A 115,343-nucleotide genomic window follows, 5' to 3' on the forward strand; every position below is an offset into this window, starting at 1 on the left:
ACGACGTTGAATCGTTCCATATACGATTTCAGTTAATAAACCAATATCTTTTCTATCAATTGTACTTTTTTCAATTAGATTATTTAAAAGTAAGTTACTGTATGCACCACTTTTTTCTACTTGAATTAAACCATCAAGAGCTAATTCACGAACATTTTGTCTCATGCATTTTCTCCTAACTTCGTTCCAATTTCAGGTTTTGTGCCACGTAAAAATTGCGAACAACTCATACGCTTTTTACCAGAAGGTTGCAATTCAGTAACTTTAACACCTGTTTCATTACCTGTTGCTACAACAAAACCATCTTCTTCGATCGCAACAATCGTACCTGCTTCAGCTGATTTCGTTACAGGTACTTTTTCTCCCCACCATACTTTAACAACTTGTCCTGCTAAAGTTGTATAAGCAACTGGCCATGGATTCAATCCGCGAATGTGATTGTATACTTCTTCACCTGTTTTTGTCCAATCAATTTTCTCTTGCTCACGTTTTATATTATATGCAAACGTTACTTCTTCTTCATTTTGTTTAATTGGTTCTAACTTACCTTGAATTAGTAAAGGTACTGTTTTAGATAAAAGATGTGCCCCTGCTTCGCTTAACTTATCAAATAACGAGCCTGTCGTTTCACGCTCTTCAATTTCCACTTCTACTTGCGTTAAGATATCACCAGCATCCAACTTCTCTACCATATACATAATTGTAATACCTGTTTTTTCTTTTCCTTCCATAATTGCATAATGGATCGGTGCACCACCACGAAGTTCAGGAAGTAAAGAAGCGTGGACGTTAATACATCCATACTTCGGTGCCTCTAAAATTTCATTTGGTACAATCTGACCGAACGCAGCTGTTACAATTAAATCTGGCTCTAATGCCAATACTTTTTCATATTCGTCTTTTTCACGAATTCTTAACGGCTGTAACACTGGAATACCATGTTTTTCTGCTTCCACTTTAACAGGTGTAGGTGTTAATACCTTTTTTCTACCTACTGGACGATCTGGTTGCGTCACAACACCTATTACATCATAGCCATCTTCGATAAGACGACGAAGCACCGGCACTGAAAAGTCCGGTGTTCCCATAAATACTACTTTTATCATTTAAAAACCGCTCCTTTTAATACCTATTCTAATTCGTTTTCCTCATAATATCTTGTCACTTTCGATGTAAATAACAAACCGTGTAAATGATCGATTTCATGTTGAATTGCACGCGCTAAAAATCCTTCTGCTTCTAGTAAAAATACTTTACCTCGGCGATTTTGCGCACGTACTTTAATATAATCCGCACGTTCCACTTCACCATAAAGTCCCGGGAAGCTTAAACAGCCTTCGGGACCTACTTGTTCACCACGTTTTTCTAGTATCGATGGATTGATTAACTCGATTTTCCCACTATCATCACCGATATCAACTACCGCCACTTGCAAGCTTACACCTACTTGAGGCGCAGCTAAACCGACCCCGTCCGCAATTAACATTGTTTCATGCATATCTTTCAACAATTTCACTAACTTTTTATCAAAGTTAATTACTCTTTCACACGGTGTTTCTAACACTTCATTTGGATGCTTTACTATTTCTAAAACTGCCATATTTCCCTCCGCTACATTAACATTGTTGGATTAAAATCAATTGAGATTTGTAGCTCTTTTTGCATTTCTGCTTGATAATGTTCATTTACCATTTTGAGCACGTTCTTTAAGTTTGGTTCCCGTTTGTATTTTATCATGCATTGATAACGATATCTATCTTTTATCCTTGGAATTGCTGAAGCAACCGGTCCTAACACCATTGTTTGCTGTGAGCAGTGCGACCGTAAATGACCGACAATTTTTTCCGTCACTTGTACTGCCTTTAATAATTCTGGGTGAGATACCGTTACAAGTACGACATAGTAGTAAGGTGGATATTGCCTTGTTCGTCTCATTTGCATTTCTTGGTCAAAAAACACATCATATTGTTGGTTCTTTGCTAACTCTATACTGTAATGTTCTGGCGTATACGTTTGAATTATAACTTCCCCTGGTAATTCATGCCTGCCTGCTCGTCCGCTTACTTGCGTCAATAGCTGATAAGTCTTTTCACTCGCCCGAAAATCAGGTAAATGAAGCATTGTATCTGCAGTTAAAACCCCGACAAGCGTTACTTTAGGAAAATCTAATCCTTTTGCAATCATTTGTGTTCCAAGTAATATATCTGCTTTTTCTTCCCCGAATGCCTTTAATAATTTTTCGTGCATCCCTTTACGACTTGTCGTATCTACATCCATTCGAATGACTCGTGCCTCTGGAAATAGTTTTGTAATTTCTTCTTCTACCTTTTGTGTACCTGTACCAAAGAAACGAATATATGTACTTTGACATGCAGGACACGCAGTCGGCATATTCTCTTCGTAGCTGCAATAATGACATTTTAAACGATGGTTCATTTTATGATATGTCAGCGAGATATCACAATGCGGACATTGTACAACATACCCACAATCACGACACATAACAAATGTAGAATGACCTCTTCTATTTAAAAAGAGCACCATTTGTTCTTTCTTTTCTAACCGATCTGCTATTTTTTCATGCAGTGCCTTTGAAAACATGGAACGATTCCCGTCACGAAGTTCTTCACGCATATCAACAATCTCTACTGTCGGTAAAGCTTGTTCATTCATACGCTTTTCCATCGTCAGTAATTCATAAACACCTTTTTTCGCTCTTGCAAACGATTCAAGTGTCGGTGTCGCACTACCAAGAACGATAGGGCATTTATGATATTGCCCCCTCCACACAGCTACATCCCTTGCATGATATCTCGGATTATCTTCTTGCTTATAGCTCGATTCATGTTCCTCATCGATAATAATAATCCCTAAATTTTCAAAAGGAGCAAATACAGCTGAACGTGCACCAACTACGACTTTCACTTCTTTTCTTAAAATCTTACGCCATTCATCATATTTTTCTCCAACAGACAGCGCACTATGAAGAACTGCAACTTGCGAGCCAAATCTACCTTTAAAACGATCTACCATCTGAGGCGTTAGCGCAATTTCAGGAACAAGCACAATAGCTTCTTTTCCTTTCTTGAGCACCGCTGCTATAGATTGTAAGTATACTTCTGTTTTTCCACTTCCTGTAACACCATATAGTAAAAATGGATTGTAAGTTTCATTTGTAATTGATAATAAAATTGGTGCAATAACTTGCTGTTGTTCCTCCGTAAGCGGGAATGGTTTCGTTTGTTCGAAATCATCATCGTCATACGGATTTCGGTACACTTCCACATATTTTTCTGAAATTAGCCCCTTTTTAACAAGTGCTTTAATCGGAGCATCAGTTATTTGCAACTCTTCTGTTATCACTTTCAACGGGACACTTTTATAATTTTCCACAAAATAATAGAGTACATCTTGTTGTTTTTTACTTTTCAGTTCAAATGCTGCTAATTCTAATTTATCTTCTGGCAACTCCGGTTGCACGACTCTTTGTTTCTTCTTTTGCACTTTATCTTTTACTTGATAAACAACTTCAATCGTGCCATGTTTAATTTCTTGTTGAATCGTACGATATAGATGTGGCTGCGTCTCAATCGCTTCCCAATCTATCGCTTCTTTGTCCTGAAATAAAAACAGTAGTTCAGGTGCTACTTCTTCTTGCTTTCGAAGTTGTAAACGCTTTTTATACGTTGCTTTTATCGCCGTTGGAAGCATGACTTGAAAAGCTGAAATCATATAACATAACGTTTCACTCGTAAGCCAATACCCAAGCTTTAATAACTCCTCGTTTATAACCGGTGTTACATCTAATATTTCATGGATTGCCTTTAACTTTTTACTTTCTACTTCAGCCGAATCTTTGATCCCAATAATAAAACCTTGCAATTTCCTTGGACCAAATGGAACTACTACACGCATACCTGTCTGGACAATATCTTCCCACTTTTTAGGGATAATATAATCAAATGGTCGATCTGTCTGACGTGCAGGTACATCAACAATTACACTTGCAAATTTCATAGACGATCATCTTCTAACATCATTTCAATTTGCTTTAATATTTCACGAGCAACCTCTTTCTTCGTTAAAAGTGGCAACTCTATAGCTTCTCCATCTTTTTTATACATTGTTACAATGTTCGTATCTGTACCAAATCCAGCTCCTTGTGCCTTTACATCATTGGCAACAATCATATTCGCATTTTTCTCACGTAATTTCTTCGTTGCATATTCCTCTACGTTTGTCGTTTCTGCTGCAAAACCGATAAGTAACTGTTTCTCTTTTATTTCACCTAATGTTTTTAAAATATCTACTGTTCTCTCGAGTTCAATTACAGCATCGCCATTTTTCTTTTTCATTTTATTATCATGAACATATTTCGGGCGATAGTCTGCAACTGCTGCTGTTTTAATAACAACATCTACGTTTGAATAATGTTGCAGAACTGTCTCTAGCATATCTTGTGCAGATTCCACTTGTACTGTAGTTACATGTAATGGTGGATTTAACGCTGTCGGTCCCGAAACGAGTATGACATCAGCCCCTAAGTTCGCTGCCACTTCCGCAATCGCATATCCCATTTTTCCCGAAGAAAAATTGGTCATAAAACGTACTGGATCAATCTTTTCACGAGTTGGACCAGCCGTTATTAATATTCTTTTTCCTTGCAATGGTTTTTGTTCTGAAAAAGCCTCTTCTAACCGTGCAATGATCGCTTCAGGTTCTTCTAATCTTCCCTTCGCTACATAACCACACGCTAAAAAACCTTCTCCAGGCTCAATAAATGTATATCCTAACGTTTTTAACGTCATCATATTTTTTTGAACAATTTTATTTTCATACATATGCACATTCATAGCAGGTGCAATCCACACCGGAGCTGTAGTAGCTAACAAAGTAGTTGTAATCATATCATCTGCAATACCGTTAGCTAACTTTCCAATACAATTTGCTGTAGCAGGTGCAACAAGTACAACGTCTGCCCAATCTGCTAAATCGATATGAGCAATAACAGCTGAATCTTTCTCATCGAATGTATCCGTATATACATCATGGCGAGAAAGTGCTTGGAATGTAAGAGGTGTAACAAACTTCATTGCCGACTCACTCATCATTACTTTTACAATGGCTCCAGCTTGTGTCAATTTACTCGTTAACGCAGCCGCTTTAAAGACCGCAATGCCTCCTGTTACACATAGAAGTATCTTTTTCCCTTTTAGCATATGGCTCGTCCTCTTTCTTTTTCAAACTTATCATACTGAAACAATATTCTCAGCTCATCAGTACCAATATTTCTTCCCTACCGTAAAAAAATAACAACCTACTTGTAAATAGGTTGTTACCGTTACATAGAAAATTATAAAGTCTATGTTCTAAATTGTCGAAGACAAAGTCTTATTCAGTTACTTTATCTTCGCTTGGTACGTAGCTTAACGCTTCTACATCGATTTCTTCCAATGCTTTACCCACACATTTATGAGAAACAGGTTGTTCAATAACACAGTTATTAGCAAGTTGCATTTCACGCGCACGTTTTGCAGCTACTGTTACAAGTGTATATTTAGAATCGATTTTTGTTAATAATGAATCAATTGATGGATTTAACATAATTATAGACCCTCCGTCATTTCTTTATAATATTTTGCTACTCTTTCGCGGCGGCAATGTTCGCCAACCACAATTGCTTTAATTCTTTCACAAGCTAATTCAACTTGATCGTTTTCTACAACATAGTCGTAAGCGTCCATCATTTCAATTTCTTCTTTCGCTACCGTTAAACGATTTTCAATAACATCTTCAGTTTCTGTACCACGACCGACAATTCGGTTCTTTAGTTCAGATAAACTTGGAGGTGCTAAGAAAATGAATACACCTTCTGGGAAAGCTTTCTTAACTTGAATTGCTCCTTGCACTTCAATTTCTAAGAATACATCTTTTCCTTCTTGTAATGTTTTTTCAACATAGTCAATCGGTGTTCCGTAATAATTACCTACGAACTCAGCCCACTCAAGTAATTTTTCATTACGAATCATTTCCTCAAACTCTTCTCTCTCTTTAAAGAAATAATCCACACCATCCACTTCACCTTCACGTGGCTTACGTGTCGTTACTGAAATGGAGTACTGAAAACGTGTATCCTCATGACTAAACAGCTCTTTTCGAACCGTTCCTTTACCAACCCCAGAAGGTCCTGAAAGAACGATGAGCAATCCTCTTCTACTTCTCATAAATATGTAAAACCTACCCTTCCTCACTTAAATCTTCTTTATTATTCAAACGATGTGCAATCGTCTCTGGCTGAATTGGACTTAATACTACATGCCCATCATCCATAACAATAACCGCCCTTGTTTTTCTCCCATACGTAGCATCAAGCAAAGCATTATGTTCGCGTGCTTCCTGTACTGTTCGTTTAATAGGAGCTGACTCCGGACTTACAATAGCAATAATTCGATGAGCAGATACAATATTTCCGTATCCAATATTTAAAAACCGCATGGCCATAGTTTGCGCCTCCTAGTAAGTCTATCCGATTTCTCCACCACGTATAACTTTATATATTTTTTGAAAGCTACTCAATATTTTGTACTTGTTCACGAATTTTTTCAAGGTTATTTTTCATTTCTACAACATATTTTGAAATTGTTAAGTCATTTGCCTTAGAACCAATCGTATTAATTTCTCTATGCATCTCTTGCACGATGAAATCCATTTTTCTTCCAACAGGCTCTTCAATCTGCAGTGTTTCACGAAATTGCTCTAAATGACTTTGCAAACGAACTAACTCTTCGTGAATGTCACAACGCTCAGCAAAGATTGCAACTTCTGTTAACAATCTTTGTTCATCTAACTCTTGATTATGTAATTCTTTTAAGCGATTTTCTAATCGTTCACGATATTTTTGTGTAACAATTGGTGCATGCGGAATAATTGCATTTACACAATTGTGAATCTCTTGTAAACGATACGCTATATCTTTATGTAATCGTTCTCCTTCGCCATCTCTCATCGTTTTTAACATATGAGCAGCTTGGCGAACAGCCTCATATAAACTGTTCTCAAATTGTTCATTTACATTTTCTACTTCCTCAATCGCTGTTACTTCTGGCATTGCCATTAATTGCTGAAGTGTAATAGAATCTTGTAATTGAAATTTTCCTTTTATATCTTTCATAATCGATTGGTACTGCTCAAGAAGCGACCAATTCACACTTAATTTTCTTTCAACAAGCCCTTCACCCGTTATACTAATAGACACTTCAATGCGTCCACGTCGAACTTGTTCTGCAATTATTTTACGAATTTTGTCTTCAAATACCATCATCTGCTTCGGAAGTCGAATACTCATCTCTAGAAAACGGTGATTCACCGATTTCATTTCTACTGTAATTTGAAAAGTATCAGTTTCTACTTTCGACCTTCCAAATCCTGTCATACTACAAATCATTTTTATCACATCCAAGCCATGAAATAACTCAATGAAAAAGGTAATAGAGACAAGGCTCTACTACCTTCTGTAAATTATATCACATTTTCATATCATTGACTATTTCAAGTTTAATCCCTTCTTATATAATACTGGCTTTTCCTTCTTCCCCTTTTTCCCCGTTAACAAAGAACCTACTAGTAAGAAGGTCGGAATTGATGATAAACCGCCAATTAACAACCAGTCTCTTGCTTGTATTGGCATCGTACTAAAGATCGGTTGTAGCGGTGGATAATATATAACTACTAGCATGAGTAGTAATGAAATGATAACCGCCCCAACTAAATACACATTTCCAAACGGATTACGATGGAAAACAGAATGCTCACTTCGGCAATCAAATACATGAATAAGCTGAGCCAGTACCAACGTTGCAAACGCTACAGTTTGTGCATATTTCAGTTCATTTGGATGTTGATTATATGCGATAATAAACGCTACTAAAGTCACTGCTCCTATTAGAAAACCACGACTTATAATTTTCCAGGCAAGCCCTCTAGCAAATACTCCTTCTTTCGGATGACGCGGCGTTCTCTTCATCACGTCTCCTTCGGCCTTATCTAAACCTAATGCCATCGCCGGTAAACCATCCGTAACTAAGTTCACCCATAAAATTTGAATTGGAACCATCGGCAGCGGTAGTGCAAGTAACATTGCAAATAACATGACTAAAATTTCTCCTACGTTCGATGCTAATAAATAACGAATAAACTTACGTATGTTCTCGTATATATTTCTACCTTCTTTAATTGCTGATTTAATCGTAGCAAAATTGTCGTCCAGCAATACAAGAGAAGAAGCTTCTTTCGCAACGTCTGTCCCTGTAATTCCCATCGCTATTCCAATATCCGCTGTTTTTATAGCTGGAGCATCGTTCACACCATCGCCTGTCATCGCTACTATATGCCCTTTATTTTGCAACGCTTTAACAATTTTTAATTTATGTTCTGGTGATACACGAGCAAATACATACGTATCTTCTACAACATTTTCTAATTCTCCTACATCCATATTTGCAAGCTCTACTCCTTCAACAACACGTCCACCTGGTGGTAAAACCCCTAATTGTTCTGCAATGGCCATTGCAGTCACTTTATGGTCCCCTGTAATCATAACTGTTCGAATACCAGCTTCTCTGCACTCTTTTACAGCCTGCTCTACCTCTGGTCTTGGCGGATCAATCATTCCTTGTATCCCAACCAACATAAAATCCTTTTCAACGTCTCTTTCATGTTCAATAGAATCTGTTATTTTTAAAGGCTTAAAGGCAACTGCAATTGTTCGAAGCGCTTGACTACCTAAGCTATGAATAGCCGCCTGTACTTCCTTTCTATACAACTCACTTAACGGTTGTTGCTTATCCCCCCACAAAATTGTTTGGCTCATTTGCAAGAGGACATCTGGTGCTCCCTTCGTAACAAGAAACTTTTTCCCTTCTCTATCTCGCACAATAACACTCATCATTTTTCGAGTTGAATCAAACGGAAACTCACGAATAATTTCAAATTTCCCTTTCAGTGCCTCACGCGTTATCCCCGCTTTCATTGCTGCAGCTACAAGCGCTCCCTCAGTTGGATCTCCATCTAATACATATGCCTTTTTCTTTTGAATAATATTTGCGTTATTACATAGTGAACCAAATGTAAGTAGTTGATAAAGTGCTTTCGTCTTAGCTGGATTAATTTCTTTTTCACCTTTCACAAAAGAGCCATTAGGTTCATACCCTTGACCTGTTACTTTCCACAACTCTCCACCTGACCACATATGTGTTACCATCATTTTGTTTTGCGTCATCGTTCCTGTTTTATCAGAGCATATAACGGAAGCACAACCTAACGTTTCTACTGCTGGCAACTTCCTTACAATTGCTCTCTTTTTAATCATACGCTGTACACCAAGCGATAAAGCTACTGTAACAATTGCTGGTAATCCTTCTGGAATAGCAGCAACGGCTAGTGACACGCCTGCTAAAAACATGTGATACACTTCATTCCCTTGATACACACCAGCTAATACGACAAGCGCTGTCAAAACAAGAGCCACTATAATTAATATTTTTCCAAGTTGCTCTAATCTTCTTTGCAGTGGTGTTTCCATTTGCTCTGCATTTTGTAACATATTTGCAATTTGGCCCATCGCTGTATTCATACCAGTTGCTACAACGACTCCTGTTCCAGCTCCCCGTGTAATCATCGTACCCATAAAAGCCATATTTTTTTGATCACCAATTGAAACATCTTGCCCTTGCAATGCTTCTACTTTTTTCTGCACCGGTACTGACTCTCCTGTCAAAGCTGATTCTTCGATATATAAACTCGATGCCTCAACAAGACGTACATCAGCACCAATTCGATCGCCACTAGAAAATTTAATAACATCACCTAAAACGAGTGCTTTAGACGGTGCCTTTACCCACTTTCCATTCCGCAGTACAGTAACTTGCGGGGCGGCTAACTCTTTTAAAGCTTCCAATGACTTTTCAGCCTTTCTTTCTTGGAAAAAGCCGAGAATACCGTTGATAATAACAATTGCAACAATCGCAATCGAATCAATGTATTCCCCTAAAAAAGCCGAAACGATTGTTGCACCAAACAAAACAAGTACCATGAAATCTTTAAATTGCGCTAAAAAGACCATTAGTGCAGAAGGCCTTTTCGCTTCATCTAATTCATTTGTACCAAATTTCTTTATTCGCCCTTCTGCTTCTTTCTCTGTAAGTCCAACCTTCACATTCGTATTCGTTCTTTCTTCCACTTCATGTGCGCGCATTCCATACCAATTCATCCTGCTATCGACCTCCTGATTCCAGACATACTCTATTGAAAGCTTATTCAGCCTCGTCCAAAAAAATGCTATAATTAACTTTTAGTTAGAAAGGAGTGTTTTTATGGCATTCGATGGATTATTTACAAGAGCAATTACACATGAAATTGCAAATTCTCTTTACACGGGGAGAATTTCAAAAATATATCAACCTTCAAAATATGAGATTTTATTACATATTCGAGCAAACGGAAAAAATCAAAAACTGATTCTTTCCGCTCATCCGACATATGCACGTTTACACTTAACAAATCAAAATTATGATTCACCTGCACTTCCGCCAATGTTTTGCATGCTTCTTCGTAAGCATTTAGAAGGTGGATTCATTGAAAAAATTGAACAAATTGATTTAGAACGTATTATTCAAATTACTGTGCGAAGCAGAAATGAAATTGGTGATGAATCACTAAAAACATTAGCGATTGAAATAATGGGACGACATAGTAACATCATTTTAGTAGACACAAAAACAAACAATATTTTAGATAGCTTAAAACACGTTTCTTTAGCCGTAAACCGACATCGAACGGTATACGCTGGAGCTGAATATGTTGCGCCACCAGCACAACATAAAATGAATCCACTTCAGATTGAAACAAATGAGGAATTTATTAGACCACTGGACTTTCTATCTGGAAACATGGATAAACAGCTTGTCGGCACCTTTACGGGAATATCACCATTATTCGCGAAGGAAGTAGTGAAAAAAGCTGGTATGGTAAATGAAAAAGCATTAGCTGATGCATTTTTCTCCATACAAAAACCATTATTAACTCATACATATTCACCAACGATGACTACTTCAAATGGGAAAGAATTCTTCTACCTTTTCCCTCTTGCACACTTGCAAGGGGAAAACAAGACGTTCTCATCTGTTAGTGAATTGCTAGACCGGTTCTTTTTCGGAAAAGCAGAGCGCGACCGTGTAAAACAACAAGCCCATGATTTAGAGCGCTTTATGCAAAACGAAAAAAATAAAAATGAGAAAAAACTCATTAAACTAGAAAAAACATTACAAGATGCTGGAAAAGCAGATAGATATCAACTATTTGGTGAACTACTTACAGCCAATATGTACGCTTTGAAAAAAGGTGATAAAGATATTGAAGTCGTTAACTATTACGATGAGAATGGTGGAACTGTAAAGATCACATTAGATCCTTTAAAAACGCCATCTGACAATGCACAACGCTATTTCCAAAAGTATCAAAAAGCGAAAAATTCAGTTGTTGTTGTAGAAGAACAAATCGCAAAAACAAATGAAGAAATTCTTTACTTTGATAGCTTACTTCAACAAATGGAAGCTGCTTCTTCAAAAGATATTGAAGAAATCCGAGAGGAATTAGCTGAAGAAGGTTATATGCGCAATCGTAAAACGAAAAACGCAAAGAAAAAGCCTACTAAACCAGTATTAGATAAATATGTAGCAAGTGATGGCACAGAGATTTTCGTTGGTAAAAACAATAAACAAAATGATTATTTAACAACGAAATTTGCCCGCCGCGATGAAATTTGGTTACATACGAAAGACATACCTGGTTCTCACGTTGTCATTCGTTCTTTAGAGCCTGCTGAAGAAACTTTACTAGAAGCTGCCAAGATTGCTGCCTATTACAGTAAAGCAAAAGAGTCTAGCTCTGTACCTGTTGATTTCACCAAAATACGCCATGTTAAAAAACCGAGTGGTGCAAAACTTGGTTTTGTTACGTATGACAATCAGCAAACTATTTATGTAACACCAGATGCTGATACTGTAATGAAATTAAAAGCATAAATACAAAAATGCGTTGCTTATAAGCAACGCATTTTTTATATGTTTTCAATTTAGTTGCTATATCCATTCCATATTATCAAAAAAATTGACAGTTTTATTTCACATTTGTATAAAAATTTTTACACCCTGTAAATAACGTACAAGTGCAACTCCAATCAATATTTTTTCATCCCCCTGTTATTTATTGGAGCAATTTGGATTTTATGAACAAACCGTCTCCCACAAATTGCAGACTATATTTTTATCCCGCTTTAATGAGCAGTAAGACCTCCACCTCAAAATTCAGCGAAAGCAAAGAATTTAGGTGGGGGTCGGGCTGCCCATTAAAGTCCGATTGGTGAGGGCTGATAATCAGCGAGGGGTGAAGAAAACCCCCACTGATTAAAGTTTCACTTTATCTCCCCTAAAATATATGTTGTCCCTACTATCTTTTCTTCAAATATACATTTTGGCACAATATTTGCTTTATTCAATACTGTGAATAGGGGGAATTAACATGACTTTAAAAATTAATAAAATCCAAAATCAACTACAAAACTATGAAATTGACGGATTACTGATTACAAAAAAAGAAAATCGCCAATATGCAACTGGCTTTACAGGTAGCGCTGGCGTCGTCTTACTCTCTGCGGATAAGGCTGTTTTTATAACTGACTTTCGCTATGTAGATCAAGCGAAATCACAAATAAAAGATGCTGAAATTATTATGCATAAAGGAAATTTAGAAAAAGAAATTGCAAATCAAGTATCGAAATTAAACATTCAAAAACTCGGAATTGAAGAAAACAACATGACTTTGCAACAATATAAAAACTTACAAAAATACGTACATGCGGAAATGGTTCAAGTGTGCGAAATCATCGAAAATATTCGTATTATTAAAGACACGCCTGAAATAGAAACAATGAAAATCGCAGCTAATATTGCTGACGAAGCATTTCACCACATCCTTACGTTTCTAAAACCAGGGATAAGTGAAAATGATGTACGAGATGAGTTAGAATTTTTCATGCGAAAAAAAGGGGCTACATCCTCTTCCTTCCAAATCATTGTAGCTTCTGGCGTTCGTTCTTCACTTCCTCATGGAGTTGCATCAAATAAAATAATCGAACGAGGCGACGTCGTTACATTAGACTTCGGTGCACTTTACGACGGATATTGTTCCGATATTACACGTACTGTAGCAATCGGAGAACCATCAGAAGAATTCAAAAAGATATACAATATTGTACGAGAAGCGTTAAAACGTGGGACGGAAGCAATTAAACCTGGGGAAACTGCGAAAAGTATCGATGATATAACGAGAGATTACATTACTGAGCATGGATACGGCCAATATTTTGGACACTCTACTGGTCATGGTCTTGGGTTAGAAATACATGAACCACTTCGCCTATCCCAAGAAAGTAAGGCTACTTTAGAAGAAGGTATGGTTGTTACAGTTGAACCTGGTATTTATATACCAAACTGGGGCGGTTGTAGAATTGAAGATGATATCGTCATTACAAAAGATGGATATGAAGTGATTACAAAATCAAATCGAGAACTAATTGTTATTCCTTGTTGAAATCACGACTTTTTTTAAAGGAGTTTTTCGTTGCACATAGAATTCTTTCTCTGGAGTCATCGTTTAAAGAGGGGGAATTTATATTGAATTTTGTAATTGATAAGATAGATGGTTTACAGCCTGAATTTTCAAAACTTGTTTCCATGATGAATTACGCTCGCTATACAACAATGCAAGCGGTGGAAGGTTTAACAATTGAGGAACTTGATTATTTATATGATGAAGATGCAAATTCAATTGGCATGTTATTGTACCATATGGCCGCTATTGAATTTTACTACCAGATTCATACTTTTGAAGACCGTGAACCAACGGAATCTGAATTAGAACGCTGGTTACCTGCTATTGAGTTAGGAGATCTTGGACGCGAGAAAATAAAAGGAAACCCTATAGAGTTTTATATAAATACATTACAAGAAGTACGTTCCAAAACAATCGACACTTTTCAATCGTTACCTGATGAATGGCTATTTAAAACGACAGATTTTTGGTATGACAAACCTGCAAACAACTACTTTAAATGGTTTCACGTATTTGAAGATGAAATCAATCATCGCGGACAAATTCGTTTAGTTAAAAAGATGCAAAAAGCTCATTCAGTAAAATGAGAAAATGCCACCGAATAAGGTGGCATTTTCTTTTATTCATTAACGAATAACTTTTCGTTTACTTTTTTAGCGACTCCCGCTACCAATATTATAATGCATATTAAATATAGCAATTTCGCAATAAATAACCACCCTTGAAACATTACAATTCCGTCTATGATCTCATTTCCTTTCAATAACAAAAATGGAATTGTGCTAATGATAATGACAAACTCGATGCTGAAAACAATTTTCTTTTTTCGGCTATATGCTTTCCATTCATTCCAACGATACATAGGTGCAAAAATCAATACTCCTATACATAATATAATCGGCATCCATTCACTTTTAAGAAATTGTCCTGAAATAACTGATAATAGTAAACAAACGAGAACACCATAATATCCTATTTTCTCTCTCATTCATACTCCCCCATTCTACTTTCCCTTTAATATGTAACTTGTTGTCGTTATAACAATTCTTAGAAAAACAACAACTACAATGACAATATAAAGCCCCTTCGCAGAAGACATCCACTCTTGAAAAATAGACATTTTCTCCATTTGCTTCTGCCCTTCTATTAAAATAAACCCTACGATAAATGAGCGAACAACAATAATACCAATCATAATTCCGATACTTTTCTTACTATATTGTTTCATATCTTCCCAGTTATATAGCAGTACAAAAATAAATCCGAAAACAGGTATAATACTTATCCATTCATTGTTTGTAAATAGATTTAAAATGATTAATAGACTACAAGATACGATAAAGTGAAACTTTAATCAGTGGGGGTTTTGTTCATCCCCCACTGATTATTAGTTGAACCAATCGGGCTTTTACGGGCAGTTGATCCCCACCTAACTTCTTTTCTTCCGCTGAATTTTGAGGTGGGGGTCTTACTGCCCGTTAATGCGGGATAAATCCCCAAAATCTAATTTTTTTGCGCATAAGCCCTCATTTAATTCCATTTTTAGGATTATTTGTATTTTAACATCCATTTATCGTTCTTACCATTACAGTACATGAAATTTTACTTTTTCTTTTTCCTATACTCACATACTTTCACTGCTTTCATACAATAAACTACACGAACGCCTAAAGGATGTGAATGTTATGGGAGTTGAATTAACGCTGTTGCATGCTCTCTATATTCTTTGTCTACTCACTATCATTACCTTTTTTATTCTCCGGAAAGATACGACGATTATTTGTATCGTTTTTATCTTTTTATTAGCATTAACTGCTACAAGTTCTATTCCTCTTGCCATTAGCGGTATTTTTCAAAGTTTCATTTATGCTATTACTGAACTATTACCAACTATATTAATCATCTCCATTATCGTATCAATGAGCAATCTACTCGTTCATACTGGTATAAATGATACGATGATTTCACCGTTTACAAAGATGATTCGTACCCCTACCCTCGCCTATTGGATTATCGGCCTTTTAATGATGACAATTTCTTTCTTCTTTTGGCCTTCTCCAGCTGTCGCTTTAATGGGAGCTATTTTATTACCCGTCGCTGTACGCGTCGGCCTTCCTCCAATTGGAGTTGCCATTGCTATGAATTTATTCGGACACGGCATCGCCTTATCTGGAGACTTCGTTATTCAAGGTGCACCGAAATTAACCGCGGATGCTGCTGGTCTTCCTGTTTCTAGCGTTGTTTCTGCCAGTGTTCCTCTCGTAATTGTTATGGGCATTGTAACAACTTCCGTCGCATTTTTCTTCTTACGAAAAGAATTTCATACAGGCTTATCCATACAAGAATCTATTCCATCAACTGCGTCTTCTAAAACGCTCACTTCATTATCTCCTCGGACAAAAAATGGCTTGCTATTTGCATCCCGATCGTATATACCATCGATATCCTTTGCATGATTCAATTTAAACTACAAGGAAGCGACGCAACTGCACTTATCGGCGGGACGACTGTTATTATGATTATCATCATTTCTCTCATCGCCTATAAAGGAAATGGACTAAATAAAACGACCGATTATTTTATAGAAGGGCTCCAATTCGGATTTAAAATCTTTGGTCCAGTTATCCCAATTGCTGCACTCTTTTATTTAGGAGATAGCGGTTTGGTAAAAATTATCGGAGACTATTTACCGAAAGGTTCACACGGACTCATTAACGACTTAGGAATCGCTTTGTCTCAAACAGTTCCTTTAAATCAATATGTATCGGCTGGAACTTTAACTATCGTTGGTGTCATAACAGGATTAGATGGATCTGGCTTTTCTGGTATATCACTTGCTGGTTCAATTGCCAATCTTTTCGGAACAGCACTTGGGCATGGAACAGCTACATTAACAGCACTCGGGCAAATTGCTGCCATATGGACCGGAGGCGGGACTTTAATTCCTTGGGCACTTATTCCTGCCGCTGCCATTTGTAAAGTGGATCCATTTGAACTCGCACGCCGAAACTTTTTACCAGTTGTGATTGGCTTAATTGTCACCACATTCGTTGCGATGTTTATTCTATAGCGTAAGCAAGTTTTCTCTTGCTTACGCTTTTTATTATGAAATCCAGCATTTATTACTGACTTTCAAAAGGGATTATATACATGTTAGCGAAGTTATATTAAGAGAGTATTTTTTAAAAACGTTTACGAGAAACAGATTACTTCCATTAGAAAAGGAGACATAACTATGAATGAATTGATTTTCGTCTTATTAATTTGTCCATTACTTATCTTTATCGTTTCTGTTATTGGAACACGCAAGACGAAAACGTATTACGTAATGCCGATTGTAACGTTTGCTAGTTTTTTAATAATAGGTGTTATCGCCTTCACTCCACAATTCTTCTTTTGGGTTGGCATGTACAGCATCTTTTCATTTATTGTTTCTTATATGACTCTATTGTTTGTAAGAGGTTATGAGGTTGCGGCAAAACGCTAAATAGTTGTTAGCAAGGAGATTATCATATGATTTTCTTTGATATTGATGGAACCTTATTTGATTACGACACCGCTGAGAAGAATGGTATCTCACATTTCTTCCAAAAGTATAATGATATTTTTTTAGGAAACGAATTAGAGGCTATGAAGCTATGGCATGAATTATCCGAAAAATATTTCAACAAATTTTTATCCAAGGAATTATCTTTTCAAAAACAACAAAGGATGCGAATGTATCATTTATTTAAAGCATATAGAGTAAACTTATCCCCCGAGGAATCTCAGCACAGATTCAATCAATATATAAAACTTTATAAGAACAACTGGACCGCGTTTGAAGATGTACACTATACATTACATGCCTTGCAGCAAGAAGGACACACATTAGGTATCATTAGCAATGGTGACTATGAGCAACAAGTCGAAAAGTTAACTACTCTAAACATTCTACAATATTTTAAATATATATTTACTTCTAGTGAAATTGGGATATCGAAACCAGACCCTGAAATTTTTCAAAGAGCTGTATTACAATCGAATCTTGAAATGAAAGATTGCTATTATATTGGCGATCGATTAAAGACTGATGCAATTAGTAGTACAGCAGCTGGGATGCAAGGGATATGGTTAAATCGGGATAAATCGCAACTCAAGTACGATATTCCTACTATATGTTCTTTACATGAAGTTTTAACAGTGCTATAAAAAAAGACGACCGCGTTCCCCCGCGGTCATTTTTTCGTGTTACGCTGTGATCCAAGCTTCGTTAGCTGGATTTTTACGCCACTCTTGTAATTTTTTCGTTTCAGCTTGTCCGATCATACCTTTTTCTGCCGCTACTTCAGTTAATGCACTGTAGTCGCTTAAAGAGTATGATGCCACGTTAGCTGCTTCTAGTTTTTCTTTTCCTGCTTCAAGCTCGTATGTGAAGATTGATACGATTCCTAATACTTCGCAACCAGCTTCGCGAAGTGCTTCTACACATGTAATTGCACTACCGCCAGTTGAAATTAAATCTTCTACTACTACTACTTTTTGACCTTTTTCAGCTTTTCCTTCGATTTGGTTCCCTTTACCGTGACCTTTTGCTTTACTACGTACGTAGCACATTGGTAAATCCATACGATCGCTTACCCATGCAGCGTGCGCAATACCAGCAGTTGCTGTTCCTGCAATAACTTCTACAGTTGGGAAGTGCTCTTTAATTAACTCTTCTAATCCAGCTGCAATCGCTTGACGTACTTTTGGATAAGATAAAGTTAAACGGTTATCACAATAAATTGGTGATTTCATACCTGAAGACCATGTGAATGGATCATTCGGTTGTAAAAATACTGCTCCAATTTCTAATAAATGCGATGCGATTTCTTTTTTCATACTGTTACACCTTCCCACTGTTGTTTTACTGTTTTATACGCTTCAAGCGGATTTTCTGCTTTTGTAATACTACGTCCAACTACGATGTAGCTTGAGCCAAGTTCCCTCGCACGTTTCGGTGTTGCTACGCGCACCTGGTCATTTACATCATCGCTTGCAAGACGAATCCCCGGTGTTACTGTTACAAATTCATTTCCGCATACTTCACGTAATTTTGGAACTTCAAGCGTTGAACAAACAACGCCATCAAGTCCACTTTCTTTCGTTAATTTTGCATAATGAGCAACCGCTTCTTCTAACGTTTTCTCAATGCCGATCTCTTTTTTCATCATAGCTTCCGAAGTGCTTGTTAGTTGTGTAACTGCAATACAAATCGGTCTCTCTTTTCCTTCTTGCTTACCTTCCTCTAATCCCTCAATCGCAGCTTTCATCATACTGCTTCCCCCAGCAGCATGAACATTTACCAGATCAACATCTAGACTAGCTAGGCTACGCATAGCGCTTTTTACTGTATTCGGAATATCATGAAGTTTTAAATCTAGAAAAATCTTATGTCCTTTTTCTTTTAAGTACGTAATAATCGCAGGGCCTTCTTTGTAAAATAACTCCATACCAACTTTGACAAATAACTCTTCCCCTTCAAAGTGGCGCAAGAATTGTTCTACATCTTGTTTCCCTGGAAAATCTAATGCAACGATTAACGACTGTGACATGTTTGCTTCCAGCTCCTTCCTTGACATTCCGAAATGTGATCAAATCCTAATTCATCTAGTAATGCTGGTAACTCTTCAATAATTGTCGGACATACGAACGGATCAATAAAGTTCGCTGTACCTACTGCAACTGCGCTTGCGCCAGCATAGAAGAATTCAATTACATCTTCCGCTGTCTCAATACCACCCATTCCGATAATCGGAATGTTTACCGCTTGGCTTACTTCATGTACCATACGAATTGCTACTGGCTTAATCGCAGGACCTGATAATCCACCTGTACGGTTTGCTAAAATTGGTTTAGCTGTTTTTAAATCTAGACGCATACCAAGCAATGTATTAATCATCGTTAAACCATCTGCACCTGCATTTTCAATCGCTTTTGCAATTTCCACAATATTTGCCACGTTCGGTGACAACTTCACGTATACAGGTACTTCAGAAACCTCTTTTACTCGCTTCGTTAAATCAGCAGCAATTTCAGGATTTGTACCAAAGGCGATACCACCTGTTTTTACGTTCGGACAAGAAATATTTAATTCTAGTGCATGGACATTAGGCGCTTTAGAAATTTCTTTTGCAACCGCTACGTAATCCTCAGCTTGTGAGCCTGCAACGTTCGCAATGATTGGAAGATCAAATTGTTCTAACCATGGTAATTCAGAATTCATTACTTTTTCTAACCCTGGGTTTTGAAGTCCGATTGCATTTAACATACCGCCCGGTGTTTCAGCAACACGAGGCGTCGGATTTCCATAACGTGGTTGTTCTGTCGTCGCTTTAATCATGATTGATCCTAGTACACTTAAATCGTAAAACTGTGCATATTCACGACCAAACCCAAAGCATCCAGATGCCGGTATAATTGGATTTTTTAATGATAATCCCGGTAATTCAACTTGCAATCTGTTCATAGTACAACCTCCCCGATTGGAAATACTGGTCCGTCGCTACACACCTTCTTGTAAGAATGTCCACTTGGATCTTCTTGTAAGTGGCATACACATGCGAAACAAGCTCCAATACCACAGCCCATACGTTCTTCTAAAGAAATATAAGCTTTTTTCTCTTTGTAACGTCCTTCTAATGCACGAAGCATCGCTAACGGACCACATGAATAAAGAATATCAAAGTCAATTCCGTAATTATCAATTACATCTGTGACAAATCCTTTTGTACCGTGTGTACCGTCTACTGTCGCAACGTACGTATCACCAAGTTCTGCAAATTTCTCTTCATAGAAAACTACATCTTTCGTTTGAAAACCTAGGATGTGAATTACGCGTACCCCTTTTGCAACAAGGCGCTGTGATAATTCATAAAGTGGTGGTACACCAATTCCCCCGCCTACTAGTAAAGCTGTTTGACCAGCTTCTGCTTCTTCTACAGGAAAACCGTGTCCTAATGGTCCTAGTACGTCTACCAATTCACCTTGTTTTCTAGTTGCTAATGTTTTTGTCCCTTGTCCTTCCGCACGGTATAGCATTGTAAATTCGTTCTTCTCTTGATCTACATTACAAATACTAATTGGGCGGCGCAGCAGGGGCGCAATGCCCTCTGCTACCTTAATGTGTACAAACTGCCCTGGTTCGTTCATTTGCTGTACTAATGTTCCTTGAAGCACTAATTCGTAAATGTTTTTTGCGATTTCTTTTTGATTAACGACGATCATATTTTGCTTTTGCATCATGCATGTACCACCTCGTGACGCTTTGTTTGCGTAATTTCTTTCATTGAATGAGCTGAGAATGTCATAGATTCTAATACTCGTAAGATTGCTCTCGTTGTATCAAGTGATGTTAAGCAAGCTACACCATTTTCTACTGATTCACGGCGAATGCGGAAACCATCACGCGCTGGCTGTTTACCTTTTGTTAGCGTATTGATTACAAACTGTGCTTTTCCTTGACGGATAATATCTAGTAAGTTGTAGTCTTCAGAATCAATTTTGTTTACAACTTGTACTGGGATATTTTGCTCTGCTAACGATTGTGCTGTTCCAGCTGTTGCTAATAAGTTATAACCGATTTCGTGGAAACGTTTTGCAATTTCCATTGCCTCTTCTTTATCTTTATCTGCTACAGTAATGATTACTGATCCGTGGGTTGGGATGTTAATTCCAGAAGCAACTAATCCTTTGTATAATGCTTTTTCAAGCGTTAAGTCTTTACCCATTACTTCCCCTGTTGATTTCATTTCAGGTCCTAATGTTGTATCAACTGAGCGTAGTTTCGCGAATGAGAATACCGGAGCTTTTACATATACTTCTTTCTCTTCTGGATGATAACCAGTTCCGTATCCTTGCGCTACTAGATCTTGCCCTAAAATAACTTTCGTTGCAACGTTCGCCATTGGTACACCTGTAATTTTACTTAAGAATGGTACTGTACGGCTCGCACGTGGGTTTACTTCGATTACATACACTTGATCTTCGAATACTACAAACTGGATGTTTAGTAATCCAACAATGTTTAATCCTTTTCCAAGTGCAATTGTATGTTCAATAATTTGTTCTTTTAATTTGTCAGATAAGCTTTGTGGTGGATATACTCCAATTGAGTCACCAGAGTGAACTCCAGCACGTTCAATATGTTCCATAATACCTGGAATGAATACATTCTCACCGTCTGAAATTGCATCTACTTCAATTTCTTTACCAACCATGTAACGGTCGATTAATACTGGGTGATCAGCGTGAACTTTAACTGCATTTTTCATGTAGTGCAACAGTTCTTCTTGACGATATACGATTTCCATCGCGCGTCCACCTAGTACGTAAGATGGTCTTACTAATACTGGGTAACCAATTTTGTCAGCGATTGCTACTGCTTGCTCTACAGTCGTTGCTGTTTTACCAACTGGTTGCGGGATACCAAGCTGTGTTAGCGCTGCTTCAAACTTATCACGATCTTCTGCGCGATCTAAATCTTCAAGTGATGTTCCTAAGATTTTCACACCGTGAGCTTCTAATTTAGCAGCTAAGTTAATTGCCGTTTGTCCACCGAACTGAACGATAACACCTTCTGGTTTTTCTAAATCGATAATGTGCATTACATCTTCAATCGTTAATGGTTCAAAGTATAATTTGTCAGAAATACTGAAGTCTGTTGAAACTGTTTCTGGGTTGTTATTAACAATGATTGCCTCATATCCAGCTTCTTTAATTGCCCATACTGAGTGAACTGTTGCATAGTCAAACTCAACACCTTGACCGATACGGATCGGACCAGACCCTAGAACTACTACACTCTTACGATCTGTTCTAACCGATTCATTCTCGTCACCATATGTGCTGTAGTAGTATGGTGTTGCAGATTCAAACTCTGCCGCACAAGTATCTACCATTTTATAAACCGGAGTTATATTGCTTTCTTTACGCATATCGTAAATTTCACGCTCTGTTTTGTTCCAAGCATTAGCGATGTAATGGTCACTGAAGCCCATTTCTTTCGCAGTTTGTAGTACTTCCATATTTCCTACATTCGCTTTTACTTCGCGTTCCATGTTTACGATATTTTCTACTTTTTGTAAGAAGAAGAAGTCCATTTCACACCAATCGTTGATTTCTTCTTTCGTTACACCTTGACGAATTGCTTCAGCTACGATAAACAGTCGCTCATCATCAGCTTTTATAATACGTTTTTTCATTGTTTCTTTATCAAGTTCTTTTAAGTGGTCTAATTCTAGGTGATAAATACCTAGCTCTAAAGAACGAACCGCTTTTAATAATGATTCTTCTAAGTTACGTCCGATTGACATAACTTCACCAGTTGCTTTCATTTGCGTTCCAAGTGTTCTGTTCGCTGATTCAAACTTATCAAATGGCCAGCGTGGAATCTTTGAAACAACATAGTCTAATGCTGGTTCGAAACAAGCGTATGTTTTTTGTGTTACTGGATTTATAATTTCATCTAACGTTAAACCGACTGCAATTTTTGCCGCTAGCTTCGCAATTGGATATCCAGTTGCTTTAGATGCTAGTGCAGATGAACGACTTACACGCGGGTTTACTTCGATTACATAGTATTGGAAGCTATGTGGATCAAGTGCAAGCTGAACGTTACATCCACCTTCAATTCCTAATGCACGAATAATTCGTAATGAAGTGTTACGTAACATTTGGTATTCACGGTCACTTAATGTTTGGCTTGGTGCTACAACGATAGAATCACCTGTGTGAACTCCAACTGGATCGATATTTTCCATGTTACATACTACAATCGCGTTATCATTTGAATCACGCATTACTTCATATTCAATTTCCTTACAACCAGCAATACTTTTCTCTAATAAACATTGTGTTACCGGACTATGTTTTAATCCACCTGATACGATTTCAATTAGTTCTTCTTCATTACTACAGATTCCGCCACCTGTTCCACCCATTGTAAATGCAGGGCGAACAATAACTGGATATCCAATTTCTTTTACAAATTCTTGTGCTTCTTCTAGCGTATGAATAATTGTACTAGATGGAATTGGTTCATTTAATTCCTGCATTAATGTACGGAATAAATCACGATCTTCTGCTTGCTCAATTGCTGATAATTTTGTTCCTAAAATTTCAACTCCACACTCTTCAAGTATGCCTGATTTCGCAAGTTCAACAGCCATGTTTAAACCTGTTTGACCACCTAATGTTGGTAAGATTGCATCTGGACGTTCTTTACGAATGATACGGCTTACGAATTCTAGTGTTAATGGTTCTATATATACTTTATCTGCTGTTGCAGTATCTGTCATAATTGTTGCTGGGTTAGAGTTAACAAGGATTACTTTGTAACCTTCTTCTCTAAGAGATTGACAGGCTTGTGTACCAGAGTAGTCAAACTCCGCTGCTTGCCCAATTACAATTGGTCCCGATCCGATTACTAAAATTGTGTTAATGTCTAGGCGTTTTGGCATAACTCTTCCCCTTCTTTCTTGAAGTTTTCAATCATTGCTAAGAAATCTTCGAATAAATCGTTTGCATCTTCTGGTCCTGCTGAAGCTTCTGGATGATATTGAACTGTAAATGCTGGGAACTTCGTATGACGAAGACCTTCTACTGTTCCATCATTTAAAGCGACATGTGTAATTTCAAGTTCTGTATTTTTAACTGACTCTTCTTCTACTGCGTAACCATGGTTTTGAGATGTAATTGCTACTTTTCCAGTTGCAATATGTTTTACTGGATGGTTTAAACCACGGTGACCGAATTTCAATTTACTTGTATTCGCACCAGATGCTAGCGCGAACAATTGATGTCCTAGGCAAATTCCGAATAAAGGAACTTTACCGATAATGTCTTTTAACATTTCAATTGCTTCTGGTACATCTTTTGGGTCCCCAGGTCCGTTACTTAACATAATTCCATCTGGGCTAAGTCGTAAAATCTCTTCTGCTGTTGTGTTGTAAGGAACTACAATTACATCACAGTCACGTTTATTTAATTCTCGTAAAATACCATGTTTCATACCGAAGTCTACAAGTACAACGCGATGTCCGCGGCCTGGGCTTGGGTATGGATCTTTCGTTGATACGCGTTTTACATGATCTGTAAATACTGTCGCTTTTAATTGGCTCACAATGTACTCTACATCTGCATCCATGTTACAAAGGCGTCCGCGTAATGTACCGTATTGACGAATTTTTCTCGTTAATTTTCTCGTATCAATCCCTGCTAATCCTGGGATGTTTCTTTCTTTTAAGTAGTCATTTAACGAAATTTCATTACGGAAGTTTGATGGATGATCACAAATTTCGTTTACGATTAAACCATTTACAGAAGGGTGAATCGATTCAAAATCGTCACGGTTGATGCCGTAGTTTCCGATTAATGGGTACGTGAATGTTACGATTTGACCGCAATATGATGGATCAGATAATGTTTCTTGATATCCAGTCATTCCTGTTGTAAATACAACCTCACCTGACTTTTCGATTTCTCCTCCGAAACCTTTTCCAATTAATACTGTTCCATCTTCTAAGATAAGTTGTCTTTTCATACTAATGCACTCTCCTTTTGCCATGCGATCTTACCACCAACGATTGTCATTACCGGCCATCCTTGGCACTTCCAACCTGCGAATGGTGTATTTTTTCCTTTTGATAAGAATGTTGTTGGATCAATCTCTTCTTCTTGTTCTAAATCAATGATTGTAATATCAGCTGTTCTACCTTCTTTCAGGCGACCTACTTCTAAGCCGAATGTATCAGCTGGCTTTTCTGTTAAGAATTGAATTAATTGTTCTAATGTAATAATTCCTTTTTTCACAAGGTTTGTGTATAAAAGCGGGAATGCTGTTTCAAAACCAGTAATTCCGAATGGTGCTCTTTCAATTCCTTGTGCTTTCTCTTCTGCTGTATGCGGTGCATGATCAGTTGCGATCATATCGATTGTTCCATCTAGTAAACCTTCAATTAGTGCTGTGTGATCTTCTTTTCCACGAAGCGGTGGGTTCATTTTAAAGTTAGGATCAGCTGATGGGATATCATCTTCACATAACACTAAGTGATGAGGTGTTACTTCTGCTGTTACTTTAATTCCAGCGCGTTTTGCATCACGAATTACGCGTACAGAGCCTTTCGTACTTACGTGACATACGTGATAGTGACAATCTGCCGCTTCAGCAAGCAATATATCCCTTGCAATATGTACAGATTCACATACTGATGGGATACCGTTTAATCCGTGTTTCTCAGAAAACTTCCCTTCATGTACACAACCTTTATTAATAAGAGTATTCTCTTCACAGTGTGCAACTACTGCCATATTTAATTTCGCTGCACGTTTCATAGCTGCTAACATCATGCTAGCATCTTGTACGCCCACACCGTCATCAGTGAAAGCAAATGCTCCAAGTTCTTTTAATGTTTCGAAATCTGTCATTTCAGAACCCGCTTGGCGTACTGTAATTGCTCCGTATGGTAGTACGTTGACATGCGCTTTCTCTTTAATACGATTTTGCAAGTCTTCCATATGTTCTCTGCAATCTGGTACTGGGCGTGTATTTGGCATTGCACAAATTGTAGTGAATCCACCTTTTGCCGCTGCTAGTGTACCTGTTTCAATTGTTTCTTTATGTTCACCACCTGGTTCACGAAGATGTACGTGTACATCTACTAATCCAGGCGCGATTAACTTTCCGTTCACATCGATTACTTCAGCATTATCTGCCGTAATATTTTCTGCTACCTTAGCGATTTTACCGTCTTGTACGAGAAGATCTGTTGCTACGATTTTTCCTTCTTCATTCATATAACGACCATTTTTAAACAAGTAATTCATGTTTCATTCCTCCTAATACATTTGGTAAGGCGCGTTTTAGTACAGCCATTCTTACGTAAACTCCATTTTCCATTTGTTTAAATATGCGTGAACGCTCACACTCAACAAGTTCACTTGCAATTTCAACATCACGGTTTACAGGAGCTGGATGCATAATAATGCTTCCTTCTTTCATACGCTTTTCTCTTTCCACTGTTAATCCGTGTTTCTCATGATACTCTTTCATAATGTCTGTTTCATAATGATCATGACGCTCATGTTGTACACGAAGTAACATCATTACATCCACTTCTGGAACAAGTTCATCTAATGGTTTGTATGTTCCAAATGTGCTATCTTCATCTTTCCACTCTTCTGGACTTGCAAAGTAGATTGTTGCACCTAGTTTCGTTAATGCTTCTGCATTCGAACGCGCTACTCTGCTATGACGAACATCTCCTACTATCGCAATCTTTAATCCTTCAAATCTTCCAAACTCTTGTTTAATTGTAAGGAGATCGAGTAGGCACTGCGTTGGGTGGTTTCCACATCCATCTCCAGCATTTAAGATTGGGATATTCACCTGATCTTTTAGTTCATCGAAGTAGCGATCTTGCTCATGGCGGACGATTACCGCTTTTGTTCCGATTGATTCTAATGTTCTTATCGTATCGTATAATGTTTCTCCTTTTTGTACGCTAGATGCATCAGCTGAAAAGTTTAAAACATCAAGTCCTAATCTCTTCTCAGCAACCTCAAAGCTAAATCTCGTTCTCGTACTATTCTCAAAGAACAAGTTCGCAACAAAAGTTTGCTCTGTCGTTTTGCTTTCTTTTCCATTCGCAAAATCTTCTGCGTCTTTTAGGATTTCTGAAATTTCTACTTCCGATAATTCACTCATCGTTAACAAATGGCTCATCGTCATCCCTCGTCTTTCTAATTTTTATGTTACCACTTTCGTATATTTATAACAACCTTTGTATAAAAATACCCTAGTCGTGTGAGACTAGGGTGCAAGAAAGAAGCCACCCTTTTCGGTCTCACAGGACTGAATTAAAAGGTTATTATTATGAAGCAATTTGCTTAGATTGTTTTATTTGTTTCGTTTCTGGTAGTAGTAGATTTAATAGTACACCTACAATTGCTGCTAGTGCCATTCCTTCTACTTGGAACGATTCTCCTACGTGAAGTACCGCTCCGCCAATACCGATCACTAGTATCACTGATGCAATCATTAAGTTTCGTTTGTCACTTAGGTCTGTTTTATCATCTACCATCATGCGTAATCCGCTTGATGCGATTACACCGAATAGTAGGATTGATACACCACCCATAACCGGTGTTGGGATCGAATGAATCAGTGCAGAAATCTTACCGATAAACCCGAACATGATTGCAAACACTGCTGAACCGATGAATAAGTATACACTGTATGCTCTCGTAATTGCTAGCACACCGATGTTTTCACCATACGTCGTATTCGGCGGTCCACCGATTAGTGACGCTATTAATGTCGCTACCCCATCACCGAAGATTGAACGGTGTAAACCTGGTTTTTCAATTAAATCTCTTTTAATAACATTTCCAAGTACAATTTGATGTCCGATATGCTCTGAAATTGTTACTAGTGCAACTGGTACCATCAGGAGTACAATCTTCCACGAAAACTCCGGCGTATATGTTACAAATGGTACTGTGAAATCTGGTATAACAAACCATTTTGCCTCAGCTACCGGCTTTAAGTCTACTAGCCCTTGGAAGTAAGCGAAGATATATCCGCCGACAATCCCTAGTAACACTGGTATGATACTGAAAAACCCTCTCCCGAATATAGAGCAGATAATTGTAATTGCTAACGTTACTAACGCTACTGAAAAGTGTGTAAAGCTATATTTGCCATCCGCACCGTTCATCGCCATGTTAACTGCTGTATGTGCTAAAGCTAGACCGATTACCATTACTACTGGACCAACTACGATTGGCGGAAGTAATTTCATAATCCACTCTGATCCTGACTTCTTAATTCCGAGTGAGATTAAGATGTACACAAGTCCTGCTAGCAAACCACCGAGCATTGCTGCTCCAGGTCCACCTGCTGTTTTCGCTGTTATTATCGGTGCGATAAAGGCGAATGATGACCCTAGATAGGCAGGTACTTGACCTTTCGTTATAAGAAGAAACGCTAGCGTTCCTAATCCACTTGATATTAATGCTACTGACGGATTCAATCCTGTTAAAAACGGAACAAGCACTGTTGATCCAAACATCGCGAACAAATGTTGTATACTTAAAAATAACCATTTTCCCGGTTTTGGTACTTCATTAACGTCTAACACTGGCTTTTGTTCCATTGTTACATCCTCCTTCAGTTTCATTCTTTGCAATAAAAAAACTCTTTGTGCCTGTGCACAAAGAGTCCTACACTTTCGTATGCCAAATTTGACATATGAAAGCCAAGACCCTTTGGCAGCCTCACAGGACTACATTTAAAAGGGCTTTACTTATCGTATATGCTTACTCGATCTTGTTGATCTGTCTCTTGCAAATCAACTTCGATACGCTCTTCACTTGATGTTGGAATGTTCTTTCCTACATAATCAGCGCGAATTGGTAGTTCACGATGACCTCTATCAACAAGAACCGCCAGTTGGATTTGTGATGGTCTACCTAAATCCATAAGAGCATCCATTGCTGCTCGAACTGTTCTTCCTGTATATAATACATCATCTACAAGGATAACTTTTTTCTTCGTAATATCTACAGGGATATCAGAGCCTTTTACAAGTGGTTCTTCATTTTTCGATTGTAGTGTTAGATCATCACGATATAACGTAATATCTAGCTCTCCAACTTCCATTTCTTTTCCTTCAATTTGACCAATTCGTTCTGCCAAACGTTGTGCAATAAAAATTCCACGAGTTTTAATTCCGACAAGAACACAATTATCGACACCTTTATTTCGTTCCACGATTTCATGACTAATTCGTGTTAAAGCGCGGCGAATCATTTGGTCATCTAAAACGACTGCTTTCTCTTGCATGCTCTACACCTCCAAGCTTTTTTCTTGCGTGAGAGTAATGGTATAAAAAAAGTCCTCTCAGCGTGTGCGAGAGGACTTTTGAAAAAAGGGTACAGCATACCCTATGTATTTCAAACCGTTACCTTCTCAACCTCACGGGGCTGTGTTAAAGGATCATTATTTAACTGTTGTCAGTATCTCAGTTTTCTTATGATTTGTCAATACTATTTTCGTAAAATATTTAATGCATCTTCAAACACTTCCGGAATCGGTGCCTCAAACTGAATATACTCACCCGTGCGAGGATGGTCGAACCCTAAAATACCTGCGTGAAGTGCTTGTCCATTCATGTCTAATGTTTTCTTTGGTCCATACTTTGGATCTCCCGCAAGTGGATAACCAATATATTTCATATGAACACGAATTTGGTGTGTACGTCCTGTTTCTAAGCGACATTCTACAAGTGTGAAATCTTTGAATCGCTCTAACACTTGGAAATGCGTAACAGCATGCTTACCATTTTCATCAACCGTCATACTTTGGCGCTCTTTCTTATCGCGAGCAATCGGAGCATCAATTGTTCCCTTATCGTGCGGAATAACACCGTGTACAATCGCTTTGTAACGTCTTGTTACTGTTTTTGCTACAAGTTGATTTACAAGTGATTCGTGTGCCATATCATTTTTAGCGACCATTAATAGGCCTGATGTATCTTTATCAATACGATGCACGATACCTGGACGCATTACACCGTTAATGCCTGATAAGTCTGTACAGTGGTGCATAAGACCGTTCACAAGCGTACCACTTGTATGACCTGGTGCTGGATGTACAACCATACCACGCGGCTTATTAACAACGAGTACATCTGCATCTTCATAATAAATTTCTAAGTTCATATCTTCTGCTTGAATATCTAACTCTTCCGGATCAGGAATCGTTACTGTGATTTCATCATTTTCTTTCACTTTATAATTTACTTTTACCGATTTCCCATTAACTGTTACAACATCATCTTTAATCCATTGTTGTACTTGTGAACGTGACCATTCACCGTTTATTTCTGCAACGAATTTATCAATTCGCTCGCTTTTTTGTTCTTCTGCAACTGTTACTTGTACTACTTCACTCATTCAATTACTCCTTCGTTTTCTTGCCTTCTAATAATGTTTGAATAATAATTAATACAACACCAATACATAATGCTGAATCAGCTATATTGAATACTGGATAGTTGTACGAAAAAATATACACGTGAATGAAATCCACTACTTCTTGTCTAAATACACGATCAATAAAGTTACCAATTGCCCCACCTAAAATTAGACCCAATGAAATTCCTAGAAGCTTATCTGTTTTTGCGTATTTTTTCATATACATTACGATAAATACTACAAAGACAACTGTAATAATGTAGAAAAACCACATTTTATTTTCTAAAATGCCCCAGGCAGCTCCTCTATTTCGATGTGATGTTATGTATAATACATTATCGATAATCGGAATGCTCGTACCCAATTCCATGTTCTTTACAATTAGCCATTTCGATATTTGATCGATGGCAATGACAAATAACGCTATTACATAATATATCATTTTCATTTCCCCCACAAAGACAGTGTACCTCAAAATTTTAGCATAGCTGCAACCTTTTCACAATGAACCTTTATAGAAGAATAAAATAAATTAAAAAAAGGTAATATAATATCGTTGTGCACATTCATACATTTACTTTTTCATAGAAAAATTCATGTATAGTACGGGCAGTCGGCATCGTCTTCATTTGTTTTACCGAAATTACTCTCCCTGTTTCTTCACAAATACCATACATATCTATTTCCATTTTGAATAATGCACGTTCTACATCTTTTAAATCCTCTTTTATATCATGTAATAACAGTTTTTTCTTTATCTCTTCCTTAATTTCATATCCAAGCTCTTCGCTAAACTCTGTATCATATTTGTGCATGACCTCTTTAGCTAGCCTCTCTTGTAACTCTTTTCGCATCAATTGCAATTCTTCTTTGATTTCCATATACATTTCATTCACGTGTACATTCCTCCCAACTGCAATGTACGATTAGTGTGTCCGAAATTTCTATGCTTACCTCACACACATTTTTCCTTCATAGGAAAGAGAGTGAAAGTTATTTCAATATATCGTCAATAATAAAAAACTGACTGCACTTACGCACAGTCAGTTTTTTATTATTTTACGTAGTTTTCTTTAACAACTGTTGCACAACGCTCACATAATGTTTCATGTTCAGCATCTTTACCAATTGTTTCTGAAACTACCCAACAACGTTCACATGTTTCACCAGTTGCTTGAGCAACAACAACCGCTGTATGCTCATACTTCGGTGCATCTGCTGGCGCTTCTTCCATCATGCCACCAAGTTTGTACTCAGAAACGATGAATAATTGCTTTAAGTCTTCGTTAATAGACTCTAACATAGCTTTCATTTCTGCAGTTGGATATAGTGTAATGCTTGCATTTAATGACTTACCGATTACTTTTTCATTACGAGCTACTTCTAACGCTTTTAATACGTCATCACGCAATGTCATAAATGCATCCCATTTTGTTTTTAATGCTTCCGCATCATCTAATTGTACAGCTTCTGGCATATCAGTTAATTGTACACTTTCTTCTGTTACACCTGGAATGTATGGCCATACTTCATCAGCTGTATGCGGTAAGATTGGTGTTACAAGTTTCGTCAATGCAACAAGAACATCATATAATACAGTTTGAATTGCACGACGATCTTCATGGTTTGCACCTTCAATGTATAAAATGTCTTTTGCAAAGTCTAAGTAGAATGAACTTAAATCAATTGTACAGAAGTTATGAATTGCATGATATACAGCAGCGAAGTCGTATGTCTCATATGCTTCTTTTACTTTTGTAATTAAGTCATTTAATTTCACTAACATGTAACGATCTACTTCACGAAGTTCAGCTACAGCTACTGTATTTTCACTTGGCTTAAAGTCGTCTAAGTTTCCTAATAAGAAACGGAATGTGTTACGGATTTTACGATATACTTCTGCTACTTGTTTTAAAATATCATCTGAAATACGCACGTCAGATTGATAGTCAACAGAAGATACCCATAAGCGTAAAATATCTCCGCCTAATTGATCCATAATTTTCTTCGGTACGACGATGTTTCCAATCGACTTACTCATTTTACGTCCTTCACCATCTAATACGAAACCATGGCTTAGTACGCCTTTATATGGAGCTTTACCTGTTACAGCAACTGCTGTTGATAATGAAGAGTTAAACCAACCACGATATTGGTCAGACCCTTCTAAATATAAATCAGCTGGACGTTGTAAATCATCGCGCTCTTCTAATACCGCTTGGTGAGAAGAACCTGAGTCGAACCATACATCCATGATATCTGTTTCTTTACGGAATTCACCATTTGGACTACCTGTATGTGTAAATCCTTCTGGCAATAGATCTTTTGCTTCACGTTCGAACCATACGTTTGAACCGTGCTCACGGAATAAGTCTGCTACGTGGTTAATTGTTTCATCTGTAATGATTGGATCGCCATTCTCTGCATAGAATACAGGGATTGGCACACCCCATGCACGCTGACGAGAAATACACCAGTCACCACGGTCACGAACCATATTATGAAGACGAGTCTCTCCCCATGCTGGTACCCATTTTGTTTCCGCAACAGCTTCTAATAATTCTTTACGGAACGCTTCAATAGATGCAAACCACTGTGCTGTCGCACGGAAAATAATTGGCTTTTTCGTTCTCCAATCATGTGGGTATGAATGCGTAATGAATGTTAATTTCAGTAACGCACCTACTTCTTCTAATTTTTCTGTAATTGGCTTGTTAGCTTTATCATAGAATAAGCCTTCAAATCCAGGTGCTTCATTTGTTAATACACCTTTATCATCAACTGGACAAAGTACTTCTAATCCATACTTTTTACCAACAACGAAGTCATCTTCCCCGTGTCCTGGTGCTGTATGAACACAACCTGTACCTGCATCTGTTGTTACGTGATCTCCTAGCATAACTAATGAATCACGATCGTAGAATGGATGTTTTGCAACTGTATACTCAAGTTCGCTACCTTTTACTGTTTTCACAACTTCAGCATTTTCCCACTCTAACGTTTTTGCAACTGTCTCAAATAGTTCAGAAGCAATAATATATTTTTCATCATTTACTTTTACAATAGCGTAATCAAGTTCTGGATGAACAGAAATACCTAAGTTTGCAGGTAACGTCCAAGGTGTTGTTGTCCAGATAATGTATTTCTCATCACCTTCTAATACGTTCTTTCCGTCTTTTACAGGGAACGCTACGTAAATAGATGCTGATTTTTTATCTTGATATTCAATTTCAGCTTCTGCTAAAGCTGATTCACTCGTTGGAGACCAGTAAACTGGTTTTTGTCCTTTATAGATATAACCTTTTTTCGCCATATCACCAAACACTTTAATTTGTTGTGCTTCATAAGCTGGCTCTAAAGTAATGTATGGGTTATCCCAATCAGCACGTACACCTAAACGCTTAAATTGTTCACGTTGACGTTCTACTTGTTCATATGCATACTCTGCACATAACTTACGGAACTCGGCAACTGTCATTTCTTTACGCTTTACACCTTTATTTGTTAAAGCTTGCTCAATTGGTAAACCGTGCGTATCCCAACCTGGCACATATGGTGCACAGTAACCAGTCATTGATTTATAACGAACGATAAAGTCTTTTAACACTTTATTTAATGCATGTCCCATATGAATGTCACCATTCGCATATGGAGGTCCATCATGCAGTACAAATAAAGGACGACCTTTCGTATGTTCTTGTACCTTTTCATAAATATTCATTTCAGCCCACTGTTCTTGCATTGCAGGCTCACGTTTTGGTAAATTCCCACGCATTGGGAACTCTGTTTTTGGCATTAGTAATGTATTTTTGTACTCCATGCTCAATTCCTCCTTACATGTATAAAAGAAATACTTAAAAAACGGAATAAAAAAGAGACCTTCTCATCCCAAAAAGGGACGAGAAAGTCTCCCGCGGTACCACCCTAGTAGATCCTATACATATGTATACAATCCTCTTTATATTCTTAACGCGAATATACGCCTACGCTTACTCTATTTGTTCAGCGAGGAACTCCAGGGTGATATTCCCATTATCTCCTTATCCTGAGCTTACACCATCCTCAGTTCGCTATATAAGGTATGAAAAAGGTACTTATCCCTATCTTCGTTTTTCTTAATAAATATGTTGTTTAAAATTATATGTAATAATGAGAAAAACGTCAAGCTTACACTGTTTCTTCTTTTTTCAACAGCTCGTCTACTTCGTCTTCTAACTCAATTAGTTTATCCCAATCATCGTTGTTTAACATTTCAAGCTGCGTTTCTAGTAACATACGGAAACGAGTACGGAATACTTTCGCTTGTTTCTTTAGCTCTTCAATATCAAAAGCAACTTTTCTTGATTTTACTAACGCTTCGTTAATAATACGGTCTGCATTCTTTTCAGCTTCACGTACAATTAATTTTGCTTCTTTTTGCGCATTACGTTTTACTTCTTCCGCTGCTTCTTGTGCAACGACGATAGATTTGTTTAACGTATCTTCAATATTAGAGAAATGATCTAACTTCCCTTCTAATTGCGCAACTTTTTCTTCTAAAGCTTTTTTCTCACGAATGACTAATTCATAATCTTTGATAATTTGATCAAGAAACTCATTTACTTGATCTTCATCATAGCCACGGAATCCGCGACCAAATTCTTTGTTATGAATGTCTAATGGTGTTAACGGCACAACGCCACCTCCAAGTAGTTATCTAAATTTCCTCTTTCAATTATATCTTTTCTTCGACAAAATAGGAGGATTTCCTTCTAAAAAACCAATCATTTTAGTATACCATACAAAATTCTCCATTTGTCGCGCTTTGTTTTACCTTCTACAGAAAACAGTTTACTTCGTCCATATCCTCTCACTGAAAAAACATCTCCTGGATAACATTCATAAGAGGTTTGCTCCACTGTTTTCCAATTCACTTTTACTAAACCATTTTTTATGAAAGGTTGTACTTTTTGTCTAGATATATGTAACATTTCTGCTAATATAACATCTAAACGAAGCGAAGAAACCGTTCCAGATTTCTCTCCCCACGTTTCTTGCATCTGTAGAATTTTTTCTCCTTGCACTGGTGATAAGGAAACCTTCACTTTCCCTATCGATTGTAAGTTCATCTCAATATAAGATACAACTTCTTTCGCAACTACAATTTGGGCACGATCTTCTTGAAGCAAAATATCACCACATTTTTCTCTCGTTAAACCAAGAGACATAAATGTACCTAATATTTGCCTATGCTCTAGCGTATAAAACTTAGAAGGATAGTCAATTTCCAATACTTCTACTTGAAATTCCTCTTCATTCACTACTAGATAGTCCGGATAAATGAGTGCTCTTTTACGCTCTGCATGAAGCGTTGCACCATCAAACTGTACAGCAACATCACCTTGCCCTATAACCATAGTGACAATTTGTTGTTGTCTTGGATCAAGGAAGTCTGTTAACTTCACTTGATGGTACTCCGCTACTCGCTTCCACTCTAACACCTTATCCACAAAGACCTCTTCATCAGGTCTGAAATGTTCATAGATGCTCATGTATTTAACCTCTTACTATAAGAAATAGGCGAATATACTTACTAAACCCTTCGTAGCAAGCTTTAACGTAAAAATCGCAACGAGTGGAGAGATATCAATCATACCAAGCGGCGGAATAAATCTGCGAAATGGTTCTAAATACGGTTCACAAATACGCGCAAGAACATCTCCGAAAGTTGATTCCTTAGCACCTGGGAACCATGATAGGAGGATGTAAATAATAAGTGCCCACGAGTAAATCTCGATAGCATAAACTAAAAGCCTTAAAACTGTTTCCATGGCGTATTACCACCTCTTTATATTTGTGTCTTCTTCTTCACCGAACAACTCTGAAATTGCACCAACAATATCTACATTTTCAGGCGTACACATAAATGTTTTCGGTCCTATTTTTTGAATGTCCCCGCCTATAGCGTATACAGTACCACTTAAAAAGTCAACGATACGTACAGCTTGATCAGTAGACATTCGTTGTAAATTAATTACAACAGCTCGTCTACCTTTTAAATGGTCCGCAATTCCTTGCGCTTCCGAATATGTGCGTGGTTCTAATAAAACAACTTTTGAAGATTGCTTTGCCGTTTCAATGCTCACAACATTTTGTTTCGGTTGTGCTTTTGGAAACGTAACATCTTGTTGTTCTGGCGGATCTTGCTGCTTCTTCATGTCTGTTTGCTCCTTTTCATAACTATATTGAGCTGCTTCTTTTTCTTCTGGTGTATCAAAAAAGAAGTATTTTACTTTTGACCAACTCATAATAAGATTCTCCTTCCTTTTACGCTTTTCCTACTAAAATCGTCCCCAAACGAATATATGTAGCGCCTTCTTCAATTGCAATCGTGTAATCATTAGACATTCCCATTGATAATTCTTTACATGGCGCATGCAATAATTCCAGCTTCTGCACCTCTGTTTGTAGCATACGTAACTCCTTAAAACAGCGTCTAATTTCTTCCCCTTCTTCTGTAAACGGAGCCATTGTCATCAGTCCCACGACTTCAATCTTATCCAATTCTTGCAAACTTTGAATAAAAGGAATGGTTTCATCTATTGCCAATCCTTGCTTTGATTCTTCAGATGATGTTTTCACTTGAATAAAACATTTCACTTTCTTATTCGCACGTTTTTGAATTTCTTTCGCAAGTGAAAGACGATCTAATGAATGTAAGTAATCAATTTCATTAATAATTTCTTTTACTTTTCTCGTTTGTAATGATCCAATAAAATGCCAATTCACTTTTGAACCGAAATGTTCGTACTTCTGTAAGAAACCTTCATTTCTATTTTCACCTAAATCGATAATTCCAGCTTCAATTACTTCGTTTGTTTTTTCAATTCCTACCGTTTTTGTAACCGCAACAAGTTTAATATCTTGCAACGAACGTCCCGCTCGTGCACAAGATTCTTTAATAACTTCGTTTACAGTTGTTAAATTTTTTTGTACTGTCACTTGCTTTCTTCCTCCTTAAAACCTATGAAACTCAACATTCTTCCTGTCTTACCTTGATCACGGCGATGAGAGAAAAATAGTTGTTCTTCACAGCTTGTACAAAGAGATGACATTACAATATTCTCTTCTTTTATGCCTGCTTGTACACATAATATACGATTAATTTCTTTTAAATTAATTGCGTACTGCCCATCAGAAATTTTTTTATAAGGGACAGAACCGTTTACTACTTGCTCTGCTGCTGTTAACACTCGATCATCAACAACGTAACAACAAGATCCAATTGCTGGTCCGATTGCAACATGAATTTCATCGCTTGAAATGCCTTCTGCATTCCATTTTTGAATCATTTCCTTTGCAATCTCTTTTACAGTCCCTTTCCATCCAGCATGCGCAAGTCCTATCATACCATGTGATGGCGCATAAAAATAGAGTGGAACACAATCTGCGTAACAAGATGTTAGAAGAACATCATTATCAGTCGTATAAATGCCATCTGTTTTTGAAATGCCGTCTTCATATGAATAGACGCCACTTCCTTTTTCTTGTTGTCCTACTTTTTCAACATGATGATCATGAACTTGTTCAGAGCAAATCCAGTTTTCTAATGGTTTTTGTAACTTATTTGCTAAAATGCGTCTGTTTTCATGAACGTTCTCCACGATATCATTCACATGTAATCCTAAATTCATCGCATGAAAGGAGCCTGTACTTATCCCACCATCTTTTGTCGTAAATCCAGCAGTAATGTTTCCAAGTTCTTTCCACGCTTGTAAATACAGTATACCGTCCACATATTTAAATGGTTCTCTCATAACAAAGCGACCCCTTTTTAATTAAAATAGCATAAAAAAGCATGGTACTTCCTGTCTATTTTACCATACTTTTATTTTTTCATAATCCTAACAGAAAAAAAAGAGGAATTTGTAATATTCTTTATGAAATTGTCGGTGTTTGTATTGATTCTGTTACAGAATTAACAGTATTTACTCTAACAAGTATGACATCTTCCCCAATTTTCACAATTTCTTTCCAAGGAATTACAATTTCTACATCTTTCCCAAAGATCCCCAACATACGTGCCTGTTTGGAAATAATAATAGACCCAATCTTCCCTGTATTCATATCAATTTCAATATCTCCAATATTCCCAAGTCGTTTTCCATCTGAAACATTTATTATATCTTTCATCTGCAATTCCGAAATTCGTATCACTTTCATCCTCTCCCTTATATGTGACGAATTGAAAAAAGCTGTTTCTTAAATTAACAGGAAGTACCCTCTTACCAACCCCATATTATTTTCATTATATGAACTCCCTTTCCCTACTATGAGCACAAACAAACTATGTTACATATAAAAAGGTTTCACCATAAATGGTGAAACCTTATCCTTGAATCGTCTTATTCATTTGTTTAATAGCCGATTTCTCTAAACGTGACACTTGTGCTTGAGAAATCCCAATTTCTTCTGCAACTTCCATTTGTGTTTTTCCTTGGAAGAAACGTTTTCGAATAATCATTTTCTCACGATCATTTAAACGCTTCATTCCTTCTTTTAGTGCTAACTCTTCAACCCACTGCTCGTCCTTTTGTTTTTCATCACTTAACTGATCCATAACAAAGATAGGATCACCCCCATCGTTATAAATCGGCTCAAATAATGAAACTGGATCTTGAATTGCATCTAACGCGAAAACAATTTCTTCATGAGTTACTTCTAGCACTTTTGCAATATCCATCGCTGTTGGTTCTTTTGAATTTTCTGCAATCAACTTTTCTCTTACTTGTAACGCTTTATACGCAATATCTCGTAATGAGCGAGATACGCGAATCGGATTGTTATCACGCAAATATCTGCGTATTTCCCCAATAATCATCGGTACAGCATACGTTGAAAATTTTACATTTTGGCCTAAATCAAAGTTATCAATGGATTTCATAAGTCCGATACAACCAACTTGAAATAAATCGTCAACATATTCTCCTCTGTTATTAAATCTTTGGATGACGCTCAGTACAAGACGTAAGTTTCCATTCACTAATTTCTCTCTTGCGCTTATCTCTCCACTTTGCATTTCACGAAATAATTTACGCATTTCATCATTTTTTAGTACGGGAAGTTTAGCTGTATCAACACCGCAAATTTCTACTTTGTTTCTCGTCAAAGTGTTCCCTCCTATCGGGAGTTGCTGTACAGTGTAAAGTATTTCCTTTGAAGGGGATTTTATGCATGTGGTTTTTTCTTCATTTTTCATTTTAGTTGTCTTTCCTTATACAACTAAATAGAATAAGACCAGCCGTTATATAGGCTGGTCTTATTCTTTACACCATTTTATTAAATTCTTTTCGTAATCTTTTTATGATTCTTTTTTCTAAACGCGAAATGTACGACTGTGAAATCCCAAGCATATCCGCCACGTCTTTTTGTGTCTTTTCCTCTCCTCCAGCAAGCCCGAAGCGAAGTTCCATAATTTGTTTTTCACGATCATTTAATTGATGTAATGCTTTCATTAGAAGATGACGATCAACAGTGGCCTCTAAATCTTTTGTAATAATGTCATCGTCTGTACCTAATACATCTGATAACAAAAGTTCATTCCCGTCCCAATCGATATTAAGTGGTTCATCAAAAGAAACTTCTGAACGATTTTTATTATTCCGGCGCAAATGCATTAAAATTTCATTTTCTATACAACGTGAGGCGTATGTTGCTAATTTTATTTTCTTTTCTGGATTAAATGTATTCACCGCTTTAATAAGGCCGATTGTTCCAATACTAATCAAATCTTCAATATTTATTCCTGTATTTTCAAACTTTCTTGCTATATATACGACTAGCCGTAAGTTGCGTTCAATCAGTAACGATCTTGCTGCCTGATCTCCTTTTGGCAATTTATTCAAAAGAACTTCCTCTTCTTCTTTCGTTAACGGTGGTGGCAACGCTTCACTTCCACCAATGTAATAAATTTCATCGGTCTTAATTCCTAATTTCAGCAATACTTTATACCAAAGGTATACTAAATAAAATTTTAATTTCATCATATTATCCCGCCTCCCATTATTAAGCAATTACCATTTTTTGCGAAATTAACATTTTCGGATGCACAATACATTGATACTCTCCATTAGTTGATAACTGTTGTGTATTTAACCCAATCAATACTTTGCTGACTACAATAGAACTACCTTCATGATCAATGTGTACACTGTCTGGCTTAACGGCCCATAAAAATTGACTCTCTACTCCTACTGCTCGGAAAGGAATTAAGCGTAATTTTGTCGCCCACCCAGAATCATTTTCTGGTATTTGAGGAATCTCTGTTTTGGAATAAACTTGTTCTGTTAACCAAGCTGGCAAGCAATGTTCTAATGATGAAATATGCATTATCATAACGGGTGTTTTTGTTAAAGGATCGTAAAGTTGGTTCCCACTATCAATCAAACCTGTAAGTTCTAGTTCCTCTTCAGCTAATTGAATTTTCAACTTCACAATTTGATCATAGTGTATTTTTGTAACCTCTACGCTTTCAATACGCTTTTTAGAAAAATAATAGATTACTGGAAAACCAAAAACAACAAACAACCAGCTAATTGGATCACCGTAAGAAATAGATTGAGATTGCACCAATCCATTTACCATTTCATTCGTTTGCAAAAAGAAATGAGTGCCAATTAAGCCTCCGCCAACCATAAAGGTTACAAAATAAAAAGTAAAAACAGTTTGTGCATAATTTCTAAACGTTGTAAATCCAAATGCTGTATACACAATAAGTAACGAGTACAGTAGTTTCATAATCGGATGTGTCATCATAGAAGCAAAAGGAGTAAAGGCAAAAATAACAATGGTTGAACCTATAAATGCCCCTAACACAAGCCTCCATCTTTTGATCTTCTTTTTTAACACGGTGGCTGTTAATAAAAGTAAAAGAAAATCAATGCAGGCGTTTAACAACCAAACAACGTCGGCGTAAACAACCAAACAATTCACCTCTTTTTTTAAGTTGAGACTAGTATAATGCATATCCAATAGGAAAGTGTGTCAATTTGCGGAGGTGTTTTTTTGTTATTTTGTGCTTTCTAGACATAATCTGTCGGTAAAAAATAAAAGTATATGTTTCATAGAATACTATGCTTTTTTACTTACATATAAAGTGAAATGTATAAAGTGAAACTTTAATCAGTGGGGGTCTTACTGCCCATTAAAGTGGGATAAAATAAAAAAAGACCTGCTTAGCAGATCTTTCTCCTGTATAAAGCAAAAAAGGAGCCTGAAAGCTCCTTTTCTTTTATCGTCTACGACGGTTACGTAAAAATGCTGGAATATCGATATCATCTGAATCTGAATGACGCTCATGTACAACCGGCTCTTCACGCTTCATTTCACGTTTTACTTCACGTTGTTTTGGAGGTTGAGCTACTGGCTGTTGCTGTTGTTGCGTGTGGTTCACATTCGGACGAATGATTGGTTTTGGTGGTTGAGTTGCAATGCTATCATCAAAACCAGTTGCAATTACAGTTACAACGATATCATCTTTTAATCCTTCGTTAATAACAGAACCGAAAATCATATTTACTTCTGGATCTGAAGCTGAAGCTACAATGTCTGCCGCTTCTTGTACTTCATATAAGCTTAAGTTAGCTCCACCCGTAATGTTCATGATAACACCTTGAGCTCCATCAATAGATGTTTCTAATAATGGACTAGAAATCGCTTTTTTCGCAGCTTCAGCAGCACGATTTTCTCCATTACCAGAACCAATACCCATTAAAGCAGAACCTCTATTAGACATAATTGTTTTTACGTCTGCGAAGTCTAAGTTAATTAAACCTGGTGTTGCAATTAAATCTGAAATACCTTGTACACCTTGACGTAATACGTTATCTGCTTCACGGAATGCTTCTAACATCGGCGTGTTTTTATCAACAATCTCTAATAAGCGATCGTTTGGAATTACAATAAGTGTATCTACATTTTCTTTAAATGCAGCAATACCAGATGCCGCTTGTGTTGCACGCTTACGTCCTTCAAATGTAAATGGACGTGTTACAACACCAACTGTTAATGCACCTAATTCTTTTGCAACTTGAGCAACAACTGGAGCTGCACCAGTTCCAGTTCCGCCGCCCATACCAGCAGTTACGAATACCATATCAGCACCACGAAGTGCTTCTTGGATCTGTTCTTTGCTTTCTTCGGCAGCTTTTTTCCCTACTTCAGGGTTTGCACCTGCACCAAGTCCACGTGTTAATTTTCCACCAATTTGCATTTTTGTTTCAGCTTTTGATAGATTTAATGCTTGTGCATCAGTATTTACAGCGATAAAGTCTACACCTTGTACACCGTGTTCAATCATACGGTTTACAGCATTGTTTCCGCCACCGCCGACACCGATAACTTTTATATTCGCTAATTGATCTTGAGTAGTATCAAACTCTAACATGTCGAAATCCCCCTAGAACCTCATTTTTCGTGTCCAATTTTAATCCCATAAATAACGGAATACACGTTTTACTTTTGACATCATACGTTCATCATTTTGATTATTATTGTTTTGATTACGAGTTTTTTGTTTAGCAGGTTGCTGTTGTACCGGCGTTGGAGCTGGTGCTGGTACTGGTTCAAAATGCTCTTGCTTTTCCTGCACATTTTTCCCTCGTAATTTAGCTTTTTGATAAGAATGTTTAATTAATCCCACTCCACTTGTATATTGTGGCTCACGCACACCAATATAATCAGGAGTTGCTATACGAACATTTTCATGTAAAATATCATATGCAAGATCAAGAACACCTGGCATAGAAGCAATTCCACCAGTTAGTACATAACCAGAAGCTACTTGCTTTACTCCTAACTTACGTACTTCATCTTGAACAAACATTAAAATTTCCTCTACACGAGCCTCTATTATATCCGATAATTCCAATTGAGAATATTGTTCTGTTTGATCGCTTCCCATAATAGGAACCGTAAACATCTCTTCTTCAGATGCTGTATCATAAAAAGCATGTCCATATTTCAACTTAATTTGATCTGCATTTTCTGTTGAAGTTTTCAACCCAATCGCAATATCCTTCGTTATATGGTCTCCACCTAATGGTAATACACTCGTCGCTTGTAACTCTCCATCTTTAAAAATAGATAAAGTTGTAGATCCTCCCCCCATATCAACAAGGGCTACTCCTCTATTTTTTTCATCTGAAGATATAGCAACTGTAGCAGCCGCTAAAGGCTGAAGGCAAATATCAACAATTTCAAGACCTGCTTTTTCTACACAACGAAGTAGGTTATGTAGTAAAGTTCTCGAGCCTGTAATAAGTGTACCTTCCATTTCTAATCTTACACCGATCATCCCTCGTGGATCGTTAATCTCGTCAAGACCGTCTACAATGAACTGTCGAGGTACCACATCAATAAACTCACGTTCTGGAGCAATTGACACAACTTGTGCTGCATCTAGAACGCGTAAGACATCTTCATTCCCGATTTCACGATCTTCATTTGAAACAGCGACTACTCCGTGACAAGGAAGTAGCTGTACCTGGTTTGCATTGACACCTACTACAACTTGCTCAATGTGGATTCCCACCATGCGCTCAGCTTGTTCAATTGCTTTTTTAATTGATCGAACAGTCTCATCTATATCAACTATCGATCCTTTCTTCAAACCATTTGATTTTACATTTCCAACACCAATTATGTTTAAGCTGTCATTAACCATTTCACCAATGATGACTTTAACATTGGATGTACCGATGTCAAGACTAACATATATTTCATTGCTGTTCATTCTTTGGCACCTCCTTCTTTATTTATACCATACAACTCAATATATGGAACAACAATCGCAACTTTACTATTTATAAGAAAAATATTCAACGTCTTTATACGTTTCCCTTTTTTAACCCTATATTTTTCTTATTTTTTATTTAACATTCATTTAAGAATACCGCAGTAAACTGTGAATAACTGCTTATCTTGAAATAATTCTATTTCAAGTGTAAAGATTACCGCCAAGTATAAGTCTACACTAAGATGTACTCATAGAAAAGTGAAACTTGTACCAATCCTAGTATGAATCTAAGAATTTTTACATATTTTTCATCAAATAAACCATTCTTGTAAATTCCTATGCATCAAGTAGAACGTTCGTTTCGTTTTTTCTACAATAATGTAGTGAAAACTATCGTTCTATTCTTTTTTTTCTTCCGCTCCTATTTCTTTCGTATATGCCCCCACTTCTAAGTCAATTAATACCTTTTTACCTGGCTCAATTGTTTTTAATATAAGTGGATAAGCTTCCATACGTTTTGCGAAATTTTGAATCGTAGTACTCACTTCATACCCTTCATTCATATATAAAGTAAGGTGGTCTTCATTCGCATTTGTCGGCGAATAACGAATTTCAGAAATAGACCTTAAAATAGTTGGTGTTAATTTTTCAAGCTCAGCAATTAACTCCTTCATTTTCTCCTCTTTAAAAGGTTCAAAAATTGGCGCTGCAACAGGAAGTTTTCCGTTCGGAAGTACATCAAGTGTTTTCCCGTTTTCTAATAAGGGTTGTAATTTCCCATCTTTGTTTATATAACCAATCGTTAAATATTCTTCAATATGAACATCAATTTTATTTGGAAAACGTTTTTTTACATTTACGGCTTTAATTTCTTTTCGTTTCGTTAAGTTTTCTTCTGCTTTATGTGCTGTCACTCGGAAATAACTTGTATCATATGTCACACCTGATTCCTTCATTACTTGTTCATCTGTCATATAATGATTTCCAAACACACTTATCTTTTTTATATTGCTAAGCGGAGACCGAAAATAAATCAAAAAGAGCACTAATAAAAATAAAATTGATATGTATAAAATCAACCGATGATTAACATTTTTCTTGTTTTTTTTCTGTTGATTTTTTAACTTTGGTACACGATCCTGTAGTTTAATCACTTTACTATTTTTCATGTACGATCCCCCTACGTAACATAAAGAACGGCATGTTCCTCATGCCGTTCTTATCTTCTTATTATAACATAAATGATAATGAGCGGAACGAATAACCGTTATCTTCCAATGATTTCTACTTCTGTATGCATTTCTACGCCAAATTTATCCTTGATTGTTTGTTTTATGAATGCAATTAAAGATAAGACATCTTGCGCACTGGCTTCCCCAGTATTAATAATAAAATTCCCATGCATTTCAGAAATTTGAGCTCCACCTATTTGATAACCACGAAGCCCCGCTTTTTCTATTAAATCTCCTGCAAAGTATGGAATTGGATTTCGGAACACACTTCCTGCACAAGGATGATTCCATGGCTGTGTTTCACGGCGGTAATCTTTATTCTTCTGCATGACACTTACAATTCTTTCACGCTCTCCTATCTGTAATTGAAACTCAGCTTCCAAAACAATACCAGGACGTTTCGTTTGCAATACAGATGTACGATAGGAAAACTCCAATTCTTCATGCGTTAACCAGTCAATTGTTCCATCTTCAAACAAAATAAGAGCTTTTGATACTATATTTGATATATCCGATTTATGTGCTCCTGCATTCATATACACTGCACCACCAACACTCCCTGGAATACCACTTGCAAACTCAAGACCGGCTAATCCTTGACGACTAAGTAAAGTTGATAATTTAATAAGGGGATACCCACCACCAACTCTTACTTTGTATTTTTCGACTTCTAAGTGGTCTAATCCTTCTCCTAAACGAATAACGACACCTTCTATACCTAAATCAGATACAAGAAGGTTCGAACCGCGACCAATTACAGTCCACTTTGTTTTATACTTTTTTACTAACTGCAACGTTTTTTCAATACCGGCAACATGCTTTGGCACAATTAAAATATCAGCTGGTCCACCTATTTTCATAGTCGTATAACGAGCTAACGGTTCATCCACTAACACGCGACCAACATTTGCTTCTATAAGCTCATTTACTAATTGCTCCATAAACAATCTCCCCCATACTAAGTATCCTTATTACAGTAGTATGCAGGGCTTTCACCTAACGTTATTTTTTTACAAGTTTATTCATTACTTCATACAGCTTATTTGCTGCATCAGGAATACCTAATTGCCCAGCAGCAAGCTTCATATTTTGTAATGTTTGTGCATCTAATAAAATCTCATCAATGTCACGAATAAGCGTTTCTGCTGTTAAATCTTTTTCAAGCAACATTTTTGCTGCTCCTTTATCGACAACAGAACGTGCATTTTTTTCCTGATGGTTATTTGTTACATAAGGACTTGGAATTAATACACTCGGCTTACCTAACGCTGTTAATTCTGCAAGTGTTGTTGCCCCAGCTCTTGAAACAACAAGATCTACACCCGTAAGTACTTCTGGCATATTATGAATGAAAGGTTTAATAATAACATTACTCGGATTCCCTTTTTGCTTTACTGCTTCCATCACTTTGTCGTAATGAACTTCACCTGTTACATACAATATTTCGTAACTTTTATTTCCAAACTGCTCAATTGCCTCTACGAAAGCATCGTTAATCGGTCTAGCGCCACGGCTTCCACCAAAAATAAGTACGGATTTTTTAGGAAGAGATAAACCTGCTGAACGTTTTCCCTTCATTCCATTTTGATCCATTACTTCTGATGCTCGTGGATTTCCTGTCATGACCACTTTTGATTGCGGAAAATGCTCTACAGCTGCATCAAAACAAACCGCAACTTTATCAACATAGCGGCTTAAAAACTTATTCGTTACACCAGGTACACTATTTTGTTCATGTACAATAGTTGGAATACCTAGTTTTGCCGCAGCATATACAACAGGTCCACATACATATCCACCCGTTCCAATTACAATATCCGGATTAAAACGACGAATATATCGTTTACTATCTTGTACACCTTTTAGGAAACGCATCACTGTTTTCACGTTATCTAACGATATTTTACGTTTAAATCCACTTATAACAATAGATTGAAACGGTATACCTGCTTTTGGCACAATTGTGCTCTCTAATCCATTCTCCGTTCCAATATATAAAAACCTTGCTTCCGGATTTAATTTTTTTATTTCTCTTATTAAAGCAAGAGCCGGATAAATATGACCTCCAGTGCCCCCACCACTTACTAATACACGCACTACTAACTCCTCCGCTTCTCTGTTTCTAATTTCAGTCGTTATTCTATATACATATTGTTTCTTCGCACACATACGAAAAACCCTGTCTTATAAAACAGGGTTTAGTAGCGAGAATGGCGACTTATATTTAATAATACACCTACTGCCATTAACATTAATGTCAAACTTGATCCACCATAACTTAAAAACGGTAAAGTAATACCCGTAACAGGCATCAATCCTGTTACAACACCAACATTAATCATTACTTGAATCGCAATCATCGCCACAATACCTACTGCTAAAAACGTACCATATAAATCTGGCGCTCCTAAAGCTATACGAATCCCACGCCATAATAATAGACTAAATAATAATAACACAAATGAACCACCAATAAAACCTAATTCCTCGGATAAGATTGCAAATATAAAGTCTGTTTGCGGTTCAGGTAAATAAAGAAACTTTTGTCTACTTTGTCCAAGCCCAAGCCCGAATAATCCACCCGGTCCAATTGCGAGTAACGATTGAATAATTTGAAATCCACTCCCAAGCGGATCTGACCACGGATCTAAATATGATGTTATACGTTTCATTCGATACGGTGCTGATGCAATTAACCCTACAAATCCTGCTACACCAATCAAACCAAACATTGCAAAGTGAAAGACCCTTGCTCCGGAGATAAATATCATAATGATACATGTCCCAACCATTACCGTTCCTGTCCCAAGATCTGGCTGTAACATAATCATTCCGAAAGCAAGAAATACAAAACTTAGAGCTGGTAGTAAACCACGTTTAAAAGAAGTAATTAATTTTTGTCGTTCCGCTAAAAATTTTGCTAAGAAAATAATCATCGCAAACTTCATAAATTCTGACGGTTGAATGGAAAATGCCCCGATTCCAATCCAACTTCTCGCTCCACCTCGAACAAGTCCTACTCCAGGAATAAGAACGAGAATAAGAAGAATGAAGCAAACTAGCAAAATTACTTTTGAGTACGTACGCCACACCCAATAATCAATTTTCATAATAAAAAACATAGCCACTACACCAAGACCTGCAAATAGCAATTGCCTTTTTGCAAAAAAGAATGAGTCCCCCATTTTATAAGAGGCCCAAACCGCACTCGCACTATACACCATAACCATTCCGATTGTTAACAACGCAAGTGTAACGATGATGAGAATAAAATCAGGCGTTTTCTTCATTACCCATAAACACCACCTCTTTAGGCAGAAACTTTTGCCCTATGTAACAAAACATCAGTAGGTGTTAGCCTACTGATGTTTTGATTTACTTTATATAAGTTTATGCACAGCTTGTATAAAAATGTCTCCTCTTTCTTCAAATGTTTTAAATTGATCCCAGCTTGCACACGCTGGAGAAAGAAGAATTACATCACCATCTGTAGAATGAGCGTAAGCTTTCACTACCGCTTCCTCTAAAGTATCGACACTTTCAATTGTATCTAATCCCGCTTTTTCTGCAGCTCTTACTAATTTGGGAGCTGTTTGTCCAAATGTTACAATTGCTTTTACATTTTTGAAATATGGAATTAAATCATCAAATTCATTTCCACGATCCAGCCCACCTGCTAATAACACAATCGGTTGTGTAAACGCTGATAAAGCTTTCTCAGTCGCTAACATATTCGTTGCTTTTGAGTCATTATAAACCTTACGGTTGTTAATAGTTGTTACATATTCTAGACGATGTTTAACACCTGTAAATCGTTTTAACACCGCCGTAATCGCTTCATTAGAAACACCCAATAATTTTGCGATACTCATCGCTGCTAAAATATTTTCTAAATTATGTTGACCAGGTAAAACGATATCGCCTACTTCAACAACTTTTTCACCTTTAAAATAAAGAACATTATCTTTTATACACGCGCCATCTTCAATTTCTTTCGTTGTTGAAAATAGTACTTTTTGCCCTTTACTATAAGCAGATAAAGCCATCACATCTGTATCATCTGCATTTATTACACTATAGTCATTTTCTGTTTGGTTTTTAAAAATATTTGCTTTCGCTAAACCATATTCTTTCTTCGTCCCATGATAATCTAAGTGGGCCTCAAATAAATTTAAAAACGCAGCAATTTTAGGTTGGAACAATTCTACTCCCATCAATTGGAACGATGAAAGTTCTGTAACTACAACTTCATTTTCTTTTGCATCCTGTGCTACTTCACATGCTACAGTTCCAATGTTTCCTGCAATTACAGGATGCTTTTGTCCTTCTTTTAGCATTTCAAATGTAAGCATTGTCGTCGTCGTTTTACCGTTAGAACCCGTAATCCCAACAAATGGCGCTTCTGAAATACGATATGCTAATTCAACTTCCGTAACAATCGGAATTTGTTTTTCTTTCGCAGCAACTAATATTGGATTAGAATACGGGATTCCTGGATTTTTTACCACAAGAGAAATATTTCTCTCTAACAATTCTAAAGGATGACCACCACATACAACGTCCATTCCTTTTGCTTGTAATTCTGCAGCAAGTACATTATCTGCTAAAGGCTTTCCGTCATTTACAATAACATTTGCCCCTAATTTTTGTAACAACGCAGCTGCTGCATAACCACTTTTTGCAATGCCTAATACAAGAATATTTTTATTTTGAAATTCAGTTACAGTTTTCAATTACATCCACACCCCGATATAAATTCCTAACACAGCTAATAAAAATCCTACAGACCAAAACGTCACAACAACACGCCATTCTGACCAACCACATAATTCATAATGATGGTGTAATGGACTCATTTTAAAGACACGTTTTCCTGTTGTTTTAAATGAAATAACTTGAATAATAACAGATAAAGTTTCCATTACGAATACTCCGCCAATGATTACTAATAGCAATTCTTGCTTTAATAAAATTGCTACAGCTGCAATGGCTCCACCTAAAGCTAAAGAACCTGTGTCCCCCATAAATACTTTCGCTGGATTCGCATTGAATACTAAAAATCCAAGTACAGCTCCTACAACCGCCATACAGAATATCGCTACTCCAAATTGCTCTTGTGCTACAGCAATAATACTAAACGCTCCAAATGCAATAGCAGCTGTTCCTGATAATAAACCATCTAAACCGTCAGTTAAGTTAACTGCATTTGATCCACCAATAAGCATAAATAGTACAAGTACAAAATATGCCCAACCTAATTCAAACTTAACATCTGTTCCCGGAATCATGATGTATGTGTGGAACGCTTGCCCTTTTCCAATTAAAAAGAACGCAATAGCAATAACAAGCTGACCTACTAATTTTTGTTTTGATGTTAAACCAAGATTTCTCTTCTTAACTACCTTTATGTAGTCATCTAAAAATCCAATCAATCCGTAACCAAACGTCACTAATAGTAATAACGAAACCTCTGCACCTAAATAATTAAACTTAATAGCCATAATAAGTGAAGTGACCATCATAGATACGTATATGACGATACCACCCATTGTCGGTGTCCCTGATTTTTTTTGATGTGACTTTGGTCCCTCATCACGAATACTCTGTCCGAACTTTAATTTTCTTAAAAATGGAATAAACAATGGCGAAAGGGCAACAGAAATTAAGAATGCTACCCCAGCCGTTACTAATAAACCTTGCTCAAGCACATGTAGTCCTCCTCTCACGTTGTTACTCTTCGTTGTTTAACCGCTTTGTAATTGCTTCTTTAGCGACTTCACGATCGTCAAAATGATGAACGTCTTTACCAATAATTTGATACGTTTCATGACCCTTACCAGCAATAATGATGATATCTTCAGCTTTCGCGTTAGCAATTGCATGATATATCGCTTCTTTTCTATCAATAATTACTTCATAATTATTCCCATTTGCGCCCTGTACCATATCATCTAGTATAGCTCCTGGTTCTTCACTTCTTGGATTATCTGACGTATAAATTGCGTGAGTTGCATATTTTGTTGCAACACTTGCCATGATCGGTCTCTTCGTTCGATCTCTATCGCCGCCACAACCGACGATACAATATACATCACCTTTTGCAAATTGCTTTGCTGTTTTTAATACATTCTCCAAACTATCTGGTGTATGAGCATAGTCAACAATAACTGTATAATTCTGTCCACCATCAACCACTTCAAAACGTCCTGGAACTCCAGCTAGTTTCTTTATCACATCAAGGATTGTTTCTAAACTTACACCAGAAACAAGTCCTGCCGCTGTTGCCGCTAGTACATTATATACATTAAATTTCCCAATCAATTTCATCGTAACATTTACACTTTCATACGGTGTTACAAGCGTAAATGTAGTTCCACCACTCGTCATAACGATATCTTTGGCCATAATATCACTTGTTGTATCAATTCCATATGTTACAACAGTTGCTGCAGTACTTCTCATATATTCCTCTGTTACAGCATCATCGTTATTCAGTACCGCGTACTTTTCACGATTATGATTATAACTATTGCCAAGTTGTGCAAATAACAACCCTTTTGCGTGTTTATATTCTTCCATCGTATTATGATAGTCTAAATGATCTTGTGTTAAATTTGTAAACACTGCTACATCGTAATCACATCCGTGTACACGACCAAGATCTAAAGCATGTGACGAAACTTCCATTACTGTGCTATCCACACCGTATTCAACCATTTTTGAAAATGTTTGTTGAAGTGTTAGTGCATCTGGCGTTGTATTTTTCACCTCAAATGTTTCATCACCGATTTTCATATTAATCGTTCCAATTAGCCCCGTTTTATGACCATGTGCGCGCATAATTTCATCCATAATATGCGATGTTGTTGTCTTTCCATTTGTACCTGTAATTCCGATTAAATGTAACTTGTGTGTTGGTTGACCATAAAAATAATCAGCTAAAACCGCTAACGAACGAAAAGTGTTTTTCACAAGTACAACTGGAACGTCAACATCAATTGGTCTTTCCGCAACAATAGCAGCCGCTCCTTGTGCCGCTGCTTGCTTAGCAAAATCATGGCTATCAACCGTATACCCTTTCATACATACAAATAAGCTTCCCTCTTTCACTTTACGTGAATCAGCTTCTATAGATGTGATTTCTGGATTTTCTTTTGGAACAACTGGAAAATCATGCAAACATGATAAAAGTGTATGCAACTTCATTTCACTAAACCCTCTCTACATTGTGTATTTATCTCTTTTTTAATAAGCAACACGTTACCTCCTAATTATGTAAAATAGGAGGTACGTGCTACTGTGTCTAATAAATAGACTTATTTATAATTGAAACTTTTACGGTCTCAAATTAAGTAACTCTTCTATAGAGAACTCACTTCCACCAATTGTACCATAAAACGTACTAGGTTACCTTTAATTCCCGAAGTAAATTCTAATTTTTGAGCCTTCTTTCACTTTAGCTCCTGCTTCTGGGGACTGTTTAATGACTTTCTCTCCGTCTCCACTTATATCAAGCTTCAAATCGACGAGCTGCGTCTGTAAGTCTTTCTTTTTCATACCAATTAAATTCGGAACTTCCACAGTTGGTATATCGCCCCATTTATATTCTCTTTCAACTTGTTCTGTTCTAGGTTTCACTCCCATAACAGGAAGTGCATCCCGAAGAATATTTCCAACAATTGGAGCCGCTACTACTCCACCAAATTGCGTTACACCTTTCGGATTATCAACAGCAACATAAACAACAATTTCCGGATCATCTGCTGGAGCAAAACCGATAAAAGATACAATATAATTATTCTCTAAATATTTACCATCTTTCACTTTTTGAGCCGTACCTGTTTTTCCACCTACACGATACCCATCAATGAAAGCACCTTTACCAGATCCTTTTGCTACAACATTTTCTAATGCATACCGAACTTTTTCTGAAGTTTCCTTGGAAATAACTTTTCTTTTTTCTACAGGTGTCTTTTTGCTTACAACTTGATTGTTTTTCGGATCAATAAATTCTTTAGCTATATACGGTTGATATAAAGTTCCACCATTTACAGCCGCTGCTACTGCCGCTACTTGTTGGATTGGCGTAACAGAAACACCTTGACCGAATGAAGTTGTTGCTTGCTCAACTGGACCAACTTTATCTAAATTAAATAAAATCCCACTACCTTCACCTTGCAGATCAATTCCAGTCTTCTGTCCAAAGCCGAAATTACGAATGTATTTAAACAATCGGTCTTTACCAAGGCGATCACCCAGTTCAATAAATCCTGGGTTACAAGAGTTTTGAACTACTTCTAAAAACGTTTGGCTACCGTGGCCTCCTGCTTTCCAGCATTTCAATCTTGCTCCACCAACTTCAGCTGCTCCATCATCATAAAACGTATCTTTCTCTAAGTCTACTAAATTTTCATTCAAAGCTGCAGCTAACGTAATGATCTTAAATGTTGAACCAGGCTCATACGTACTCCATACTGGTAAATTTCTATTGTACACTTCTGGAGAAACACTTTGAAAATCTGCCGGATCAAAACTTGGCCGACTCGACATACCTAAAATTTCACCATTTTTCGGATTCATCGCAATCGCAATCATACCATCTGGATTATATGTCGACTCTGCAATATTCATTTCTCTTTCCATAATTCTATTAATACGTGCATCAATTGTTAAACCTAAATTCAAACCAGCTTCTGGTTTTTTGAAGTCATCACCAACATTAGGCATCCTTTGTCCTTTTGCATCTGCAAAAAAACGCACATGGCCTTCATCACCATTTAGCTCTTTATCATAATATTTTTCTAGCCCCATAAGACCTTGGTTATCACTACCAGCAAACCCTAATACGTGCGATAAAAAGTTGCCAAATGGATAGTACCTGATAGAGTCTTCTGCGATATAAACACCTTTCAAACTTAATCCTCGTACCTCTTTCGCTTTATCATGCGATATTTTCCTTCCGCCTTTATCTAACCTTACAATTGATTCTTTTTTTGTAATTCTCTTGTAAATCTCATCTTTTTCCACACCTAATACTGCAGCTAACTTCTCTGCAGTCTCTGCTGGTTTTTCAATTTGCCTCGGTACAACAAAGACAGTTGGAGCACTTTTATTCGTAGCAAGTTCCACACCATTTCGGTCTAAAATCTTCCCACGTTCAGGTTCAAAAGTGATATTACGACTCCATGAATCTTTCGCACGATCCGTTAACATATTCCCAAGAAAAAATTGCACATATCCAAGACGAATATCGATGATAGTGAAAATAAGTATACCTGATATGAGTATAAAAATAAGTCTTTTTCTAACTGTTACATTTGATACACGCATATTGGAACAAGCCTCCCTTACGCCTAGCTTGTTCCAATATATGCTTGTACTTATTTAATTAGAACTTGGCTTTTCTGCTTCTTGTTGTGGTTCAAGTGGCGGTACAAGTGTTACACCTAACTCTGTACCAGGTTGCAACAATGTTCCTTCTGGCACACTTTGTTCAGTTACGTATCCTGTACCATTAGGTTTTAGGTTAAGCTTTAATGTTTTTGCTAAATTCATAACATCGCGAAGCGCCCAACCTTGTATATTTGGCATTGTAGGTTTATCCCCCACTAAGAAGACTCGGTCACCCTTCAATGTTTGTTCAGTCGCTTTCGGTACTTGTTGCTGTACTTTCCCTTCACCTAATACGATTGGACGAAGTTTTGCTTTATCAATAGCTTTTTTCGCTTCTTCCATCGTTTTTCCGGTTACATCTGGAACAGCAGTTTGCTGCTCTTTCACATATTTCTTCGGATCTTTCACTTCATTAGGCTTAATCTTTAAATACTCTAAACTATTCTTCGTTACATATTTAAAAATATCAGCTAAAGGTTGCGCGCCGCTCTCATCATCTTTCAATTTTGGCTGTTTAACAGCTAGATACACAACAAGTTGCGGATCGTCCATAGGTGCCATACCTAAGAACGAGAATATATAATTCTCTCTTCCCGTCATATAGCCACCTTTTCCATCCGGAATTTGCGCTGTTCCTGTTTTACCACCAACTGAATATCCATCGACTTTATAAGCAGTTCCTGTTCCTTTCGGTGATGTAACAACGCGTTCTAATAACTGTCTTACTTGCGCTGCTGTCTCTTTTGTAACCGGTTTGCCCACTTCTTCTGGCTTATGTTCTAATTTTACTTCCCCTGTTATCGGATCTACAATTTTATCAATTGTATAAGGCTTCATCATTTTTCCATCGTTCGCAATAGCAGTTGCAGCTTGCACAAGCTGAATTGGCGTTACAGTAGAACCTTGTCCAAAAGCTGTTGTTACTTGCTGTATTTGCTGATCAAATACAATTGTATTTGACCCTTCACCAGGTAAATCAATGTTCGTTTTTTCATCTAATCCAAAACTATGAATATATTTTCGGAAACGTTCTGGGCCAAGTTTTTGATCCCCTAAAATCGCAAACGCTACGTTGGAAGAACGCTCTACCCCTTCATCGAACGTGATAGATCCCCATCCAGCACCGCCGTTATGATCTTTTATTTTTCTGTTTCCGACTTGATATGTACCAGACTGATAATAATCTTGTCCCTTATACACACCTTCATTAATAGCTGCTGCTAGCGTGAATATTTTCATTGTTGATCCAGGTTCAAATGCATTTGCAATTGCATCGTTGAAGAAATATTTAATTTGACGATCATTTGGATCATAACTAGGTTTAGTAGACATTGCCAATATTTTTCCGGTTTTCGGATCTGCAACGATTCCTATTAAGCTTTCTGGTTCATAATGTTTACTCGCTTCTTTCATCGCGTCTTCTAAATAACTTTGAATACGCTGGTCAAGCGTTAAATATACATTTTCTCCATTTTTAGGTGCCTTTACATTCACTTTCCCGCCGTCAAGAGATACACCTTTACGATCGCCTGTATAAGCTACTTCTCCGTTAGAAGCACTTAAATATTTATCCAAACTTTGTTCTAAACCAAAATAACCTACTGAGGTTCCCTTATCATTTGGTTTTGCATGTCCTATGACGTAAGATGCAAAATCACCGTTTGGATACACCCTTGCATTTTCTGTAATAAAAGATATTCCAGGCAACTTCAACGCTTCAATTTGTTCCTTCTGTTCTTTCGTCAAATCCTTACCTAACGTTCCGAATTCCACTTGACTTTTATCTTTATTTAACGCAACTAAAATATCCTCTTCGCCTTTTCCAAGTACTTCCGCAATTTTCTTTGCAGTATCCTCTTTATCCTTAACCGGCTTCGCACCTTTTAATTCCGCTACAAGTTTATAAGAGTTTGCATCTTGCGCTAATACATGGCCGTTTTGATCATAAATCGTCCCGCGATTCGCTTCCAGAACTCCTGTTTTACCATGTTTTTGCTGAGCGAGTTTATCCAAATCTTGATTATGCACTGTTCCTGTTGCTTGTATGTAAAAAAATCGGGCTAATAACAGCAAAAAGAGCAGGAGGAATAAAATCATAAAATACCCTGCTCCCTTATTGGTATGAAATTTAGTCATAGTTCTCTTCATTTTCCCTTCACACCTATTGCCTTATTTGAGGCCTTTCACATTATTCGCATTAATTTCTAGCCCGTGTTTTTTTGCAACTTCAGAGATGCGTTCATAACGACTTAACTTCTCTACTTCAGCTTGTAATTCTTGATTTTCTTTTTGCTGCTGTACAATTTTTTGTTCTATTGTCGCAGCTTCTACATTAACTTGATAAAGACCTGCTTTATTTCCAATAAACGCTACACAGGCATACAATAAAAAGCCAATAAACGCTACATACAACAGTTTTTCGATTCTTGTAATCTTCGCTTTAGCTTTTGGCTGAACCATCTGCTGTGGGGGCGTTTGAATCTGAACCTCTTCTTGCGCTTGTTGTTTGTACTTTACAGCTAAGTTACTCATACCTCTCTCCCCTTTTTATCTTTTTTCAGCGATTCTCAATTTCGCAGAACGCGCTCGATTATTTTCTTCTAACTCAATATCAGAAGGTAAAATCGGTTTTCTCGTAATAAGCTTTAGTTTCGGCTTAAATTCATCAGGAATAATTGGTAATCCTGGTGGCAATTGTGGCGTTGTACTATTTCGCTTAAACGTCGTTTTACAAATACGGTCTTCTAAAGAATGGAATGTTATAACACTAACTCTTCCGCCTGGCTTGACCATCTCAATTGCAGATTCCAGCGCTTCTTCAAATACTTTCAATTCATCATTTACTGCAATACGGATTGCTTGGAACACTCGCTTCGCAGGATGTCCCCCCGTTCTACGAGCAGGAGCTGGAATACCCTCTTTAATTAGCTCTACTAATTCTGCTGTTGTTTCAATAGCTTTATTCTCACGATACGCTTCAATTTTTCTTGCTATTTGTTTTGAAAATTTCTCTTCACCATACTGGAAGAAAATTCTTACAAGTTGTTCATATGACCAGCTATTTACAACATCATATGCTGTTAACGAGGCATCCTGATCCATTCGCATATCTAACGGTGCATCATGATGATAACTAAAACCACGCTCTGGTGTATCTAATTGCGGGGATGAAACACCTAAATCAAATAAAATACCATCTACTTCTGTTATACCTAATTCCTGTAGTTTTTCAGATAAATAACGGAAATTACTCTTTACTGGTATGAACTGCTCACCGTATGAAGAGAATTTTTCTTTCGCATTTTGAATCGCTATCTCATCTTGATCAAACGCGATTAATCTTCCGCCTTCAGTTAGTTGGGATAATAAATAAGAACTATGTCCTCCTCCCCCCAGTGTACAATCTACATATGTACCATCTGGCTTTATATCTAAGCCGTCTACTGTTTCCTTCAAAAGCACTGTTACGTGTTTAAACATTGTTGCACCTACTCTTTTTCCAATTAATTATGTTGAATGTATCTCCTCCTCTAAACGCATAATTCACGATTAGAAAACGAAATACTATGAAAGAACGACTCATTTAACTTGCCTACAAAGGCAGCATACTATACAAATCGCTATTTTCTTTTATTATATACTAAATTTTATCATCTTTTGCGGGAATTTAAATAAAAAACTGTCGAAAAAGATAATAATACGTTTACATTTTGTGCTATTTTGTCATATATTTAAGTATCCTGCATAATTACGATATTCACTATTTTAAAATTGATAATTCAGAAAAATTTCACTTCACAGTAAATTCAACGAGATAAAAATAAAATCCTGCTCCTAAGAGCAAGATTCTATAGTTTTATAACATGATGTTTTCCGTTCCAAGAAAATGATTTTTCCATTACACGATCAACGAAGTCTAAACCGTACTGATTTAAATAGTAACATACATTCCACACACGCTCTTGCGGTGCTCCTGATGGGCGGAGTGCAAATTGTATGCGACGGAATTTATTTAGTTGCACTTCATGTTTTTTCTCAACATTTCTTTTCAACATTCTTTCCAGTAATTCAATTTGTTCATTAATTTTGAATTCATTTTTCCCTGCAAATGCACTTAACCCAGGATCTATTTTCTTCACAAATTGTTGTAATGACGTATGAATATTAATTATTTCTTTTTTCGCCTCTATAAATCGGTCATCTATCGGTTCCTCTATTTGATTAGACAACCAATTATCACGCAACTTCTCTACGTTATTTAAAAACGGATCACTCTCTTGCAATTGTAAATCATGCAAATCTGTCGCTATATCCCTCTCTATATAAGTGATTGTAATACGCGGAACGACAGGCGGCATTCGGAAACCAATAGTATGGAAGACTTGTTGTAATTCACTCCAGTAAGCTAATTCTCCTGGACCTCCAATAAACGCCAATGTAGGAAAGACATACTCTTGCATAAGAGGGCGCGTTACGACATTATTACTAAAGCGCTCCGGGCTTCTTTCCATCTCATCAATCAATTCCTGATATGAAAAGGAATACGCGCCATCCTTCCCAACAAATTTGCCTTGATTGTCTTCAAGCAACACTCGCTCATTATCAATTTCCATAAATATATGTACTGCATTAGACTTCGTTTCAATAATTGGTTTATATCCTAATTCTTTAATTACTTCCTGTTGGTTATGAAGCCCCTCTTGTACGTCTTTATACTTTCCTACAATTTGTTTAAAAAATGGAACTTCTAATTTTCTTAATTCAGGATGATGCGAATCGACAAGAATTAAACCAGAATCCACGAACATTTTCATAATAAGACGGCCAAAGAAATCTACATACGTATTTGATTTCTCCAAAGAATCATCAATAAATTGAAGTACATCCTTTGTAAAATTCGTTTCAGGGTATGTTTTAAAAATTTCTTCAATCCACTTTCTACAGTCTTCCAAAGAAAGCTCGGACTCTGAAGCACTCGCCTTTTTCGGATTACGATCATGAAAAATAGTCTTTTTTATTTTTTTATTCTTCGTTATAAAAGTATGATTAATTTCATCCATATCATGGTCTTCACCAGCAATCCAGAAAACAGGAACGACTTTAACACCTAAACTTTCTTCCTTTTCCTTCGCAAGCTGTAAAACTGAAATAATTTTATGAATCGTGTAAAGCGGCCCTGTTAATAACCCAGCTTGTTGCCCAGCTATTACAACATATGTATTTTCATCTCCAAGCGATTTTACATTTTGAATTGTAGCTTCTCCCGCTTGTAATTTTGTATTATATTCTAATAAATGCGCTACTAAATCTTGGCGGAAAAACTCCCTCTCACGCAAATCTTGTACACGCTGTTTAAAAGCATCTTCTGTTAACATATAATCAAAACACGACTGTATCTCTTTTTTACCGTTCATATAGTCCGCTACAACACCTTGTTGCGGAACAGAGATTTCTTTTATCTCCATATAATTCTTCCTTTCGTATCCTGTTCTCTCACCAATCCACATTGTAGTCAATGTTGCACGTAAAAGCAAAGAATTACACTTATACTTTTACTTCTAATCCTTTTATTGCATCAAATAAAAATTGAAGTGTCGGAACGGATCTTTGCTGTTTTTTAGCTTCTTCTAATACATACCCAACAATCGCACCAATTTCCGTTTGTCTATTCGCTCTTACATCTGCCAGCATAGATGATGTATTATGAGACGTTCTTTCACATACGTGACGTACCAATTCCCATACCATTTCTTTCTCTTCTTTAACAAGAAAAGCGACTTCGTAAAATACTTGCTCCATCATCTGATAAAAAAATGGATTCGTAATCAAATCTCCGTTCTTGACTTGTAACAATGCTGTTAATGGATTGATACATACATTAACCACTAATTTTTTGTGCATAACATCCTTCCAATCCTCTTCTATTTGAATCGGAAAATGCGGAAATGGAAAGCAGTTAAACATTTTTTCAAAATGTATAGACCGGCCTTGCACAATTCCAAACTTCGTTACACCTATCCCAGTATGATAAACGGTATGTATTCCTTCTTTTTTTGCACCATGCTCTACAATTCCAACTGCAATATTTTCATTCTCTATTTTCTGCATAGCATGAAGATGTGACATTCCGTTTTGCAAAAAGATTAATGAGGATTTCCCTCGCACAAAAGGTAGTATGTCAGTTATATGATATTGTTTAACAGCAATAAATATATAGTCTAGCTGCTGGTCTAACATACTTTCTATTGGTAAAACCGGCGGGAATACCGTTTCGCGTTTCCCCTCCCTAATACAAGTTACACCCGTTATATTCAATTCGTCAGCCTGCTTAGCTGTCCTTGTAAACAACGTAACATCTTGATTACTTTTTTGTAAATAAAATGCATATAATAGACCGATAGCTCCTGGTCCCACAACTCCGATTTTCATTATCACACAAGGAACTCATATGAACACGATACACAAGTCCCTTTTTCCCCTCCTCTTTTTATCCCGCAATCACCCGATTGGTAAGGACTCATAATTAACTAAAGAGGAACAAATGCCACCTCTTCTTCCAATATGTATATACTACTTATTAATATGCTCCTACTCTTAGTTTAGCAAATCCTCAAAAAAATAATAAAAGAAATATACTATCATCTTCATAAAAATAAAAAAATGAGTTATAATATTATTATAAATATTTTTACTTTTCTGCATTCAACGAGACAAGAAAAGGATGTGATGTTATGGGATTCCCAAAAGTTGAGCGCTTGCTCATCAATTATAAAACATTAGACGAGTTTAAAAAATTTAAAGGTTGCGGAGCTCAAGAACTATCCATGTTAGAAGAATTACAAGCGAACATTATTGAAAACGATAGTGAATCTCCATTTTACGGTATTTATTACGGCGGATCACTCATTGCGCGTATGAGTCTATACATGAAAAGGAACGGCGGGGAACCATTCGAAATTACAGGTACTTACCTAGAACTCTATAAACTTGAAGTGTTACCAACTTTCCAAAAACAAGGATTCGGAGAAATGCTTGTAAATTATGCGAAAGGGTTGCAGTTCCCAATTAAAACGATCGCACGTATCCATTCAGCTGGTTTTTGGGATAAATTAAATTTCCAGCCTGTATCAGTACCTGATGGTGATTTTTACGTTTGGAACCCAGAAACAAATTTGAATACGGTTACAAACGAAGAGTCTGCATAAGAAATAAAAAAACAGCTACATAGCAGCTGTTTTTTTATTTCTTTAACTTCTCTAATTTCCCATTCGAACGAGCACTATTTCTTTCTGCTACCATTACACTTCTTTTTTGATCGATATAATCAAGCAATGTTCTATATTCTTCCTCATATACTGATAATCGTTCCAAAAGACTCTCTTTCTCTGTTTGTAACGATTCAATTTGCTGTTGCAACACCATTAAAGAGTTTTCATCTTTATAATTTTGCAAGAAATCAATAACATCATTCAATGTAATTGACGTAGGCTCTAATACCTTCGTCTCTTTCACTTCATAATTTTCCACTTTACGCAGTTGCTTCGCTTCTTCAATACGTTCTTTGTATTGCTTTCTAACGTAAGAATTCCATCTAAAGCCACATGCTGCTGGTGTACGTGATAAATGTCTTCCCACTTCTTTAAAGGCAGATAATTGCGTTCCGCCTTCTCGAATATGCCGGAGTACTACTTCTGCCAGAAGCAAATCTTCATCATCAGTCCAAGCATCTTGTCTTGTTGTCGCCATCTCTCTAGTCCTCCCTATGCATTTTTTATTAAACATATGCAGTTACTAGAAAAGATAGAATACATCAAATGAAGAATAAGACAAAAAAAATAAACGTAGAAGATATCTTCTACGTTTATTTCCCGCAATTACTTGCTGATTACTTCTTTACCTTTGTAAGTACCGCATGCTTTACATACACGGTGAGCTAATTTCGCTTCACCACAGCTTGGGCACTCTACCATACCAGGTACTGATAATTTGAAATGCGTACGACGCTTTCTTTTTACTGTTTTAGAAGTTCTTCTAAAAGGTACAGCCATTCTTCCCACCTCCTTAAAAGAAATAGTTATTTTCATATGAAGGCCTGAACCAGTCTTCCGAGTTATTTGTCAAAAAACTTTGCAAGTCCTGCTAATCTTGGATCAACAGTCTTTTCTTTGTTTTCTTCCGAAATCACTTGCCAGTCTTGACCTTGCATCGGTGCTCCACCAGAAACATCATCACTGAAAATTTGCATTGGAATCTCCAAAAGTATATTTTCCTTGATTACGGGCAGTAAGTCAAGTACTTCTCCTTCTAAACAATGAATTTCAGCTTCAGTTTCAAATTCTTCTTGTGAAGTTTGGAACACCTCAGTTGTTTTAATGTCAAATGGTAATGTCACATCTACTAAAGAGCGAGAACATGGTAAAACCATGCTTCCAGTTATATGTAGATGGAACGTAAACTTACCGGAGCCAAAATCAACTCTTCCTGTTACATGAACAGGATTAATTTCACGAATATCTTTCTCGACCTCTTTTAGCTCACTTACATCTACCATCTCATCCAATGTCAATCCTTTATTTCTCAATTTATTCAATTGATGGATGGACCATTTCATATCATATCACCTCAAGGCAACAAACAAAATTATAGCTAGCCATTTTATATTTGTCAATGTTTTTTCTTTACACTATAATGAAGTCATCATAGTAAATATTATATAGAGTATCACGTTTTTCAAAAAGATGCTACATCGAAAGGAGAGATTACCATAAAAGCCAGTGGTATTGTCGTTGAATATAACCCTTTTCATAACGGTCATGATTATCATGTGCAACAAACAAAAAAGTTAACACACGCAGATATTACAATAGCTGTTATGAGCGGCCCTTTTTTACAACGTGGTGAGCCGGCACTCGTATCCAAATGGTATCGCACCAAAATGGCCTTAGCATGCGGTGTAGACCTCGTTGTAGAGCTTCCTTATGCCTTTTCAACACAAAAGGCTGAAACCTTTGCAAATGGCGCTATATCGATTTTAAGCGCACTACACGCTTCTGAAATTTGTTTCGGTAGTGAAGATGGACAAATCGAAAGTTTTTATAACACCATCTCTGTGCAAAAAAATGAAGAAGAGACTTATAATCGTCTTGTAAAGCAATTTATGAACGCAGGTAATAGTTACGCAAAAGCTACATCTGAAGCTTTCCTACACATTTTACCTTCTGAAAAAAACATAGACATGTCACAACCCAATAACATTTTAGGCTTCCAATACATGAAAGCAATTTTGACGCAAAATAGTTCCATGCAAGCACAAACGATCAAAAGATTTGCATCTCATTATCATGATGAAACTTTTAATGACCAACATATTGCAAGCGCAACAAGTATTCGCAAACAACTTTTTAGCGAAAATAGTTCCTTTACAGACATTGGGCCTTTTATCCCAAAAGCGACTGCTTCTCTTTTAGCAAGTTACCAACAAAACTACGGGACATTACATAATTGGGAACAATACTTTTCATTTTTTAAATACAAACTTATGACGATGTCTCCAGACGACTTACGACATATATATGAAATTGAAGAAGGTTTAGAGCATCGTATTTTATCAAAAATACAAACCAGTTCCTCCTTCCATTCATTCATGGAAGCATTAAAAACGAAGCGTTATACGTGGACTAGATTACAAAGAGCTTGTACACACATTTTAACGAATACAACAAAAGAAGAAATACATAACGCAAATATAGAGCAGCATGCACCGTACATCCGTCTACTAGGCATGTCACGAAAAGGACAAACTTACCTTTCAAAAAACAAGAAAAAAATAGAGCTTCCAATTCTTACCCATACAAAAACATTTGACCATCCTACTTTACATATAGAGCGAAAAGCCAATTCTGTATATTACTCCATCATGCAAGAACCTTTACGAACACAACTACTAAAACAAGATGCAACACATCATCCAATTCGTTATGATGAAACAACCTCAAAATTTCTATAAAAAAACCTCTCTTTTTCAGAGAGGTTTTTTTCTCGCCCATTTTTTCCAAATACATTAATGCATCTTCCAGCGTATCAACTGGCACAACTTTCATTTTTGTTTTAATATCTTTAGCAGCCTCAAGTGCATCTTTATAATTCGATTTCTCAGCACCTTTTTCATTTGGTGCAAAGAACACTTCAGCACCAGCATCACTTGCAGCGACCACTTTTTGCTGAATACCGCCAATCGGGCCAATTTCTCCCTTTTCATTAATCGTACCTGTTCCAGCTATTTCATGACCCCTTGTTAAATCCTCTTCCACCAGTTGATTATATATTTCTAATGTAAACATTAGACCTGCTGATGGTCCGCCTATTTCATGAGAATCAATTTTCACTTTCGGATCTACCACTAATTCTCTTTCCGTAACGATAGAAACACCTATACCAACACGCCCATTTCCATTCGGAATGGTCTTTACATTTAAGTTTTCTTTTAACTGTTTTCCATTCCTCTTGTACTCAATACTTACTGTATCTCCTTCTTTTTTCCCTGTCATGTATTCAATAAATTGCTCCGTCTTTTCAAATGTTTTTCCGTCGACAGCTATAATAACATCGCCAAGTTTAAGCTTACCTTCTGACGGCATCCCTTTCGCTACGCCTGCAACCAATACACCTTTATTTTCAAATGAAACCGTACGATTTGCACGTTTGTAAGCATTATAGATCGCTGCATTTTGCGAATCTTTCATCGCATAATTTTGGCGAAATTGATATTCTTCATCACTTTCACCTTTTTGCAATATTTCTTCCGCTTTTGAAATATGTGTATATTTATTAAACTGCGCCGCTATTAAATTCACCACATTTGCTGGCCCCATCGAAACAGTAACAAGCATAAAGTCACCAGATTCTTTCGTTCCCCCTTCAACTTGAACGTAAGGCTCTAACTTGGCAGCCATTCCTGGTTTTGTTATATAATACGGTAAACGCACGTAAACAAGTAACATCGCCAATATAACCCCAATTAAAATTGCATATATAAACCGAAAACGCTTAAACATTATGTTTCTCCTTCCACTGCTCAATTAATAAATGAATATTTGGAACATGCTTTTCTGCTTCTACTTCTCCAACTCGAATAATGTCTTCAATGTTTGTAAAAGCACGGGAACTAAATTGTTCTACAGCTGGTCGCATCATTAAATCCGATGCAATTTGCCTGTTCATTACAAGCTCATGTTGCATAATTTCAATACTCTGCATAATCACATCATAAATAGACGTAACCTCACCATTTACTTTAATCGGGGATACATCAACAGCAATGACAATATCGGCACCTAACTCTTTCACAACCGATACTGGGATACGATCAATCACTCCACCATCCACCAATAATCTCCCATCTATTTTCTCTGGTACAAACACTCCAGGTACAGATATGCTAGCTCTCACCGCCTCTGCAACGGGACCACTTGTAAAAACTACTTTTTCCCCCTTCAAGATGTCAGTAGCCACAACAGCCGTCGGAATATCTAACTCCTCTAAATTTTTATTATATGTAAACATTTTAATCATATCTTTGACACGTTTTCCAGCAATAAATCCCATTTTCGGAACCGTAAAATCTAAATAATATTTCCTTTTAAAAACATTTGCCAGTTTATATAACCTTTCAACGTTAGAGCTAGCTGCATAAAATGTGCCTACTAAAGCCCCCATACTACTTCCTGCAATCATATGAATCGGTATACCATTTTCCCTTAAAACTTTTATAACACCAATATGAGCAAACCCTTTTGCACCCCCAGATCCAAGTGCTAAACCAATTTTCGGTTCTTTCATTTTTCTCACCCTTTAATTTTTTTCATTCCTTTTTCATACTTATGGTCTAAATTCACTACGTATCCACGTATACTGAAATGAACGTTTTTTGGGACAAAGGGGGATTTACTTACATGTATGAAAAATGGAAAACGGCTTTCCTTACCATATCAACACTGTTTTTAACCTTTTCTCTTGTACTCCACCCCCAAGCTGCTTTGCAAGCTTCCATTCGAGGGTTAAATATATGGTGGGAAGTTGTATTCCCTTCACTTTTACCGTTTTTTATCATTGCCGAACTTCTCATTAGTATTGGTGTTGTAAAATTTATAGGCGTGATATTAGAACCACTCATGCGACCACTTTTCCGCGTGCCAGGGATAGGCGGATTTGTTTGGGCAATGGGAATGGCCTCAGGATTCCCCGCTGGCGCCAAATTAAGCGCTAGACTGCGTAAAAGCAATCAACTAACACAAATCGAAGCAGAGCGCCTCGTATCTTTTACAAACTCATCCAATCCACTTTTTATTTTTGGAGCTGTTTCTATCGGTTTTTTCAATAATCCGAAATTAGGAATCGTATTAGCTGCTGCACATTATTTAAGTAACTTTTTCGTTGGGTTACTGATGCGATTTTACGGCAATAACAACATTTCCACGCATGATAAACATACTACTAAAAAACGTCCTTTTCAAAACCCATTTTCAATCCTACACGAAACACGTATGCAAGAAAAAAGACCAATAGGAAAATTACTTGGGGATGCTATCGTTTCTTCTATTCAAACACTACTTATGATTGGTGGATTTATTATTTTATTCTCTGTTTTAAATAAAATGATTACTGTATTTCATATTACAGCAGCTCTTTCTTTTATTATGCAACATATTTTATCATTCTTCCAACTAACTACCGAATTTAGTATTCCGATATTATCAGGCATTTTCGAAATGACACTCGGGAGCCAAATGATTAGTCAAATAAATGAAACACCCCTCCTGCAGCAGGCGATGGTAACAAGCTTTATTTTAGCATTTAGTGGCCTTTCTATTCAGGCACAAGTTGCTAGCATATTAGCTGAAACAGACATACGATTTAAGCCTTATTTTTTCGCACGAATTATCCAAAGCATTCTTGCTCCTATTTTCACCTTTATATTTTGGAAACCATTTTATGAAAAAGTAAGCTCTTTTTCACCTATGCACAAAGATATTCCCGTATTTTTTTCCAATTCTTCTTCTATACCGCATGAAATTTGGACATCTTTTATACACTATGGACCGATATTTACTTTATTTTGTTTATATGTATATGTGATTTTATTATTTTTTCGTAGCAACAAAGAAAAACCCCGTTCACTTTAACGGGGTTTGAAACTTTTCTTTTAAAGCACGTTCTACAACAGGAGGTACAAGATCTACTACACTTCCGCCATATCTCGCAACTTCTTTCACAATGCTCGAGCTTAAAAAGGAGTATTGGTTATTTGTCATAATAAAAAAGGTTTCAATGTTTTCATCTAATTTTCGATTCATAGAAGTAATTTGCATCTCATATTCAAAATCAGAAACCGCTCGTAACCCACGTAAAATTGCATTTGCATTTCGCATTTTCGCATACTCCACTAATAGTCCACTATGTGAATCTACTTTTACATTCGGGATTTCCTTTGTTGCTTCTCGAATTAAGTCTAAACGCTCTTCAACTGAAAAGAACGGTTTTTTTGACGAGTTGTTTAAAACTACTACGTATACTTCGTCAAATACTTTTGCTCCCCTTTTAATAATATCCAGATGCCCAAGGGTAATTGGATCAAAACTTCCCGAAGAAATAGCTATACTAGTCATTCTGTCCCCTCACCTTCATACTTATAGATCGATATTGCTGTAATGCCGTAATTCTCAGCTCGCACTTTTACAAGTCTTCCTATAGACTCAGGTAAAACTACATCATTACCATGCTCTGACATAATTAATCCATCTCTATGTAGCAATCCATGTTGATCCATCACACTAATTAAAGATACAATTTTTTGATCTTTATATGGAGGATCAATTAATATAAGATCGAATGATATTTCACGTTTTATAAGAGCCTTTACCGCACGTTCTGCATCATTTCGATATACTTCAGCTTGTTCCTGTATTCTACAACTTTCTAAATTTTGATGAATTACCTTTATCGCTTTATTATCTCGATCAACAAAGATTGCTTTATCAATCCCTCTACTTATAGCCTCAATTCCAAGACCACCACTACCGCCAAATAAATCAAGCGCGATACCACCATCAAAATAAGGGCCTATCATATTAAAAATCGATTCTTTTACTTTATCTGTCGTTGGACGTGTTGTATTACCTGGCACCGCTTTAAGTGGGTGTCCTTTACATTTTCCTGAAACTACTCTCATCTGTTGTCACTACCTTTATTTCAATCTATCGAGCAATTATAGAAAACCCTTCTCCATTCGGTAACCGCTACCAAACTATACGATTCCATCCATCTTTCAACGAACACTAGAAGAACTTAGTTTAAAATAACTGCTCTGCATTTTTATGTATTCATCTCACCATTCGCTAACACGAACTATTCGTTTTACTTTACCCCGCGTTAACGGGCAGTAAAAGCCCGATTGGTGCGGGCTAATAATCAGTGGGAAATGCCCTCACTGATTAAAGTTTCACTTTATCTTTTTTATCCTATCATAAAATAAAAAAAAGAAAAATAAAAAGCCCAACATAAAATTTAATTTCATGATGTATATCTTCATTTAGATTGGACATAAATAATTATAACAACATCACCTTCGATGTTGTTGCCAACCGCGGAGAAGACTTACGTTTCCCCATAAGTTCTTCCTCCGGTTTCTCCTCTCCCTTTGCCTTCTTACTAGTACATGCTAGTATAAGAAGGGCCCTGCTTTGCAGGGTTTTTTTTCGTTGTCTACTTTTCATTTAAAAAGTGAGATGGTACAGTAAAAGAAAGAGGAGGAAAAAATATGATTCAACGCTTTATAGAACTTGGAGAAGGCTACTCTGATTTATATGAATTACTTGAAATTGCCAAAGCAAACCAAGAACGTATAACACATATGTTACAGTTTGAAACGATTAAAAATGAAAAAAAAGTGTGCTCACTTGTTGTAATATTAAAACCAACTACTACTGGTGACTTCCAGCCATTATACATATGTCGTGAAGGCATTCCTGTACTTGAAAATAAAAAAAGTAAACGTGTCCTATTATTTGAAGAAACGGCAGAACAACTAGGAAAAAAAGTGACTACCTTTACAGTAAAACCATCCACAACTTTTCCAGAAAAAGAACTGTTTTTCAATCATTTAATTGGTATTTTACGAATGAATAATTTCATTCCTCCAATGAAATAACACTTTATTTCAAGTAAAAAATCCCCCGCTAAAATTAGCAGGGGATTTTTTCTATTAACTATAATCGTATTCTTTTGCCCGATCAGGACGAGAATTTTCAAATTCCGTTTTTAAATACGGGCGGTAAGACTGTTCTATCTTTTTCACAAAAGGAAGTTTGTTCAACTTTTGCATCATATGCTCAATTTGTTCCATATCACAATATACTACTGCATATTTTAAGCGTTTTGATATGTAATGTATGTTACCATATTTCCTTAAAATCTTGGCATGTTTCAATGAATGTAAATAAACAATCATACTTTGTCGTTGCCCGAACATAATCTTCTCCATCTTCTCCTTTTAAAAACATATATTTTATATTTTATGAAAACCAATCAGAAATTTATGACATTACAGGACAAACTCTGTATACGTTTTCTTCTATCTTCTAAAAAACGGGGTGATTTACCCCGTTTTACAGCCGCAACCCCCGCCAGTACCACAACCGCCACCACAGCCACCAGCATCGAAAAATGGATTTCCTGTTGGAACTTTGATGGAAGAGGACACCTCAGAACCGATTGCTACACTAACTTCATCTAACAACTTTTGTAAAGCCGTTTCTACTCGTTTAAAAGCTGCAATCTTATCATGTAAGTCTACAGAACGTTTTAACTCCCTCATTTTCGTCGAAACGAAAGTATAGTCAGGATGGTATTTACCGAAACGTTGCACTTCCTCATATCGTTCTTTCATCGCTGTAAATTGCTGAATCAACGCCTGAACTTCCATATCTTCATGCAATTCTTTATAACACTTACGATAATCTTCTGCTATATCTGAACAGATAATCGCTTTTGCAAGCTGCTCTGCTTTATCTAATATTAATACGCTTTCCAGCGTCGCTACAATCATGAGTGACACCTCCGAGTATTCATCATACCACATTTAGAATAGAACTACTAATTGAAGTGTCTCACTAAACAGAAAGATATCATTCTAACTATTTTTATATAATGTCCACACAAATTTATACATTAATATGTTCTGCAATATTATATTTAAGAACATCCCATTTCCCACTATTTTCGTTCACATAGCTAATACATGCATTTTTTAACGGTGTCTTAAACGAAATATCTTCCGGGGCAATTGCATGTAGAATTGCTTTTATCGCATGTGAATGGGCTACAATGATAATACGTTTGCCAGAATGAGCCTCTGCAACATCTTTTACAGCAGCAAAACAACGCGCTACAATCTCTTCATCTTGCTCCATACCTTCTACTTCCCCTGCTGCAATTAATTCCCTAACAGTCGCAACCGGCTTCCCAGAAGCTTCACCAAAATTACGTTCAACAAATCGCTCATCTAATAAAATTGATTGTAATCCAGTTGCCCCTGCAATTTCCTTAGCTGTTTCGTGCGCTCTAATTAACGGGCTACTAATAATTACATCCCATGCCTCCGCTTGCAAAGCAGCTGCACTTTGGCTCGCTTGCTTCTTCCCTACTTCATTCAGCGGAATATCTTCTCGTCCCTGTATAATCTCTTGAAAATTCCAATCAGTTTGTCCATGTCGTACTAAACAAATTTCCGTCATGCTCATGCTGCAACTCCTTTTTAAATAATCCGCTTCTATTGTATCAAAAGTTCTGCATGACGGACATAGTTTTCCCTTCCAATTATGTTGTATTTTGCTGCTTCATATACTGAAACATATCGATCATAATGGAGGCAACAGCTAATTGATTTTGGAATTTCTCAACTTTATCTGGTATCGTTTTTTTGAAATGTTGCATAGCCGCTAACTCAAACGCCTCTTTTTCTTCAGGGTTTCTTGTTAGTTTTCTATACCAGTACGGTTGCTCTCTAATATAGCGAGATAAATCCTCATCAGCCTTTATAAACTCCATAATTTCTGCTCTCATCCGCTTTCCCCCTAATCCTTCTGAAAGAAAAATGGATTATTTTCGGAAGTACTCTCTTCTTGCTGCGCGGGCTTCCCTTGAAATTGTTGAAAAGCTTGTTGCACACTACCGATAGCACTCGTTACATTGGCTAAATGATGTTGCATTTGTTCCACGTCTAGCTTTTTAAAGAAAGACAGCATTTGTCTCATCACATCAGCAGTTTTTTCCTCTTCAGTTCGAGTATCCTTTTCTTTTCTTTTTTCTTTTTTCTTTTCTTTTACCGAAGAAAAAGCAGGTGCTCCATCCGGTCTAAAAGTTGCCCATATCGGATCCTCTTCACCAAGTAAATACCATTCTTCATAAAACTGTTGCCAAGTTTTATGACCACTTCTAACTTCATGAACCATTTTAGGGTGATGGTTTACAAACTCTTTAAACTGTTGAACCGATGGATGTAACGGTCCTTTTGTTGTCGGCATAATCCTCACCTCTTCATGTATATCTACTATATAATAAGAAAAAAAAGGCGCATGGTTCGCCTATTTTTAGACGATTCATGCACCTTTTTATCCTACTAATTGCATGCGGTAACATTCCCACCTACAATACGGGTAACTAGCCGAGCGTTGTACATCCCTCTAGTTTAAACTCCACTTTATTTTCGAATAAAGTTTTGTGTGTAAAATTTATCGTATACCCCGACACCTAACCCTGTGAATTGTTCATTTAACAAATTCTTTCTATGACCTTCACTATTTAACCAACCTTGCACCGCCGCAATTCCATCACTATGTTGCGCAGCTATATTCTCACCAGCAAGTTGAAATCCTACTTTCCCGCGCTGCAGACGATCTCCTAGCGTACCTAGTGTAGGTGAATCGTGTGAAAAGTAATTATTATCCTTCATGTCTTTACTATGACCAATAGCCACATCTGCCGTTTGTTGATCCCATGTTAACAACGGCAACTTATGACGACTTCGAATAATATTTGTTAAATCAAAAATTTGTTGCATATTTCCATTCTCTATTTGTTTCATTTTCTCTGGAGTTAATGGTTGTTCTGCTAGTAATTCACCTGAATAAACAAGCTGATACGGTCTTTGTCGTAATAACGTTTCGTCATCCATATACCGAACACCAACAAGCTCATGTGTAAAATGATCAAAATATAATTGTGCCCAGCCATCTTCTACAGGTATTAATGGTTGTTCCATCACTTCGGTATCAGATAACTCAAATTGATAACTATTCTTCCCTCTTTTTAACGAAATCTCATGAGAGAGCGGATTCTTTTTATACACATCTTCATATTTTTCATTTATATAATAAGGCGGTACTTTAACCTCTTCACCAGCAACATACGCCGTTACAACTTTGCGTTCAGCAACCCCAAATTGAACATACTGAGCTAAATCTTGACTGTACACCCACCATTCGTATCCGTAAGCAGACGGCTCTATTCGAGAAGGTTCTCCCCATTTTGCTAATAAATTTTCAGAGTCCCCGCCAATCATATTTAAAACCGTATTTGAAGAATCTTCATTTACTTGCTTTTTCTTCTTCACAATTTTATTTTCTTGCTTTGATTGAGATGGGGTTAATATATATTGTGAAACGAGTAATTTCCCGTATAAATCCACAGCTAAAATTAAAACTGTAATCATTACGATACGCAATAATTTCTTCAATCGATATACCTCCTGCACAAAACATAAAATTGAGATATACACAAATCCTTTTCTTTCCTTTTTTGTGTGTACCGTACTCTTTTCACTATATCATATTTTCGCAAAAAAAAGTCTGGATTATCCCTTTTCTCTCAATATGAATTGCACTTTCTTATTATTCATACTATTATAAAAATAATAACGTAACATTAAACAAGGAGGTATTATATGCAATTTACAAATACGAAATTTAATGGGGCAGTCGTTGATTTAACACTATTAACAGAGATTATGGAGAAAAATCATTTTGTACTTGCTGGACAATGGGATTATGAACGAGTTACATACGATTATAAATTCGAAATATTAAACGATGTTTATTATTTACGCGTACAAGGTCTAGCTGTTGAAGGTGACGTTGGTAGTAGACACGCTGAAATAAAGCTACTTCCTCCCTTATTAGGCAAACATTATTATCCTCACGGCGTTGAATATGGTGATGGTGAAACTTTCCCAACCAATGTACTTCAAAAAAGTGAACAACTCCTACAAAATATTGAAAAAGAGTTAAAAGAATTCCAAATCATTGAGTAAATAGAACAAGCGCATCATATTGATGCGCTTGTTCTATTTATCTTACTTAAGAATGAATCGTCTTTTTGACTGGATACCCATAAATAGTTCCATCCTTCACTTTAATCTCATCTTCCCAAGGAACCTTATATTTACCTTCAGCTAAATCTTTTACAAACGTATACGGGTTTTCTTTCACCCCTCCAGGAGTCGCTACATATCCCCTTGAACCTAAATTATATATATTATTTTCGAGACCCCATCCTAATCTAGCCTGATCTGCTAGCTCTGGATATACTTCCGCAGTAACAATCTCCCAAGGATTTCGGTGTCCCTGTACTAAAGTAGTCCCATCAAAATTACATACTTGTCCTTCACCAAAGTAATAAAATACCCCATCATAACCCGCTAAGTTCACTGACAACGTATACATTAAGTTTTGCCATGCATTCGAACGATTAGTTAACATCCATTGTTCACTAACTTGTGTGCTATATCCAGAAATACGAATCAAGACATTTGCACCTTTATAAGCTGCTTCACGAGCTACTTCAGGAAACATACCATCATGACAAATACAAACAGCTAATTTACTTCCTCCAGGTCCATCACAAACAGGTAAGCCTAAATCTCCAGCTTTCCAAGGTTCGACTGGCACCCAAGGATTTAGCTTACGATACTTCAAGATCATTTCACCTTGTGGGTCAATAATTATTGCTGTATTATACGGTTCTCCACCATCAGGGTTTCTTTCCATTATAGAAAAAACACCATATACCTCAGACTCTTTACATGCCTCAGCAAACAAGTCTGTTTCTGGCCCAGGAACTGTACATAAAAACTCTTCTGTAGTCCATTTTTTTGTATTAAGCCCTTGCGTACTGTATTCTGGAAATACTATCAATTCTAATCCAGGATACCCTGATTTAGTTGAATAAATTGTTTTTATGATCTGTTTAATTTGTTTATCAATGTCTGCACGTGACTCTACTACCGGTACTGGATATTGTATTAATGCTGTTAAAAAACCACTAATTGGCTTTACCATACTTCCACTACTACCCATTTAAATTCCCCCTTAAAATAGTTCTTGTTTATTAAAGATAACAATATGAGCTTGTAACTCTCTAAAAAACTTGCACTACACATGGAATCATTATGTATTAAAGCTAGTAGTAAATCTTATATCCACTTTTAGTACATGCCTACACTAACTTAACATAAATAAATTGAAAATTCAATCTTTTATTGGTTTACTAAAATCAAAAAAGTGTATGGAAACCCATACACTTTTTACTTAGTCTGTAAATACGGAGGCAATTGTTGCAACTGTTCTTTATCCTTTTCACGCTCTCTACGTGCCCACCTAAAAAATACATAGCCAATAATCGTACCGTACACTATTTCCTGGACAATTTTCATAATGATGCCGCCTGTTTGTTGATCTTGCACGACCGGCATCCAGTGTAAAAATTCCGGTCCAGTTATATTTAAATCAGATAAAGTTCCCGCTGGTACACATAGTTCCATCGCCTTCATCCAAGCAGCCGGATCCGTATACGTTGCAAATAATGGTGCCGTCGCAAAAATGATTAACGCACAAGCTGGCGTTAATAATATACCGTTAGCAAACATATAACCAAGTTTCTTTATATCACTTAAAGTTTGATATTCTGGTAATGGATTTAGCATCGGCCACCACATCATGATTGCTGTAAAGAACAATATAGCGAGACAAATAGGATGAGCAATTTGACTTTGTTTTACTGTGTCAAAAACAACTGGTAAATGATAAAAAGAAAACAGGCCATTAAATACAAACAATGCAATAAGTGGCTTAGCAAATATCTTCAATATAATTTGAACGAACTTAAAAGAAGTAATGTAACGATATAACCATACTGGTATACCAAGCAACAATAACGGTGGAACGGCAATATACATGACTGCCATTTCAAACATATGTGCACTAAATATAATATGACCAATTAAATCGATAGGCCCTCCCTTCACAAAATACAAAAGAACAATCCCGGTCGTAAAATAAAAAACTTGCTTCTTACTTACCTTTGTCGCATGTTCAAATCGCATTCTATATGGCCCAATAATTAAAAAGTACCCGATAAGGATCGAAAGCATAAATAGTAAAAAGATTGGACTCCATAGAGCTTGAAAACCAAATATCCATAAGTTACTCATTGTCACACCTACCTTCTTAAGGTTACCCTTCCACATAACATGAAGAGGGAGCTGTGACGACACAAGCTCCCTTATTCTTCACTTTTCAAATCCACACAATTGTCATAAAAGCTAAAATTGTAATTAACCCGATTAACAGACCAGAATACAGAAAGAAACTTGCCGCTTCATGTCCTTTATGACTCATATGCATAAAATAATACAATTGAAAAATTACTTGTACCACCGCTAATAGTAAAATAAATGGTACTGAGAAAGTCGGACTAAAAGTTTTCGGATATGCTACTGCCGCAAATGCAACTAATGTTAAAAAAATCATTAATGCAAATGTAATAACTTGATGCTTCATTTCCTCTGCACTTTTTCTCTTCCGATAAACAAGATCAACTTTAGGATTATTCGTTTGCTTTATCGCCATTGTTTATCCCACCATTCCCATCAAGTATACTACAGTGAAAATAAACACCCACACTACGTCAATAAAGTGCCAATAAATTGATGCAACATAAAACTTCGGTGCATTGTATAAATTTAGACCTCTCTTCGCATTTCTAAAGATTAATGTTAAAATCCAACATAATCCAAACAATACGTGGAGTCCATGTGTACCAACAAGAGCATAAAACGCGGAACCAAATGCACTACTTCTCATAGTATGCTTAAATTCATGTGTATAATGATAAAACTCATATATCTCAAATCCTAAAAAACCTAAACCTAACAGCACTGTTACTAGTAGCCAAAGTTGCATTTTTTTAAAGTTAAAGTTTTTCATATGATACATCGCATATACGCTCGTTAAACTACTCGTTAATAAAAGCATCGTCATAATGAAAACGAGTGGCATTTGGAACATCTCTTGAGATGTTGGCCCACCATTTGTAGAATTCTTTAACGCCAAATATGTGCCAAATAAGGAAGCGAACAATACTGTTTCGCCTCCAAGAAATAACCAAAAACCGACAAACTTATTTTTCCCTTCAAGGGTTGCTTTTTCAGGCTCTGCTGGAAATGTTTCATTCGTTAATTTTTCATCTACATGCATTATGCCTTGCCCCCCTTATCTTCTAAATCTTCCTTATGAATATGATATCCGTGATCATCGATTATTGAACGTAGGAACATCGCGCCAAATGTAATGATTAAACCGATAATTGCTACTAATAACCAAAACTTATCTTTTCCACCCTGCATATACATTGCACCGAATGCCGCTATAAACAATCCTAAAGAAATGACAAATGGTGAAAATGATGGATTCGGCATATGAATATCACCAACTGGTTCCGCCGCTGTCATCTCTTTATTCCCTTCACGTTTTTCAATCCAAAACGGATCTAACCCGCGAACAAATGGTAATTGTTTAAAGTTATATTCTGGTGTAGGCGCTGGCATTGTCCATTCTAATGTACGCGCATCCCATGGATCTCGACCAGCCTTTTCTTTTGAAACTGTCGTTTTAATTACATTGAATAGAAGAACAATCGTTCCAAGAGCCATAAATATCGCTCCAATTGAACTAATCATATTCCCCATTTCCAACCCTTGGCCTTCAAGATATGTGTAGTAACGACGTGGCATACCAATTAACCCAAGGAAATGCTGAATAAAGAACGTTAAATGGAAACCGATAAAGAATAACCAAAATGTTATCTTTCCTAACGTTTCATTCAATACTTTATTAAACATTAGTGGCCAATAATAATGAGCTCCGGCAAGTAAACCAAATACAACACCGCCGACGATTACATAATGAAAGTGAGCTACTACGAAATAGTTATCATGAAATTGATAATCCGCTGGTGCAGATGCTAACATAACACCTGTAACTCCCCCCATTACGAATGATGGAATGAAAGCTACCGCCCACATCATCGGTGTCGTAAAACGAATACTTCCTCCCCACATTGTAAAGAGCCAGTTGAATATTTTAATACCAGTCGGTACTGCAATCGCCATTGTTGCAACTGAGAAGATAGCATTTGCAACTGGACCAAGCCCAACAGTAAACATATGATGCGCCCATACCATAAATCCTAAAAATCCAATTAATACTGTCGCGAACACCATCGACGAATAACCAAATAATCGTTTTTTCGAAAATGTCGCGAAGATTTCTGAGAATATTCCGAAAGCTGGGAGTATAAGAATGTATACTTCTGGATGACCGAAAATCCAGAATAAATGCTCCCATATAATCGTATTGCCACCCAATGCTGGATTAAAGAAACTTGTTCCAAATAAACGATCTAACATTAAAAGTCCTAACCCTACAGTTAACGGCGGAAAAGCGAATAATATTAGTGAAGATGTTACAAATGTCGTCCATGTAAACATCGGCATACGCATATACGTCATCCCTGGTGCACGCATATTAATAATAGTTACAAGGAAGTTAATACCTCCAATTAATGTACCAATACCGGAGATTTGTAAGCCGAGTACATAAAAATCAACACCATGGCCTTTAGAAGCTAAAGCTAAAGATGCGTAAGATGTCCATCCTGCATCAGGTGCTCCACCTAAAAACCAACTTAAATTTAAAAATACTCCACCAAAGAAAAATAACCAAAATCCAAGTGAATTCAAAAACGGGAACGCTACATCACGTGCACCAATTTGAAGTGGTACAGCGGCGTTCATAAATGCAAACACGAGTGGCATAGCTGCGAGGAAAATCATTGTTGTACCGTGCATCGTTAATACTTGATTATAAGCATCCCCAACAAGAAAAGCGTTGTTAGGAATCGCTAATTGAAGGCGAATAAATAGAGCTTCTATTCCGCCTATTACAAAAAACAATCCACCTGCAATTAAATAGAGAATGGCAATCTTTTTATGGTCTACTGTCGTTAAATAATCCCATATGACAGCACCCATCCCCTGTTTTTTTGCTACAGAACTCACGTTTTCAACCTCCCCTTCGCGAATAATCCCTCTTTACTTTTCAACTTTTAACGTTTGTAAGTATGCATTTAATGCATCAATTTGATCATCCGTTAAGTTGCCATACTTACCAGTCATTTTATTTCCTGGTTTCATATTTTCAGGATCTTTCAGCCATTTTTTTAAGTTTTCTTCATTGTTTTCGGCAATACCGGCAACCGTATCGCGATCCGCAAAGTTTGCTAAGTTTGGTGCGATACGAGCGGAAGGTGGTCTACTATCATTAGATCCAACTGCGTGACAACCAATACAGCTCTTATTAAATATTTCTTGGCCTTCTTGCGCCTTCGTTGAGGCTACTTCTTTCTTCCCATCAATCTTCTTCATATCAGCAAGCCACTGTTTGTACTCGCTTTCATCTAAAGCTTTCACTTTGAATTGCATTAAAGAATGTGATGGGCCGCAAAATTCTGTACAAAAACCATTATAAGTGCCCGATTTATCTGCCTTTAACCACATTTTGTTCACATTATCTGTGTTTGTATCCATTTTCCCAGCTAAAGATGGAACCCAAAACGAATGTTTAATATCGGCACCCTTCAAATTCAAATACACTTTCTTACCTGTGGGGATGACTAAATCTTGAGAAGTTACTATTTTTTCTGATTTATAAGAAAATTCCCACCAATAAAGATTCGCTGTTACATCAACAACGATAGTATCTTTATCAATATTCTTTTTCTCCATTGCACTTACATCAGCAAGTTTGAATGTATATGTAACCGTCGGAACAGCTAAGATTAACAAAAGAATAATCGGAATAACTGTCCATATAATTTCTAGTTTGTGATTCCCTTCAACTTGCTCCGGAATATAATCTTCCTGACCTTTCTTTTGTCGGAAACGCACAATTACATATAAGAAAATAATAGTAACTACTAGTACTACTCCTACCATGATCGCACTTGCTAGTAAGAGCAGATCATATTGCATTTTTGCTACTTCTCCTTGCGGAATTAAAGTAGATTGAAAGGCTTTACCGCATCCCCCTAACAGTAAAGCCAGCAGTGAAACGAACGAAAGCAGTCGCCACTGTTTCTTCATACAAACAACCCCCACTTTCCTTGTGAATTAGATTGTACTTTATAGTTAAGTAAAGTAAATCTCAACGTAAAGAAATCCAATTATGCCGTTGTCTTAGAAGAATGTAACTACAATCATTGATACAAATAAGATTGTTAAATAATTTAGGGAATAAACAAACATTTGTACGGACCATTTGATGTCATCTTGCTTACGGAAGCCATAAAATCCTAAAATGATCCAACCGATGTTAAGCAGTGTTGCAATTACCATAAATGTTATCCCTAGTCCACTCATATAAAATGGTAGTGGTAATAAACATACTGTCCAAATCATAATTTGGCGTTTCGTAATTTCAAATCCATGAACTACAGGAAGCATTGGAATTCCTGCATTTCGATATTCATCAACACGTTTCATTGCTAATGCAAGGAAATGTGGGATTTGCCAAATAAACATAATCAAAAATAACATCCAAGCAATTGGATGACCTAAAGATGGATCGATTGCTGCCCATCCAATTAAAGGTGGAACTGCACCAGAGATACTACCTACAACAGTATTTAGTGTATACTTTCTTTTTGTCCATAAACTATATAGAACAACATATGTGAAAGCACCAATAAACCCCATTAACACTGCCATTGGTGTTGTTAATAATAAAAATACAAATCCAAGAAGTAATATAACTAATCCAAATGTAAGTGCAAATCCTGGTTTATACTTTCCAGTAACCGTTGGACGGGTCTTTGTTCTTTCCATTAATGGATCGATGTCTCGATCAATGTAGTTATTCAAACAACATACCCCTGCCATAACTAATCCAGAACCAACGATTGTAAAAAATAACTTATCCAGATTGTCAATCACACTTAATCCATTAAAGTGTAATGCCAACCAAAATCCTGTAAATACAGTAAGTGTATTTGAGTTTACAATCCCCATTTTAACGAGTGCTTTCAAATCTTGTAACCGAGTTGTTTCCGGTACAATTGTAACAGCAGACTCATCATGCAGCTCACTTGTTGCATGGTTCATCACTTTAACCCCCTCTTAAAACTTTCATCTTTCTTTTTGCGCCTATTTCGAATGAAATATTTCGCTTCTATATAGCAATATTATTACAGTAGAAACATTGTTAACCCATTCTACTACTAATCTACGCCCATACTCCAATATATTAAATCATATTTCCCGAACATTTTGTGAAGAAAACATGAACTTTTTGTGTCGAATGTAAAAACTTAATTGTTACTTATCCATATCATAACATGATGTTACCTTCTATCATAAACTTTTTTGTCATATTTAACACGTATTCTCCCCATTTCTTTTCAAAATAGCCTATTTTTCACCTAAAAATTTCCTTATATATCTTATTTCCACACCCATTTTCTCTCCCCTGTCTCCACCCGTCATTTCTTTGCTATTTTATTATTTTTTATATATCATAGGAACTAGCGCGTTTTATTCTATACATAATGGAATGAAAATATTTCGCAATAACTTCATAGCAGAAAGATGGTGAAAGAGATTGCAACGCTTTATTAAATGGTTAGCAGTCATTACGAGTCTTGATTTATTAATAGTTTTATTAGGAGGCGCCTTAGTTACAAAAACAGGTTCTGGCCAAGGATGCGGTAAATCATGGCCACTTTGTAACGGTGAATTTGTTCCATCTAATTTATCAATGGAAACTATTATTGAACTAAGTCATCGCCTTACATCAGGATCAGCAGGAATTCTTGTCACTCTCCTTTGTATTTTGTCCTGGAAATATTATAAACATATGCGCGAAACAAAAACGTTAGCAATTTTATCCTTCGTATTTTTAGTTGCACAAGCATTAATGGGAGCTGCAGCAGTTGTTTGGGGGCAAATGCCAGCTGTACTTGCTATCCATTTCGGTATTTCCTTAATTTCATTTGCTTCTGTTATTTTATTAACGTGTCTGATCTTTGAAATTGACCAAAAATTTGATGCACGTTCACTTATTATGGACAAAAAAATGAAATTTCATATTTACGGTGTAACAATTTACTGTTATCTCGTTGTCTACACAGGTGCTTTAGTACGTCACGAACGAGCTAGCTTAGCCTGTCCAGACTTTCCTTTATGTAGCAAAAATAGACCTATGCCAACTCAGTTACATGAATGGGTTCAAATGGGACATAGAGTTGCAGCGATGTTAATTTTCGCTTGGATACTATACGCGATGATTCTCGCTATTCGTCATTACAAACAGCAGCCTGTCGTATACTGGGGATGGATTATTTCATTTATCCTTGTTACGCTTCAAGCTATCGTAGGGATTTTAGTTGTATTTACAAATGCTAGTTTAGCAATGGCATTATTACATTCACTATTCATTTCTTGCTTGTTTGCTGTACTTTGCTATTTAGTTATGTTAGGTACAAGAAGTAAAGTGAATGCAAAAGAAGCTGCATCAACTTCTAAACAAACAAAATAAATCCACATTAAAATACCTTGCCGAATTGGCAAGGTATTTTTTCGTAATAAAGAAAAAGAGCTGCATTTACACAGCTCTTTCCTATTTTAGTGATCTAATTCAATAAGTAAGTCACCCGTTTGAATTGCATCTCCATCGTTAACATAAACTTTTTTCACTTTACCATTGAACGGCGCTTGAACTGTCGTTTCCATTTTCATCGCTTCTGTAATTGCCATAGAATCGCCTTTTTTCACTTCATCGCCTTCTTTTACAACTACTTTAATAACCGTTCCTGGCATTGTTGCACTAATGTGGTTTGGATTTTCACGGTTTCCTTTCACACGTTGTGCCACTGTTGCTTTCACACTTTCGTCTTTCACAACAATCTCACGTGGTTGACCGTTAAACTCTAAGTAAAGAACACGATTTCCATCTGGCTGAGGCTCTCCAATTGATACTAGTTTAACCATCAACGTTTTACCTTGTTCAATTTCCACATCGATTTCTTCACCAAGTCTCATACCATAGAAGAATGTCGGTGTATCAAGCACAGATACATTTCCATAAAGCTCAGCAACTTTTTCATAATCCATAAATACTTTTGGATATAATGCATATGCAACGACATCAAAAATCGTCACTTCGCGTCCAAGTTTATGGAATAGCTCTTCTTTTAATGCGTCGAAATCTACTGGCTCTAATAATTCACCTGGTCTTACTGTTAACGGCTCTTTCCCTTTTAAAATAATTTCTTGTAACTTTTTCGGGAAACCACCATATGGTTGTCCTAAATCTCCTGAGAACATTTCAACAACAGATCCCGGGAAGTCCATAGAATGCCCTCGCTCTAAAACATCTTGTTCTGTTAAGTGATTTTGAACCATAAATAATGCCATATCACCGACAACTTTTGATGATGGTGTTACTTTAACGATGTCACCAAACATGTCATTCACACGTCGATACATTACTTTTACTTCATCGAAGCGATCCCCTAAACCTACCGCTTTCGCTTGTTGTTGTAAATTACTATACTGTCCACCTGGCATTTCGTGCATATATACCTCTGTATGAGGAGCATTCATACCACTTTCAAACGGTGCGTAGTATTTACGTACATCTTCCCAGTAATGAGATAGTTTTTCTAATGAATCTATATTAACGTCTGGCTGTCTTTCGTTTCCACCTAACGCATAGTATAGCGTGTTCGCACTTGGTTGTGACGTTTGACCAGCCATAGAACTTACTGCTACATCAACAATATCAACACCTGCTTCAATGGCTTTCGTATACGTTAATATACCATTCCCACTCGTATCATGTGTGTGCAGGTGAATCGGAATCGATACCGTTTCTTTTAACGCTGAAACTAGATCATACGCTGCATTTGGTTTTAGTAAGCCCGCCATATCTTTAATACCTAAAATGTGAGCTCCTGATGCTTCTAACTCTTTTGCTAAATTTTTATAGTAATTTAAATCATATTTACTACGTAACGGATCATGAATATCTCCTGTATAACACATTGTTGCTTCTGCAATTTTACCAGTATCTCGTACAGCATCAATCGCAACTCTCATACCTTCTACCCAGTTTAAGCTATCAAAAATACGGAACACATCAATTCCAGCTTGAGCAGAACATTCCACAAACTTTTGAATTAAATTATCCGGATAGTTTTTGTAACCAACTGCATTTGAAGAACGAAGTAACATTTGGAATAAAACGTTTGGCATTTTTTCACGAAGATCTAGTAATCGTTCCCATGGATCTTCTTTTAAGAAACGATACGCAACATCAAACGTTGCACCGCCCCACATTTCCGCTGAGAATAGATTCGGTAACATTCTCGCTGTCGGTTCTGCAATTTGATGTAAATCTTTTGTACGAATACGCGTTGCAAGTAATGACTGATGTGCATCACGGAATGTTGTATCCGTTAAAAGTACACGTTTTTGATCTTGTACCCATTTTACCAATCCGTCCGCTCCACGCTCATCCAAAATTTGTTTCGTTCCATTTTGGATTGGCTCAGAATGTAATACATTCGGTATACGAGCATCTGGGAAAATTGGTTTCTCTTTTTTCCCTACTCCTGGGAAACCATTTACTGTTACTGTTCCAATGTAATTTAACATTTTCGTTCCGCGGTCTTTACGTTTCGGGAACAAGAATAATTCAGGTGACGCATCAATAAATGAAGTGTCATATTCTCCTGATAAGAAGTTTTTATGTTTTACTACATTCTCTAGGAATGGAATATTTGTTTTAATACCACGAATACGGAATTCTTTTAAGTTACGTTCCATTTTCGCAGCAGCTTGTTCAAAAGTAAGTGCCCATGTTGTAACTTTTACAAGTAAAGAATCATAGTACGGTGTAATAACAGCACCTTGGAAACTATTACCTGTATCAAGACGAACACCGAAACCACCACCTGATCGGTATGCCATAATTTTTCCTGTATCCGGCATGAAATTATTTAGTGGATCCTCAGTCGTTACACGTGATTGTATTGCAAATCCATGTACAACAACTTCATCTTGCTTTGGAACACCTACTATCTTGCTATGTAATGCATGTCCATCAGCTATTAAAATTTGTGATTGAACGATGTCTACTCCTGTAATCATTTCTGTAATCGTATGTTCTACTTGAACACGTGGATTTACTTCAATGAAATAGAAGTTATCATCTTTTACAAGGAATTCAACAGTTCCTGCGTTTAAATAGTTTACATTTTTCGTTAACTTCACAGCAGCATCACAAATACGTTGACGCAAATCATCTGAAAGTGACACGCTAGGTGCAATTTCTACAACTTTTTGATGACGACGTTGTACAGAACAGTCTCGCTCGTATAAATGAACAACATTACCCTCTTCATCTGCTAAAATTTGAACTTCTATATGTTTAGGTTTTTCAACGAATTTTTCTACGTATACTTCATCATTACCAAAGGCTGCTTTTGCTTCTGACTTCGCTCTATTATACGATTCTCTTAATTCTTCACTAGTTCGTACAATACGCATACCACGACCGCCACCGCCAAGGGAAGCTTTAATAATAATCGGGTAATCATACTTTTCAGCAAATTCTTCGACTTCTTCTATTGAATCTACTGGACCATCACTACCAGGAATAACTGGAATTTGTGCTAGCTGCGCTTGTGTTCTTGCTTTCACTTTATCTCCAAACATATCTAAATGCTTACTCTTTGGACCGATAAAGATAATCCCTTCTTCTTCACAACGTTTTGCGAATTGAATATTTTCTGACAAGAAACCATATCCAGGGTGGATTGCATCTACATGATTACTTTTCGCAATCTCAATAATGCCCTCAATATCTAGATAAGCATCAATTGGCTTTTTCCCTTCCCCAACTAAATAGGACTCATCGGCTTTATAACGATGATAAGAACCACTATCCTCTTTAGAATAGATTGCAACTGTTTTTAATCCAAGTTCCGAACAAGCTCGAAACACACGAATTGCAATCTCTCCACGGTTAGCTACCAATACTTTTTGAATACGTTGCAGCTTTGTCATGATTTTCCCCCTCTACTTTCCTACCACTCTAGAGATAAAATATATACACACCATAAAGAGCGTGAAGTTCTTCACTTTCTACATTATATTATACTTAGAAAGCTTCACTTTATTTTTATCCATCATACCTTATTTTTTAACAAATGATAAGTTTTCTGATCAATTTGTTTCACAAAAATAGTATAGCATAACTCTTCCTTTTCTAACAACTCAATTGTATATCACATTAAATTAAATGTGATATATTTTTTGCGATTAATTCGAATTAATATATCATATTTAAAATTTCTTAAAAATAAAAAAACACATCGCGCTCTAAAGCACAATGTGTTTTTTATTTCACAACTACAAGACGTGGTCCATCTTGTTCTCTTTCTTTCATTTCCTCATTTTGCTGTTTCTCTTGCCGTTTTACATGACTAGCAATATTTAATAATATACCCATCGCAATTAGATTAGCCAATAAAGAACTACCGCCATAACTAATAAATGGTAAAGGCACCCCTGTAAGCGGTATTAATCCAGACATACCACCAACATTAACAAAGGTTTGTATCCCAAGTAAACTTGCAATTCCGATCGCAATTAAACTCCCAAATGGATCTTTACATTTTTGCGCCACTCTAAACGACCGAATGATAATAAGTAATAAACAGATTAAAATGATAGCTACTCCTATAAACCCTAGTTCTTCAGATATAATCGCCATAATAAAATCCGTTTGGGGCTCTGGTAAATAGCCATACTTTTGTATACTGTTTCCTAGTCCTCTACCATTTAACCCACCTGAAGCAATTCCAATAAAGGAATTAACTAATTGAAATCCATCATTTTGAGGATCACTAAATGGATCAAGAAAAACTGAAAATCGCGCTTTTTGGTATTTACTTAATTTATAGTCCCCAATAAAATACAACGCAGGAATCCACACGACAGATGTTAATAAAAATCTTTTTATCCACAAGTTAACATTAACTCCTGAACAGAAGAACATAATTAACACTATTCCACCTATTAATATGTCAGTCCCTAAGTCATTTTGTAATAAAATTAATACCACCGATCCACCGACAACAAATAGGGGAGGTATTATTCCTTGGAAAAAAGGGGTTTGCCTCTCTTGTTTCTTAGCAAAAAAACTTGCTAGCGTAATAATAACTACTATTTTTACAAACTCAGCTGGTTGTATACCTAGTATCCATCCTTTTGCGCCATTGATTTCCTTACCGAAAAGGAGAGCTGCTGTTAGTAATACAATACTCCCTAGCCCCATCGCTGTTAAAACTATTTTTTTCCTCCACAATTTATAAGGGATTATAACAATAATCACAAGCATTACCGTTCCAATAGCAAGAGCAACTAATTGTTTTTTAAAAAAATGATCTGCTGGCCAGTTATATTTCGACAAAATCGCGACAATGGAACTAGAACTATATACCATTATAACTCCCAACACACATAAGATAACAAGAGGAAGTAACAATGAGTAATCCATTGATTTCCATACTCTTTTCATTTCATTTCCTCTCTCTGTTTCAATTTAATTATTGTTGTATTCCATATGTACATTGATTCTTCCTGCTTTATTATACAAATAAAAAGCCCAAACTTTTTCAGTTTGAGCCCCCTTATTTGAACCCGTTATTGTTGTTTGTTTGTAAATGCTTCATGAAGTGCAGATAACTCACGTTCAAGCTCTCCTAACATTGCTTTCCCTTGTTCTTCTGCAATAAGACCAAGGCGAACTGCAAAATCGACCTCGCGGGATAGTCCAAACATTTGTGTGTCTAACACTTCTTCATATAATGGACATTGCGGCATTGTAAGATGGTCCATTTGCACCTTAATAAGTCTTAAAATCTTCTCCGCATCCGCTTGTAGAAGGGCTAGTGCCTTTTCCTGATGATTTGATACTGTCTCAGACGCCAAATTGATTCCCTCCGTTTCCGTCCTACTCTCTCCTATCTATTAATATTAGCGATAGTTTTAATAAATTGCAATAGAAACATTTTTTGTGACAATAGTGTCTAATACTATTATACTGAAAAGTGGGAGTATAACACAAATGGGGGAACAACAATGAGCGAAATTTTATTTATTAATGGAAAAGTTCGTTTTCCAATCACTATCGATCCAACCGTTTGGATCTTTGATGATCGAAAAGTAGATTTGACAACTTACTTTGATGAAACGAGAGAAAACATATCAGAACTAGAAACTTATTTAAAAAACACTTCAGAGCATTGGGATCGCGAAATTCGTGATGGCGCTGCGTTTCCACCAATACAACAGAGTGTAAAGAAATATAAAAAAGAACAGCTAATTACTGGAACATTCGGTATACCATTCCATCCTTTTCTTGTTAACGCCGAGATTTTAGATGACGCTACGCAAGTCGACATTGAAACAGTAGATCAAACAATAACGCTTCCGTTAGAAACCGTCAAAAATGCTATTCTTGGTTTTTCAAAAGAAGGGAAACCATTAAAAGAAGATGGACCCGTTCATCTATATTACAATGATGGATCTAATAGACAAAACCCGATCCGTAACATCCGTAAATTTACCATTATGTAACGTGTACATGCAAAAGAAAAAAGGAGTGAGCCAAGGCTCACTCCTTTTTATAATAAATCTGCTGCTAGTTGAGCTAAATTAGATCGCTCTCCTTTAACAAATTTCACATGACCACTAATACGTTGCTCTTTAAACTTCTCTACAACATATGTTAAACCGTTATTATACTCATCCAAATACGGATGGTCAATTTGCTGGGGATCTCCCATTAATACGATTTTACTTTTTTCTCCTACCCTTGTTAGTATCGTTTTCACTTCATGCTTCGTTAAATTTTGTGCTTCGTCAATTATAATGAACTGATCTGGAATACTTCTTCCGCGTATATAGGTAAGGGCCTCCACTTCAATCGAGCCCATTCCAGCTAAAATAGCATCTAACTCTCCTGGCTTTTTCGTATTAAATAAATACTCTAGATTATCAAAAATCGGTTGCATCCACGGTCTTAACTTTTCTTCTTTTTCTCCTGGTAAATAACCGATATCTTTTCCGACCGGAACAATTGGCCTTGCAACGAGTAGTTTTTTATATAACCCTAAATCTTCCGTTTGCATGAGTCCCGAAGCTAAAGCTAGTAATGTTTTTCCTGTACCAGCTTTCCCCGTCAACGTTACTAGCGGAATATCTTCACGGAGCAACAATTCTAACCCCATAATTTGCTGCACATTTCGTGGTCGTATTCCCCATACTTGTTCATTGTGAAAAATAAGTTTCTTTACCTTCTTACCTAAATGATCCACCATGCCAAGTGCTGAACTAGATCCTCCTAATGCATCCTTCATTACTACAAACTGATTTGGATAAAAAGGATGATTTGCAATTTCGGATAAAGGCAATTCACCTTTTTCATAAAAATAATCCAATTGCTCTTTTGATATATACCCTTCTAAAAATCCTGAATATATATTTTCTACTTCAATTACGCGGTCGCTTAAATAATCTTCCGCTTTCAAACCAATTGCATCGGCTTTTACCCTTACGAGCACGTCTTTACTTACTAAAATAACAGACTTCCCGTCCTCTTTTTCTTGCTCTTCTAAAGATAGATTTTTTGCTACAGCTAAAATTCGATTATCATTTGTCTTTTCTACAAAAATATCTTGTAGTTGAACAAATGAACGATGATTTAATTCAATACGAAATGTACCGCCGTTTTCTAGCGGAATACTTTCATGCAGCTTTCCTATTTCACGAAATTTGTCTATTAACTTAGATACATAACGAGCGTTTCGTCCTACTTCATCCATATAACGTTTTTTCGAATCAACCTCTTCTAATACAACTGCTGGAATCACTACTTCATTGGTTTCAAATGAAAAAATAGATAAAGGATCCTGCAAAAGTACATTCGTATCTAACACATAAATTTTATCCAACCTGTTACCCCCTGACTCCACTTTTAAATTTGTAGAACAAGGGTTTCATCCATAAAATATGGACGAACCATTGTTATAATTATATGTACCGTATAAACGAGGTAGAATCGAAATTCATAGCCATTAAACCTTTTATTTATTTTTTATTCATTTCTATTCAATATATTACTTTTAATTATAATTATTAACATAAGATCACAATAACTGATTAAAAAAGTTTATAACTGACTGACTTTCTTATTTATCACATTTATAATTCTTTTATCCCTACTAACACTTGGTTATCCAGCTTTTTCGCTGCACGAATATCATATGTTTTTTCATACGTTGGTTCAGTTGCAAGTTTCGCTCCATAAAACATAACATCACGTACTTCTTGTACATTTACTTCTATTACAGTTAATTTTAGAGGAATGCCTTCCATTCTATCAGTCAAAATTTCACCTGTACCACTTATGGAAAATACGGATTCATTCGCCATTATAGTCAATACCACTCCAGTACTATGCCGTATATTTTCCACAATACGTGAACGTTGATCTACTGCAAATCGAATACTAGTTTCACTCACTGCATACACCCAAGAAATAGCACTTACGTTAGGAACTTGTTTTTCGAAATCTGTTGTTGCTACCATAACAATACACTCTTTACGTAACGTTTGTACCAAATCATCTGTTAGTGTGGGCTCTACTACATTCGCCATATTTCCACCTCCAAATATACTTAATATATTCTTATCATAACTTATTTTTTGAATTGCGAAAATATTATTTTTTCCCACTATTATTCAAAAACATTATACTTCCATGATATACTTATACTGATAGAATTCGTATTGAGGTGACGAAATGAGAGTCAAATGTATGATTTGTGATAAAAAAGATATGTTAGATGATGAAAATCCTATGGCAAAAAAACTGCGTAATCGCCCTATTCATACATATATGTGCATGGAATGTTCGGAACGAATTGCTGAGCGTACTATAGAACGCCATGCTAGTGGTAATTTCCGATTATATCGTGATAAAAAAGTAGAAGACGATTGGTAAAACTCAAATAAGTCCTTATCTATATGATTAAGGACTTATTTGTATTTTTCTGGTTCACGATTCATTTGGTCCAAGAAACAATCAATAGCTTCTAACGGAAACCTTGCAGATTTTCTTTCCCCATTCATTTCATATGAAATCAAATACATTTCTTCGTTCTTTTCAACTTCCACATTCTTTAATTTGTGCTCTTCATATATCATATTTTGAAATAGTATATACGTTTCTTTTGCTGCATTATCATCTGGACGTGCTTCGGCAACTGTTTTAATTGTTAACCAATTATATAATGCATCTTGCACTGAACGCATAAAACTCCGCCCCCTCATCCTGCTTTTTGTTGTCTCGCTTGATGTAATCGCAACCTATAAATCCCAAGCACAATTGCCGCTACAACAAGTCCCTCTCCAACAGGTAAAAAAACTGCAAAGAAAGTTAAAACTGTACATCCAATCGCTAACGATATATATATCACTATATTTTTTACTATTGATAGTTTTCTTGCAAAACCTAAATTATACACAAGTGCGCTTAATATAATAATAACGCCATACAGTAACCACATCCCTAGTTCTGGATTTTCATCAACTTTACATAACTTCGCAAAAAACGACATCCTTTCTAACATCATTCATCCCCCTTCCTCACAAAAAAAATTTTATTTATGTACTTAATACAAGAGTAACCCGCAAAAAAAATACTGTCCACAAAAAAAGAGTAAATATTCTAAAAATAAATACGATAAAAAGAACAACTACCCTCAAAGGTAGCTGTTCTAATATTTTACGCTTCTACAGATTTCTTTTTCTTAGCAGCTCTTTCGCGCTCGCTCTTATCAAGAATCTTTTTACGTAAACGAATTGATTCTGGAGTTACTTCACAGAACTCGTCATCGTTTAAGTACTCTAATGACTCTTCTAAAGTCATTAAGCGTGGTTTTTTCATTGTTGAAGTTTGATCTTTCGTTGCAGAACGAATGTTAGTTTGTTGTTTCATTTTTACAACGTTAACTGTTAAGTCATTCTCACGAGTGTGTTCTCCAACAATCATACCAGCATATACTTCAGTACCTGGTTCAACAAAGATTACACCACGGTCTTCAACTTGCATAATACCGTATTGTGATGCTTTTCCTGTTTCAAGTGAAACTAGAACACCTTGGCGACGTCCACCAACTTGTCCAGCGTGTACTGGTTGGTAGCAATCGAATGTATGGTTTAAAATACCGTAACCACGAGTTAATGTTAAGAATTCTGTTGTGTAACCAATTAAACCACGTGCTGGGACCATGAAAGTAAGGCGAACTTGACCGTTTCCGTTATTCACCATATCTAACATTTCACCTTTACGTGCACCCATAGATTCCATAATAGAACCAGTGTACTCTTCAGGTACATCGATTTGTACGCGCTCTACAGGTTCACATCTTACGCCATCAACTTCTTTAATGATTACTTCTGGCTTAGATACTTGTAGTTCATAACCTTCACGACGCATGTTTTCAATTAGGATAGATAAATGTAATTCTCCACGTCCAGATACGATCCAAGCATCAGGAGAATCTGTATTATCTACACGTAAACTTACATCTGTTTCTAATTGTGAACGAAGACGCTCTTCAATTTTACGAGATGTGATGTATTTACCTTCACGACCTGCAAATGGACTGTTATTTACAAGGAACGTCATTTGTAGTGTTGGCTCATCAATACGTAATAATGGTAACGCATCTTCATGCTCAACCGGACATACTGTTTCACCAACGTTAATGTCTTCCATACCTGAAACGGCTACTAAGTCACCAGCTTTTGCTTCTTCAATTTCTTGACGTTTTAATCCAATGTAACCGAATAATTTTGTTACACGGAATTGTTTTACACTTCCGTCAACTTTCATTAAAGCAACTTGTTGTCCTACTTTCATTGTACCGCGGAATACACGGCCAACCCCAATACGTCCAACATAGTCATTGTAATCAAGAAGTGCTACTTGGAATTGAAGTGGCTCTTCGCTGTTATCGATTGGCGCTGGAATATGTTCAATAATTGTATCAAATAATGATTTCATATTCTCTTCTTGATTTGCTGGGTTTGAATCTAAGCTTGCTGTTCCGTTCATTGCTGATGCAAATACAACTGGGAACTCTAATTGATCTTCGTTCGCACCAAGTTCGATGAATAAATCGATTACTTCATCAACTACTTCATCAGGACGAGCGAAGTCACGGTCAATTTTGTTTACAACTACGATTGGAGTTAAGTTTTGCTCAAGAGCTTTCTTTAAAACAAATCGTGTTTGTGGCATACAACCTTCATATGCATCAACAACAAGTAAAACACCATCAACCATTTTCATGATACGTTCTACTTCTCCACCGAAGTCAGCGTGACCTGGTGTATCTAAAATGTTAATTCTTTTATCTTCATAGTGAATCGCTGTATTTTTTGCTAAAATTGTAATACCGCGTTCTCTTTCTAGATCATTTGAATCCATTGCGCGCTCTTCAACGTGTTCGTTTGCACGGAAAGTCCCCGCTTGACGTAATAACTGGTCAACAAGTGTTGTTTTACCATGGTCAACGTGGGCAATAATTGCTATATTACGTAAATCTTGTCGTTTTTTCAACATGTCCAACTCCTAATGTCTTTTTAATCCTTCTCTATTATAAGAGCGAAGGGGATACAATAGCAATTAAAATAAAATCAAGAATGAAAATATAGTTGTATTCTTACTTTTGTGAAAGTAAAATGAGATTGGAGGGTGAAGAAATGGAACACATTCAATATCGCTTTTTATTAACTGCAATTATCGGTGTTATCTTCTTAATCGGTATCGGCATTATGGTTGCTGAAAATAGTCCAATCGGTGTTATTATTTGCATTATCGGCACATTTGTTACAGTTGGATACGGTTTTGTAACAAAAAGAAAAATGCGAAAATCGCAATAACGTCAAAAAGTAAGAAGCGTGTATACAGCCTCTTACTTTTTTTGTTACTCCGATATAAACGATAACACTTCTTCATACACCCCTGGTTTCGCAACTAATACACTGCTCTTCTCTACAATAGAAAGCGTTGCTCCAGAGAATGTTGTCACCTTGCCTCCAACTTCCTCCACTATTATCTGCCCCCCGCCAAAATCCCATGGTGATAATCTCGGCGTTACATATGCATCTATTCTCCCTGTTGCAACGTATACCATCTCTAATGCGGCACAGCCATATGATCTTGTTCCCCTTGCTTTCTTAACAAGTGCCATCATACTTTCCATATTAAGCAATGGATTGTCGGTAAGCCATATCGCATTTAAAGCTACAATCCCTTGCTCTACAGTCCCTTTTTCTAATAAAGGTATTGGTACTTCATTGCAAAATGCTCCAGCACCTTTTAGCGCATGATATAATTCATCATGAACTGGATCATAAATAAGTCCAATTTTTCCGATACCGTTCTCATAAATTCCAATTGAAATTGCAAAATTTCTCTTTTGATGAACAAAGTTCATCGTGCCATCAATTGGATCAATTAACCAAACAACCCCATCAGAAGAAGTTACCTCATCTCCATAACCTTCTTCCCCTAAAATAGTATGATTCGGGAATGTCTCTTTAATTTTCCCAATTAAAAACTGTTCTATTTCTCGGTCCATATTTGTTACTAAATCAGCTGCATTGGATTTCGTTTCTATAATAAGTGCTTTTTTCATTGATGCCATTAAACGCTCTCCCGCATCTCGAATCCACTGTTTGGCGTGTGCATCGATGTCTTTCCATACTTCTTGCATGTTTAAACACTCCGATCTATACTGTTCACAGAAAAAACGAACCCTTTATAAGGTTCGCACCAACTAATTTTTTATACATATACTATTATTACGCTTCTAAACGAATCATTTCAAGTCTTAACACTTCTAACTTTTGTACACACTCTTCTTTTTTCTGTTTATCATCTTCCATCATCGCATCATATAAAGTTGCTAATTCATAATCTAGCTCCAAACGTAGCACCGGAATTCTCTTTTCAGCATCTGTTCTCTTTAACGCATTAATCACCTGTCTCATATTATTTGCCTCCTCCCAATATTCGTCTGCCCTCGGACTAGAATTGATTTAATTTTCTGATTTTTTGTTTTATACTATACTATGTTGGATAAATCATCTATGCAACAAAATTATATTTTTTTATTTAAATTTTTTTGTGCTGTTTTTTTTTATGAATAGTACAAGCTATGCTAAAATAAAAGCAAAATAGGAGTTGGAGGAACAATCATGACACTACAAACATTCAAATCAACTGATTTTGAGGTTTTTACAGTTGACGGTCTCGAAGAACGAATGAGTGCAATTAAAACGAACATTCATCCTAAGCTAGAAGCTTTAGGGGAACAGTTTGCAGCATATTTATCAAAACAAACTGATGAGAACTTTTTTTATCATGTCGCAAAACATGCACGTCGTAAAGTCAATCCACCAAACGATACTTGGGTTGCTTTTTCAACAAATAAACGAGGATATAAAATGCTGCCACATTTCCAAATTGGATTATGGGGTACTCATGCCTTCATATACTTTGGTTTAATCTATGAGTGTCCACAAAAAGTGGAGACGGCTCACGCCTTCTTAGAACATTTAAATGATTTAAAAACAAATATTCCAAATGACTTCGTTTGGTCCATTGACCATACTAAACCAAGTGTAAAATTACATAAAACACTTGAAACGGAAGACTTACAAAAGATGATTGAACGCCTAGCTACTGTAAAAAAAGCAGAATTATTAGTTGGTATCCATATATCACCAGAGGAGTTTTCAGCAATGACCAACGAACAATTCCTTGCTAAGATTGAATCTACGATGCAATCACTCCTTCCTTTATATGCACTTTGTAATCGATAGTAGAAAACGGACAATTTATATTGTCCGTTTTTAGTTGTTATCACATTATATCACTTCAGTTTTTATTTTTCAAAATATTTTTTACATTTTCACTAGCTTTTGTTCTTCAGTATCTTTCGCCCTTTGAATCGCACGGTATATAGAATACCCACTTACTTCTTGAAACTCCTTATCAATTTTCTTTTCTTCTGCTTTCGATGGAACAATCTCTTTAAAACGACGATATAATCCCATTAATTCTTCCCTTATAATTCCTTTTTCATATGCTTTCTCAATCGCTTCATAAAACTTCACAATTGCAACCATTTCCTCATTTGACCAATCATAATCTAACGGATATTGATATTCCATTTTGCACCTCATTCATCATTTCTTCTTATTTTCAATATGCTATCTTAAAGGGTTTTTTCTTCTTCACTATAGCCACTTTGCATTATACACTATTTATTCTTTATGATGGAATTCTCTTCCGCTGTACGTTAGTTCGAAATAACTATTTAACTTATCCACTATAAAAATATTTTTTGCTATACATCTATAATTATTGGTGATATAATGCTTTTGTTTTATAAAAAATATAGTGAACCTACCATCTCAAAAACACTTTTGTGAATGGCAGAAAAACAAGCCTCATACTAAAAAAGGACTTAACTTTTTTAGAACAGGATTATATAAAACAAATTATACTAAATATTAAGAAGAAGAAGGGGTGTATAGATTGTCCCAATACGAAACACCATTGTTTACCGCTTTAGTTGAGCACAGTAAGCGAAATCCAATTCAATTCCATATTCCTGGTCATAAAAAAGGACAAGGCATGGATCCTACATTTCGCGAATTTATTGGGCATAATGCATTAGCAATTGATTTAATTAATATTGCGCCGCTCGATGATTTACATCATCCAAAAGGTATGATTAAAGAAGCACAAGATTTAGCAGCCGCTGCATTCGGTGCAGACCATACTTTTTTTTCCATTCAAGGTACAAGTGGCGCAATTATGACAATGGTGATGAGCGTTTGCGGTCCTGGTGACAAAATCCTAGTACCAAGAAACGTGCATAAATCAGTAATGTCAGCTATTATCTTCTCAGGTGCAAAACCGATTTTTATGCATCCTGAGATCGATCCAAAACTCGGTATTTCACATGGAATTACAATTAAATCTGTCAAAAAGGCGCTTGAAGAGCACCCAGATGCGAAAGGCTTACTTGTTATTAATCCAACATACTTTGGCTTCGCTGCCGATTTAGAACAGATTGTACAATTAGCACATTCTTACGATATCCCTGTACTCGTTGATGAGGCTCATGGTGTTCATATTCATTTTCACGATGAATTGCCGATGTCAGCGATGCAAGCTGGGGCTGATATGGCGGCAACAAGTGTTCACAAATTAGGAGGATCTTTAACGCAAAGTTCTATTCTTAATGTGAAAGAAGGCCTTGTGAACGTAAAACATGTTCAATCTATTATTAGCATGCTTACGACTACATCAACTTCTTACATCTTATTAGCATCTCTTGATGTTGCTAGAAAACGTCTTGCTACAGAAGGAACTGCACTCATAGAACAAACAATACAATTAGCAGAACAAGTTCGTAATGCTATAAATGATATTGAGCATCTTTACTGTCCTGGAAAAGAAATGCTAGGCACGGATGCTACTTTTAACTATGATCCTACAAAGATAATTGTATCTGTAAAAGATTTAGGTATTACAGGCCATCAAGCTGAAGTATGGCTGAGAGAGCAATATAATATTGAAGTAGAACTCTCAGATTTATACAACATACTATGTCTTATCACTTTCGGGGATACAGAAAGTGAGACGAATACACTTATTGCAGCATTACAAGATTTAGCAGCAACATTTAGAAATAAAGCTGATAAAGGTGTTCAAATACAAGTAGAAATTCCAGAAATACCAGTGCTAGCACTTTCTCCACGAGATGCTTTTTATTCGGAAACAGAAGTCATTCCATTTGAAAATGCAGCCGGTCGTATTATAGCTGATTTCGTTATGGTTTATCCACCAGGGATTCCAATCTTTACTCCGGGGGAAATTATTACACAAGATAACTTAGAGTATATTCGTAAAAACTTAGAAGCAGGTTTACCTGTACAAGGTCCTGAAGATATGACATTACAAACATTACGTGTGATTAAAGAGTACAAGCCTATCAGTTGATAGGCTTTTCTTTCACCCTTTTTCCCTTTTCTCATACGATATTATGTAATGTAACGTATAGGTGGGGATACTATTATGATTGTAATAGGCCGTTCTATTGTACATCCTTATATCACAAATGAATATGAGCCATTTGCAGCTGAGAAACAACAAATTTTATCTATAATGGCAGGAAATCAAGAAATCTATTCCTTCCGAATATCTGATGAACTCAGCTTTGATTTAAACTTGCGCGTTAATATTATTACTTCTGCACTAGAACTGTTTCAAAGTGGATTTCAGTTTCGCACATTTCAACAATCCTTTTGCAACCCTCAGTATTGGAAAAGAACGTCACTTGGAGGATTCGAGCTCCTTCCACACATACCCCCTTCCATTGCCATACAAGATATTTTTAAAAACGGAAAACTATATGGAACTGAATGTGCCACCGCGATGATTATTATTTTTTACAAAGCTTTACTATCATTGTATGAAGAAGAAACTTTCAACCGCCTCTTTGCAAACCTTTTACTTTATACATGGGACTACGATCAAGATTTAAAACTCATAACAAAAACGGGTGGCGATCTTGTACCAGGTGATCTCGTTTATTTTAAAAATCCACAAGTGAATCCAGCTACAATTGAGTGGCAAGGAGAAAATACTATCTATCTAGGAAATTTCTTTTTTTACGGACATGGCGTAGGTGTAAAAACAAAAGAGGAAATTATATACTCGTTAAATGAACGACGAATCCCTTACGCTTTTATTTCAGCTTTTTTGACCGATACTATTACTCGTATTGATAGCCGTCTCATGAACCACTACACTTCTCCTAAAGCTCCACAGACATCCATAGGGTTTATTCCAATTCGAGATGATGCAATCGTTGCAACAGTTGGCAATACAACTACAATTTATTAAAAAAAGCGCCTACATATGTAGGCGCTTTTTCTTATTTAAGCTTTTGCATGTTCTTTATGGTCACACTCGCAATGAGATCCACATTTTCCGTAAAGTACTGTTGATTTTTCATCTTCAAAATGTCCGATTGTTCCTTCACATACTTGGCATACGATTGTTCCCATTTTTATTTCCCCCTGAGTTTTAATAATAATCTACTTATTTATAATTAAGCTTTCGCCTTATCTTTATTAGCACAGTCACAATTTGTACCACATTTCCCGTAAAGCACTGTCGTTTTTTCATCTTCAAAATGTCCGATTGTTCCTTCACATACTTGGCATACGATTGTTCCCATTTTTCATTTCCCCCTAAGTTTATGGTCCTAAAAACTTTTAACTGTCCATTTCCTATCAATTATTGGGCTTTTGTATGCTCTGTGTGATCACATCCGCAAGATCCACATTTCCCGTAAAGTACCGTTACTTTTTCATCCTCGAAGTGTGCAATTGTACCTTCACAATCTTGACATACGATCGTTCCCATTTTTCATTTCCCCCTAAGTTTATAATCCCAAAAACTTTTGTAACCGCTTAACTTTCTGTCTTCATTTTAATATGTTATACTTTTTACGTCAATAGGTTTTTAGTATAACACATTAAATATTTTCAATTTAAATTAGTATGCGATATTCAAACAAAAAAACAGCCATATTTATACGTACGACTGTTTTACATTATTTATTCTTCATATTCTGCATGCAAAGATGTAGATGGAACTAGAAATGAGAAAAACTGAGCTAACTCCGCTGCTTCACCTTCTGATCGTAATTTAAAAATTTCCTGTATATGTTGAACATTCTCTACATCATCTCGTCCAAGTAAAGTAGATCTTCCTGTTTGCATACAAACAATGAGCGGCTTTCCAAAAAACATATTTGTATAAATAACACCAAAATCATAACGAGTATCATGTGTCATAAACCCCAAAAATCGTACCTTCACACTTTCATGCTCATCATACAATTTTTCAAACATCGATTTCCACCTTTCTCCATCACCTTTCATTTAGTATATTAAACAAAAAAAGTAATACTCCTTTTAATTGTCAAAAAATTCAGTAGGAGGTAGAATGATAGTATTCTACTAAGTTAGGGGGAACTTATATGCAACATGCCTTTATTACGCTTGTACCTAAATCCAGTCAACAATCTGTTTCAATAGATGATATAAAACAACTTTTTCATTACTATCAAACAGTTACTTCCAAAACCGGTGTTCAAATTAATTACGCTTATACAAATACCGCTTTTCCTTATGAAATTTTAGATACATCAGCAACAACATTAAAACTACAATCTACTCACGATCGATATGACTCCATTTATGTTGGTATCGGTATAGAAAAGGAACAATCTTTTATTCAAATTTCTTTACCACCTAATGCAACATTTGGTGATAAAGGAAAAGCAAATGAATTTTGCCGTTTTCTAGCGAAGAAATTAGAAGGAGAGTTACAATTATTTAATGGAAGAACAATGTATTTCTATAAACGTTAATTTAAAAAATAGAAAATATGATTAAGAAAAGTATGCAATTTGAACACGTAAGGAATAATGCCTGCTTTCTAATTTGCAATACAAAATATGCGATCACATATGCTAAATAAAGAAACACAAAAAATAGAATTACTTTATAATGCAACTTATCACCATTTGACAATGATAGTACTACGGAAAAACCACTCCATAATAAAAAATGATAAAATATAACATGTAATCTTCTCATGGAACCTTCTCCTTTGACATGCTCTATTTTATTAATATATGGGATTATGTTTGAATCAATTACATATTATACGAAAGCATATGTGGCTTTTGAATTTATATATGTTCTAATCATTTAATTAAAGTATTATATATTCATTCGACAACTACATATAAAGACCTTGCAAGCCGTTTTTATTAAAATAAAAAATAGCCCATCTCTTTAAATAAGAGATGGGCTATTTTCATTACTTAAATTATTTTACAATGTGAATTGGCATTCCAAGAGCAACTTCAGCTGCTTCCATTGTGATTTCACCTAATGTTGGGTGAGCATGGATTGTTTGAGCGATATCTTCTGCAGTCATTCCTGCTTCGATAGCTAAACCAATCTCAGAGATAATATCAGAAGCACCTGCACCTGCAACTTGAGCACCTACAAGAAGACCATCTTCTTTACGTGTTACAAGTTGTAAGAAACCGTCAGTGCTATTTAATGATAACGCACGACCGTTTGCAGCGAATGGGAACTTAGATACAGTTACAGTCATTCCAGCTTCTTCAGCTTGTTTCTTAGTGTAACCAACAGATGCTAATTCTGGATCAGTGAAGCATACTGCAGGAATTCCGATGTAATCGATTGCTGATGCATGGCCACTAATTGCTTCAACAGCTACTTTACCTTCGTAAGAAGCTTTGTGAGCTAATGGTGGTCCAGGAACGATATCACCGATTGCATAGATATTTGGTACGTTTGTACGACATTGCTCATCGATTTCGATGATGCCGCGGTCAGTCATTTTAACTCCAACTTGCTCAAGACCGATTTCTTGAGTGTTTGGACGACGACCTACAGTTACTAATACGTAATCTGCTTCTACAGTTTGGATTTCACCTTTAACTTCGAAGCTAACTTTTACGCCAGTTTCTGTTTCTTCAACGCCTTTAGCCATAGCTTTTGTATGGATATTTACGTTACCTTTTTTCTGTAGAGCACGTTTAACAACAGAGCTCATAGCTTTTTCGAAACCAGCTAAGATTTCGTCACCAGCTTCTACTACAGTAACTTCTGTACCGAAGTTAGCATATGCAGTACCTAATTCCATACCGATGTAACCGCCGCCGATTACAACAAGTTTTTTAGGAATTTCAGGTAAGCTTAAAGCACCTGTAGAGTTGATAACACGTTTAGAGTATTTGAATCCAGGAATTTCGATTGGTGTAGAACCAGTTGCAAGAACAGCATTTTTAAACGTGTAAGTTTGAGCTGCATCTTCAGTCATTACGCGTAATGTGTTAGCATCTACGAAGTAAGCTTCACCGCGAATGATTTCAACTTTGTTACCTTTAAGAAGGCCTTCAACACCGCCAGTTAATTTCTTAACTACGCCGTTTTTCCATTCTTGAACTTTTGTAAAGTCAACTTTTACGTTCTCTGCAGTGATACCCATGTCATCAGAATGCATTGCATTCTCATAACGATGACCTGCATTGATTAACGCTTTTGAAGGAATACATCCAACGTTTAAGCATACGCCACCAAGGTTAGCTTTTTCAATAATTGCTACCTTTTGACCTAATTGTGCTGCACGAATTGCCGCAACGTATCCACCAGGACCTGCACCAACAACGACTGTATCTAATTCAATTGGGAAATCTCCTACTACCATTGTTATTACGCCTCCATTACTAATAATTGTGGGTCATTCAATAGACGTTTAATTTGGTTTAATGCTTTTTGAGCAGTTGCGCCGTCAATTAAACGATGGTCAAAGCTTAGAGATAATGCTAATACTGGAGCTGCAACAATCTCACCGTTTTTCACAACTGGTTTTTCAGCGATACGGCCGATACCAAGGATTGCTACTTCTGGGTGGTTGATAACTGGAGTGAACCATTGTCCACCTGCAGAACCAATGTTTGTAATTGTGCAAGAAGCACCTTTCATTTCAGCCGGAGCTAAGCGACCTTCACGTGCTTTACCAGCAAGATCATTGATCTCGTTAGAAATAGTGAAGATTGATTTACGATCTGTATCTTTAACAACTGGTACTAATAGACCTTTGTCTGTATCAGCTGCGATACCGATGTTGAAGTAATGTTTATGAACGATTTCTTGAGAAGCATCGTCTAAAGCAGTATTCAACATTGGGAATTCACGTAATGCAGATGTTAAAGCTTTAACAACGTATGGAAGGTAAGTTAATTTAATACCTTTGTCAGCTGCAACAGCTTTGAACTTCTTACGGTGAGCAACAAGCTCAGTTACATCAACTTCATCCATTAATGTTACGTGAGGAGCTGTGTGCTTAGAGTTAACCATTGCTTTTGCAATCGCTTTACGGATACCACTCATTTTCTCACGAGTTTCTGGATATTCACCAGCTGGGATTGGTTGTGCTTTTGGTGCTTCTTCTTTCGCTGCTGCTGGAGTAGCTTCTACTGCTGCTGGAGCCTCAGTTGCTGCTACTGCTTGTCCACCATTTGCAAATGCATCGATGTCAGCTTTTACGATACGGCCGTTCTTACCAGAACCAGCTACTTTATGAATGTCTACGCCGTTTTCACGAGCATATTTACGAACAGATGGCATAGCGATTACGCGCTCATTTACCACTTCTGCAGTTGCTGCTGGAGTAGCTTCCGCTGCTGGAGCTTCTACTGCTGCTTCTTCAGCTTTTGGAGCTGCATCATGATCGTCACCTTTAAATTTAAGGTTTTCGTATCCAGGAGCATCAAATTTAATTAATGTATCTCCTACGATTGCAACTGTTCCTTCTTCTACAAGTACTTCAAGTACTTTACCTTTAACTGGAGAAGGGATTTCTACTACTGCTTTATCATTTTGTACTTCAAGAAGTACATCGTCTTCGTTTACTTCATCGCCTGGTTTAATAAACCATTTTACGATTTCACCTTCGTGGATACCTTCACCGATATCTGGTAGTTTAAATTCAAATGCCACGGAATTCAGCCCCCTGATTCATTTCATTATTATAGAATATGTACAAAAGAAACCAGCATGTGCTGATTTCTTTTGCACATGAAAAGCTAAAAATTAGAAGTTCATTACTTTGTTAACAGCTTCAACAATATCTTTATGGTTTGGTAACCATACGCTCTCAGCTTGAGAGAATGGGAATACTGTATCAGCAGCTGCAACACGTACAACTGGAGCTTCTAAGTTTAAGATTGCACGGTCGTTAATTTCCGCTACAACGTTAGCTGCAATACCAGCTTGTTTTTGTGCTTCTTGAACTACAACTACGCGGCCTGTTTTTTCAACAGAAGCGATGATTGTTTCGATATCTAATGGTTGAACTGTACGTAAGTCAACAACCTCTAAAGAGATACCTTCTTTTTCAAGTTCTTCAGCAGCTTTTAATGCAGCGTGAACCATAGCACCGTAAGCGATAACAGATACATCTGTACCTTCACGTTTGATATCAGCTTTACCTAAATCAATTGTGTATTCGCCTTCTGGTACATCTTGACGGAATGAACGGTACAATTTCATATGCTCTAAGTAGATAACTGGATCGTTGTCACGAATCGCAGAGATTAAAAGACCTTTTGCATCGTATGGAGTAGATGGAATAACAACTTTTAGACCAGGTTGTTGAGCCACTAATCCTTCTAAGCTATCAGCATGTAGTTCAGGAGTATGAACACCGCCACCGAATGGAGAACGAACTGTTACTGGAGCAGTCCAACGTCCACCAGAACGATAACGCATACGAGCTAATTGACCAGAAATTGAATCCATTACTTCATATACGAAACCGAAGAATTGGATTTCTGGAACTGGACGGAATCCTTCTAGTGCAAGTCCAACTGCAAGTCCACCAATACCAGACTCTGCAAGTGGAGTATCCATTACACGATCTTCACCGAATTCAGCTTGTAAACCTTCAGTAGCACGGAATACACCGCCGTTTACACCAACGTCTTCACCAAACACAAGTACGTTAGGGTCATTTTTCATTTCAACGCGTAAAGCATCAGTGATCGCTTGAATCATTGTCATTTGAGCCATGGCTTACTTCGACTCCTTTTCTTTGTAAATTTCATATTGTTCAGCTAAGTTGTAAGGCATTTTTTCGTACATGATTTCCATTAAATCAGTAACTTTTTGTTTTGGAGCTTGGTCAGCCTTAGCAATTGCTTGTTTGATATCTTCTTTTGCTTCTTCGATTACTTTCTCTTCAACTTCTTGAGACCATAGGCCTTTGTTTTCTAAGAATGCACGGAAGCGTACGATTGGATCTTTTTGTTCCCATTCGTTCTCGATATCTTTTGTACGGTAACGAGTTGGGTCATCACCAGCCATTGTATGTGGACCGTAACGGAATGTTAAAGTCTCGATTAAAGTAGGGCCTTCGCCGTTTACTGCGCGCTCACGAGCGAAAGCAGTTGCTGCGTATACAGCTAATGGGTCCATACCGTCTACTTGAATTCCGTAAATACCTGCTGCTACTGCTTTTTGAGCTACAGTTTTAGCTGCAGATTGCTTTTCTACTGGAGTAGAGATTGCATAACGGTTGTTTTGTACAACGAAGATTGCTGGAGCTTTGAATGCACCCGCAAAGTTCATACCTTCGTAGAAGTCACCTTGTGAAGCACCACCGTCACCAGTGTAAGTAATTGCAACAGATTTTTTGCCACGTAGTTTCATACCTAACGCAACACCAGCAGTTTGGATGATTTGCGCACCGATGATGATTTGTGGAGCAAGTGCATTTACGTTCTCAGGCATTTGGTTACCCATGAAATGTCCACGAGAGAATAAGAATGCTTGGTATAATGGTAAACCGTGCCATACTAATTGTGGCACATCACGATATCCTGGTAAGATGAAATCTTCTGCTTCAAGTGCGAAATGACTTGCTAATTGAGAAGCCTCTTGTCCAGCTGTTGGTGCGTAGAAACCTAAACGTCCTTGACGGTTTAAAGAAATAGAACGTTGATCTAGTACGCGAGTATACACCATACGGCGCATTAATTCTTTTAATTGATCATCAGATAATTCAGGCATAGCTGCTTCATTCACAACTTCGCCTTTTTCATTTAAAATTTGTAATGTCTCAAATTGAGCTGCGATAGCTTTCATTTGCTCATCAACATTAAATAGGGTCTTTTTTGTTTTAGTACCCATTCCGTTCACCTCTTCCTCTCTTGAACCATATTCTGAAACGCTTTCACTATCTATTGGCTAGACTGAAAACGCAACAATGTAAACCAACAAATTTATTTGTCGGTTGAGAATAATTTTGTGTACCTAACAATCTGTACTAATGTTTTTTCAGAAACATATTAATACAATCTTGATCACGTTTTTTAGTTTACAACTATTCTAATTACGATGTCAATTACTTTGAATACGTTTTTTTATAAATAATCTGCAGGTCTCTTCTACACAAACGTGTTTTTATTTTTCACATCTGTATTAGTAAGCATTAACCCGCTGTTATATTATTCCCTTTTTAACTTGTTTTTTCTCTTAGAATAATATGTAAACGATTTAATTCTCTTTAGTTTTTCTCTCTTCTTAGCAAAAATATACAAACTCTTCTTCCTTTTATAGGTAATTACCCATACATTTCTACTCTCCTCTCCATACATTATAGTAACCGCAGTATTAGCGGGAAATGATAAAGGAGGTCATCTCATGTACGGATACTCATATTGCTATCCAACTTGTTCAACCCCTTCCTACGGTTATGGCGGTTCTTGTGGCGGGTCTGGACGCGGCTTCGCCTTAATCGTTGTGTTGTTTATTCTTTTAATTATCGTTGGTGCTGCTTGCATTCGCTAATGTAAAATGAAACAACTATGGAAAGAAACAGACGGCTTTGCCGTCTTTTCTTTTTATTACATACATATTCTATAGTAGAACGCTTTCCCTACTTGTCGATGACTTTTTTCATCTCCTTTGGTAGACTAAAGGGGAAAGGAGAGATTACATATGCTTACAATGAAAGATGTCATTCGCGAAGGAGATCCTATTTTGCGAAACGTTGCAGAAGAGGTAGTAATACCAGCGAGCGAAGAAGATACAAATACACTTCAAGAAATGATTGAGTTTGTAATAAATAGCCAAGATCCTGAAATGGCTGAAAAATATAGTTTACGCCCTGGAATTGGATTAGCGGCTCCGCAAATCGGTATTTCAAAGAAGATGATTGCGGTTCATGTAACTGATACGGACGGTACGTTATATAGTCATGCATTATTCAATCCAAAAATCATTAGTCATTCTGTTGAACGTACATATTTACAAAGTGGTGAAGGCTGTCTATCAGTAGACCGCGAAGTACCTGGTTATGTCCCTCGTTATACAAGAATTACAGTGAAAGCTACATCTATTAACGGTGAAGAAGTAAAACTACGTTTAAAAGGTTTACCAGCAATTGTATTTCAGCATGAAATTGACCATTTAAATGGTGTTATGTTCTATGACCACATTAATAAAGAAAATCCATTTGCTGCTCCTGACGATTCAAAGCCTCTAGAGCGATAATAAAAAAGGCGGAAGAGTAACTCTTCCGCCTTTTTTATTATATGAAATGGGTTCCATATTCACCTATAGTAATCCAGCCCATTTTAATCCATGGTATATGCCGTCTTCAGTAACATCCTTTGTTACATGATTTGCGAGTTTCTTCAAGTCTTCATGACCATTCCCCATCACAATACCTGTCCCAACCGCTTCGATCATTTCTAAATCATTTAAGCCATCTCCAAATGCATACACTTGTTCACGGTTAAATCCTAATTTTTCAATGAATTTCTCAATCCCTTTTGCCTTCGAACCACCATTTGGAATAATATCCATTGAATACGCATGCCAGCGAATAAAATGAAAATCTGGGTACTGATTAATAAACTTCTCCTCTTCATTCACTTCACAGAAAAGAAGTGTTTGATAAATATTACGTTCCTCATAAAAATCAGGTTCATATGCCGGATGCTCAAAATTTAAGCTTCCAAAACCTTCCTTCACATAATCATGATATTCTACTGACGCTCTCATTTCTTGATGATCAAGATAGACAAGTGGATACCCTTCTTGATTTGCAAACTGAGTAAACTTATGTAAAGCAGCTGGATGTAATGGGTTATTAAATACTACCTCGTCTTCAAATACAACGTACTGTCCATTAAAGCTAACATAATTATGAATATTAAGTTCCTTACGAATATCTTCAAACATAAATGGCGCACGCCCTGTCGCAATTGCTACATGCACACCCTTTTCTTGTAACTGTCTTACTGCATCTCTTGTAGATTGAGGTATCTCCTTATCATGATCTAATAATGTTCCATCAATATCAAAAAAGACAATTTTATCATTCATTTGTCAAAATCCTTTCTGTTACTCTATATTCCTATTTTGATTATCGCTTTTCAAATTCTAAAAAAAAGTATAACATATTAAACATCTGTGAAGAAAGCGTTCACTTTCTGACCTTATTTATGAAACCTGCATATATATATTAGTAAAAAATGTGGATACTTGTTCGTATGAATTTTCTTTTCTATTCTTTCTCATACTATACCTATAACTAACGGCTACTAATCGTTACTATAGAATAACTTTCCCTGTATGAGAAAAGACAAGATTCAACATTCACTTTTGTCTTCTTTCTTATATCAGAGACGGCGTTTTCACTAGTACTATGCATGTTTTAAATAAGGAAAGGAAGGAGTAATCATGCTGAAGAAGCTGAAGAAAAAGCTCAAGCGTTATTTAAAAGATCTAGTCCGTAAAAAGACAATCGCTTAAATTGTGCCCATTTCGGGCTTTTTCTTCATTCTCATTCGAAAAAACATGAAAATCGTGACTGTTTGCTTTATAATAAGTAACAGATAATGCAAAACATAGACAAGGAGAGGTTTTCCAAATGATTTTTAAAGTATTTTATCAAGACAAAATGACTGAGGTTCCAGTACGTGAAAATACAAAAGTTTTATATTTAGAGGCTACGTCTGAAAAGGATGTTCGTAAGAAATTAAATAAGTTCGCATATAATATCGAGTTCGTTCAGTCTGTTACTGGCAATCATCTTGAATATGAAAAAGAAAACGCTGATTTAACATTAGCGGAAATCGTATAGTCATATGAAATTTCTAAAGAATGATCAAGCAGCCGTTTTTGCTTTAGGTGGACTTGGTGAAATCGGTAAAAATACATATGCTGTTCAATTTCAAGATGAAATTATTATTATTGATGCTGGAATTAAATTTCCAGAAGACGAACTCCTCGGAATCGATTATGTAATACCAGATTACACTTATTTTGTGCGAAACGAAGATAAAATTAAAGGATTATTCATTACACATGGTCACGAAGATCATATCGGTGGAATTCCTTACTTATTACGTCAAGTAAACATTCCGATTTATGGCGGAAAATTAGCAATTGCACTAATCAAAAATAAATTAGAAGAGCACGGATTACTTCGTAAAGCAAAACTTTATGAAATTCAAGAAGATGATGTTATTAAATTTAAAAAGACATCTGTTTCCTTCTTCCGTACAACTCACAGTATCCCAGATTCATACGGAGTTGTTGTGAAAACACCTCAAGGACAAGTTGTTCATACTGGAGATTTCAAATTTGATTTCACACCAGTTGGTGAACCAGCGGACTTAACAAAAATGGCTGAAATCGGAAAAGACGGTGTACTTTGTCTCTTATCTGACAGTACAAACAGTGAAGTTCCAAACTTTACAATGTCTGAGCGCCGTGTTGGTGATAGTATTCAAGATATTTTCCGCAAAGTAGAAGGTCGTATTATCTTTGCAACCTTTGCATCAAATATCCATCGCTTGCAACAAGTTGTTGAAGCGGCTGTTGAAAACAATCGTAAAGTGGCTGTGTTTGGCCGAAGTATGGAAGCAGCGATTGAAATCGGACAAAACCTCGGTTATATTCGCTGTCCGAAGGATACATTCATAGATACAGCTCAACTAAACCGCCTACCGGCTAATAAAGTTGTTATTTTATGTACAGGTAGTCAAGGTGAGCCAATGGCAGCACTTTCACGTATTGCCAATGGTACGCATCGTCAAATTCAAATCATTCCTGGCGACACAGTTGTTTTCTCTTCTTCACCAATCCCTGGTAATACAATTAGTGTAAGCCGTACAATTAACATGTTGTATCGTGCTGGTGCTGATGTAATCCACGGAAAACTGTCAAACATTCATACGAGTGGACATGGCGGGCAAGAAGAACAAAAACTAATGCTTCGCTTAATTAAGCCGAAGTATTTCATGCCAATTCATGGTGAATATCGTATGCAACGTATGCATATGAAGTTAGCAAATGATTGTGGTATTCCAGAAGAAAATTGTTTCATCATGGATAATGGAGATGTTCTTGCTCTTCGTTCAGATGAAGCAAGCGTAGCTGGTAAAATCCCATCTGGATCTGTCTATATTGATGGAAATGGTATTGGAGATATCGGTAATATCGTATTACGCGATCGTCGTATTCTTTCTGAAGAAGGACTTGTAATTGTAGTTGTAAGTATTGATATGAAAGAGTTTAAAGTTGCAGCAGGACCTGATATTATCTCACGTGGTTTCGTGTATATGCGCGAAAGTAGTGATTTAATTAATGATGCCCAAACATTAATTACAACTCATTTAGAAAAAGTAATGGAGCGTAAAACAACACAATGGTCTGAAATAAAAAATGAAATTACAGACACATTAGCACCATTCCTATATGAAAAAACGAAACGTCGTCCAATGATTTTACCAATCATTATGGAAATATAAGAAAAAGGACAATACCTTCATGGTATTGTCCTTTTCTCTTATCTTAAAAAGTGTTTAAAACGATCTACTTCATCGTCATGACCAATTACAATTAATATATCTCCTGCTTGAATATTTTCCGTAGCTCGAGGAGATACAATTACTTCTTTACCACGTTTAATTGCTACAATATTCAATCCAAACTTCGCACGAATATCTAATTCAATTAAAGAATGACCATCAATTTTTTTATTTGCAATAATTTCTACAATACTATGCTCATCCGAAAGCTCAAGATAGTCTAATACATTACTTGATGCAATATTATTAGCAATCCTTTTTCCCATATCACGCTCTGGGTGCACAATGTGATCTGCCCCTATTTTACTTAACACTTTTTCATGGTAATCATTTTGAGCTTTTACAGTAATATTTTTTACACCTAACTCTTTCAAAATTAATGTTGTTAAAATACTTGAATTTAAATTATCTCCAATCGCAACGACTACATGATCAAAATTACGAATACCAAGACTTTTTAATACCATCTCATCTGTTGAATCTGCAATTACAGCATGTGAAGCTATATTTGCAAACTCATTAATTTTATCCTCATCCGAATCAATTGCCATTACTTCCATACCTAATTGAGCGAGTTCTCGGCAAATACTTCCACCAAAACGTCCAAGCCCGATGACAGCAAATTCTTTCTCTTTTTCACCCACAGGAATTCCTCCAATAACATCGAATACTATGTATTTTTATTGTAACATACTTTAAATTTGCTACAAAAACCTTTATGTCATTCTTATTTTTGTTTTTGCATATAAAAATACTGTTGTAAATAAAATGCGATACTGAAAATTAACATACCAAATACAAATATGTTTCCAAATGAACTAAATGTTTCAAAAACGAATAATAACGTTTCTTGTCCGAAGAAAGCAAATAATAGTTGGATAAACGCGAATAACAATGCCAATATGTAATGATGTTGATGGAATAAATAATGCGTCGCACCTAAAAAAGCGATAAATGAAATAATGAAAATCCACCAATTTTCTAAAAACAGTTGCCAATTCGTAAATTGATATCCATTTACTAATATCGCAATAATTCCTATAACCGCCATTGTCGGCACGCTCCAAAATAATGCACGCCCTCTAAAGAAACGCGTTCCTTTTACATCTCCTTTTTCATTTGCAATGTATGTGAGCACAACAGTACTTATATACAAAACGGAGAGTATTGTTAATACAATAATGAGCCAAAAATGTAACTGGTAATATTCATGTTCTATATTCGTCACAATAGCAGCTAGCATGCATGGAATGAGCATTCCCGTCCAACCATCTACTTTTCTTTCATTCCAAAACACAGTGTTACCAATCCGTATACCTAACAACATAAAAATAATGATACCTAGTACAAATAATGTTGTTTTATTTCCTACTAAACTCGTTGAGAAAGCAATTAACCCAATAAATAAAAAGAGCACAAACCCATTCATAATTTCTAATACAGGTGATAAATATCTCTTCACCCATTTATATGTCTCGTCATATTCGTGATTATCTACTAAACGGTAGGCATAAAAACTTATCCCAAAATAAACTGCCGCAATAATCACATACGCATATAAGACGAAACACAATATCGCACTGCTAATTTGCACGTAATTCCCCACCCTTTTTTCTATGTTTCACCTTGATTTTACACATTTTCTACACGAAATGTAAACATATATAAGCTAGTTAACTAATCATCTTCTCAATAAGCGATAATGAATAATGAGCAGCGGCTCAAAACCACTGCTCATTATTTTATCCATTTGTATGCCGCTGTGCACCCAAAACAAATGTGAAAGACCTTTCCATCCTTTAACTAACAAGTACCCACTTTAAATTGTTGCAAAGTTGGCAAGCGAGTTTACTTTCTAGTTCCCTTCCACTTCACATATTGATCTAAAAATACGATAGCTTTCTCGATCGCCTCTTCATCTGGTTTTAATTTTGCGTGATGTAAACCATATTCTGAATTTACCCCAAGCCAAAACATAAATCCAGGAATCTCTTGAAGCATATAACCAAAATCTTCACCTGTCATTGCCTCAATACATGTAATGACATTCATATCAGTTTGTTCACTTACGAACTGCATAAACTCTCTCGTTAATGCTTCATGGTTATATACTTGATGATACATCGCTCCGTAGTCGATCACCGCTTCACATTGGAAGGAAGCTTCTATACCTGCAACAATTGCCTCAATCCTACTTTTCACACGACTCATTGATTCCACTGATAACGTTCGAATCGTTCCTTCTAACCGAGACTTTTCTGCTATGATATTTTGAACTGTACCACCTGTTATTTTTCCGATTGTAATTACCGCACTATCAAGAGGATTCACATTACGACTAATAACGGATTGCAGTTGTGTAACAAGATGACTTGCTGCAACAATCATATCATTGGCAGTATGAGGGTAAGCTGCATGTCCACCTTTCCCTTTTAAATCAACATATAACTCTGATGTATTCGCAAATAATAGCCCCTCTTTTGTGGCGATTGTTCCTACAGGGTATTCAGGTGCAATATGAAGGCCGAGAATTACATTTGGCTTCCATTCTTTTAACTCTTCGCTCTCTAACATAGGAAGAGCCCCGCCTGGCCCTTCTTCAGCTGGTTGGAATAGAAACACTAGGTCATCATCTATTCTTTCTGTTACAGCTGCTGTTAGAAGGCCTAAACCAATTGTTGTATGTACATCGTGTCCACATGCATGCATCATTCCTTCATGAATAGAAGCAAATTCATATCCAGTTTCTTCTGTAATTGGTAAACCATCTATATCTGCGCGGTAACCGATAATTTTTTCTGGATTTTTTCCATTTACTTTAACAATGACACCTGTTTCCCATACTTTCACTTCCACATGTTCATTAGAAAGCGTTCCTATGTAATCTAAAATATACTGTTGTGTTTTCCACTCTTTAAATCCAATTTCCGGTATTTTGTGTAAGTCTCTACGAATTTGAATGAATTTGCTTACTGCCATTTTTGCACCTCTATCTATAAAAAGCGTAAGAGCCCGTTTATGCCCTTACGCTTTTTTTGTTTTTATTTCTCTGGGTTTAATTGACGAAGCTCTTGTTTAATTTCAGTTTTTGCTTTTGTCTTCTCATCAATCTCTTTAATTACACGTGCTGGGGTACCCGCAACAACTGTATATGGAGGTACATCTTCTGTTACAACAGCTCCTGCTGCTACAACTGCACCTTTACCTACTGTAACTCCCTCTAACACAACTACGTTAGCACCAATTACAACATCATCTTCAACGATAACTGGTTTTGCTGAAGGTGGCTCAATAACACCTGCAAGTACTGCACCAGCACCTACGTGACAGTTCTTACCGACAGTTGCACGTCCACCAAGTACTGCGTTCATGTCGATCATAGAACCTTCACCAATTACAGCACCGATATTAATTGTTGCATTCATCATAATAACAGCGTTGTCGCCGATTTCAACGTGGTCACGAATGATTGCGCCTGGCTCAATACGAGCTTTAATACCTTTTAAATCAAGCATTGGAATTGCAGAATTACGACGGTCATTTTCAACAACGTAATCAACAATATTCTTGTTATTTTCATCAAGAATTGTCTTAATTTCAGACCATTCTCCAAATAACACACCAGACTTTTTATTTACAAATGCTTGTACCGTTTCAGGGAATGTTACTTCTTTTAAATCCCCTTTTATGTATACCTTTACAGGAGTTTTCTTTTCACTTTTTTGAATAAACGAAATAATTTCGTTAGCGTCCATCATTTTCATTCTTGTTGCCTCCTAAATCCATTTATAATGTTACTCTACCAAACGATAGAGCGAGTAGCAAGATAATAATCCTATTTTTCCATTTGAATTTCTTCTATAATTTCTAAAAATGCTTGTACTTGCTTCAATTGTCTAGCTGATTCACTCGTCAATAACCATGTTTCTCTCGTTAATTGCACAGGTGTTTTATACATATTTTCCTGTACTTCTTTTAAAACAGTGGAAGGTAAAAGAGCATAACCTATGCCATTTAAAACGAGTTGTTTGCAAGTCTCAATTTGATCAACGACAATTGTTCTCTTAGGTGGATTAGAAAATAAACCATACCACCAATTTTGTATTTGTCCATAATAAGTGGAATCACTTTTAAATTGAATAAAAGGTCTATTTGTTTCTTTTAACATCGAAATA

Annotated in this window: 118 protein-coding genes, 2 pseudogenes and 1 other annotated feature (2 of these 121 only partly in view); of the genes and pseudogenes, 23 read left to right on the forward strand and 97 right to left on the reverse strand. The window is 36.5% G+C overall.

From position 1 onward, the window contains the following. The 10 genes from rsmB to AC3WVA_RS00850 all read right to left on the reverse strand — a co-directional run. On the reverse strand, positions 1–165 hold the 5' end (the start) of the coding sequence (gene rsmB / locus AC3WVA_RS00805; protein WP_492321752.1) for a 16S rRNA (cytosine(967)-C(5))-methyltransferase RsmB. 1,170 nt of this gene lie to the left of the window's left edge; the window shows 165 of its 1,335 coding nt (coding positions 1–165); its start codon is at positions 163–165; the stop codon falls past the left edge of the window. Further along, positions 162–1,106 (reverse strand): methionyl-tRNA formyltransferase, encoded by a 945-nt coding sequence (gene fmt / locus AC3WVA_RS00810; RefSeq protein WP_000598791.1) that lies wholly within the window; start codon positions 1,104–1,106, stop codon positions 162–164. The genes rsmB and fmt overlap by 4 nt, the downstream gene beginning before the upstream one ends. Positions 1,107–1,129: 23 nt before the next feature. Then, positions 1,130–1,600 (reverse strand): peptide deformylase, encoded by a 471-nt coding sequence (gene def / locus AC3WVA_RS00815; protein ID WP_349302611.1) that lies wholly within the window; start codon positions 1,598–1,600, stop codon positions 1,130–1,132. A gap of 11 nt (positions 1,601–1,611) precedes the next feature. Further along, entirely contained in the window at positions 1,612–4,017 is a 2,406-nt protein-coding gene (gene priA / locus AC3WVA_RS00820) for a primosomal protein N' (RefSeq protein WP_492321753.1), read from the reverse strand. After that, positions 4,014–5,219, reverse strand: coding sequence for a bifunctional phosphopantothenoylcysteine decarboxylase/phosphopantothenate--cysteine ligase CoaBC (coaBC, locus tag AC3WVA_RS00825; RefSeq protein WP_098880843.1), 1,206 nt, complete (start codon positions 5,217–5,219; stop codon positions 4,014–4,016). Before coaBC ends, priA begins: the two co-directional genes overlap by 4 nt. A gap of 172 nt (positions 5,220–5,391) precedes the next feature. Next, positions 5,392–5,604: a DNA-directed RNA polymerase subunit omega gene (gene rpoZ / locus AC3WVA_RS00830; protein ID WP_048530552.1), complete on the reverse strand. Its 213-nt coding sequence runs from the start codon at positions 5,602–5,604 to the stop codon at positions 5,392–5,394. Between the two features lie 2 nt (positions 5,605–5,606). Further along, the gene (gene gmk / locus AC3WVA_RS00835; RefSeq protein ID WP_001257740.1) at positions 5,607–6,224 is read right to left on the reverse strand and encodes a guanylate kinase; all 618 of its coding nucleotides are present in this window, start codon (positions 6,222–6,224) and stop codon (positions 5,607–5,609) included. A gap of 13 nt (positions 6,225–6,237) precedes the next feature. After that, a complete protein-coding gene (remA, locus tag AC3WVA_RS00840; RefSeq protein ID WP_001251456.1) occupies positions 6,238–6,501 on the reverse strand; it encodes an extracellular matrix/biofilm regulator RemA in 264 nt (87 codons plus the stop codon). A gap of 67 nt (positions 6,502–6,568) precedes the next feature. Then, positions 6,569–7,444, reverse strand: coding sequence for a YicC/YloC family endoribonuclease (locus AC3WVA_RS00845; RefSeq protein WP_048530555.1), 876 nt, complete (start codon positions 7,442–7,444; stop codon positions 6,569–6,571). Between the two features lie 99 nt (positions 7,445–7,543). Then, a complete protein-coding gene (locus AC3WVA_RS00850) occupies positions 7,544–10,267 on the reverse strand; it encodes a calcium-translocating P-type ATPase, SERCA-type (RefSeq protein WP_071758774.1) in 2,724 nt (907 codons plus the stop codon). Between the two features lie 103 nt (positions 10,268–10,370). Here AC3WVA_RS00850 and AC3WVA_RS00855 point away from each other — a divergent pair, with 103 nt between their 5' ends. The 3 genes from AC3WVA_RS00855 to AC3WVA_RS00865 all read left to right on the forward strand — a co-directional run bounded on the left by AC3WVA_RS00855 (position 10,371) and on the right by AC3WVA_RS00865 (position 14,255). Beyond that, entirely contained in the window at positions 10,371–12,080 is a 1,710-nt protein-coding gene (locus AC3WVA_RS00855) for an Rqc2 family fibronectin-binding protein (protein WP_492321754.1), read from the forward strand. A gap of 496 nt (positions 12,081–12,576) precedes the next feature. Next, on the forward strand, positions 12,577–13,647 hold the full coding sequence (locus tag AC3WVA_RS00860) for a M24 family metallopeptidase (RefSeq protein ID WP_048530561.1): 1,071 nt from the start codon (positions 12,577–12,579) through the stop codon (positions 13,645–13,647). A gap of 83 nt (positions 13,648–13,730) precedes the next feature. After that, positions 13,731–14,255, forward strand: a complete 525-nt coding sequence (locus AC3WVA_RS00865; RefSeq protein ID WP_098345001.1) for a DinB family protein — start codon at positions 13,731–13,733, stop codon at positions 14,253–14,255. Positions 14,256–14,287: 32 nt separating this feature from the next. Here the strand turns inward: AC3WVA_RS00865 and AC3WVA_RS00870 are convergent, their stop codons facing one another. Next, the gene (locus AC3WVA_RS00870; RefSeq protein ID WP_098345000.1) at positions 14,288–14,656 is read right to left on the reverse strand and encodes a YoqO family protein; all 369 of its coding nucleotides are present in this window, start codon (positions 14,654–14,656) and stop codon (positions 14,288–14,290) included. Positions 14,657–14,671: 15 nt separating this feature from the next. Then, a complete protein-coding gene (locus AC3WVA_RS00875; RefSeq protein ID WP_098344999.1) occupies positions 14,672–15,007 on the reverse strand; it encodes a YoqO family protein in 336 nt (111 codons plus the stop codon). Between the two features lie 346 nt (positions 15,008–15,353). Between AC3WVA_RS00875 and AC3WVA_RS00880 the strand changes: the two are divergent. The 3 genes and pseudogenes from AC3WVA_RS00880 to AC3WVA_RS00890 all read left to right on the forward strand — a co-directional run bounded on the left by AC3WVA_RS00880 (position 15,354) and on the right by AC3WVA_RS00890 (position 17,859). Then, a pseudogene (locus tag AC3WVA_RS00880) lies at positions 15,354–16,738 on the forward strand (hypothetical protein). A 165-nt stretch (positions 16,739–16,903) separates the two neighbouring features. Continuing rightward, complete coding sequence (locus AC3WVA_RS00885; protein WP_098344997.1) at positions 16,904–17,155, forward strand: YbeF family protein; 252 nt, start codon at positions 16,904–16,906, stop codon at positions 17,153–17,155. A gap of 26 nt (positions 17,156–17,181) precedes the next feature. Next, the gene (locus AC3WVA_RS00890) at positions 17,182–17,859 is read left to right on the forward strand and encodes an HAD family hydrolase (protein ID WP_098344996.1); all 678 of its coding nucleotides are present in this window, start codon (positions 17,182–17,184) and stop codon (positions 17,857–17,859) included. 39 nt (positions 17,860–17,898) lie between these two features. Here AC3WVA_RS00890 and pyrE read toward each other — a convergent pair whose 3' ends face one another. The 39 genes from pyrE to panE form a co-directional block, all read right to left on the reverse strand. Next, positions 17,899–18,531 (reverse strand): orotate phosphoribosyltransferase, encoded by a 633-nt coding sequence (pyrE, locus tag AC3WVA_RS00895; RefSeq protein ID WP_000711449.1) that lies wholly within the window; start codon positions 18,529–18,531, stop codon positions 17,899–17,901. Beyond that, positions 18,528–19,244: an orotidine-5'-phosphate decarboxylase gene (gene pyrF, locus AC3WVA_RS00900; protein ID WP_098344995.1), complete on the reverse strand. Its 717-nt coding sequence runs from the start codon at positions 19,242–19,244 to the stop codon at positions 18,528–18,530. Before pyrF ends, pyrE begins: the two co-directional genes overlap by 4 nt. After that, complete coding sequence (gene pyrD, locus AC3WVA_RS00905) at positions 19,229–20,158, reverse strand: dihydroorotate oxidase B catalytic subunit (protein WP_001081057.1); 930 nt, start codon at positions 20,156–20,158, stop codon at positions 19,229–19,231. The genes pyrF and pyrD overlap by 16 nt, the downstream gene beginning before the upstream one ends. Continuing rightward, entirely contained in the window at positions 20,155–20,934 is a 780-nt protein-coding gene (pyrK, locus tag AC3WVA_RS00910) for a dihydroorotate oxidase B electron transfer subunit (RefSeq protein ID WP_000983353.1), read from the reverse strand. The genes pyrD and pyrK overlap by 4 nt, the downstream gene beginning before the upstream one ends. Continuing rightward, on the reverse strand, positions 20,931–24,149 hold the full coding sequence (gene carB, locus AC3WVA_RS00915; RefSeq protein WP_048530577.1) for a carbamoyl-phosphate synthase large subunit: 3,219 nt from the start codon (positions 24,147–24,149) through the stop codon (positions 20,931–20,933). Before carB ends, pyrK begins: the two co-directional genes overlap by 4 nt. Then, positions 24,134–25,231: a carbamoyl phosphate synthase small subunit gene (locus AC3WVA_RS00920; protein ID WP_098344993.1), complete on the reverse strand. Its 1,098-nt coding sequence runs from the start codon at positions 25,229–25,231 to the stop codon at positions 24,134–24,136. Before AC3WVA_RS00920 ends, carB begins: the two co-directional genes overlap by 16 nt. Beyond that, positions 25,228–26,514 (reverse strand): dihydroorotase, encoded by a 1,287-nt coding sequence (pyrC, locus tag AC3WVA_RS00925; protein WP_098344992.1) that lies wholly within the window; start codon positions 26,512–26,514, stop codon positions 25,228–25,230. The genes AC3WVA_RS00920 and pyrC overlap by 4 nt, the downstream gene beginning before the upstream one ends. After that, complete coding sequence (gene pyrB, locus AC3WVA_RS00930; protein WP_097844198.1) at positions 26,498–27,412, reverse strand: aspartate carbamoyltransferase; 915 nt, start codon at positions 27,410–27,412, stop codon at positions 26,498–26,500. Before pyrB ends, pyrC begins: the two co-directional genes overlap by 17 nt. 148 nt (positions 27,413–27,560) lie before the next feature. Further along, positions 27,561–28,844: a uracil permease gene (gene uraA, locus AC3WVA_RS00935; protein WP_044795371.1), complete on the reverse strand. Its 1,284-nt coding sequence runs from the start codon at positions 28,842–28,844 to the stop codon at positions 27,561–27,563. A 146-nt stretch (positions 28,845–28,990) separates the two neighbouring features. Continuing rightward, positions 28,991–29,533 (reverse strand): bifunctional pyrimidine operon transcriptional regulator/uracil phosphoribosyltransferase, encoded by a 543-nt coding sequence (gene pyrR / locus AC3WVA_RS00940; protein ID WP_001156490.1) that lies wholly within the window; start codon positions 29,531–29,533, stop codon positions 28,991–28,993. Positions 29,534–29,736: 203 nt separating this feature from the next. Further along, positions 29,737–30,645, reverse strand: coding sequence for an RluA family pseudouridine synthase (locus AC3WVA_RS00945; protein ID WP_001980601.1), 909 nt, complete (start codon positions 30,643–30,645; stop codon positions 29,737–29,739). Positions 30,646–30,649: 4 nt separating this feature from the next. Further along, on the reverse strand, positions 30,650–31,108 hold the full coding sequence (lspA, locus tag AC3WVA_RS00950) for a lipoprotein signal peptidase LspA (RefSeq protein WP_001980603.1): 459 nt from the start codon (positions 31,106–31,108) through the stop codon (positions 30,650–30,652). 124 nt (positions 31,109–31,232) lie between these two features. Then, entirely contained in the window at positions 31,233–31,562 is a 330-nt protein-coding gene (locus tag AC3WVA_RS00955) for a TraR/DksA C4-type zinc finger protein (protein ID WP_001004659.1), read from the reverse strand. Between the two features lie 158 nt (positions 31,563–31,720). After that, a complete protein-coding gene (gene ileS2, locus AC3WVA_RS00960) occupies positions 31,721–34,486 on the reverse strand; it encodes an isoleucine--tRNA ligase (protein WP_098344991.1) in 2,766 nt (921 codons plus the stop codon). Between the two features lie 71 nt (positions 34,487–34,557). Continuing rightward, positions 34,558–34,782 (reverse strand) — a binding site (T-box leader). 51 nt (positions 34,783–34,833) lie between these two features. Continuing rightward, positions 34,834–35,340 carry a septum site-determining protein DivIVA gene (gene divIVA / locus AC3WVA_RS00965; RefSeq protein WP_001131611.1) on the reverse strand — a complete coding sequence of 169 codons (507 nt, stop codon included), beginning with the start codon at positions 35,338–35,340 and terminating at the stop codon, positions 34,834–34,836. 89 nt (positions 35,341–35,429) lie between these two features. Next, entirely contained in the window at positions 35,430–36,197 is a 768-nt protein-coding gene (locus tag AC3WVA_RS00970) for a YlmH family RNA-binding protein (protein ID WP_492321755.1), read from the reverse strand. 15 nt (positions 36,198–36,212) lie between these two features. Then, positions 36,213–36,476: a YggT family protein gene (locus AC3WVA_RS00975; RefSeq protein WP_048530595.1), complete on the reverse strand. Its 264-nt coding sequence runs from the start codon at positions 36,474–36,476 to the stop codon at positions 36,213–36,215. A gap of 6 nt (positions 36,477–36,482) precedes the next feature. Then, entirely contained in the window at positions 36,483–36,953 is a 471-nt protein-coding gene (locus AC3WVA_RS00980; RefSeq protein ID WP_000119136.1) for a cell division protein SepF, read from the reverse strand. A 19-nt stretch (positions 36,954–36,972) separates the two neighbouring features. After that, positions 36,973–37,647 carry a YggS family pyridoxal phosphate-dependent enzyme gene (locus AC3WVA_RS00985; RefSeq protein ID WP_048530596.1) on the reverse strand — a complete coding sequence of 225 codons (675 nt, stop codon included), beginning with the start codon at positions 37,645–37,647 and terminating at the stop codon, positions 36,973–36,975. Next, positions 37,644–38,462, reverse strand: coding sequence for a peptidoglycan editing factor PgeF (gene pgeF / locus AC3WVA_RS00990; RefSeq protein ID WP_048530598.1), 819 nt, complete (start codon positions 38,460–38,462; stop codon positions 37,644–37,646). Before pgeF ends, AC3WVA_RS00985 begins: the two co-directional genes overlap by 4 nt. A 121-nt stretch (positions 38,463–38,583) precedes the next feature. Continuing rightward, positions 38,584–38,868, reverse strand: coding sequence for a YlmC/YmxH family sporulation protein (locus tag AC3WVA_RS00995; RefSeq protein ID WP_048530599.1), 285 nt, complete (start codon positions 38,866–38,868; stop codon positions 38,584–38,586). Between the two features lie 166 nt (positions 38,869–39,034). Then, positions 39,035–39,814, reverse strand: a complete 780-nt coding sequence (sigG, locus tag AC3WVA_RS01000) for an RNA polymerase sporulation sigma factor SigG (protein WP_000197753.1) — start codon at positions 39,812–39,814, stop codon at positions 39,035–39,037. A gap of 157 nt (positions 39,815–39,971) precedes the next feature. Next, positions 39,972–40,691 (reverse strand): RNA polymerase sporulation sigma factor SigE, encoded by a 720-nt coding sequence (gene sigE, locus AC3WVA_RS01005; RefSeq protein WP_000976948.1) that lies wholly within the window; start codon positions 40,689–40,691, stop codon positions 39,972–39,974. 19 nt (positions 40,692–40,710) lie between these two features. Further along, on the reverse strand, positions 40,711–41,628 hold the full coding sequence (spoIIGA, locus tag AC3WVA_RS01010; RefSeq protein WP_048530602.1) for a sigma-E processing peptidase SpoIIGA: 918 nt from the start codon (positions 41,626–41,628) through the stop codon (positions 40,711–40,713). A 307-nt stretch (positions 41,629–41,935) separates the two neighbouring features. Beyond that, on the reverse strand, positions 41,936–43,090 hold the full coding sequence (ftsZ, locus tag AC3WVA_RS01015) for a cell division protein FtsZ (RefSeq protein WP_000888987.1): 1,155 nt from the start codon (positions 43,088–43,090) through the stop codon (positions 41,936–41,938). Positions 43,091–43,129: 39 nt separating this feature from the next. Further along, positions 43,130–44,437, reverse strand: a complete 1,308-nt coding sequence (gene ftsA, locus AC3WVA_RS01020) for a cell division protein FtsA (RefSeq protein WP_048530604.1) — start codon at positions 44,435–44,437, stop codon at positions 43,130–43,132. 401 nt (positions 44,438–44,838) lie between these two features. Then, positions 44,839–45,609 carry a cell division protein DivIB gene (divIB, locus tag AC3WVA_RS01025; protein WP_000798231.1) on the reverse strand — a complete coding sequence of 257 codons (771 nt, stop codon included), beginning with the start codon at positions 45,607–45,609 and terminating at the stop codon, positions 44,839–44,841. 98 nt (positions 45,610–45,707) lie between these two features. After that, positions 45,708–46,613, reverse strand: coding sequence for a UDP-N-acetylmuramate dehydrogenase (gene murB / locus AC3WVA_RS01030; RefSeq protein ID WP_048530605.1), 906 nt, complete (start codon positions 46,611–46,613; stop codon positions 45,708–45,710). 61 nt (positions 46,614–46,674) lie between these two features. Then, complete coding sequence (gene murG / locus AC3WVA_RS01035; RefSeq protein ID WP_098345065.1) at positions 46,675–47,769, reverse strand: undecaprenyldiphospho-muramoylpentapeptide beta-N-acetylglucosaminyltransferase; 1,095 nt, start codon at positions 47,767–47,769, stop codon at positions 46,675–46,677. 101 nt (positions 47,770–47,870) lie between these two features. After that, entirely contained in the window at positions 47,871–48,962 is a 1,092-nt protein-coding gene (gene spoVE / locus AC3WVA_RS01040; RefSeq protein ID WP_048530607.1) for a stage V sporulation protein E, read from the reverse strand. A gap of 90 nt (positions 48,963–49,052) precedes the next feature. After that, positions 49,053–50,405 carry a UDP-N-acetylmuramoyl-L-alanine--D-glutamate ligase gene (gene murD / locus AC3WVA_RS01045; RefSeq protein ID WP_098344989.1) on the reverse strand — a complete coding sequence of 451 codons (1,353 nt, stop codon included), beginning with the start codon at positions 50,403–50,405 and terminating at the stop codon, positions 49,053–49,055. Beyond that, positions 50,406–51,380, reverse strand: a complete 975-nt coding sequence (mraY, locus tag AC3WVA_RS01050; RefSeq protein ID WP_063675631.1) for a phospho-N-acetylmuramoyl-pentapeptide-transferase — start codon at positions 51,378–51,380, stop codon at positions 50,406–50,408. A 22-nt stretch (positions 51,381–51,402) separates the two neighbouring features. After that, a complete protein-coding gene (gene murE, locus AC3WVA_RS01055; protein ID WP_429603609.1) occupies positions 51,403–52,878 on the reverse strand; it encodes a UDP-N-acetylmuramoyl-L-alanyl-D-glutamate--2,6-diaminopimelate ligase in 1,476 nt (491 codons plus the stop codon). 207 nt (positions 52,879–53,085) lie between these two features. Beyond that, entirely contained in the window at positions 53,086–55,002 is a 1,917-nt protein-coding gene (locus AC3WVA_RS01060; protein WP_048530613.1) for a stage V sporulation protein D, read from the reverse strand. Between the two features lie 54 nt (positions 55,003–55,056). After that, complete coding sequence (locus AC3WVA_RS01065) at positions 55,057–57,213, reverse strand: penicillin-binding protein (protein WP_098344988.1); 2,157 nt, start codon at positions 57,211–57,213, stop codon at positions 55,057–55,059. Between the two features lie 21 nt (positions 57,214–57,234). Beyond that, positions 57,235–57,597, reverse strand: coding sequence for a cell division protein FtsL (ftsL, locus tag AC3WVA_RS01070; RefSeq protein WP_000067082.1), 363 nt, complete (start codon positions 57,595–57,597; stop codon positions 57,235–57,237). Between the two features lie 15 nt (positions 57,598–57,612). Beyond that, positions 57,613–58,545, reverse strand: a complete 933-nt coding sequence (rsmH, locus tag AC3WVA_RS01075; protein ID WP_098344987.1) for a 16S rRNA (cytosine(1402)-N(4))-methyltransferase RsmH — start codon at positions 58,543–58,545, stop codon at positions 57,613–57,615. Between the two features lie 368 nt (positions 58,546–58,913). Next, positions 58,914–60,530, reverse strand: a complete 1,617-nt coding sequence (bshC, locus tag AC3WVA_RS01080) for a bacillithiol biosynthesis cysteine-adding enzyme BshC (protein ID WP_098344986.1) — start codon at positions 60,528–60,530, stop codon at positions 58,914–58,916. A gap of 79 nt (positions 60,531–60,609) precedes the next feature. Further along, complete coding sequence (gene panE / locus AC3WVA_RS01085) at positions 60,610–61,494, reverse strand: 2-dehydropantoate 2-reductase (protein ID WP_176539087.1); 885 nt, start codon at positions 61,492–61,494, stop codon at positions 60,610–60,612. 302 nt (positions 61,495–61,796) lie between these two features. On the opposite strand from panE, the gene AC3WVA_RS01090 reads away from it, so the two are divergent. Next, the gene (locus AC3WVA_RS01090; protein WP_000506704.1) at positions 61,797–62,270 is read left to right on the forward strand and encodes an N-acetyltransferase; all 474 of its coding nucleotides are present in this window, start codon (positions 61,797–61,799) and stop codon (positions 62,268–62,270) included. Between the two features lie 34 nt (positions 62,271–62,304). Here AC3WVA_RS01090 and AC3WVA_RS01095 read toward each other — a convergent pair whose 3' ends face one another. From AC3WVA_RS01095 to AC3WVA_RS01105, 3 genes are all read right to left on the reverse strand, one after another. Then, positions 62,305–62,811: an RsfA family transcriptional regulator gene (locus tag AC3WVA_RS01095; protein ID WP_087958559.1), complete on the reverse strand. Its 507-nt coding sequence runs from the start codon at positions 62,809–62,811 to the stop codon at positions 62,305–62,307. A 128-nt stretch (positions 62,812–62,939) separates the two neighbouring features. Further along, on the reverse strand, positions 62,940–63,113 hold the full coding sequence (gene rpmF / locus AC3WVA_RS01100; RefSeq protein WP_001984764.1) for a 50S ribosomal protein L32: 174 nt from the start codon (positions 63,111–63,113) through the stop codon (positions 62,940–62,942). A 62-nt stretch (positions 63,114–63,175) separates the two neighbouring features. Further along, positions 63,176–63,676 carry a YceD family protein gene (locus tag AC3WVA_RS01105; protein ID WP_000872144.1) on the reverse strand — a complete coding sequence of 167 codons (501 nt, stop codon included), beginning with the start codon at positions 63,674–63,676 and terminating at the stop codon, positions 63,176–63,178. A gap of 213 nt (positions 63,677–63,889) precedes the next feature. Here AC3WVA_RS01105 and AC3WVA_RS01110 point away from each other — a divergent pair, with 213 nt between their 5' ends. Then, complete coding sequence (locus AC3WVA_RS01110) at positions 63,890–65,071, forward strand: nucleotidyltransferase (RefSeq protein WP_429603608.1); 1,182 nt, start codon at positions 63,890–63,892, stop codon at positions 65,069–65,071. A 25-nt stretch (positions 65,072–65,096) separates the two neighbouring features. Here AC3WVA_RS01110 and AC3WVA_RS01115 read toward each other — a convergent pair. Both AC3WVA_RS01115 and AC3WVA_RS01120 read right to left on the reverse strand, forming a co-directional pair. Continuing rightward, a pseudogene (locus AC3WVA_RS01115) lies at positions 65,097–66,119 on the reverse strand (SepM family pheromone-processing serine protease); the annotation flags it as partial. Beyond that, a complete protein-coding gene (locus AC3WVA_RS01120; RefSeq protein ID WP_048530627.1) occupies positions 66,112–66,903 on the reverse strand; it encodes a patatin-like phospholipase family protein in 792 nt (263 codons plus the stop codon). The gene AC3WVA_RS01120 and the pseudogene AC3WVA_RS01115, both read right to left, overlap by 8 nt. 113 nt (positions 66,904–67,016) lie before the next feature. On the opposite strand from AC3WVA_RS01120, the gene ylbJ reads away from it, so the two are divergent. Beyond that, positions 67,017–68,246 (forward strand): sporulation integral membrane protein YlbJ, encoded by a 1,230-nt coding sequence (gene ylbJ / locus AC3WVA_RS01125; RefSeq protein WP_098344982.1) that lies wholly within the window; start codon positions 67,017–67,019, stop codon positions 68,244–68,246. On the opposite strand, the gene coaD is transcribed toward ylbJ, so the two are convergent. Together coaD and rsmD are read right to left on the reverse strand one after the other, a co-directional pair. After that, the gene (gene coaD / locus AC3WVA_RS01130; protein ID WP_000200599.1) at positions 68,238–68,729 is read right to left on the reverse strand and encodes a pantetheine-phosphate adenylyltransferase; all 492 of its coding nucleotides are present in this window, start codon (positions 68,727–68,729) and stop codon (positions 68,238–68,240) included. The two genes, ylbJ and coaD, sit on opposite strands and share 9 nt — an antisense overlap. Next, a complete protein-coding gene (rsmD, locus tag AC3WVA_RS01135; protein ID WP_048530632.1) occupies positions 68,726–69,292 on the reverse strand; it encodes a 16S rRNA (guanine(966)-N(2))-methyltransferase RsmD in 567 nt (188 codons plus the stop codon). The genes coaD and rsmD overlap by 4 nt, the downstream gene beginning before the upstream one ends. 588 nt (positions 69,293–69,880) lie before the next feature. Here rsmD and AC3WVA_RS01140 point away from each other — a divergent pair. Further along, positions 69,881–70,270 carry a DUF7147 family protein gene (locus AC3WVA_RS01140; protein WP_000616013.1) on the forward strand — a complete coding sequence of 130 codons (390 nt, stop codon included), beginning with the start codon at positions 69,881–69,883 and terminating at the stop codon, positions 70,268–70,270. Between the two features lie 54 nt (positions 70,271–70,324). Here AC3WVA_RS01140 and AC3WVA_RS01145 read toward each other — a convergent pair whose 3' ends face one another. The 6 genes from AC3WVA_RS01145 to AC3WVA_RS01170 all read right to left on the reverse strand — a co-directional run bounded on the left by AC3WVA_RS01145 (position 70,325) and on the right by AC3WVA_RS01170 (position 73,855). Then, on the reverse strand, positions 70,325–70,591 hold the full coding sequence (locus AC3WVA_RS01145; protein WP_002080814.1) for a YlbG family protein: 267 nt from the start codon (positions 70,589–70,591) through the stop codon (positions 70,325–70,327). Between the two features lie 126 nt (positions 70,592–70,717). Continuing rightward, positions 70,718–71,167, reverse strand: a complete 450-nt coding sequence (locus AC3WVA_RS01150; RefSeq protein WP_048530637.1) for a YlbF/YmcA family competence regulator — start codon at positions 71,165–71,167, stop codon at positions 70,718–70,720. Between the two features lie 115 nt (positions 71,168–71,282). Then, positions 71,283–71,855: a histidine phosphatase family protein gene (locus tag AC3WVA_RS01155; protein WP_071758840.1), complete on the reverse strand. Its 573-nt coding sequence runs from the start codon at positions 71,853–71,855 to the stop codon at positions 71,283–71,285. Between the two features lie 82 nt (positions 71,856–71,937). Beyond that, the gene (locus AC3WVA_RS01160) at positions 71,938–72,183 is read right to left on the reverse strand and encodes a YlbE-like family protein (RefSeq protein ID WP_001200991.1); all 246 of its coding nucleotides are present in this window, start codon (positions 72,181–72,183) and stop codon (positions 71,938–71,940) included. A gap of 11 nt (positions 72,184–72,194) precedes the next feature. Further along, the gene (locus AC3WVA_RS01165; protein ID WP_429603606.1) at positions 72,195–72,644 is read right to left on the reverse strand and encodes a YlbD family protein; all 450 of its coding nucleotides are present in this window, start codon (positions 72,642–72,644) and stop codon (positions 72,195–72,197) included. A gap of 176 nt (positions 72,645–72,820) precedes the next feature. Beyond that, the gene (locus AC3WVA_RS01170; RefSeq protein WP_098344980.1) at positions 72,821–73,855 is read right to left on the reverse strand and encodes a CAP domain-containing protein; all 1,035 of its coding nucleotides are present in this window, start codon (positions 73,853–73,855) and stop codon (positions 72,821–72,823) included. Positions 73,856–74,062: 207 nt separating this feature from the next. Here AC3WVA_RS01170 and AC3WVA_RS01175 point away from each other — a divergent pair, with 207 nt between their 5' ends. Beyond that, a complete protein-coding gene (locus AC3WVA_RS01175; protein WP_098880834.1) occupies positions 74,063–74,428 on the forward strand; it encodes a YugN family protein in 366 nt (121 codons plus the stop codon). Between the two features lie 46 nt (positions 74,429–74,474). On the opposite strand, the gene AC3WVA_RS01180 is transcribed toward AC3WVA_RS01175, so the two are convergent. The 7 genes from AC3WVA_RS01180 to ctaB all read right to left on the reverse strand — a co-directional run bounded on the left by AC3WVA_RS01180 (position 74,475) and on the right by ctaB (position 81,613). Continuing rightward, on the reverse strand, positions 74,475–75,473 hold the full coding sequence (locus AC3WVA_RS01180) for a formamidase (RefSeq protein ID WP_149237016.1): 999 nt from the start codon (positions 75,471–75,473) through the stop codon (positions 74,475–74,477). Positions 75,474–75,700: 227 nt separating this feature from the next. After that, complete coding sequence (gene ctaG, locus AC3WVA_RS01185; protein WP_048530645.1) at positions 75,701–76,606, reverse strand: cytochrome c oxidase assembly factor CtaG; 906 nt, start codon at positions 76,604–76,606, stop codon at positions 75,701–75,703. Positions 76,607–76,691: 85 nt separating this feature from the next. Beyond that, a complete protein-coding gene (gene ctaF, locus AC3WVA_RS01190; protein WP_000985699.1) occupies positions 76,692–77,024 on the reverse strand; it encodes a cytochrome c oxidase subunit IVB in 333 nt (110 codons plus the stop codon). Positions 77,025–77,027: 3 nt separating this feature from the next. Then, on the reverse strand, positions 77,028–77,651 hold the full coding sequence (ctaE, locus tag AC3WVA_RS01195) for a cytochrome c oxidase subunit III (RefSeq protein WP_000557861.1): 624 nt from the start codon (positions 77,649–77,651) through the stop codon (positions 77,028–77,030). After that, positions 77,651–79,486 carry a cytochrome c oxidase subunit I gene (ctaD, locus tag AC3WVA_RS01200; RefSeq protein ID WP_180235629.1) on the reverse strand — a complete coding sequence of 612 codons (1,836 nt, stop codon included), beginning with the start codon at positions 79,484–79,486 and terminating at the stop codon, positions 77,651–77,653. Before ctaD ends, ctaE begins: the two co-directional genes overlap by 1 nt. Positions 79,487–79,546: 60 nt before the next feature. Then, entirely contained in the window at positions 79,547–80,596 is a 1,050-nt protein-coding gene (gene coxB, locus AC3WVA_RS01205) for a cytochrome c oxidase subunit II (protein ID WP_048530648.1), read from the reverse strand. A gap of 93 nt (positions 80,597–80,689) precedes the next feature. Beyond that, on the reverse strand, positions 80,690–81,613 hold the full coding sequence (gene ctaB / locus AC3WVA_RS01210) for a protoheme IX farnesyltransferase (RefSeq protein ID WP_492321756.1): 924 nt from the start codon (positions 81,611–81,613) through the stop codon (positions 80,690–80,692). Positions 81,614–82,109: 496 nt separating this feature from the next. On the opposite strand from ctaB, the gene ctaA reads away from it, so the two are divergent. Then, on the forward strand, positions 82,110–83,045 hold the full coding sequence (gene ctaA, locus AC3WVA_RS01215; protein WP_492321757.1) for a heme A synthase: 936 nt from the start codon (positions 82,110–82,112) through the stop codon (positions 83,043–83,045). 86 nt (positions 83,046–83,131) lie between these two features. Here the strand turns inward: ctaA and pyc are convergent, their stop codons facing one another. The 3 genes from pyc to AC3WVA_RS01230 form a co-directional block, all read right to left on the reverse strand. Continuing rightward, on the reverse strand, positions 83,132–86,578 hold the full coding sequence (pyc, locus tag AC3WVA_RS01220; RefSeq protein ID WP_098880832.1) for a pyruvate carboxylase: 3,447 nt from the start codon (positions 86,576–86,578) through the stop codon (positions 83,132–83,134). 334 nt (positions 86,579–86,912) lie between these two features. Next, the gene (gene ftsW, locus AC3WVA_RS01225) at positions 86,913–88,094 is read right to left on the reverse strand and encodes a putative lipid II flippase FtsW (RefSeq protein ID WP_098344976.1); all 1,182 of its coding nucleotides are present in this window, start codon (positions 88,092–88,094) and stop codon (positions 86,913–86,915) included. Between the two features lie 125 nt (positions 88,095–88,219). Next, a complete protein-coding gene (locus tag AC3WVA_RS01230) occupies positions 88,220–88,507 on the reverse strand; it encodes an Fpa/YlaN family protein (protein ID WP_000135695.1) in 288 nt (95 codons plus the stop codon). Positions 88,508–88,657: 150 nt separating this feature from the next. On the opposite strand from AC3WVA_RS01230, the gene AC3WVA_RS01235 reads away from it, so the two are divergent. Next, positions 88,658–89,155: a hypothetical protein gene (locus tag AC3WVA_RS01235; RefSeq protein ID WP_071758755.1), complete on the forward strand. Its 498-nt coding sequence runs from the start codon at positions 88,658–88,660 to the stop codon at positions 89,153–89,155. 47 nt (positions 89,156–89,202) lie between these two features. Here the strand turns inward: AC3WVA_RS01235 and AC3WVA_RS01240 are convergent, their stop codons facing one another. Both AC3WVA_RS01240 and AC3WVA_RS01245 read right to left on the reverse strand, forming a co-directional pair. Then, on the reverse strand, positions 89,203–90,531 hold the full coding sequence (locus AC3WVA_RS01240) for a PhoH family protein (protein ID WP_048530663.1): 1,329 nt from the start codon (positions 90,529–90,531) through the stop codon (positions 89,203–89,205). A gap of 250 nt (positions 90,532–90,781) precedes the next feature. Beyond that, complete coding sequence (locus AC3WVA_RS01245; protein WP_048530664.1) at positions 90,782–91,237, reverse strand: pyridoxamine 5'-phosphate oxidase family protein; 456 nt, start codon at positions 91,235–91,237, stop codon at positions 90,782–90,784. Between the two features lie 145 nt (positions 91,238–91,382). On the opposite strand from AC3WVA_RS01245, the gene AC3WVA_RS01250 reads away from it, so the two are divergent. Continuing rightward, positions 91,383–91,583: a YlaI family protein gene (locus AC3WVA_RS01250; RefSeq protein ID WP_033662466.1), complete on the forward strand. Its 201-nt coding sequence runs from the start codon at positions 91,383–91,385 to the stop codon at positions 91,581–91,583. Positions 91,584–91,618: 35 nt separating this feature from the next. Here the strand turns inward: AC3WVA_RS01250 and AC3WVA_RS01255 are convergent, their stop codons facing one another. The 3 genes from AC3WVA_RS01255 to typA form a co-directional block, all read right to left on the reverse strand. Further along, on the reverse strand, positions 91,619–91,894 hold the full coding sequence (locus AC3WVA_RS01255; protein WP_071758753.1) for a hypothetical protein: 276 nt from the start codon (positions 91,892–91,894) through the stop codon (positions 91,619–91,621). 14 nt (positions 91,895–91,908) lie between these two features. Beyond that, positions 91,909–92,211 (reverse strand): YlaH-like family protein, encoded by a 303-nt coding sequence (locus tag AC3WVA_RS01260; RefSeq protein ID WP_087958542.1) that lies wholly within the window; start codon positions 92,209–92,211, stop codon positions 91,909–91,911. 155 nt (positions 92,212–92,366) lie between these two features. Beyond that, on the reverse strand, positions 92,367–94,211 hold the full coding sequence (gene typA / locus AC3WVA_RS01265) for a translational GTPase TypA (RefSeq protein ID WP_000914759.1): 1,845 nt from the start codon (positions 94,209–94,211) through the stop codon (positions 92,367–92,369). 140 nt (positions 94,212–94,351) lie between these two features. On the opposite strand from typA, the gene AC3WVA_RS01270 reads away from it, so the two are divergent. Continuing rightward, a complete protein-coding gene (locus tag AC3WVA_RS01270) occupies positions 94,352–94,531 on the forward strand; it encodes a DUF5325 family protein (protein WP_000400130.1) in 180 nt (59 codons plus the stop codon). Between the two features lie 44 nt (positions 94,532–94,575). On the opposite strand, the gene AC3WVA_RS01275 is transcribed toward AC3WVA_RS01270, so the two are convergent. After that, a complete protein-coding gene (locus AC3WVA_RS01275; protein ID WP_048530689.1) occupies positions 94,576–95,367 on the reverse strand; it encodes an inositol monophosphatase family protein in 792 nt (263 codons plus the stop codon). A gap of 88 nt (positions 95,368–95,455) precedes the next feature. Beyond that, positions 95,456–95,644 carry a YkzI domain-containing protein gene (locus AC3WVA_RS01280; RefSeq protein WP_001250164.1) on the reverse strand — a complete coding sequence of 63 codons (189 nt, stop codon included), beginning with the start codon at positions 95,642–95,644 and terminating at the stop codon, positions 95,456–95,458. A 207-nt stretch (positions 95,645–95,851) separates the two neighbouring features. Here AC3WVA_RS01280 and AC3WVA_RS01285 point away from each other — a divergent pair, with 207 nt between their 5' ends. Continuing rightward, positions 95,852–96,478, forward strand: coding sequence for a YktB family protein (locus AC3WVA_RS01285; protein ID WP_000175083.1), 627 nt, complete (start codon positions 95,852–95,854; stop codon positions 96,476–96,478). An 81-nt stretch (positions 96,479–96,559) separates the two neighbouring features. Here AC3WVA_RS01285 and AC3WVA_RS01290 read toward each other — a convergent pair whose 3' ends face one another. After that, positions 96,560–96,829 carry a UPF0223 family protein gene (locus AC3WVA_RS01290; protein ID WP_048530692.1) on the reverse strand — a complete coding sequence of 90 codons (270 nt, stop codon included), beginning with the start codon at positions 96,827–96,829 and terminating at the stop codon, positions 96,560–96,562. 367 nt (positions 96,830–97,196) lie between these two features. Between AC3WVA_RS01290 and speA the strand changes: the two genes are divergently transcribed. Together speA and AC3WVA_RS01300 are read left to right on the forward strand one after the other, a co-directional pair. After that, positions 97,197–98,669 (forward strand): arginine decarboxylase, encoded by a 1,473-nt coding sequence (gene speA / locus AC3WVA_RS01295; RefSeq protein WP_141539680.1) that lies wholly within the window; start codon positions 97,197–97,199, stop codon positions 98,667–98,669. Between the two features lie 75 nt (positions 98,670–98,744). Next, the gene (locus AC3WVA_RS01300; RefSeq protein WP_098880831.1) at positions 98,745–99,575 is read left to right on the forward strand and encodes a protein-glutamine gamma-glutamyltransferase; all 831 of its coding nucleotides are present in this window, start codon (positions 98,745–98,747) and stop codon (positions 99,573–99,575) included. A gap of 35 nt (positions 99,576–99,610) precedes the next feature. On the opposite strand, the gene AC3WVA_RS01305 is transcribed toward AC3WVA_RS01300, so the two are convergent. From AC3WVA_RS01305 to AC3WVA_RS01320, 4 genes are all read right to left on the reverse strand, one after another. Next, positions 99,611–99,739, reverse strand: a complete 129-nt coding sequence (locus AC3WVA_RS01305) for a GapA-binding peptide SR1P (RefSeq protein WP_048530698.1) — start codon at positions 99,737–99,739, stop codon at positions 99,611–99,613. A 44-nt stretch (positions 99,740–99,783) separates the two neighbouring features. Then, positions 99,784–99,912, reverse strand: coding sequence for a GapA-binding peptide SR1P (locus AC3WVA_RS01310; protein WP_000536800.1), 129 nt, complete (start codon positions 99,910–99,912; stop codon positions 99,784–99,786). A gap of 59 nt (positions 99,913–99,971) precedes the next feature. Then, on the reverse strand, positions 99,972–100,100 hold the full coding sequence (locus AC3WVA_RS01315; RefSeq protein ID WP_000536778.1) for a GapA-binding peptide SR1P: 129 nt from the start codon (positions 100,098–100,100) through the stop codon (positions 99,972–99,974). Positions 100,101–100,294: 194 nt separating this feature from the next. After that, positions 100,295–100,591: a DUF3055 domain-containing protein gene (locus AC3WVA_RS01320; protein WP_098344970.1), complete on the reverse strand. Its 297-nt coding sequence runs from the start codon at positions 100,589–100,591 to the stop codon at positions 100,295–100,297. A gap of 128 nt (positions 100,592–100,719) precedes the next feature. On the opposite strand from AC3WVA_RS01320, the gene AC3WVA_RS01325 reads away from it, so the two are divergent. Next, entirely contained in the window at positions 100,720–101,112 is a 393-nt protein-coding gene (locus AC3WVA_RS01325) for a DUF1885 family protein (protein WP_048530700.1), read from the forward strand. A gap of 1 nt (position 101,113) precedes the next feature. Here the strand turns inward: AC3WVA_RS01325 and AC3WVA_RS01330 are convergent, their stop codons facing one another. The 5 genes from AC3WVA_RS01330 to pdhA form a co-directional block, all read right to left on the reverse strand. Next, positions 101,114–101,341, reverse strand: coding sequence for a hypothetical protein (locus AC3WVA_RS01330; RefSeq protein ID WP_048530702.1), 228 nt, complete (start codon positions 101,339–101,341; stop codon positions 101,114–101,116). 235 nt (positions 101,342–101,576) lie between these two features. Next, complete coding sequence (lpdA, locus tag AC3WVA_RS01335; RefSeq protein WP_000260104.1) at positions 101,577–102,989, reverse strand: dihydrolipoyl dehydrogenase; 1,413 nt, start codon at positions 102,987–102,989, stop codon at positions 101,577–101,579. Positions 102,990–102,994: 5 nt separating this feature from the next. After that, positions 102,995–104,284: a pyruvate dehydrogenase complex dihydrolipoyllysine-residue acetyltransferase gene (pdhC, locus tag AC3WVA_RS01340; RefSeq protein ID WP_087958536.1), complete on the reverse strand. Its 1,290-nt coding sequence runs from the start codon at positions 104,282–104,284 to the stop codon at positions 102,995–102,997. 93 nt (positions 104,285–104,377) lie between these two features. Continuing rightward, entirely contained in the window at positions 104,378–105,355 is a 978-nt protein-coding gene (pdhB, locus tag AC3WVA_RS01345) for a pyruvate dehydrogenase complex E1 component subunit beta (protein ID WP_000068166.1), read from the reverse strand. A 3-nt stretch (positions 105,356–105,358) separates the two neighbouring features. Continuing rightward, entirely contained in the window at positions 105,359–106,474 is a 1,116-nt protein-coding gene (pdhA, locus tag AC3WVA_RS01350) for a pyruvate dehydrogenase E1 component subunit alpha (RefSeq protein WP_000536893.1), read from the reverse strand. Positions 106,475–106,987: 513 nt separating this feature from the next. Here pdhA and AC3WVA_RS01355 point away from each other — a divergent pair. After that, complete coding sequence (locus tag AC3WVA_RS01355; RefSeq protein ID WP_048530707.1) at positions 106,988–107,134, forward strand: YjcZ family sporulation protein; 147 nt, start codon at positions 106,988–106,990, stop codon at positions 107,132–107,134. A gap of 150 nt (positions 107,135–107,284) precedes the next feature. Continuing rightward, complete coding sequence (def, locus tag AC3WVA_RS01360; protein ID WP_087958535.1) at positions 107,285–107,839, forward strand: peptide deformylase; 555 nt, start codon at positions 107,285–107,287, stop codon at positions 107,837–107,839. A 63-nt stretch (positions 107,840–107,902) separates the two neighbouring features. Here def (AC3WVA_RS01360) and AC3WVA_RS01365 read toward each other — a convergent pair whose 3' ends face one another. After that, the gene (locus AC3WVA_RS01365; protein ID WP_098344968.1) at positions 107,903–108,676 is read right to left on the reverse strand and encodes a Cof-type HAD-IIB family hydrolase; all 774 of its coding nucleotides are present in this window, start codon (positions 108,674–108,676) and stop codon (positions 107,903–107,905) included. Between the two features lie 547 nt (positions 108,677–109,223). On the opposite strand from AC3WVA_RS01365, the gene AC3WVA_RS01370 reads away from it, so the two are divergent. Then, positions 109,224–109,436 carry a DNA-dependent RNA polymerase subunit epsilon gene (locus AC3WVA_RS01370; protein ID WP_048530714.1) on the forward strand — a complete coding sequence of 71 codons (213 nt, stop codon included), beginning with the start codon at positions 109,224–109,226 and terminating at the stop codon, positions 109,434–109,436. A 4-nt stretch (positions 109,437–109,440) separates the two neighbouring features. After that, a complete protein-coding gene (gene rnjA / locus AC3WVA_RS01375) occupies positions 109,441–111,108 on the forward strand; it encodes a ribonuclease J1 (RefSeq protein ID WP_000670370.1) in 1,668 nt (555 codons plus the stop codon). 38 nt (positions 111,109–111,146) lie between these two features. Here the strand turns inward: rnjA and AC3WVA_RS01380 are convergent, their stop codons facing one another. The 5 genes from AC3WVA_RS01380 to ccpC form a co-directional block, all read right to left on the reverse strand. Next, on the reverse strand, positions 111,147–111,812 hold the full coding sequence (locus AC3WVA_RS01380) for a potassium channel family protein (RefSeq protein WP_000504032.1): 666 nt from the start codon (positions 111,810–111,812) through the stop codon (positions 111,147–111,149). A gap of 83 nt (positions 111,813–111,895) precedes the next feature. Beyond that, a complete protein-coding gene (locus AC3WVA_RS01385; protein WP_492321758.1) occupies positions 111,896–112,762 on the reverse strand; it encodes a cytochrome C oxidase assembly protein in 867 nt (288 codons plus the stop codon). A 254-nt stretch (positions 112,763–113,016) separates the two neighbouring features. After that, positions 113,017–114,147, reverse strand: coding sequence for an N-acetyldiaminopimelate deacetylase (locus AC3WVA_RS01390; RefSeq protein ID WP_492321759.1), 1,131 nt, complete (start codon positions 114,145–114,147; stop codon positions 113,017–113,019). A 62-nt stretch (positions 114,148–114,209) separates the two neighbouring features. Further along, positions 114,210–114,932 (reverse strand): 2,3,4,5-tetrahydropyridine-2,6-dicarboxylate N-acetyltransferase, encoded by a 723-nt coding sequence (gene dapD / locus AC3WVA_RS01395; RefSeq protein ID WP_048530722.1) that lies wholly within the window; start codon positions 114,930–114,932, stop codon positions 114,210–114,212. A gap of 71 nt (positions 114,933–115,003) precedes the next feature. Then, a protein-coding gene (gene ccpC / locus AC3WVA_RS01400) for a transcriptional regulator CcpC (protein ID WP_048530725.1) crosses the window boundary here: on the reverse strand, positions 115,004–115,343 show its 3' end. Its footprint extends 545 nt past the window's final position; the window shows 340 of its 885 coding nt (coding positions 546–885); the start codon falls outside the window, past its right edge; its stop codon occupies positions 115,004–115,006.

The sequence above is a fragment of the Bacillus sp. EB106-04-02-XG92 genome (genome assembly GCF_058791995.1).

What these genes read in the sequence shown, in the direction of transcription:
- fmt (WP_000598791.1), bottom strand. Translation starts at nt 1,106, where the DNA reads ATGATAAAAGTAGTATTTATGGGAACACCGGACTTTTCAGTGCCGGTG.
- def (WP_349302611.1), bottom strand. Translation starts at nt 1,600, where the DNA reads ATGGCAGTTTTAGAAATAGTAAAGCATCCAAATGAAGTGTTAGAAACA.
- priA (WP_492321753.1), bottom strand. Translation starts at nt 4,017, where the DNA reads ATGAAATTTGCAAGTGTAATTGTTGATGTACCTGCACGTCAGACAGAT.
- coaBC (WP_098880843.1), bottom strand. Translation starts at nt 5,219, where the DNA reads ATGCTAAAAGGGAAAAAGATACTTCTATGTGTAACAGGAGGCATTGCG.
- rpoZ (WP_048530552.1), bottom strand. Translation starts at nt 5,604, where the DNA reads ATGTTAAATCCATCAATTGATTCATTATTAACAAAAATCGATTCTAAA.
- gmk (WP_001257740.1), bottom strand. Translation starts at nt 6,224, where the DNA reads ATGAGAAGTAGAAGAGGATTGCTCATCGTTCTTTCAGGACCTTCTGGG.
- remA (WP_001251456.1), bottom strand. Translation starts at nt 6,501, where the DNA reads ATGGCCATGCGGTTTTTAAATATTGGATACGGAAATATTGTATCTGCT.
- AC3WVA_RS00845 (WP_048530555.1), bottom strand. Translation starts at nt 7,444, where the DNA reads ATGATTTGTAGTATGACAGGATTTGGAAGGTCGAAAGTAGAAACTGAT.
- AC3WVA_RS00850 (WP_071758774.1), bottom strand. Translation starts at nt 10,267, where the DNA reads ATGAATTGGTATGGAATGCGCGCACATGAAGTGGAAGAAAGAACGAAT.
- AC3WVA_RS00855 (WP_492321754.1), top strand. Translation starts at nt 10,371, where the DNA reads ATGGCATTCGATGGATTATTTACAAGAGCAATTACACATGAAATTGCA.
- AC3WVA_RS00860 (WP_048530561.1), top strand. Translation starts at nt 12,577, where the DNA reads ATGACTTTAAAAATTAATAAAATCCAAAATCAACTACAAAACTATGAA.
- AC3WVA_RS00870 (WP_098345000.1), bottom strand. Translation starts at nt 14,656, where the DNA reads ATGAGAGAGAAAATAGGATATTATGGTGTTCTCGTTTGTTTACTATTA.
- AC3WVA_RS00885 (WP_098344997.1), top strand. Translation starts at nt 16,904, where the DNA reads ATGAATGAATTGATTTTCGTCTTATTAATTTGTCCATTACTTATCTTT.
- AC3WVA_RS00890 (WP_098344996.1), top strand. Translation starts at nt 17,182, where the DNA reads ATGATTTTCTTTGATATTGATGGAACCTTATTTGATTACGACACCGCT.
- pyrE (WP_000711449.1), bottom strand. Translation starts at nt 18,531, where the DNA reads ATGAAAAAAGAAATCGCATCGCATTTATTAGAAATTGGAGCAGTATTT.
- pyrF (WP_098344995.1), bottom strand. Translation starts at nt 19,244, where the DNA reads ATGTCACAGTCGTTAATCGTTGCATTAGATTTTCCAGGGAAACAAGAT.
- pyrD (WP_001081057.1), bottom strand. Translation starts at nt 20,158, where the DNA reads ATGAACAGATTGCAAGTTGAATTACCGGGATTATCATTAAAAAATCCA.
- pyrK (WP_000983353.1), bottom strand. Translation starts at nt 20,934, where the DNA reads ATGATGCAAAAGCAAAATATGATCGTCGTTAATCAAAAAGAAATCGCA.
- carB (WP_048530577.1), bottom strand. Translation starts at nt 24,149, where the DNA reads ATGCCAAAACGCCTAGACATTAACACAATTTTAGTAATCGGATCGGGA.
- AC3WVA_RS00920 (WP_098344993.1), bottom strand. Translation starts at nt 25,231, where the DNA reads ATGAAAAGACAACTTATCTTAGAAGATGGAACAGTATTAATTGGAAAA.
- pyrC (WP_098344992.1), bottom strand. Translation starts at nt 26,514, where the DNA reads ATGAATTACTTGTTTAAAAATGGTCGTTATATGAATGAAGAAGGAAAA.
- pyrB (WP_097844198.1), bottom strand. Translation starts at nt 27,412, where the DNA reads ATGAGCCATTTGTTAACGATGAGTGAATTATCGGAAGTAGAAATTTCA.
- uraA (WP_044795371.1), bottom strand. Translation starts at nt 28,844, where the DNA reads ATGGAACAAAAGCCAGTGTTAGACGTTAATGAAGTACCAAAACCGGGA.
- pyrR (WP_001156490.1), bottom strand. Translation starts at nt 29,533, where the DNA reads ATGCAAGAGAAAGCAGTCGTTTTAGATGACCAAATGATTCGCCGCGCT.
- AC3WVA_RS00945 (WP_001980601.1), bottom strand. Translation starts at nt 30,645, where the DNA reads ATGAGTGAAGTAGTACAAGTAACAGTTGCAGAAGAACAAAAAAGCGAG.
- lspA (WP_001980603.1), bottom strand. Translation starts at nt 31,108, where the DNA reads ATGATATATTATGTAATAGCGTTATTTGTCATTGCCATCGATCAAATA.
- ileS2 (WP_098344991.1), bottom strand. Translation starts at nt 34,486, where the DNA reads ATGGAGTACAAAAATACATTACTAATGCCAAAAACAGAGTTCCCAATG.
- AC3WVA_RS00970 (WP_492321755.1), bottom strand. Translation starts at nt 36,197, where the DNA reads ATGAGCATCTATGAACATTTCAGACCTGATGAAGAGGTCTTTGTGGAT.
- AC3WVA_RS00975 (WP_048530595.1), bottom strand. Translation starts at nt 36,476, where the DNA reads ATGGAAACAGTTTTAAGGCTTTTAGTTTATGCTATCGAGATTTACTCG.
- AC3WVA_RS00980 (WP_000119136.1), bottom strand. Translation starts at nt 36,953, where the DNA reads ATGAGTTGGTCAAAAGTAAAATACTTCTTTTTTGATACACCAGAAGAA.
- pgeF (WP_048530598.1), bottom strand. Translation starts at nt 38,462, where the DNA reads ATGAGAGAACCATTTAAATATGTGGACGGTATACTGTATTTACAAGCG.
- AC3WVA_RS00995 (WP_048530599.1), bottom strand. Translation starts at nt 38,868, where the DNA reads ATGAAAGTGATACGAATTTCGGAATTGCAGATGAAAGATATAATAAAT.
- sigE (WP_000976948.1), bottom strand. Translation starts at nt 40,691, where the DNA reads ATGATGAAATTAAAATTTTATTTAGTATACCTTTGGTATAAAGTATTG.
- ftsZ (WP_000888987.1), bottom strand. Translation starts at nt 43,090, where the DNA reads ATGTTAGAGTTTGATACTACTCAAGATCAATTAGCGAATATAAAAGTT.
- ftsA (WP_048530604.1), bottom strand. Translation starts at nt 44,437, where the DNA reads ATGAACAGCAATGAAATATATGTTAGTCTTGACATCGGTACATCCAAT.
- divIB (WP_000798231.1), bottom strand. Translation starts at nt 45,609, where the DNA reads ATGAAAAATAGTAAAGTGATTAAACTACAGGATCGTGTACCAAAGTTA.
- murB (WP_048530605.1), bottom strand. Translation starts at nt 46,613, where the DNA reads ATGGAGCAATTAGTAAATGAGCTTATAGAAGCAAATGTTGGTCGCGTG.
- spoVE (WP_048530607.1), bottom strand. Translation starts at nt 48,962, where the DNA reads ATGAAGAAAACGCCTGATTTTATTCTCATCATCGTTACACTTGCGTTG.
- murE (WP_429603609.1), bottom strand. Translation starts at nt 52,878, where the DNA reads ATGAAGTTGCATACACTTTTATCATGTTTGCATGATTTTCCAGTTGTT.
- AC3WVA_RS01060 (WP_048530613.1), bottom strand. Translation starts at nt 55,002, where the DNA reads ATGCGTGTATCAAATGTAACAGTTAGAAAAAGACTTATTTTTATACTC.
- AC3WVA_RS01065 (WP_098344988.1), bottom strand. Translation starts at nt 57,213, where the DNA reads ATGAAGAGAACTATGACTAAATTTCATACCAATAAGGGAGCAGGGTAT.
- ftsL (WP_000067082.1), bottom strand. Translation starts at nt 57,597, where the DNA reads ATGAGTAACTTAGCTGTAAAGTACAAACAACAAGCGCAAGAAGAGGTT.
- rsmH (WP_098344987.1), bottom strand. Translation starts at nt 58,545, where the DNA reads ATGTTTAAACACGTAACAGTGCTTTTGAAGGAAACAGTAGACGGCTTA.
- bshC (WP_098344986.1), bottom strand. Translation starts at nt 60,530, where the DNA reads ATGGAGATAAAAGAAATCTCTGTTCCGCAACAAGGTGTTGTAGCGGAC.
- panE (WP_176539087.1), bottom strand. Translation starts at nt 61,494, where the DNA reads ATGAAAATCGGAGTTGTGGGACCAGGAGCTATCGGTCTATTATATGCA.
- AC3WVA_RS01090 (WP_000506704.1), top strand. Translation starts at nt 61,797, where the DNA reads ATGGGATTCCCAAAAGTTGAGCGCTTGCTCATCAATTATAAAACATTA.
- AC3WVA_RS01095 (WP_087958559.1), bottom strand. Translation starts at nt 62,811, where the DNA reads ATGGCGACAACAAGACAAGATGCTTGGACTGATGATGAAGATTTGCTT.
- rpmF (WP_001984764.1), bottom strand. Translation starts at nt 63,113, where the DNA reads ATGGCTGTACCTTTTAGAAGAACTTCTAAAACAGTAAAAAGAAAGCGT.
- AC3WVA_RS01105 (WP_000872144.1), bottom strand. Translation starts at nt 63,676, where the DNA reads ATGAAATGGTCCATCCATCAATTGAATAAATTGAGAAATAAAGGATTG.
- AC3WVA_RS01120 (WP_048530627.1), bottom strand. Translation starts at nt 66,903, where the DNA reads ATGAAAGAACCGAAAATTGGTTTAGCACTTGGATCTGGGGGTGCAAAA.
- ylbJ (WP_098344982.1), top strand. Translation starts at nt 67,017, where the DNA reads ATGTATGAAAAATGGAAAACGGCTTTCCTTACCATATCAACACTGTTT.
- coaD (WP_000200599.1), bottom strand. Translation starts at nt 68,729, where the DNA reads ATGACTAGTATAGCTATTTCTTCGGGAAGTTTTGATCCAATTACCCTT.
- rsmD (WP_048530632.1), bottom strand. Translation starts at nt 69,292, where the DNA reads ATGAGAGTAGTTTCAGGAAAATGTAAAGGACACCCACTTAAAGCGGTG.
- AC3WVA_RS01140 (WP_000616013.1), top strand. Translation starts at nt 69,881, where the DNA reads ATGATTCAACGCTTTATAGAACTTGGAGAAGGCTACTCTGATTTATAT.
- AC3WVA_RS01145 (WP_002080814.1), bottom strand. Translation starts at nt 70,591, where the DNA reads ATGTTCGGGCAACGACAAAGTATGATTGTTTATTTACATTCATTGAAA.
- AC3WVA_RS01150 (WP_048530637.1), bottom strand. Translation starts at nt 71,167, where the DNA reads ATGATTGTAGCGACGCTGGAAAGCGTATTAATATTAGATAAAGCAGAG.
- AC3WVA_RS01155 (WP_071758840.1), bottom strand. Translation starts at nt 71,855, where the DNA reads ATGACGGAAATTTGTTTAGTACGACATGGACAAACTGATTGGAATTTT.
- AC3WVA_RS01160 (WP_001200991.1), bottom strand. Translation starts at nt 72,183, where the DNA reads ATGAGAGCAGAAATTATGGAGTTTATAAAGGCTGATGAGGATTTATCT.
- AC3WVA_RS01165 (WP_429603606.1), bottom strand. Translation starts at nt 72,644, where the DNA reads ATGCCGACAACAAAAGGACCGTTACATCCATCGGTTCAACAGTTTAAA.
- AC3WVA_RS01175 (WP_098880834.1), top strand. Translation starts at nt 74,063, where the DNA reads ATGCAATTTACAAATACGAAATTTAATGGGGCAGTCGTTGATTTAACA.
- AC3WVA_RS01180 (WP_149237016.1), bottom strand. Translation starts at nt 75,473, where the DNA reads ATGGGTAGTAGTGGAAGTATGGTAAAGCCAATTAGTGGTTTTTTAACA.
- ctaG (WP_048530645.1), bottom strand. Translation starts at nt 76,606, where the DNA reads ATGAGTAACTTATGGATATTTGGTTTTCAAGCTCTATGGAGTCCAATC.
- ctaF (WP_000985699.1), bottom strand. Translation starts at nt 77,024, where the DNA reads ATGGCGATAAAGCAAACGAATAATCCTAAAGTTGATCTTGTTTATCGG.
- ctaE (WP_000557861.1), bottom strand. Translation starts at nt 77,651, where the DNA reads ATGCATGTAGATGAAAAATTAACGAATGAAACATTTCCAGCAGAGCCT.
- ctaD (WP_180235629.1), bottom strand. Translation starts at nt 79,486, where the DNA reads ATGGGTGCTGTCATATGGGATTATTTAACGACAGTAGACCATAAAAAG.
- coxB (WP_048530648.1), bottom strand. Translation starts at nt 80,596, where the DNA reads ATGAAGAAACAGTGGCGACTGCTTTCGTTCGTTTCACTGCTGGCTTTA.
- ctaB (WP_492321756.1), bottom strand. Translation starts at nt 81,613, where the DNA reads ATGAACCATGCAACAAGTGAGCTGCATGATGAGTCTGCTGTTACAATT.
- pyc (WP_098880832.1), bottom strand. Translation starts at nt 86,578, where the DNA reads ATGACAAAGCTGCAACGTATTCAAAAAGTATTGGTAGCTAACCGTGGA.
- ftsW (WP_098344976.1), bottom strand. Translation starts at nt 88,094, where the DNA reads ATGAAAAGAGTATGGAAATCAATGGATTACTCATTGTTACTTCCTCTT.
- AC3WVA_RS01235 (WP_071758755.1), top strand. Translation starts at nt 88,658, where the DNA reads ATGAGCGAAATTTTATTTATTAATGGAAAAGTTCGTTTTCCAATCACT.
- AC3WVA_RS01245 (WP_048530664.1), bottom strand. Translation starts at nt 91,237, where the DNA reads ATGGCGAATGTAGTAGAGCCCACACTAACAGATGATTTGGTACAAACG.
- AC3WVA_RS01250 (WP_033662466.1), top strand. Translation starts at nt 91,383, where the DNA reads ATGAGAGTCAAATGTATGATTTGTGATAAAAAAGATATGTTAGATGAT.
- AC3WVA_RS01255 (WP_071758753.1), bottom strand. Translation starts at nt 91,894, where the DNA reads ATGCGTTCAGTGCAAGATGCATTATATAATTGGTTAACAATTAAAACA.
- AC3WVA_RS01260 (WP_087958542.1), bottom strand. Translation starts at nt 92,211, where the DNA reads ATGTTAGAAAGGATGTCGTTTTTTGCGAAGTTATGTAAAGTTGATGAA.
- typA (WP_000914759.1), bottom strand. Translation starts at nt 94,211, where the DNA reads ATGTTGAAAAAACGACAAGATTTACGTAATATAGCAATTATTGCCCAC.
- AC3WVA_RS01270 (WP_000400130.1), top strand. Translation starts at nt 94,352, where the DNA reads ATGGAACACATTCAATATCGCTTTTTATTAACTGCAATTATCGGTGTT.
- AC3WVA_RS01275 (WP_048530689.1), bottom strand. Translation starts at nt 95,367, where the DNA reads ATGCAAGAAGTATGGAAAGACATCGATGCACACGCCAAACAGTGGATT.
- AC3WVA_RS01280 (WP_001250164.1), bottom strand. Translation starts at nt 95,644, where the DNA reads ATGAGACAGGTGATTAATGCGTTAAAGAGAACAGATGCTGAAAAGAGA.
- AC3WVA_RS01285 (WP_000175083.1), top strand. Translation starts at nt 95,852, where the DNA reads ATGACACTACAAACATTCAAATCAACTGATTTTGAGGTTTTTACAGTT.
- AC3WVA_RS01290 (WP_048530692.1), bottom strand. Translation starts at nt 96,829, where the DNA reads ATGGAATATCAATATCCGTTAGATTATGATTGGTCAAATGAGGAAATG.
- AC3WVA_RS01300 (WP_098880831.1), top strand. Translation starts at nt 98,745, where the DNA reads ATGATTGTAATAGGCCGTTCTATTGTACATCCTTATATCACAAATGAA.
- AC3WVA_RS01305 (WP_048530698.1), bottom strand. Translation starts at nt 99,739, where the DNA reads ATGGGAACAATCGTATGCCAAGTATGTGAAGGAACAATCGGACATTTT.
- AC3WVA_RS01310 (WP_000536800.1), bottom strand. Translation starts at nt 99,912, where the DNA reads ATGGGAACAATCGTATGCCAAGTATGTGAAGGAACAATCGGACATTTT.
- AC3WVA_RS01315 (WP_000536778.1), bottom strand. Translation starts at nt 100,100, where the DNA reads ATGGGAACGATCGTATGTCAAGATTGTGAAGGTACAATTGCACACTTC.
- AC3WVA_RS01320 (WP_098344970.1), bottom strand. Translation starts at nt 100,591, where the DNA reads ATGTTTGAAAAATTGTATGATGAGCATGAAAGTGTGAAGGTACGATTT.
- AC3WVA_RS01325 (WP_048530700.1), top strand. Translation starts at nt 100,720, where the DNA reads ATGCAACATGCCTTTATTACGCTTGTACCTAAATCCAGTCAACAATCT.
- AC3WVA_RS01330 (WP_048530702.1), bottom strand. Translation starts at nt 101,341, where the DNA reads ATGAGAAGATTACATGTTATATTTTATCATTTTTTATTATGGAGTGGT.
- lpdA (WP_000260104.1), bottom strand. Translation starts at nt 102,989, where the DNA reads ATGGTAGTAGGAGATTTCCCAATTGAATTAGATACAGTCGTTGTTGGT.
- pdhB (WP_000068166.1), bottom strand. Translation starts at nt 105,355, where the DNA reads ATGGCTCAAATGACAATGATTCAAGCGATCACTGATGCTTTACGCGTT.
- pdhA (WP_000536893.1), bottom strand. Translation starts at nt 106,474, where the DNA reads ATGGGTACTAAAACAAAAAAGACCCTATTTAATGTTGATGAGCAAATG.
- AC3WVA_RS01355 (WP_048530707.1), top strand. Translation starts at nt 106,988, where the DNA reads ATGTACGGATACTCATATTGCTATCCAACTTGTTCAACCCCTTCCTAC.
- def (WP_087958535.1), top strand. Translation starts at nt 107,285, where the DNA reads ATGCTTACAATGAAAGATGTCATTCGCGAAGGAGATCCTATTTTGCGA.
- AC3WVA_RS01365 (WP_098344968.1), bottom strand. Translation starts at nt 108,676, where the DNA reads ATGAATGATAAAATTGTCTTTTTTGATATTGATGGAACATTATTAGAT.
- AC3WVA_RS01370 (WP_048530714.1), top strand. Translation starts at nt 109,224, where the DNA reads ATGATTTTTAAAGTATTTTATCAAGACAAAATGACTGAGGTTCCAGTA.
- rnjA (WP_000670370.1), top strand. Translation starts at nt 109,441, where the DNA reads ATGAAATTTCTAAAGAATGATCAAGCAGCCGTTTTTGCTTTAGGTGGA.
- AC3WVA_RS01390 (WP_492321759.1), bottom strand. Translation starts at nt 114,147, where the DNA reads ATGGCAGTAAGCAAATTCATTCAAATTCGTAGAGACTTACACAAAATA.
- dapD (WP_048530722.1), bottom strand. Translation starts at nt 114,932, where the DNA reads ATGAAAATGATGGACGCTAACGAAATTATTTCGTTTATTCAAAAAAGT.